We start from the raw sequence: 85,562 nt of genomic DNA on the forward strand, positions 1-85,562 counted from the left end.
AATTCATTAAATGAAATCGTTATAGCCATCTTCATATACTACTTCTTCACCAAATCTTCCATCTAACTCTTCGCCATACTCCACTTCTTCTAAGTCATCGAATTCAATTTCCGGATCTGTTTGAAAGAAATTTAAAATTCTTTTAAACATGGATTCACCTCAACTTGTTAGAAGGTTATTTTAATGTAGCATATCCATATTAACTACAAGTTATAAGTTTGTTCGATTTCTGTAAATTAAATGTACGCATAAAAAATACGCCTTACTTGGCGTCTTCAAACTGCTGACATAAATAGTCGTAAACCTGTGCTTCCTGACCACTAAACTCTTCGTCAGTTTTTAACAAAGCGTCAGCTACAGTTTGTAGCATAATTCTATTGTCTTCCCCTTCTACAACTAAGTGTTCGTTAAATAACTCTTCTACTTCGTTTTGAAAACCTACATGGTCTTCAATTTGAAACCGGCCATTTTCTTCCTTCGGATTACCTTTTTCGTCTACGTAACTATACTCTTTTGCTAATTTAACGCGTTGTTCTTCCACTTCTTTTAAACGGTCAGACATTATATTGACAAGCTTTGTTCTATGCCTTGATTGCTTGCCTTTCAAAGTCAAGTTAAAAAGAAGTTCCGCTGCTTCCTTTAAATAAACGTTTTTGATCTTAAACACTTTAAAACACCCCTTATTTTATTTACATAGAAAGGTTTGACTGTTTACCATATATAGCTTCTTCTAGTTGCTCTATACGCTTTACTAACTCTTCATAATTAGCGAGTTCTCCCTTTCCTTTTTGATTTTTTTGTTTCTTCGCCTTGTTCTTTACACCTATATTTTTCTCTTTTGGCTCTAGCTTGATAATTAATCATCCTTTTCTTGTAAATCTCTCTTATGCCTTTTTGCTGGCTTTGGTTTTACTATTCGGGTAACATGTCCTTCTTTACTTCCATCAGGTTTTACTTCAATACTTATAAACATATGAAATAATTTATATTCTCCTGTATATGATGGAGGGAATTCATCATCCAAATATGTCTTTTCCAAGCTAAAAAAGAATGTATTCTCATCGGTTAATATATAAAGGTCATAAAGAACCGGTAATGACTCGTCCGGTTCTAAATTAAAAGTTGTTTTTTCAAAGTAGCTAGGGTTATCTTTATTTTGTATCATTCCCGGGCTTATAGTTACCGCGTTATTTCCTATTGACACGTCAAGCCCTTCCATATAGTTGACGTTAGCTACTTCCCGTCTTTTTATCAAGCAATAGCCTCCTTTTAATTAATTTGCTGGCTCATAGACTATCATAACGTTAACATTATAGGTTCTATTATCAGCACCGGTGTCCCCTGTAATATTTCTTACGTACATTCGAAACCCTGTATTGCTAACATTCTCGGCTCTTGCTAACATATGGTTACTCCACGCGCCTTCTATTTGCACGAATACGGCGAAGATGTTTTGTGCACTGCTGAAGGTGTAATCCCCGTGGTTAGATCCCGAGGTAAAAGGGATTTCCCAACGATCTATAAATATAACACCATTGTTATTAAGTGCGCCTCTTTCGCTCTCGACATTACCGTCAACGCGAAGACCTACCGCGTGCACATAATCACCGTTAGTATCTATCCATGTGTCTATAGGGAGGTAGGCTTCGTCTGTATACACTCCTGTAAAAGTGGACCCATCCGCTCTGTCTATTTTAAGTAATTGTTCAGCGGTTCCACTTAATTCCCCTGTATACTGCCAAACTTCAAAGCCGAAACGTTCGTTATCCTCACCAGGGGAATCGCTACTACGTCCTGTATATACGTGAACTCCACCCCAGTCGTAGTTAGTAGAATCGTAGTTTAAAATATCGATAGAAGGAACGTTATTATTGAAAACCCCGCCCCAATTAGCCGTATAAGTTGAACGCAAACGTAAAACGCCGTCCCAGTATCCGTCTTTTCTTGGGGAGCCAGCTAAAATAGAGGATCGGTTCTTTAGGTCAACATTATAAAAGTTCATATGATGGTTTTGAGTTTCTGATTCCGCTATGGAAAAATAATCACCGAAATTGACAATTCCAAAACCTCTTTTTGAGGTATCCTCTGACTTCCATGCAGCGCCCATAGTACCCCTTAATCCGTAGTCAGAACCACTATCATAGAAGTATGCCTCGTAGTTAGAGATATTTATCATATCTCGACCGTCAATTTTAGACTTTATAGCACCGTCTGAAATTTCTACGGAGTTGGCTCCGTTTGTACTTACCAAACTCACCCCTTTAAGTGTTCCTGTGGATATTTTATCGGCGGTTAAATCATTGATTAAGGCGCTTCCTATCATTTTTCTGACTTCGACATTCGTGAAGTACCAATGGCCAAAGTTACTACTAGCATTTATCAACGTCCACGTACGAGCCTCTACAGCGTCAGTAGGTATTGTAATCGTCGCGGTTCTTTTAGCGTTCTTTTCCATACTAGGGCTTATAGACGTACCCATTAGATGTTGCGTACTACCGTCCTTGAATTTAACTTGCAACCCAACCCCGAACGTTTGGCTACTTTCATTAGACCATGCTTGATAATTAACTAATACCTGTTCTCCCTCTATTACCGGAAACCATTTTTTAGTATAAGCGTTTCTTCCGGTTTGTTCTCCTATTTGCTGTGTAGGGTCTGTCGAAGAACCACTACTTATTCCTACTACACTTCCCGTCCACTCGTCTCCGAAACGGGAGAAAGTAGGTTCGGGACATAAGTTAGTGAAATCCCCAACAACTAAACGTTCAGTGGATAAATAACCTGAAGTTATTTTATTAGCACTAAGTTCATTAATATGCGCATCAGTGATAGTCGCTTTTGCTATTTTCGCCCCATCCACGGCTAAATCTGCGATTTTAGCATTAGTTACTACTGCATCTTGTAGTTGAGCAGTAGATACCGCTAAATTAGCTATCTTTGCATTAGTAACCGCTTGGTTTTGAATAGCTGCGTTTCCTACCGCTAAGTTTGCAATTTTGGTTTCTTTAACAGAAGCATCAGCTAACTTTTCAGCAGTTACTGCTAAATCTGCTAACTTTTCAGCATTAACTGCACCTATTGCAATATCAATATCTTGTACTCTCGCTGTAGTAGCAGTAAATTCTTCCGTATAATCACTTGGAGTACCATGAGTATTTACTGCTCTTAATCGGTAATACCATTGTTCATCAGTATTCGCTTCATGATTATATCCCCCTGACTTTCCTCTCCAAACTAAATTAGAACTGTCAGGAACAAAGTCTTTTACTTGTGACGCATAAACTTCGTAAGCTGCAATATAAGATGATGGATTATAGTCCCACATGAGTTGAATAATCTTAAATAATCCATTAGCTGTAAAATTACTTGGTACAGGTGGAACTTCATCAGGAAAGCTTTCATCTGTTATCTCACTACTTTTATCCCACAAGCCTTCTTTTTCGGTTAATTTACTTTCAACTTGTTCAAGACGTTCAGATTCATTGTCTGTTAAGATTGGGTCTCCAATTTCAACTTCGGCATCGGAAAAGTCATCAATGTTGTAACGGTGACGAATAACACGTTGCTCCGTTACAATATCTAACTCTTCAATAAAGGCATGTGTGGTATCACCTAAACGTACCTTTTTATGCTCATAGCCTGATATATGTTCTAATGTTCTAACGGTCATTTTGGTATTAATATTAGGTTCAGTAGAGCCTTGAAGTTTCGTCCATGTTTTCTCTAATAAGCGTGCTGGGTCTTCTTCTTGAGAATCAACGAACTCACCTTCGCGGTGGATTCGTTCACCATCTTTTAACCTTCCCCATCTTGCTAAAGCATCTGGATCACCAACCCATGTTTGACCTATTGGCTTATCAACTGGATCACCATTTGCTGTACTCCATTCAACATCAGCAATATTAATATGGCGTGTATAACCACCGTTGTCGGTCTCTAGTGATTTACCATAACCATATAGGGCAGTAATGGGATAAGATTGAATGGTGACTTCTACACTTTCAATATCCATACCCACTTCAAAACGATGACCAGTGTCTGCTCCACGACGTGTTAATAAATCAATGTATCGACCTGTAATACCTGATTCATCAAATTCAACTCGATCTCGAACTTCACCACCCCAAGTATTAGTAATTTTCTCGACAGATTTAGCAGCACTGATCCGATAAAAATTAGTACTTTTCACTCCTAATTCAGCAACTATCCCCGGTTGATATCTTGTTCTTTCTAATGCTATTGATAAAGCAGCTTCAGCTGTAGCATCTTGAGGACGCTTATCTTCAATCCGTGTTTCAGTTATTTCATTCATACCACTAATACAAATGGCGGTTATTTCATCAAGGTTTTCATCAAGTTCTTTGATTACAAATAAACGCCAAACACCATCTATATCTTGAACCGCAACTTGATTTTCACCTTTGATATATTGACTATCAAAGTGACTAGTAGGCACTGTGAACTCAAATTCAGTTGTTTCATTTAGCAAATCATCTAAATAAGGTGATTCATACGGACATGTCTCATCACTATCATTGCTAAGTGAGGTTAATAGATTATCATCTTGATCAAAAACATAAATCATCACTGCCACCTCACTTTATAGGTCATGTCAGCTGGTTGGGTAGATGTTAAAGTGTTTTCACCTGGTTTGATTGAAAACCATTTACTTATAGTCCAAGCTAATGCGGTCATTTGGACATTCCCATTAATAGAAATTTTCTGAGTCGAGAAATTAAGTTCTAATACATCCCCGTTCTGGAAATCATAATTAACTTTTACCCTCTCCCCATCTTGATTACTGACTTCAAATGAGCTTGCTGATTCTGAAAAATCAACTGTAATGATTGGAAAAGTGGGAGATGTACCTCTATATGTGAATGAGTTGCCATCTACGGTTCTTTGCTTTTGTTGTCCTATCTTATCTGGGTCAGGGCAAACGATTCTAAATGAACCTTCATGCATAAAAAACAATTCCTGCCCTTCGCTGTTAGACTCTGGTTGACCAAAGTACGTTTTATCTGATTCATCCGGAAAGACAATAGGTACATCGTGATTTACGTTAAAAATACCATTTAATTCATCTATATTTTGTCTAATTTCTGAACGAGTCGAACCTATTACTTGATAACTTATATCCAAGGTTCTGGGGGATCTTCTTTTCCGTTGAACAATACCTCCATCTCGAAAAGAAGATTCAATAATTGAGAGCTCATAGTTTGTAAGTCCACGTCCATTAATTTCCTTAATATCCATATAAGAATTAACATCAATATTATTAAATAGCATCCGCCCTCACCCCCTTTTCTTTTTCAAACGGTACTTTTTCTGTTCCTGAGTTTTTGTGATGTCATCTACGTGAGCTTCGAATTCTTGACCTCCGAGAACTAATGATATATTGGATGTTTGTGGCATTTGTTGTTTTTGTCCTATATTTGGTCGACCAGAACTAATATTATCAATTTTATTCATGTTTTGAGTTCCGTTTTCCATCATTAGGTTTCCAACTTCAGGAGGTTGCAACATTCTTGATAATTGGTTTTGAACCCCTCTAGACGATCGTTTAATTGAGTCCTTAATAGGACCGCCAAAATCGAGTTTGTCAAGGTCCGATAATGGCCCTTCTTTAGCCGGGCTGAAAGGAAGAAAATTACGCACCTTATCCGCAATGTTTTTCACGGCATCAATTGCTTTTCCAGCTGCATTCTTTATCCCTTTTACCATTTGATTAATTAGACCCTTACCTGCCGATAAAAAAGAACCTCCTAAATTTTTCAATAAATTTAAAGCGTTCTTAATAGGTTTAATAATAGCGTCTTTTATAGAATTCCATATGGATTTCACTTGTCTTTTTAACGCTTTAAATGAAGACGTTACGGCATTTTTTAAGGAGTTAACTATATTATGTCCTCGTGTTTTCGCTACTTTAAACTGATTGATTGCGGCATTCCACATGCGAGGAATGATATTGCCTATTTGGTTTGCCAATCCTTTGAAGAAACTGACAATGTTTGTGATAAATCTCTTTATCAAGCTAATTCCAATCTTTGCGAATGATTTTATGAGGGCTACTACCTTTCCTACAATCATCAAGTTAAAAAGATTCCAAATCGCTTGAAGTGCTCCTGAGAAGAGACTTTTTATACCTTCCCACATTTTAGATATGTCACCGGTAAAAATACCTGTAAATACTTCGATGATTCCCATAATCACCTTTAGTGCTCCGTTGATTACGCCTTTAATGTTCTCCCAAACTGTTTTGATAATAAAAAGCACAGCTGGCATAATCGTTTGAATGATAGACTGAATCAAAGAAAAGGCATTTTGGACTGCCTGCATAATTTGTTGGCCATTTTGCTGCCAGAATTGCTTAATGTTATTCCAGGTGGTCATAATAAATTCTTTAACTTGCGTAAGCACGGTTTGAATCGTTTCCCAAATGCTTTGCATAGTTTCTTGATTTGTAGTAAACCATGTCTGGAACCACGTGATGACAGTTTGTACAGCTGTCACGACACTACTAATCACAGACCTAATAATATCGAAAGCTACTTGAATAACCTCCTGGATCATTGGCATATTTTCGTTGATCCATTCAAATAGATATTGAAACATAGGCATTAATTCAACACCGATTTGAGTACCCACAGTCGAAAATTGATTTTTTAATTGCTGCCAACCCAACCTGAATTTTTCAGCTTGTTTGATTTGGTCCTCACTAATAACGTTGGCATTTCCTTTCATGTTTTCAAGCTCTTTGTTTGTCATGTTTAACACAGGTGCTAATTCCTCGCCGGTTGTTCCGAGAATAGCTGTAGCCAAAGCATTACGCTTTGTGACATTCTCCATCCCTTGAAGGGCTCCGATGGTCTCATTAAATAATTGCTCCTGAGATTTTAATTGGCCATTATTATCGGTTACTGCAACGCCTAATTCTTTAAATAATTCAGCACCTTCGCCAGTTCCTTTTGCAGCGTCCATTGCTCTTTCTGAAAACATAGCGATATCTCCGGCAGCCTGTTCCATACTGAATCCAAAGTTCTTAGCAACATAATCCCATTCTTGAAATGCCTCCATGCTCATTCCAGCCGTTTGCGAGAATTTATTAATTTCAGCACTTGCTGATGTTGCATGAGCAACCAAACCACCCATGGCTGCACCCGCGCCCGCCACTGCTGAACCTAAACCTACAGCAGCCGCTCCAGCTATTTTTCCTAAATTCTTTCCAAATGATGAAAACTTACTTTCACTCTGTTTCATTGTTTTTTCGAAGTTTTTGTCATCCAACCCAAGTGATGCATATAGTTCTCCAACTTTGAGAGCCATGTGTCACCCTCCCTTCTTTAACAAATAAAAAAAGAGAGCCAAACATAGCCCTCTTTAACCCCAAACTCTCTCTACTGCTCTTACAGCTGCTTCTGGGTTTTCTATAACTTGATTTTCCTCACGCAACATCACACGTAACATTGCGTCTGAGCTTAATCCTTTCAACAGAGAGAAGAACCTTCGTGCAGTCATATCATGGATATCCGTTGTTAAATCAATGCGATATTCCCGCTGAAAATCTGCCTCAATATAAGGCCATTGCCCTAAGATGTCACTGATTTCGTTGTTGTTGGTATGTGCTTCTGAGCCTGTCCCTCTGTTGATTTCTGCTCCCCCATTCCACTCAACTCATTCATTGCCCATTTTAATATTTCCTGATATTCATCAAACCCAATTCCTGTTTCAAGTAAACGTTCATTTGTTTCTTTCCCAAATACATGCTCCATCATATCCATAGCTTCTTGAGTGGAGACGTCACCATCTGCCCCTTTATGGCTCTGCATACGCATCACTTTAAACATAATGACAGCTGGCAATGATTCAGGAAGGGTAAAAACTTCACCTTTTACTTTAAACTGTTTAGGTTCCTTTTTCGTTTCTGAAAAATATGCATCAAAATCTTTCATACCCATGTTCTACTTCCTCCTATACTGCTGTTGTTTTTGTTATTGCACCACTAACGGTTAATTCAGCCCCCCAAGAGGTAGGGTCCGTATTTCCGCCACCTTGATCACTAAGGTTAGCTGAGGCACTAAATTCACGAACATTACCGCCCGGGTCTGTTAACTTAAAATTACCTAAACCGTCCGGTCCTACTTGATCAGCTAAATCTTCGACGGCTTCTTGACCTGGATCTCTCTCACCTGTTTCAGGATCAACTAAATATAACCCTTCTGCAGTTAACGAGTTACCACGTGAAGCTGGTAAATGTTCATTGTGACCATTACTATCAAAGGATGTGGTGTCAGCATCCTCTTTTTCACTACTAAATGTTAGTGTATTTAGCCCTAATATAGGAACATAAATAGCCTCTCCACTTGTTTCATCTGTTTCGGTTTGAACTTCTAATGTCCAATCACGAGCTAAAACTTTACGCTTTGGCATATTATGAAGCCTCCTTCGTTATTTCTAATTGAAAATTGATACTATATTCATGCCGTCCGTTACTGTCTTGGCCAATGTGAACAGCACTGCTTTGTTCTCCAAAACAACTGACTAAATAAAAAACACCTAACTGGATGGAACTTAATCCGTTAAGTGTTTCATAAATTTCTTCTGATTTTTGATTCGCCCACCGTGGGTCTTCTGTTCCTCTGACAATAAACTGCATACCTGGTGAACGATAGTCATTCCAGATATCCGGTTCAGAACCACCTTTTAAATAGATTCCAATCACTTCGTCAGTTTGAGAAGGTATGGTGTTTATAAAAGTATTCCCACTTAAGCCTGTTTCATCGAATGTTAATATCCCTAGGTTATCCAAATAAACAGCTATTTCTGTTTCCAGCACCTTATCTACCCCTCCAACGCTCGTTTAATTGATTTCTCAATATGCTTTTGAACTTGTTTTCGATTTTGTTTTACGGCGTTCTCTAAATACTTCGCCTCACGTCCGTTAGGATGATTATAGTGAGTTGCTTCATGCTGTCGTACAGCATAAGGTGTGTTATAACTGACAGAAGCTTCACGCCCGCCTTTTGTTACATGAGTAGTACCTGAGTTTTGCAAAGGGCCTTCGTCATGTGGTACGCGTTTGTTTGATTCGTCCAGAACAAATTCGGTAGCTTCAGTTACTCCACGTTCACGTGCTTTTTGCGCCTTCTTCACCACTTCATTTCCACGCCATTTATAACTTGCCATTACATCCGTACCTCAATATGCGATACGTTTTTTAAAGCAGTTTGAGGAGGGGCTGATATTACGATAAATTCATCAATGACCTGGTTGTTTTCGTCAATCCAAGTAACTTTAGACTCAGGAGGGATTTTTTCACCCTTATACTCAAAAGTACCTTGCGTATTTGACGTGACTTCCCGACCTTCAGTATCACGAACAAGCTGACGATTGTATTCAATCCGGCATTTATAATCCACACCAGGACCGTATTGCGGACCATAAGCTCCGTCACCTAAATAAGGTTCGACGGTTGCTTTGTGAGGCAATAAAAAAGGAGGTATCTTCATCATTAGGAAGACACCCCCCTATATAACAGACCTTGGTCAAACAAATAAGTGTAGGCTTCTTGACATAGCTTTTTAAAGGTTTGACCATCCCCGCCAAAGTTCATGGAAAATGAGCCGACGGTAAATGAACTTACATTGTCCATATTCGCAAGGTTATCATCAATAGACAATTCAAATTCTATTTGAGCACAAACAGCTTTTTTAGCTGCTTCGATATGGTTGTTATCATCTTGATCAATGCGATTGAGTGTTAATCGGTCAACTATTTTGCTTACCTTGTCCGCTAAACGAGCAAAGTTGCTCGGGGCGGTTTGACCTGTAAAGTCTTTATAATCTTGTTCCGTTGCATAGATCATACAAGATCACCTACTTCTTAGACTCCTTAGAAGTCTTTTTAGCTGGACCTTTCACTTCAGTAGCAACTTTTTTCTTAATCCACTGTTTCCCTACAAACGTATCCACATCATAGGTTTCGCCAGGAATACGCCTTTTCCCCTTATAGACGGTCTCAGTGTTCATCTTGACTTTCATCATCCGTCACCTCTTCTCCTCCATCATTCTCTTCAGCTGTTTCTTTAATTAACTCTTCAGCTGCTTCAATCGCCTTATCTTTACCCTGGATTTTCTCACCATTCGGCAACTCATACCATCCACTACCTGAAGGTGTAATATTTAATTCTTCTAAACGTTGATCATCATCTTCTTGATTTGTATCGGTAATCACAGCTAATCGTCGCTCTGACCATCGCTTTGCGAATTTCTTTTGAACGTCATATTCTTCGCCCTTTTTTAACACCTTTCCTTGAAAGGTTGTTTGAACATTCATTTTTACTTTCAAAAAATGACCTCCTATTCATAAAATTAAAGAGCAAGACCGTAGTCCTGCTCTGTTATAAGTATTATGCTGTCGTTTCTGCTGGTGTTAGTGCTGCAAATGGATAGCGTGTAGCACTATCAGTATTCAGACGGTTAATTGGGTTAGGAATCTGCCAAGCCAGACGCATAACCGCGCGCAAGGCAACCATGTCTTGTTGTGCTAAGTTATAAAGAATAGAACCGTCAGAATCTTGAATAACAGCTTGATCTAACAGCTTAAACGTAATGTCCTGACGCATAGCGTATACCAACTGACTAAAGTCCCCAGAGAATAAAAGTGATTGAGCTGAATCAATTGCACCATTACGAGGAAAGATGATTTGTTCACCATCTAACTGGTAACGCGTGTTTTCTTGAATTGTTGACTTAAATAATGGCTGACCATCAGCATCACGAAGTCCACGCAGCTTTCCGCGCATATTCATAGCACCAACATGTCCATTTGCCATGAATCCATCTTCTTCAATAAGTGAGATGGTTCCATCCTCACCTAATAGATCATCATATAAATCAGATCCAGTACCTAAAGCTACCGTATTACCTGCTGAAGTTGCCCCTGCCAACAAATCAGTTGGCCATTCCGCAGGTGCGTTCGTCCCATAAAGCACAGCTTTATCAAAAGTTAGTCCCATAGCTTCTTCAATTCGTGGACGAACTTCACCCCAGATATCATAGTCGCTGTCATCTAACACAGCTTCTGGAATTGGCACAATAACCGCTAATTCCTCTGCTACAAAATATTTTTTATCCCATGCTTGTTGAGTTGTTTGTTTTTTACCTGTGTCACCATCAACAAAATACGCAGTAGGTAACTGAGATAAAACAGGTACCTTTCGCTGTTTTGTAGACATATTAGGAGCTCGTGTTCCCAGCTGCATCACTGAAGATTGTTGCGTTACTCCTTGAATAATTTCACGTGATAACTCCTCATTAATTAAAGTTTCTGCTCCGTTACGATCAATAATTGGCATAAATTAATTCCCCTTTCTTAGTATCCTGCTTTTCTGCGAATTAGGTCGTTCATACTCATGTTTCCTTGTGAACCTCTTGAAAAATCTACGCCACCTTTGGATGACTTTTTTTCGGTTTGATAATAAGGACGTTCTTTTATGAACTCTTCCATAGAATCTTTTAAACCTTCAACTTTTCCATCTTCATTTACTTTTACATTCGACTTATCCATCAACTTCAAAATGTCACCAACAGCTTTACTATTGACACCTAAATCACCAGCTAATAGAGTTGCCTCTGCTTGAATCAGACGGTCATTTGCACGTTTTTCAGCTGAGTTTTTGAAGTCTGTCACACGTTGAATGTTGTCCTCCAGGGACTTATTCTCATCGTAATCCAGACCAGCAGCTGATAGTGTTTCCTTGACTGCATCTTTCTTTTGAGCTTCCGTCTTACCTTCCAGGTTACGGAGCTTGGTTCGATAATTTGCTGCTTCTTTGCGCAAATCTTCCACATATTCTTTGCTAAATCCGGTTTGACCTTGGCCACCTGAGCCTTGGCTAGTTCCGCCTTCTCCGGATCCAGAACCTTGACCACCCTCTCCACTACCTCCTTCTCCAGAGCCAGCTTCTCCGCCCTGGCCTCCTTCGCCACCTTCGGCAAAGAATTGTAGATTCAAAGGTAATAGATTTTTATAAAACGTTCTTTCGTTGTTTATAGTCACCTGGACTCACTCCTTTTCTGCCTCCTGGGCAAAATTTTTGCATAATAAAACCCCTAACGAGTCTCACGATAGGGGTTGCAAATATTGAACAAAGCCATACACCTACTTTAATATTTGATAGACTAATAGAAAGGGTGTGATAACTCATGTCTGAATTCCCTTTCTTTGTCCCTAAAAACTATAAAAAAGGGTATATGAAACATGTAATGTACTCCGTTACGGTTGAGATTAATAGGCATATAGGAATTGTTAAAAGAGCAAAGAAAAAACCCAGTAAAATATTACTCGGGTCTATTTGTTCAGTTAAATTTTGTCATGAAAAAACCGGTTTTGTTGATATGAGACGTGCGCCCAAAACTTATGCTGGATTACCTATTGTTTATCATGTTCAAACGCTTGTAGGTGTTGCTGTAGTTCCTGTTGAACATGATGAACTAACTCATAATGATTCATAGATTCGTATTCACTAAATGCCAGGGTCATCTTACCAGGCATGGTGTTCTGACCTTTATACATCTCATAGTGGATGTCAACATCAACAGGGGTTAATTCTGGTTCTGAGTCGTCAAAAGTTGTGATATCCTGATAAGCGATGTCGATGTGTTTAATTAGGATTTTCATTTAATCACCTCGCCCTCTTAATTTGCTCACGCTCATATTTACGACGCAAGTTATTATTTTCAACAAGTTTACGATTTCTCGCTTGCCATTCTCGGATTTTCGCTTTTGCTTTCTTTTGTTCCGCCTCATCCATAGCCACAGACTCCCTTCTCTTCCATCTACGGATTTGACGCTCATTGTAACGCTGCTGTTTTTTTACTTCATATCCAGCACCATCAGACTCAGGTGTTTCGACTTTGGTTAAACCTTCCACATAAGCATTTAGCGTATGACCACAACCAGGATGAAAAAGACCATCTGCCTCAGCATCACTCACGGAAGGATAACGAGTATCTTCTCCGCTAATAGATAAGATTTGTCTTTCCCAAGGTTTACAATCCGGACATTCATCTGGATGATCAGAGACTATAGCTAAATCCATTCCGTTATCTTGCATACTATTCATATGACCGTTTATTGCCGCTCTTCCTAATGAAGCCCTTGTGGCCATTTCAGTATAGGATTGCATTTCCCAATGGTTACCAGCTTTGTCAACAAAGTTTGAAATACCTTTATCAGCAAACTCGTTTAACATACGTTGGGTAGCTTGTCTTCTCGTTTCGGCTCCAATAACCGCATCACCAATATTTTGGGATACAACATTGCGATACTGATCCTCTGTATTTCGTAAAATTTGAACATGAGAACGTTTAAGAAGGTCGACTGTTTCAGCCGCAAGAGCCTCTACCGCCTGTTGGTTAACGGCTCCAAACCCACCGGATACAGATGCGTTAGAGCTTAAGGTGATATTCGTATCATCAAGTCCTTCTTGCACCAAAGCCCGAATATCTGCATCAGCCGACTTCATCCCACCCCCATATGCTTCTGTAAGAATTTTTCTAAGCTCTTTTTCTGTTAGTTCATCTAAATTCTCGATTTCTTTTTCAATAGATTGGCGGATGTTTCGGAATTGGGTTATTTTTTTCTCACGCCATCCATGTTCATCAATACCTTGAGCTAAACGTCTAGCTATCTGGCGTAAGATGCGATTTTCTGCATCAGCATAAATACGGCCAATTTCTACAGCTTTCTTTTCTTGACTATTGGGAGATATCGCCATTGTTTATCACCTAACTCATTCCGACCTGCATTGGATTTGGAGCGTTTAAACCTTGCGCCTGATTCAATCGTTCAATTTCTTCCTGTTGTTCTTCCTCACTCAAATCCGAGTGCAGCCATTTAACTTTCATTTCATTTGTTATAGCATCAGCACGGTTAAGGAGATTTATAGTTTCAGCTAATGATTTAATGTCCGTCTCTAAGCTATCAGACATGACAACCTTTGGACGTTCGACCGTAGTTTGGTTTCCTAAGTGTTTATTATCCACTTCAAGCATGAGATGAAAAATGTCTTCTAAAGCCACCTTCCAGTATTGCTGTTTTTTCGATAATGTCTTATAAGTACGGTCTTGACGTGATTTGATTTCAGTAGCTGTCATGGATCCACCGTCACCTTTTAAACCAAATGATTGAGGAGAGTATCCAGCTGCAAAGATAATTTGTTCAATTAAGTTCTGGGCTGTCTCCTGGTATTGTTCTGAACGAATCTGGAATTGCGCAATTGTATAGCCGCTTGCTCCTTTTGTAGATAGGGGGTCAATTTGTAATGTTGTGAACAATTCTTGGTCCTTATCAAATTTGAAAGTACCATCGTCAGAACGCTCTAACCATTGTTCAGGCACAACAATCCGTGCCTTTGCTAACTCTAGTTCTCTACGCCAATCCGAGTATGTCTCACACAATGTCTCAATTAAGGTTATTGCTTGAGCGATATCACTCTGACCAATTTGGGAGCCACGCCATAGAGGGTTAGGCAACATATTGGGCACATAGCGAACGAGAATATCATCAATGCCGGTGTTGACTTCTTCTTCTAAATCCTGCGTGAAATTTAATGTTTCTAAATTTATTCGCTTTCCTAATTTATCAGTTGAGCCTCTGTATAAGCCGTTAAATATCTTCCCTCGTTCCCGCCTCTCAACAAACCAGTAACGTGTAGCAGATTCCAATTGTTTAGCTGGTGTGACGTCTTTAAAAAAGTCAGCTGCAACCAAAAATCCATTCCTAAATTCCGGGATGACATTATCCGGTTGAGCAATCGAGAACAATGGAAAGTCATAGTTATCAGCGTCATAATTTATTTTTAAATAAATTCCGCCCATTGGCGATTGGGTTTCAGCAGCTTCGAGAGCTTTTGTTTGAAAGAAGTTTTGTTCTAAAATCTCATCCATGCGTTTTTTTGTCTCATCATTTTGAAAGTTAATCTCTGGAGCCTCGCTGAATAGCAGGTCAGCTGATAACCTGGCTATTTCATTAACAATAGGCAATAAAACTTTATCCTTCCGGTCATTGGCCCAGAACCGGTCTTTCCCTTCCGATGTACTGTAATATCGTTTCAAGCATTCTGTATCACCTGAATACCATGCTGCATATTCACTATATTTTTGGAAGACATCTTCCCAGCCTTCAAACGGTAATTTCGTATTATCTGCTGGTAATGGCATTTCATCACATCCTTTGCTTTAAGCGATTCCTTTTCCTTGCCAAATCATCCTTGTACCGTTCGCTGTGTAACGAATAGGGTCCATACAATGATCGTTCGCTTTAATCGGCTTATCTTCTCCTCGTTCTGCTGCTTTCTCATCCCAGGCATATGCTGTGATTTCTTTTAGAACATTCGCGCAGCGTTCATGCACTCGTAATAAATCATTATCAATAATGGATGACACAAGCTCAATACCACGCTTAACCTCGTTATCCGATGCTTGAATACGACTTTTTAGACGAGGTGATAGCACAGCATAAAGCTCTAATATAAAACCTTCTGCGGATGGATCTATAAAAATACGTTCCGGCATGATTTTGTGTTTGCTTATCCATTCTTTAAAATCCTTTGCATATTTTGACGGGGACTTTTTCCGTTCTTTTGCTCCTGAATGGTAGTACTCATCAAGAATATAAAGTCTTCCATCAGCTCCAAGTCCATGAAGAATAAACGTGGTTGCGTTAGAAGTACCATAGTCGCATGCCACCCAATACTTCCGTATAGCCGGCAGTTTGTCATTCTTTTTAACAACATGCTTGTCATGATCGAACATCTCATAAATAATACCTTCAGCAACTACCCAAAGACCTTCGATATCTCGCTTATAGAAAACACCTGTCTTTATTCGTTTGAGTCGTTCTTTTACTCGCTCACTAAGAGATAAGTTGTCATCTAATTTGAAGTGTAAGTCCAAAAGTAGCTTTTCTTTCGCTTTATCAATGTAATTCTCTTTGAACCAATGATAAGGGCCTTTAGGGTTACAGTTATAAAAATACTTGGCTCCATCAACAGAACAACGACCTTCTACCTGAGTAACAAATGATTCAGGCATTAAGGCAACTTCATCTAAAAAAGCACCTGCAGCTGTTAAACCTTGAACGGTATCTTGAGACTGTTCATTGTTACCACCAAATAAATAATAGGTATTGTTGCCAATTTCAACTCGTGGATCATCAGAACGAATGTAGTTATAAGGAATCCCTTTAGCATTCAATATCTTAAACATAGGTTCTAAGACGTTACGTTTCAAAGCCCCCATAGTCTTACCAGCCATAATGAAGTTCTCACCATCAAAGGTTTCCAGTGACCACATAACAAATGAGTCCACCATTGCAACGGTTTTACCACTACGTATGGAACCTTGAGCAATTACGCCGTCATAATCGTAATAAGGACTTTCTTTCATCCACCACATAATTAACTTTTTCTGTTTCTTTGAGAAAGGTTTCCACTTAAAGACCGCATTCCGCTTATTCTTCATCGCTGAACACGTCCTTTACTTCACCTTTCATGGCGTTGATGTATTCGCTAATATCCGGTTTCTCTGGTGGAGCATTACGCTGTTCTATTTCTTTTTGTTTTAGATCAAGTTCACGCTGTTTAACGTTCATATCATGCTGCATCTTTTCAAGTTGAGCTCTTCTGTAATCGTCTTGGCCAGACAATTGCAAAAAGTCCTTAATCAAACCTCTGAGTTCACTCATGGCCCGTGCCTGAGCTGTCATAAAACTAGCATAACGATCCCATGCATATTGAAACTCCCATTCTTTTTCTGTGAACGTATCTCCATCTTTCTTTTTCTTAAGATGTTTGATCAATTCATCTTTATCTTCCACGTACATAATCTTTTGAGCCCTTGCTATGGCAGTGTATTTAATCACGATGTTTTCCCACAGCATATCCACTGGTGACTTCTGTTGAATGGCATCTACAATTTCCAATGTCTCTTTATCATCGGGAAAGATGGTACGAAAAAAACCGTGTGTCTCTGCCTTATTATTTCCGACAGGTCCACCCGGTCCACCTGAGTTTCCTAATGCGTTTTTATTTCCTTTTGGAGCACCTACTTTTTTTGTGTGCACACTTTTTTGTTTGGGTGCACCCTTTTCTCTAGTCCAGCCATAACGACGTTTCCATGACTTAACTGTATTAATTGAGGCACCGTGTTTTTCAGCAATATCCTTATATTTCATGCCTTTGATATAATCCTTTTCAGCTTGCTTATGCTTGTCGGCCATCTACATCATCACCCACCTCCAGCTGTTTATTGTGTTGGTTTTGAGCAAAAGAAAAAGCACCGCATTGAGTGCTTATGATAATACGATCAAATTAATGTAAATCGGAATCAGCTTTTATAATATCAACAATTTCATAATGTTTTGTAATATCATCAGAACGTAATAAATCTTTTGATTCCCCAGAAATCCTTATTTTATAAATACCGTCAGAATCGAACATATGAATTCCAATGTCGCAATGAGTATTTGCGTAATCTGATTGTGAAGAGATTTCATAAAAAGCCTGTAATAAAAAATTAAGTATTTTAGACAGGTTTAATTCATCTTTGAAAGTAGCATATTTTCTTCTATATTCCTCGATTTTATCGTGGTTAAATCCATAAGGAAAACCAATATATATGTTATTTCTCTGTAAGACTGCCATACCATTATCATTAACTTTATGTTTATTAAGTAACCCCATATGAAAAGCAAGCGTGTTTATATCTCTTTCAGTGCCAAACCAAGTAGCTAAGATCTCACTATTATCTATATCACTTTTTAAAAATGGCTTCTCACTAATCGCCGTTTTTATCGACGAAGAGAATGAGTTAACAATATCCTCAACACTTCTTATATCACTTTTGGCTAATTTTAGTTTATACGCATCAATAAAATCTGTAAGTCCTGATGCAACTGACCATCCCATATTCGGCAATTCTATTAATTTGTTATTACCATCTTCAAAATGAACTTTGTCACCATGGTAAGTTACCCTATCATCCGACATTAGAATTGTTAAGAACTCTCCTCTATAACCAATTAATAGTGTCATTTTTAAACTCCTCCCTTTATCGAACCGTTTCGACAAAAGGAAACACAATCCTTTCAAAAATAAAAAAACATCCATATTTAGGATGTTGTCAGAATGAAAATTATTTAAAATGTCAATAATAAAATATGAGGCCTCTAAAAATTAGCACAAGGAAGGAGGAGTATAATATGACACTTGTAACACCGCTTTTAAAATTGACGATTAGTTGGCCCGTATGCGTTTTGCTTTTAATTTATATACACATATGGGTCAACTAACCTAAGAAAATTACTGAGGGACACTTGTCCCTCTCCTCATTTATAGTATGACCAAAAATAAATGACTTTATAACATAATAATTATCATATTAATTATACATTTGTTTATAAATGTTTAACAATAACCACCCGGCCGCAGCAGAAGGAGGACCGATGGCCGGGTATCTAGTAAGCAAATATCATCAACTCTCCGTCCTGCCTTCCATTTTATACTACAGATTTTTCAGAAAACAAATCCTGCAAGAAGTGGCATTTTTGGCATATTTGGCTTAACATATCCTCTTTCATTTCTCTTATTTTATTTCGATTAACACTTAAATGGTCTGCTATAGATCTATAACTCATTCCCTCCATCATGCAATCCAGAATAATAACTTGTTGCTCATCTTCTAAGTAATCTTCCATCATTTCGATTGCAGTAACGTTCTTCTCATACGCTTTCCATCGTTCATACAAACGCTTTTCCCTGGCATCCATATCCTTTAATTCTGCTTGACTCTTAATAGATGTATTTGGCTTTGGAAGCACAGCTTCTATTCCGTATTGAGCGACTAATCCAGCAGATGGACCTTTACTATATCCACCCCAAAGCATATTTTCTAATCGATCTAACTCTTTTTTACGCCAATGGTACTCGTAAATTAGATTCTCAATCTGCTTTTTGTTCATCTTTCCACCCCGCCCCGATATTGAATAATTGCTGAGCATACTTGCTTCTCTTAATAGGTGATACAGGACCTCTGTGTCTATCTTTCCGGTATTCGCTAACTGTCCACTGATAGATATATTTCAAAGCTTTCTCACCAACTTCCAAATTAGATATATAGGCCACAACATTGTGATAAAGAGCAAAATAATCATGTAAATCGTTTCTTCGGTGTCATCCTCATAGATGTATTCCGTGCTATCATGCCAAACAGCTACTGCAGCTCCAATAAAGATATATAAACTCATCCAAAACATATCGACACCTCCAATAAAAATAAAAAGGACACCAATCAAGCAGCTGCGTTAACAGCTAACTCAATCAGTGTCCTCCAGTGGGCTGGTAGAACGAAACGAACTATTTATTTTTCTCATCTATAAACTCTTCATAACAAATTTCAATAACCTCTAATAAAAGATTTATTTTTCTATTGCCTTTATAAGTATCTTGTACTGTTATACCTATTAAAGAAATGGTTGTTGTAACAACTAGTAAACCATTATACCCTTTTAATGCTTCTTTACTAACATTTTGAAGAGAATCACTGATATTAAAAATTCCTAACAAATCAATATCACTTCTCAACGTAAATAACATTAATCCTATAAAAATAGTGATAAAAATTGTCAATGTTTTTTCAGGTAGTTTATCTTCCTTTATTGTATTTAAATATGACTTTAATAACCTTAATTCATCCAAGCTATTATTACAGTAAGTTAAAATGTTCGCCTTCAATTGCTTAAGATTTTTAAATGGGTCCTTCTTTTCACCGTTATTATCAACATTAAATATTTCCTCATACATAGATTGATAATCAAAGATTTTCAGTTTTTCCTTTTTCCATAATTTATTTTCAATAATACTAATTAAATTTGGAAGCGCTAAAAAAATAATTGGTATCAGTCCAGAAATTAACAAGAACATATGCTCAAAAATCGTTACGTTTGTAAGCATTTTTACGATAATTAACAATAACAAAGGAAGTAAATAAACTATAATAAAAATCATTATAAACATTGATACTGAGATGATCTTTTTGGTTATATCATTGTTGAACACATTCAGTAGCTTCAAAACTCTTCCCCCTCATCAAACTTCAATCTCTTCACGTTCCCTTGGTGAGTAATCACTTTCGTCTCTCCATGATCAGGCAAATACGTTTTCTTAGCCTTCCCATTACAATATACAACACAAAACGGCTGATTTCCTTCTATATCGATTTCCATTTTCTTTGAACTTGTATCTACATTAACATCTTCTAATCGCACGAAGCAGGCCCCCATGTTATAATAGATTTAGGATGAGTAAAGTCGGGAGCCACGCTTCTGGCTTTTTTTATGTGTGATTTAAATTAATCCGTCTTACTAACACCACAAAATTCAAGATACGATAGATAACCTGGACACTCCTTAGTGTTTGGCTTCATTTGAAAATCATCTTTTTCATCATAGTGTGCTGATAAATCTTCGCTGACGCATTGTTTTGAAAGATCGTCATTAAATGGACCATTCTTATGCCAAAGATTCCAATAACAATCTTTAATATTACATTTCACTTAAACCCCTCCTAGCTTTCGGCCACCTATAATCCACTTGCCTTTGCTGACGCTTCGCTTTCTTGCGATGAAACAGATTCACAGCTCTGCCTTTTTGCCGTTCTGCCAATTCTTCGGGTGTTAAATAATAAGTCTTAACTGGTCCATGAATGGACTCAAGCATGTGATTTCTCCTTTCTTTTAAATATGTTTCTTAATGCAGGGTGTCACTTATATCTTCTTTGAGCCATTCTGTATCGACTTTGGTGATTGGTGGTTGTTCTCCGCATTCTTTAACAGCAAACTCTGTTAAACGTCTGACTTCCTTTTGCATAACTTCTTCCCCTAATTTTTTAATTATCATAAGAATCCTTGCCCCTATCGATATTTCTAAAAATGTCATGGTAGATTCAAAGTCTTTAACCTCTTTAGGGATAGGAGTTTCAAAAAACCTTGCTCCTGAACTAATTTCTGAAACAATGATTTTATCCGTGACTGGAACAGCACTGAATTGGAAGTCGTTAACTTTTACTCTATGTCCTGTAGCCTTCTTCCAATCGTTAGGAAAGCACAATTGAAATTCCTCTGCTTGTGGGGATACTTCTATTATGGATTCACCCATCATGACACCTCCTGGTCCATCTCTTTAATTGTGATTTCTACCCTTGGCTTTTCGCTGTAATATTTAGAAACTTGCAGCTCCACAATCTGGCTGTCATCCTTGTAAATTACACCGTTTAGAGCATCCTCTATGCCTTTGGCTATATTTGAACAATCCGGCTTCTTTGTTGGTCTGTATATTTCGTCCAAAGAGAGCTTTCTCAGCTTTTTTGACATGCACTTGGGGATTTGCCTGTAAATTTTAATAGAAACACTCACAGGACCCAGAATTAATTTTTTTGGTGCATGTTGAGAAGCAACCAGCTTCACGTATTGTTTGTATGTTCTTGATGATTGAGGATCATACATTCTAACTTTTCCGCTCCTGGTACGTCCTGCTCTTGGTCTGCCCTGAGCTTGTGCATCTCCTAATACGGTAAATTCAATCACATCATCATCCCCAGACCGATAACCAGTAGGAAAAATAGAAATACAAACAGCACATAATTAACAAAATGGTTCTTCTCCCGCTTCTGGTACTGATCAACCATCCCTCTCAATCTTTCATTCTCAGACTCTAAAACAAAATTTTCATAGTCTTTACCTAAATTCATTTCAATATCTTCGTTCATCAGTTAGCCTCCTTTAAAGCTTCATCCAATGTCACTTGTTTTTTGAGGAATTCCTTTTCTTCCTCTTGGTGCTTTTTGTAGCAAACAGGACCAAAACCTCGTTCAATGCTTTTCTTGTCCTTTAGGTTTCTGTTACATCTAGCGCATTGCATTCTCTCGTTCCTCCTTCATAGTCTTCACAAAGTATTCGAACCTAGTGTTAAATACATGAATCGCAATGAATCCCAGACGCACACCTTTAATCTCTTTATGCCAATCAATCCCAAATGAGTAACCTCTGTCTACTTCGATAACTAAAAACACTAACTATCACTCTCTTCTTTAACTTGCTCAGCAAAAGCAGCTGCTACCGCTGCGACATGAATCAGTTCTTCGTAAAGATCATCTGCATCAGTTGTTTTGTGAGCCACACTTCCTTTTTGGATAGCTTGTCCTACTTCCCCGAATTCTTCTCCGAGAATGGCGTACCAATAGCCGTGTGGATGCCTCTGAATTCCCCACTGCCGATTTTGCCTTACTCGTTCTTTATGGATATCATTAAGCACTTTTGTATGATGACCACTTGCTTCGTAAACAGGTAGTTTTTCAGTCATTCAGCTTCCTCCTCGATTGTCCATTTTCCGGCATTTATCCAAGCTAGTTTTATTTCCGCTCCGCCACCAGCAGTACAAGCGTTATCCTTACATATTGAACCCAATTTATTGTTATAGCTTTCAAATTTGATTGTCTCATCTTGGAATTCGCAATAAGCATTTTTACCTTCTTCAACAGCTTTCATTGCGTCACTGAAAGAGACATAGTTTGGTAGGATGCGCCATTTCAAGCGATGGGTGGTTAAATTTATTGCTAAATATTGACCATATTTTGGTTCTTTGTTTAAGTATGTGATTGACCCATTGTTATTTCTTATCACCGTATAGCCTTCCTCTGCTTCCGCAACTTCCCCAACTTTCAAACGATCTATCATTTCTCCTGTACTTAACCACTCAGACATCTTTATCCCTCCTAATAATTCTTCCTGCCACTCCAATTCTTCTTGCTAATAGACCTCGTTTTCCCGTCCATGATGTAGCGCTCACCGCTTACCTTCAGCACCGTTGGCTTTCCATTTTTAGTCTTATCTACAGTGACGATAGGACGATAGCATTCACCTTTGGTTCTGGTTTTGGCCAACTCTACCCCTCCTTTACTTAAATGGCCTAATCTTGTACCCATTTCTAAATAAATGAATCACACAGAAAAGCACTTCCCACTCATCTGCTTTTACCTTTGTTGCTATGAACTCAGCAGGTAAGCCCTGATTCCATAACTTCTTGACCTCATCAACCTTTGACTTTGGCATACACTGTTCTAAATCATCGTTAAACCAAATGACTTCCTCATTCGCCTGAAGCTTGGGGATGTAACTTGCCATTCTCTTTCATCCTTTGCTCTGCGATAGCCTTATGTAACCTCTTCGTGAATGTAGCTAATCCTCGGTCAATTTCTTCTCTGGACTTTGGTTCGCAGTTCGGGCATTGCACAACTTGAGTACATCCAGATACAATCTCATTCCACATCACGCCTCTTCCCTTACATAGTGGGCACATTATTCAATCACCTCCAAGTCATCTTCTCTAACTCGATATAACCCGCGCATATCACAAGCAATAACATAGACTGTTTCAAAAACATCGTCTGTTTGAACAAGATCCCATTCGCTATACGGGTTTTCAATTTCCTCTAACCAGGCAGTGGTAACGATGTTTCTTTTTCCGCAAACAAAACCTTCCTTTTCCTTGTGTTCACGTTCTAAAAATCGTTCCAATTTGATGTATCCATACTCTTCTAATTCACGCTTTTGTTCTTCAGTCATATATTGGTAATTGACACCATATCCTTGATTTTTTGAAAGTGATTTAGAAAACTTAACTTTTTGGCCTAATTTCAAGTTAAAACACCTTCTTTCCCTGTCTTAATCGATAATCATCACCTTCAACCTCGTACAATCGCTCCCCGCACATTCCTAGCAATCTACTAGATGCAGCATAGCCAATCTTTTCTGATAACGTTCCTGTGTCTTCATTGGAGCTAAATATAATGGGTCTTTGATTTCGGTACCGCTCATTGATGATTTTGTAATAAAGGCTTTCTTTAGCTTCTGACCATTTGGCTTTCCCTAGGTCGTCCCAAACCAATACATCAACATTTATGGCGCTGTTCGTTAATTTGGAGAGCGTCAATCCCTCGTCGTTCATCATTTTGGCGTTAATAAGATCGTCCATGAACGATACATCCGATACACACAGCACTCGGCAACCTCTTGTATATTTGGACTTTTGACCTGGTGCAATCTCATCTCGGATTTTTATCTTGTTCATTATCCATTTAGCAGCAGCCATTTGCAGATGTGTTTTTCCCAATCCGAAATTATTGTGTTCAGCCTTTGCTTGATAACGTGCTTCTGCATCTAGACTCCGAATTCGTGTTTCTCCCAAAACAGCGATAAATCCAAGGCTGTTATCTTCTGGCTTCCCTTGAATGATGTCAGGAAAGGACTGTAAGTATTCTTTTGTTGCCTCAAACATCTCTTTCTGCACTTCACTTTGTTGCTCATAATTATCGAATCTGGCATTTTGAAACTCATTAGGGATAAGGGCGTTTTTAAATCGATTTTGTAATGCCCTTTTTTCTTTACAGTGGCAGGGCCGTCCGAAATCTCGGTAAATAACCTTGCCATTTTCAAGCTCTTCTTCAACCCTTTCCAGCAACATCCCGGTATCATTACAGTCAGGACACTCAACGTCCTGTCGCGGCCTGTTTTCCGAGTTCTGCTTCTCGTAAGACTTGCTCATAGCTTTTGCCCTTGCTATGACCTTTTGCATAGCTGTTCCTACGTCCGTGAAGTCTGTTGTCATTGTTTTCACCGTCCTTATCCTCGTAGTAGCGATCTAGGATATAACCAACGCAATATTTCAGGCTATTAATCTTTTCGTTTTGATGGCGTTTATTGGCTTCAAAGTCCTCAAAGCATTGGACTAAAGCAGACTCAGCTTGTTCAGGCGGTACACCCTCTTTTTCAATAAGCTCGGCAGCTTGTTGATCTTTAGGGCTTGGGTGCATTTGTCCTTTTAATTGCAGATATTTATCGATAACGACAATGGCAGTCGTATTTTCGTTCTTTACTGCTTTACTTTCCTTTCCTTTGCTTTGCTTTACTTTCCTTTGTGTACTTTTGCTATCATTTACTTGTGGTGAGTCTTGGTTAATGCGTTCAATAACTAGGTTTTTGTATACATTAACTTCTGATTGGCTCAAAAGTAGATATTTTTCATGAATGAAGACCTTCTTTCTGCGAGAAGATGCTTCCAGGTAACGACGCTGAATCCCCTTAGATGTAAGGACTTCGTACTTTTCATATAGGTCTGTTGAAAACAATCCCCACTTTAAGCAATCGTTTAGGATTACATTAACTTTATTTATGTCGACATTAACTTTCCTTGAGAAAAGTAACTGTTCCTTTTCTCCCCATTGATAGAAGTAACTGTTATCATAGATTTTCATTAACAATTTAATAACTACACCGAAACCTTCAAGTCCGTGAGTGGCTTCAATTAATACAATTTTGTCGTCCTGATCAATATCTACATCTAATGGAAAATAATCTAAACCTTCCTTAATTGGCCTAACCACTAAAACCACCCCCAATCATTCGATGTAAACCAGTTTTCCAGTAAGTTCTTGTATTTCACGTTTAAATCGTTCCTCATCGCTGTTACTATCCGATAAATGAATCAAATGGATCTCTTCCACCTTGGTTAAATCGTTTACTCTCAAAAATTCTTTCACGTTTTCTAAGCTAAAATGAGAGCGTATGAGACGTTTTCTCATCATCTGGGGTACTAACCCCTCCAGGATTTTTTCGTCCAAAATATCCTTGCTGTAATTACACTCCAGCAGCAAATGTGTGAGCCCTTTGAACTTATAACGGATGTAGAATGTGTCCGTAGCAAATAGGAGTTTCTCAACAGCTTGATTGGCCAACAGAAATCCATATGGTTCATTCACGTCATGTTCGACGTCAAAAGGTAATACAGTACCTATCTGAAACTGTTTCTTGGCTTCTACAGGCTTTATTCTGTGATGTTCAATATTTAAGGCCTCTTTCGTACCTGGAGACATATAAACATTGATTCCGGCCTTCACAACGTCCTTAATTCCTTTTGTGTGATCTCCGTGTTCATGCGTGACTAAACAACCTGCCAGACTGCTAGTATTGAATTTCAGCGCCTTTCTTATCTCCCTGAAATTAATTCCAGCTTCGAGAAGAAGGGGAGTTTGGCCATCTGTGATGTGGTAGCAGTTCCCCTTCGAGCTGGAAGCTAATGTCTTTATATCAATCATCAGAAAGACGGCCCTTCTGCTACAGCTTCTTTTTCTTCCATATCGTTCATGACTTCATCAACTGATGTTTGTTCTTCTTGTGCTGGTTCAGGCTCAGGTTCCGCCTCTTGTTTTGGTTCTTCTTGTTGCTCATTTACTTCAGAAGCCTCAATGTCGATGTACTCTGAATTTGCATTTTCATTGATTTCTTGCTGGGCTTTAGCCTCTTCAGCTGCTTCATCTGTTTGATTGAAATGATTGATTAATAGGCTTCCATCATCACTGGAGTTAATGAATTTCTTACAAGCTCGATTAATAACGGTCTTTTTGGCCATTTCTTGCCTGAAGTTATCGTGTGTGGAGCCTTCTCTTTCTCTTTTTTGGTCCTTCCTCCACATTTGAGACTGTTGCCATGCCTGTCGGATCTCATCCATAGTCATGAGCTCTGTATAAACTTCCTCTTCACTAAGCTCAATAATGCAATAAGCACCTTCGATTTTGTCTTTGTTGATGTTTCCAAACTTTTGTTTGTGCTGCAGATTCTGAATACGGCCATTCACCATGTCATAAGAGACCTCATCACCTTCATAAATCACATTGGCATTTATACTTTTAGCCTCAGCAACTCGCTTAGTGACTGCCATTGTCCCAAAATAGGAACGTTGGAAAATTAGTTTGTTTCCGTACACAATGAAGTACCCTTGATTTTTAGCTGGGTTAAGACCTTGCACAACCATGTTTAACAGAGAATTTGCGATACTATCTTTCGTGCAGGCTTCCAGTGCTGGCTTACCGTTCTTATCCTTAACTTCCTGTAATTTAAGCCACGCTGATTTCATAGCGTTTTCTGGGCTGTAGTTCGCAGGAAAATGGAGTTCACCATTCTCCTGGAACTGCTTCACTTTATTTGCAACAACATCTACAGTGTCTTTCTTAACTAGCGCTAATTCGTTTTTACTCAATTAAACCGCCTCCTCAGATAGTGCAAAATCAAATACTGATACTTCATCTCCGTCTTCAGAAATAACTGTGCGACCTTTATCGAGGGTTCCAAATAATCCATAAGCAGCCCAATTACACCCATGGCCTAAATCCGTTTGGTTTTTGGTTCCCTTTCCGTTTACACGACCGATACATTTTTGGTAAGCGTCATTTGGATCAGCGTCATGTTCGACAAAATCTTCAATACTTGCTAAATGACCACATGCAGGACATTTAAATTTCCATTTTAATTTGTTTTCACCGAATAACTTGCTTCCTTCTTCTAACCATTCATTTAGAGTGAGTTTTTCCAATTAGGCCACCTCTGCTTTTGCATTATTTTCAATTCGCAACTGCTTATCATTCTCTGAAACTACTAAGCTAATAAGCTGGGAATCAATATCAATCAACTTAGTTACACTCTCCGCATTGTCCACGAAAATTGGTACCTCCACCCCATAATGCTTAGAAAGGGTATTGATAATATCTAATCCCACATTGATTTGAGCTGCATTATTTAAACCGCCACTGTATGGCACGCCTTTGTATGTGGTCTCGCAAATCTCTTCTAATCCACCATTGTTGTATTTTTTGAACAGATTGAATCTCGCATACTGGAACTTGTTATTGATTTTCTCTTCCAGGAGATTAACTTTGGTGCGAATGAATTCTTCTGTGAGATAGAGCTCTTTCTCTAGTTGTTCAAATTCTTTCGATAGCTCTTGTTCCTGATTCTCAAGCTCTCCAATACGCTTTAAAGATTGCTCTGATTGCTCAACCTTGCTTAGATCAATTTGTAGAGCACTCTGTTTCTCTTTTAAGGCACTGATTTCTTCCTGCACTTGCTGGACAGATACTTCAACTGACTTTTCAATTTCCTCGATTTTTTGTTCTAAAGCTTGTCTATCGTTCATAAGTTGTTGGTAAGTAACATTTTCAGATAATGGTTTGACATTAGAATCAAGATTATCTTTTTTGGCCTCTAAGGAGGAAATTGACTTTTTCTTCTCGTCGATTTGGCTATTCAGTTTTGCGATTTCTTTTTCAATGGATTCATTATCTTGCTGAATAGCCTCAACCTTTGTTTTTAAGTCCTGGCCTTTTTGATTAATCTTTTCTAAAAGCTCCGATTTGTTTCGATTGAAATTAGCCTTTGCTTCCTCAATCTGTTCTTCTGGAAGCTCCTGTTTACACGTTGGGCAAGTGCAGCTGGACTCATGGTCAAATTGTTTATCATTTTGCTCATTCCACTGTTCACGAAGGTCCTGCATTTGGGTTTGCAAGTCCTTAATATTGCGCTCATTCATGTCTTTTCGTTGCTGTTGACTATCAACCTTGGATTTAAGGATATTAAGGTTTGACTGTTCTTCCTGAAGTCGAGATTGAAGCTTATAAAGCTCCTGCTTTCCATCATTTTCGTGTTCGTTCTTTACGTTATTAATCTTCAGGTCAATATCACTGATTTGCTTCCGAATATTGTTGACCTCACTACCGTTGCGAATGTCATTTATCCGCTGCTGTTTAGCTTCAATTTGACTGTTAATATCCTCTAATTGACGGTTAATATCTTCCTTGTTTAGCTCATTCACATCAGGAAGATTACGGTTAATTTCATCAATGCGAACTGGAATACGATCAAGTTCCTGGTTGATTTCTTTCCGTTTAGCAGCAATCACTTTTCTATGGTCCTCAATACTACGTCCACTTAGAATGTCTGCCAGTTCCTCCAAGTCCTTATTTGAAGCAATCACATCTTCATCTGTTACGTCTCCAGCAATCTCTAATAAAAGATTGCGACGGTCTTTCCAGTGCAGCTGCTCATTAAAGTAGCTTGGATTAGTTAACAGTTTGAAAATATCCTCGTCTACGATTGATGCAACCTTGTCCGTGAAATCCTTCTTTTTGCTTGGTACACCATCGATGAAATAGTCAGTAGTGTGTCCTGTAAAATCAGGAGTCGGATTACTCCGTTTTTTCGTCCACTTTTCCTTGTACACTTTCTTAAGAGACAATTCTGCTCCATCAACCAGGAATTTTGCTTCCACTTCATGATTAAGTTTGTTGAGTGGCTTTCCGTTCACTAGGGTTTTAATTTCAAAATCCTTCTTGTTACGGCTATCCTTGTTAAATAAGAGCCATACAAACGCATCAAAGATTGTGGTCTTTCCAGCTTCGTTGTCGCCATATACGTTGATATCCTCACCATTAGCGACTAAATCAAAGTTCCTGATACCCTTGAAATTCGTAAGGTGCAATTCCAAGAGATTTAATTGCTTGCTCATGTGTTTATTCCTCCTTAATTTGTGGTATAATTAAACCAAATGATTTTAGAAAAGGCGCTCACCTTATTGGTGGGCCTTTTTTATGCCGTTTTTTCGAACATCTTTGTATAGATGTCTTTCCTAACAACTGTGAAGTAATTAAGTCCATTGATGCTTGTTTTGACTTGAACCTGATTATTATCAATTTGGCTAACAGAACGGGCTAAATTGTGGGTTTGTAAGATGTCTAAAAATACATAAGGCTTAACCAGTACTTCATTACCCCACATAGCCGAAATCCCTAAATCATTCGCTTCCTTTGCTGCTTGAGCATGTTTTTGCAATTGTTCTAGAGTCATAGACTTGTCCTCCTTTCACTATGTATTAGGTGACTTGACCTCACCCGTCATGCCCAGGAATGTATGGCAGGGAGAATGGATGGACCTCAATCATTTTTACTAGACGGTATTTAGAGGTGATTCATCATTTCTAGGCATGACGCAAGGGGTCAAACCCTTGCCGTTTGTATTCAGTTGTGGTAAATTTGAATCAGCGCTATTTATTCCTTTAAAATCAGTAAGCTTTTTAGCTTGCTGATTTTTTATGTTTTTAGACGAATGACAACTTGCCAAACAATGAACATCAATATGAAAAAGAACCACATCCAACGGTCAACTGCTTTATTACTCATGGTTCTTCCTCTGGTTCTTCATCCTCAAAAACTGTTCAACAGTAATTGGATTTAACGGAATCCCTTTCACCATCACCTGGTGCTTTTCACGATCGCTAATGACTTTGTTATTGCGCATATAATTTAAAGTGTTTAACGTCTTTCTCAAGTCCTGATAAAAATGCTCAACGGATTCAAAGTTTCCATATTCAAACTCCAACTTCATACGTTCGATTAAATAGATACCGCATGCACGTTCTTTCCTTGCCCGCTCAACATCTTCTGGTAAAAACTGCTCTTCAAAATTCATATCATCAGCTCCTTACATAATCTTTTGCCCTTAACTTTCTATGGTGTTCATCCCACTCTTTTGACCAATCTAATTTGTACTCTTCACATACAACTGCAATCCAATTGACTCCAGCTGTCACAACATCCATCATTTCTTGAACAGATTGCTTAATATCTTGAACTTGAAAACTCTCAACGTAATCAGGGTGTAATGATGTTTTGACACGCTTGATGGCTCTTAACGCCTCTTCTAATTCTTCTGATGCTTTATCCTTAACGGAACTTCTATGTAAGTCTGCAGCTCGTCCATCTAACCGAGTAACACCCCAGCCGATATATTCATTTGCTGCTTCCAAGGCTATCCACGGTTGGTTATATTGATCAATAAAATGCTGTGCCATTTCCGGCTGAACCTTGTACTCTCCGTTTTCCTGCTTACAAACAGCTTCACGGGATAAGTAAGTTTCCATAGATAGTTGCTGTTGGGTTTTGCTTACGCTTTTTCGAGATTGCTTAAGAGTATTAGCAGCTCGACTACCTTTATCCATTTATTTCTACCTCCCTTCTACCATTAATAGGTAATTAAATTGATAGGATTGAAAAGTAGGGTTAAGGCTCCAATAAACGGAGCTTTCCATAGTTATCATTCTGATTAGGTCCATTGATGATTTGTGGCTTAGATTTACGCTCAATCCATTCATCAACCAGGTCCTTGCGGAAAACCCACTTACTTCTACCTGGGAATTTCAAAACAGGTAAATCATGTTGGTGGACATACTTTCTAAGAGTGTTTACACAAACACCGATGTACTCAGCGCATTCTTTTGTGTTCATGGTTTGGTTTTGCATTTATATCACCTCATTAATCGTTTGTTGATTATTGGTTTCATCGATTTCTATTTTTAAGCTCGTGGATGGTTGCCACATTCTGATGAATCGCAGCCCATCTTCAAATTTTTTCTTTGGAAGGTCTCCATATCGAGGGATTTCAAAATGATTTTTAAAATCTCTCCAAAATTGCGAAAATGCCTTAAAAGCCAATTGTTTGTAGGCTGGTGAACCCTTGCCACCTAACGCTTCAACGACGACTTGTTTTCCTTTTTTATTCAAAGCATGTTCTTGGGCACCATCAATGCGCATGGTTTCTTCCAGGTTGGTAATTCTTTTATCTTGGCTAACCAATTCATTTACAGTACCTTGCAAGATTTCTAACTGGCTTTTGGGTTGTTCCAATTCATAGAATCCGTTTTTTCTGATTGCTGGAATAACTTCATGAGTAATCCATCTTTTAAATTGATTAGCTTCTGATTTGCGACTTCCTAAGACTAAGTTGTAAAGACCAAACTCGTTGACTACGTTAGTGTTTCCTTGACGCCCTATGTTGAACATAGACCGTTCATCATCATCTAGTTTGGCGACAGCTTGAGTTGTATTTTTAATTTCTAAAATATTGCAAACATCCTTAGCAACAAACCAAGGTTCGTTTTCAAACTCGACAATTCTTAATTCGCACCCATCAAACATCTTTGTTAAATGATTCATTAGGCAACCTCCTTTAAATCTTTGTAAAGATCACATTGCAAACGATTATTGAAATCAACGGTAATTTCGTTACCGACTTGAAACTGAGACCAACGATGTTTAAAAGCTCTAATTACTTTAATCGAATCAGGACGATTTAGAATTTTGTTTCCAACTTGTACTTTTGCATAACCAATTCGTTTGAAAATTAGCTGATTCATTAAACAACCTCCTTGCGTATTTGTTGGTGCATAGCTTTTTTATAAGCAATTAACCGATGGTAGGCAGTTAGATCACCTCCTTTTTATTTATTGCTATTTTAGAAACGTTTTGGTTAAAAAAATCCGAAATATTGCAATTTAACGCATCAGCCAATACAGGTAACTGATCGGCTTTAAATGAATATGCTCCAGTCTCATATTTCAGATATGTTGAACTGTTTTTGAAACCTAATTCATCAGCCATTTCTTGAAGAGTAATTCCTAACTCTTTTCGTCGATTCTTGATGTAAAACAAGTTTAATGTTTGCACTTGCTCACCCCTTACATTGCTGTTTTAGCAACATTTTAATTATATATTACATTGCTATTTTAGAAACGTCAATAGTTTATATTGTTATTTTAGAAATTTTATTTTTTCCGTTCCGGAAACGTGTTAAAATAGTATTGCTAATATAGAAAGTGGTGTCTAGATATGAGGGTAGGAAAACGAATAATTAAATTAAGAGAAAATAAGGGGTGGAATCAAAGAGAACTATCTAGAAGAGTAGACCTTAATCCCAGTGTGATGAACAGGATAGAATTAGGTGAGAGGCCTATCAAAGACCACGAATTAGATAAGATAGCAACCGCTCTAGAAGTAACAACAGATTATATTTTAGGTAGATCAGACAACCCTGAAATGACCGAGGAAGAATCGTTTGAAGCGTTTATCAATGATCCAGACTTAGAACGCTGGTATAAAGAACTGCCAAAATCAAAGGAAGAGGACCTAAGACGTCTTCGAAGGATTTGGGAAGCTTTTAAAGAAGAAGATGATGATTAAGTTTGCAACTTTAGATTTTCATAAATTAAGAAATATCTTTTAAGGGGGAAATAAACATGGCTGAAAAAGTCAAAAAACCATTCTATAAAAAATGGTGGGTTTGGTTGATTGCCATCATTATCATTGCAGTAGCTTCAACTAGTGGAGGAGATGAAACCGAAACTTCTTCTAACGACACTTCCAATGAGACTGCTAATACAAGTGAAGATACTAATAATGATAGTGGAGAGAATAACAAGGAAGAAGATACTAAAAAACTTCCTGGAATTGGAGAAGAAGTTAAAGTTGGTGCAATGACATACACCATTAACGAAAAATCAACAACTGAACAGGTAGGTCCTTCTTCACTACCTGAAGAAGCAAATGGTAAATATGTTATTCTCAACATCACTGTCAAAAACAATGGTGATGAAGCAGTTACAATTGATGGTTCATTTTTTAAATTAAAACAGGGTGATAAAACATTTGAAGCTGATTCAATGGCAAGTACATCAGCAAATCAAGCTGAGGACGGGTCTATCAAAAACAGTTTCTTTTTAGAACAACTAAATCCCGGATCAGAAATGACTGGAAATGTTGCATTTGATGTTGCTCCAGAAATAGCTGATTCAAACAACCTTAAAGTAGAAGCACAAGAGGGTATTTTTGGCACTGTAACAAAAAACATTGAATTAAAATAATAGAAAACCCCATGATTTGGGGTTTTTTTTCAACCATCAACAGAACAAGTGTTCTCGTCAAGTGAGAGGGATTTAATGATAATACTTAATCAAACCGAAACTTTTGTAAAACAATTTTTAAATTCTCTATCCATTGCAGAACCTGGTTGCTTATGTATAGACGTTATTTCAAATTCTTTAAAACTACCAGTTAAGTACTGGGAATTTGCCAGCGAAGTAGTTCATAAAGGTGGGAAATATATAATTTTCTTGAATAAATATCTGACCAAAACACAGCAATGGCAGGAATTTGCTCACGAAATAGGCCATGTATTAAGACATGCAGGACATCAATCAAGCATGCCAATACCTTTTCGTCAGCTGCAAGAATGGCAAGCAGAACGTTTTGCTTATCATTTTTGTGTACCTACTTTTATGCTTCTTGATTTAGTAGAAGTTAATATCTACCAAATTATGAATCTGTTTAATGTAGAATATGAATTTGCAGTTAGACGGATGGAAATGTATCAAAACAAGCTGATTATGGAGGGGATTTCATAATGGCAAAAGGTTATGCTAGACCTAGAAAAAATGGCAAATGGCAATTAGAAGTTGATTTGGGAACTTATGTTGATTTAAAAACCGGTAAGAGGAAAAGAAATCGAAAGTACAGAACGGTAAAGGCAAAGAGTCAAAGGGACGCTGACACACAGCTTGCTCGTTTCGTGGCTGAAGTTACCGGTGAAGGTTATTACGAACCGGAGAAGATGATGTTCGTAGATTTTGTCAAGAAGGAATGGTTACCAAAACATGCTGAAAAACATTTATCTCATACTACATTGTCAACTCACCTGCGATACTTAGACATTAGGATTCTTCCAGCTTTTCAATCCTTGCGATTGGATCAAATTAGGCCTAAGCACATTATTGATTTTTTGGACAACCTTCAGGAAGATGGTATGCGATTAGATAAAGTTAAAGACGAAAATGGTGAAATGAAGGTGAAAAAGGGAAAACTCTCAAAGTCCACAATTTATTATCATTATCGAATTCTAAATGGGATTTTTAATTTTGCTGTGAAACTCGGATTAATTAAGGAAAACCCAACCAAAAAAATAGACAAACCAAAATTAGATACAAAAGAAGTGGAAGTCTACGATATTGAAGAAGCCGCCCGCTTGTTAGAATGTTTAGAGTCAGAGGACCATGTCTTGCATTGGCAGATTATTGTGAAATTAGCCATTACTACAGGCATGAGACGTTCTGAGTTGTTTGGACTCGAGTTTAAACACATAGACTATGAAAATCGCGTTATTAAAGTCCGTCAGGCTGTTACATTTTCGAAGGAAAAGGGATTGCAGGTACATGAAATCAAAAAGGGAAATGGTGTCGCCAGAAAACGGAATATTGTATTTTCTCAAACCTTACTAGAGCCCATCAAACGTTTAGAACGAATCCGCAAGAAGGAAAGACTTGCAGCAAATCAATTGTGGGAAGATGGAAAGCATAACTTCCTGGTATGTGATGAAACCGGAAAGCCATATAATCCTACATCTATGCAAAGGTGGTGGGAGCGATTTATCAAACGTCATAAGTTAAAATATGTGAACATTCATGCCCTAAGACATACGTCTGCAACTTTATTGATCAATGAAGGTATCCATGCAAAAATTATTTCAGCGCGCCTGGGCCATTCAGATATAAGAACAACCATGAACATATACGGACACGCATTAAAACAAGCAGATGAAGTTGCAGCAACAAAATTGGACTCGGCTTTAGAAAAGAAAAATCTGCCGACAAATTGACGGCAGAATGACGGCGAACTTTTTAATTTCTATTGTTTTCCGTTGGTGCGAAATAAAATTAATGTATTGTCAAATCAACGTTTTTCATGTAAAATAAATCTCGTTGTCTGGTGCACAAACTCCCTCGTAATGAAGGGGTCGGAGGTTCGAATCCTCTCACCAGCATCTTTTGCGTGGAGAAGTACCCAAGTCCGGCTGAAGGGGATGCACTCGAAATGCATTAGGACGGGCAACCGTCGCGTGGGTTCGAATCCCACCTTCTCCGCCATAACCTAACCACAAGAAGTGAAATCCTCATAACGAGTACTATCCAAAAATGTGCAATCATGAATAACTATATTTTTACGAAAAGGAACCCCTTAATCTCTATTAATTAAGGGGTTCTTTTTCTTTCTCTAACCTTATTCTTTTGACGAAGCAGAAGCAGCAAATGTCTGATTTACTTTTTCATTTAATATCGTTTTTAATTTCTCCACTTCTTCATTAGATAAAGTTACTCCCTTCCCCATTCTTTCACGGTTTGGTGCCCAATCACGCAGATCATATTTTGGGTCTCTTCCATTCCAGCTAATCAAATTTAATTCCTTCGTCCATCCTTTTTCTGACTCTGATAGTACAGAAATAGATTGAATAATCTCGTACTTAAAATCTGCCATTTTGTCTTCTCCTCTCTATTCAAATATGAATTGATATAAGGTTATTATGGTCTCCCTTGTTTTCACCTGCAATTATGGAAAAGGCTGATTTGAGGTGATTAGACAAATAAAACCACAAAAAAATAGAAGCTATTTTATATTTTATTACACTATTTCCCCCTAATTTTAAAAAAATGAACAAATTATAATTTCCCGCACCGTTTGGATACGGGAAAAGGTTAAGCCTTCTTCTTAGCTATATTTGCTATAAAAATTCCAATCAGAATGAGGAAAGATCCAATGATAATACTGGGGGTTAAGTGCTCATCAAGTAGAAGCCAGCCGAAAAACATGCCAAAAACAGGAACAAGTAAGGTGGAAATCGTCGCTGTTACCATGTCAATTATACTCAGCAGGAAAAACCAGACCGTAAAGCATAGAGCAGAAGCAAGGACACCTGTGAATAATACATAATAGATGCTCTCCCCAGTAAGATGAACAGGGTCTCCTCCTTCCACCATGAAGCTTGCAATGATAATCCCCAGTGTACCAAAAAGCATTTGATATGTATTGACTTGAAGCTGAGAAACGTCAAGAAGTTTTAAGCGGTAATAGACATTGGAGGCTCCCCATGATATGGCTGCTACAACAATCAATAACTCACCAAAAATAATGCGGGAATTTTGGTTCATCCAAATATCCCAGCCAAGGATCGTTAACAAGCCCAGTAAACCTATACCAAGTCCAATCATTTTCATCCGGGGTATTCTTTCTTGTAAAAACTTAGTAGCTAGTAAACTACTCCAAATAGGCATGGAGTATAACAGAACGGAAGATTTACCAGCATCAACAAATCGTAAACCATACATAACAAATAAAAAAACAATACTTGTTTGCAGAATTCCTGCCACTAGTAGGTGTCCCCATTTATCTTTTGGAGGCAATCCTATTTTCATCACGGATAAAACAACCAGCATGGTGAGGGTACCGGTTCCAAAACGAAAAGCCGAAAACGTAAATGGCCCCATATAGTTTAAGGCTTCCTTCATTAGAATCCACGCATAGCCCCAGATTAAGGTAATGCAAAGAATAAGTAACCCAATCGTCCCTTTATTTTTATGCAGAAATGTCCTAAAACGAGATAGATTTTCCATATTCACTTCTCCCAAACGAATCTTACTGACATACAAATGATAACGGTGAATAGTATAACATATCGTCCCTTTATTTTTCGTCTATATTATGGATAACTTACGGAGGAGTTAATATGGTGAAGGATTATAAGAAAGCTTTATTAATTGGTAGTTTGGTTCTTCTATGCTTAATCACTGTTGCTTGTGAGGATCATCCATTCTTTACGAATTCTACTACCAAAGAGAAAAAAGATAACAATTCGCCGGAATCTCTAAATAATAGACAGTCACAGCGTGAAGTCGACGAAGAAACAGAACCTTCAGCTCTACAGGTGCCAGCCTATACCCATGTGGAAAGACCGGAGCATTTTTATATCCAAATTGAACCAAATTTATTAGAACCTGTCTCTCTTAATAAGGCTTTCGAAACATTTCAATCACTGGAAAAGGCTACTAAAAAGGAAGTGAAAAAGGAATTATCCGAGCTTGGCTTTCCTGACAAACAAAAGCTGGACAACCCAGGTGCTCAACTGAATGAAAATGAGTTATCATTAGTTTACTATGCCCTTACAAAAGTGAAAAACAATCAATATCAAAATTGGTTTAACGTAGAAGAGAGTGAAGGCTTCCTCTTTGGAGGACTTTACGAATATACACATGGTGCTGTACAAGTTGATTACGTGACTGATCCGGAAACCAAAGAAGCTATCTTTGAGCATTACATTAAAGTAGATGATCCTTCACGTTCACAGTCCCCATCCTTTTTTATTAATTATCTTGTTAGAGATGGCAGAGTGTATCAGATTTATGATCCAGCAACAAATTCAGCAGGGAACTTGTTTCCTTTCCCCTTTGGCATTGCGCCTACCCGTATGATTCTCCCCTATGATGTAAAGGTCGGAAATACATGGGAACAAGAAGTGAAGGTTAATGAAGAAACATATAAGATGGTTTCTGAAATTACGGGTAAACCAAAAGATGAAATTCATGTAACCTCCTTTATTAATGGAATAGAAGGATACCCGGATAACCGCTACAAAGAAGAATATGTTTTGAAGAAAGGAATGGGCATTCCTTATGAATACCGTTCAAATCTGACTGATAATATGGGAACAGACTTTGAATTCAAATTCGTAAAGGAACAACCCGTGCAAATTCAATAAAGGAGAAGCTTTATCTGATATAATATTCATGTTAGTTTAAAAACACAAACCAATTTTACATTCGACATAATTCGGGTGGTACCTGTCACCCAAAAGGAATGATTACAATGAGTTTACTAAATGTAGAAAACCTGACCAAAACATATGGAGAAAAAACCTTATTTAACCATATTTCATTCACAATAGAGGAAAATAATCGCATTGGGTTAATTGGCGTCAATGGTACCGGAAAATCTACGATGTTAAAAGTGATTGCCGGTCTTGATTCAGCGGAAGAGGGGCGTATTGACCATGCCAAGGATTTTCATATTGAATACCTGCCCCAAAATCCAGTTTTTAACGGTTCGGAAACCGTATTGGAATATATTTACGCTGGTGATTCTCAAATCATGCAAACCATGCGACAGTACGAACGGGCTTTAGCCGAATTAAACGCCCAGCCGGATAACCCGGAAAAGCAGGAACAGCTTCTTATCGCCCAGCAAAAAATGGATGAACGAAATGCATGGGATGCGAATGCTGTAGCCAAAACCATATTAACACGCCTGGGAATCACTACGTTTTCTCAGTCGGTACATGATTTATCAGGTGGACAAAAGAAACGAGCTGCGATTGCCAAATCCCTCATTCAGCCTGCTGATATCCTGATTATGGACGAACCTACAAACCACTTGGATAATGAAACGATTGAATGGCTTGAGGAATATTTAGCCCAATACGAAGGTGCTTTAATTCTCGTTACCCACGATCGTTATTTTCTAAATCGCGTAACAAACCAGATTTTTGAACTCGATCAGGGGAAATTATACCAATATGAAGGAAACTATGAGGTCTTTCTGGAAAAAAAGGCTGAGAGAGAAGAGCAAGCAGAGCTTAATGAACAAAAACGACAAAATACACTCAGACGGGAGTTGGCCTGGTTACGTCGAGGTGCCAAGGCGCGCTCAACAAAACAGAAGGCCCGAAAGCAAAGAATAGAAGAACTTAAAAATCAAGAGTCTCATCAAACCAATCATTCATTTGATATAGAATTGCGTACATCAAGACTTGGAAAACAAGTCATCGAATTAGAATCTGTTTCAAAGGGGTTTAAAGACAAAGCTTTATTAAAGGATTTTAGCTTCCTCATTACACCAAATGACCGAATCGGTATTATTGGAGCAAACGGCAGCGGAAAAACTACACTTCTAAACATGATGGCAGGACGCATACAACCAGATGAGGGTGATATTGATATTGGTAAAACGGTAAAGATTGGCTACTATACACAAGAAAATATAGACTTGGATGAAAACCTGCGAGTTATCGAATATATTAAGCAAAGCGCTGAAGTAATCCAAACATCAAATGGAGACTTTATAACAGCTGAACAAATGCTTGAACGATTTTTATTCCCAAGAAATATGCAATGGACCTATATTTACCGACTTTCCGGCGGAGAGCAGAGACGACTATATTTATTAAGTATACTCATGAGTGAGCCAAATGTATTGTTCCTGGACGAGCCTACCAATGATCTGGATATTCAAACCTTGTCGATTTTGGAAAACTATTTAGATGAATTTCCTGGAGTTGTCATTACTGTATCCCATGACCGTTACTTTCTTGACCGATCAGTTAATCGTTTACTGTCATTTGAAGGAAACGGACAAGTTCGTGTATTCTATGGAAGCTACTCAGAATATATGGACTTAAAGAAGGAAGAGAAGCAACAAGAAGAAAAAATGAAGAAAGAAGAAGTAAAAGAAACCCAGGTATCGAAGCCTAAGAAACAGAAAAAGAAAAAGTTATCCTATAAAGAACAAAAAGAATGGGAAACAATAGAAGATCGTATTACCGAACTAGAAGAGCGAATAGAAGAAGTACAAACTGAAATTGAGCAGGCTGGAAGCGATGTAGAAAAAGCCCAGCGTCTGTTTGAAGATCAACAGCAGGTGGAAAAAGAGTTAGAAGAAGCCATGGAACGTTGGGAAGAGTTATCTTTACTCGTTGAAGAATTGGAGCAAAATCAATAAATAGCTCAAAGCTTTGTCTTTATCTTAGGCTCTGTTGACCATAGGTGTTGATTTCCGTTCCAGTGTGCTCGTTTTCCGCGGGCTGTCCGGAAGTCTCCTCGGCATAGGTCTGCATGGTCTCCCGTATGTCGCTCTTCCCGCAAGAGTCTCGCGCACTTCCACTCCGATCAATTGGTGGAAAAATCAACAATAAAATTTAACACAGCCTTATCTTAAGTATACCGGAAGAAGCCGGTATGCTTTTTTTATTTTAATAATAGTTCGTTTTGAAATTTTCGTATTTACAGATTTTTCACGAAGCGGAGCTACAATCAGAATATTTAAAATGCCTTTGTCACATTTTCATCAAATTCGTCACAATTTCGTTGATTTCTTATGAACTTTTTGTGAAATGAATCACTTTTTCTTGAGAAACACCATACGGCTAAAATAACATTAACAGTATAGAGATAGTGATTCCTATCACACCTACTAAAAAATCAAGTCCATTGATTCAGTTTAAATAGAAAGGGGTAGCTTCATGAAAATGAAATGGGCTTTCCTAACGATTGTATTTACTGCTTTTTCGATATTGTCAGGCTGTGATTTGCTCGTTTTAGATCCTAAAGGACCTCAAGCTGAAACACAAGCTGATGTTATCAAATTATCCATTGGTATTATGTCTGTCATTGTTGTTGTCGTGTTTGCGATTTTGATATATATACTCGTGAAATATCGTGCTTCCAAACAACCAGATGATTATGAACCACCTCACATTGAGGGAAACCCGATTGTAGAAACGATTATTGTCGCTGTTCCTATTTTAATTGTGACATTTCTCTCCATTGTATCGGTTCAAAGTAACTATGCTGTAGAATCAGCACCTACAGGATATGAAGAAAAAGAACCGCTGGTAATCTATGCGTCATCTTCCAATTGGAAATGGCATTTTAGTTATCCAGAGCAGGATATTGAAACGGTCAATTATTTATATATCCCAACTGATCGCCCACTGGAATTCAGACTTTATTCCTATGGTCCAATCACCAGCTTTTGGATACCTCAATTAGGCGGACAAAAATACGCCATGGCTGACATGATTACTACCTTGCACTTGGCGGCTGATGTTCCCGGTGAATATATGGGACGAAACGCAAACTTCAGTGGTAAAGGATTTGCGAAAAATACATTTAATGTTAAAGCCGTATCACAAGATGATTTTGATGAATGGGTAGATGAGGTGAAAGAAACAGCTGATCCTATAACAGAAGAACGTTTTGATGAATTATTGGAACCAGGTCACTTAGGTCAGTTAACGTTTAATGGAACACATTTAGATTTTATGCCTCCTCCTATGAAACACGGATCCTCAATGGAAGAGGGAGACCATGAAGAGATGAACATGGAATAACGTTTGATTTTCATATATTACAAGTATTATCACCTATTGATGAAAGACATTTATGATATTTACTGAAAGGAGAAATTAGGATGGAGTTCTTTGAACGTTTTGCAATACCTCATCCTAGTCCTGCCATATATGCATCGATGGTAGCAATTGGTCTAACTGTCATTGCGATTATAGTAGGTCTAACCTATTTTAAAAAATGGGGATATCTTTGGCGTGAATGGATAACAACTGTGGACCATAAACGCATTGGGATTATGTATTTGATATCCGCATTACTTATGTTGTTCCGTGGTGGAGTCGATGCAATTATGATGCGTGCCCAGCTTGCTGTACCTGAAAACACGCTACTCGATTCCCAGCATTACAACGAAATCTTCTCAACACACGGAGTTGTCATGATTATCTTTATGGCGATGCCGTTTATCATAGCTTTAATGAACTATATTGTACCTTTACAGATTGGTGCAAGAGATGTTGCGTTTCCAAGACTAAACGCGCTAAGCTTCTGGCTCTTTTTCATGGGAGCTATGCTGTTTAATATCTCATTTGTCATTGGAGGTTCACCTGACGCTGGCTGGACTTCATATTTCCCACTAGCCGGTAATGAGTTCAGTAAATCTGTTGGAACGAACTATTATATGATTGCCATTCAGATTGCAGGTCTTGGTACACTGATGACCGGAATTAACTTTATTGCTACAATTCTTAAAATGAGAGCACCTGGCATGACACTTATGAAAATGCCAATGTTTACCTGGTCAGCGCTAATTACAAACATTATTATTGTGTTCGCTTTTCCAGTGTTAACCGTGGCTCTTGCAATGGGTACCATGGATCGTTTATTTGCTACCCACTTCTTTACAACCGGTAATGGTGGTATGGATATGCTTTGGGCTAACCTTTTCTGGGTTTGGGGACATCCTGAAGTTTATATCTTAATTCTGCCTGCATTTGGTGTTTATAGTGAGGTAATCCCAACCTTTGCAAGACGAAATCTATATGGTTACAGATCTATGGTTTGGTCCATGGTAATTATTTGCCTATTATCCTTCTTAGTCTGGGTTCACCACTTCTTTACCATGGGTCAAGGTGCACTAGTCAACAGTATTTTCTCCATCACAACGATGGCAATTGCCGTACCAACAGGAATTAAAATCTTTAACTGGTTATTTACCTTATGGAAAGGAAAGATTCGGATTACAACTCCGATGCTTTACTCCCTGTTATTTATCCCGATCTTTACCATCGGTGGTGTAACAGGTGTTATGCTTGCGATGTCAGCAGCAGACTATCAGTATCATAATACGATGTTCCTTGTTGCTCACTTCCACTTAGTGATCATTCCAGGAGTTGTATTTGCCATGCTTGCTGGTCTTACGTACTGGTGGCCGAAAATGTTTGGCTTTATGCTTAACGAAAGAATTGGAAAATGGGCAGCATGGTTGATTGGTATTGGTACATGTGTAGCCTTCTTCCCAATGTTTATTTCAGGACTTGATGGGCAGGCACGACGCATGTTTACCTATTCTGAAGCAACTGGATTCGGCATTTGGAACATGATTGCCTTTTTCGGAGCCATTATGCTTGCAGTAGGATTTGTGCTAATTGTTTACAACATCTATTACAGTACACGATACGCATCCAGAGATATCCCTGCAGATCCATGGGATGCACGTTCTTTAGAATGGGCTACACATAGTCCGGTTCCAGAATATAACTTTGCGATTACACCAGATGTTAACTCTCGCGATGCATTCTGGAATCATAAGAAAAACAATCAAAAGCTGTTTAAAGGCGACTACCAGGAAATTCACATGCCAAATAACAGTGGCGTTCCGTTTATTATGAGCGCACTCTTCTTCGTGTTCGGTTTTGCGATGGTCTTTAGCGTATGGATTCTGGCCATTATCTCAGCAATTGGTATCTTTGCTTGTATGGGTCACCGTTCACTGGAAAAGGATCATGGTCACCACCTGTCTGTAGACCACATTAAGGAGACTGAAGAAAAATTAGGGGGGGCTAACTCATGAATAACGATCAAACGCAGCCTCTTGAATACAGTACAGAACAAAACAATTTGAATATACTAGGATTTTGGATCTTTATTGGTGCTGAAATTATGCTGTTTGCAACGCTCTTTGCCTCCTACTTCCTGCTCGAAAATCGTACAGGAGGTGGGCCAGCAGGAGAGGAGATTTTTACGATCTCCCCTGTTATGCTGGAAACATTCATTCTATTAACAAGCAGCTTCACCATCGGTTTGGGTGTGCATGCCATGCGATTAGGCAGACAAAAAGCGATGCAGGTATTCTTTACTGTTACGCTTCTATTAGGTCTTGCTTTTATTGGACTTGAAATCTATGAATTTACCCATTACGTCCATGAAGGTGCCGCGTTACAAACCAGCGGCTTCACATCCATTTTGCTTACGACATTAGGCACCCACGGGGCCCATGTAACCTTTGGTCTGTTTTGGGGATTATTCATTTTGATTCAAATTAAAAAACGAGGTTTAACACCAGAAACAACCAATAAATCATTTATCTTTTCCCTGTACTGGCACTTTCTGGACGTGGTCTGGATCTTTATCTTCAGCTTCGTCTACCTGAAAGGAATGATGTAAGATGAAGGAATTATTTCCACGAAAACAATTACTTGGTTTTGTAAGCTCGCTCATCCTAACGATTGTAGCTCTTTTGGTTTACTTCCTGGACTTTTCCTTTACAGTCGGCTTAACTATACTTCTTATTACAGCATTTACTCAAGCTGCTCTTCAATTAGTTGTATTTATGCATGCTGGAGAAACGAAGGATCGAGGAGCAATTTATACAAATATTTATTATGGGATTATCATTGCATTACTCACCATATTCGGCTCATTACTAGCCCTCGCTTGGGGATATGTATAATACGAAAAGGAGAGCGTCACGAACGCTCTCCTTTTTATCATTATTGTTCAGTTTTTCTTACCCTATTTGTTTTTTTCTCCACTAATTCTTCAGTTATTACTAAGAATACACCCATTAGAAAAATAAACACAGCACCTATAATAGTTCCCGTTCCGATTGATACGAGAATACTGTAACGGCTTTCAAAAAGTCCGATAGCAAATAGAATGATTCCTGCTAATAATATCAATCCGCCAGCAAATTTCACAGCGTTCAATATTTTTAGATTGGTGTTCATCTTTCCAACCCCCTTATACTATATATTATTCACTTTGTTCACAAAAACGTCAAACTTTTTTCACGTTTTTTTCAATTTTTTTATAGGATCTATGTGATAACAAAATAACAAAGGATAATATAATGTACGGATGAAACGCTTATTTAATCATGTTAGACATTAAAAAGCCCCGTCATTGCCGTAAAAGATTCGACAGTGACAGGGCTTTTTTTAATGTCGTTTGCTTAACCATAGGACCCCTGTTTTGGCTAAACGAGGAAGAAATCCTGTAAATGGCTGATTAAACATATTTCCAAATCCATCTGATTTCCCTAAAGAGCCTAATTTTCCTTTTAGTTTTATTTCAGATGGAACATCAGGTGTTGTACCTTGTAATTTATTCGCTAAAACCTCACCTATTTTTTCACCTTGCTGACCAGCAAGCTGCGCACTTGGGGAATGAACAGAGGAGGCACAATCTCCGACTACATAGACGTTTGTTTGATTGGGCACTTGAAAGTATTGATTTAATTTAATTTTTCCTTGTTCATCTTTTTCAAATGGGATATCTTCTATTAAGTGATTGGGCTTAACTCCTGCAGTCCAAATGGTAACATCACTATCAAAGCATGAACCGTTATTACAGACCTGACCTTTTTTTACATATTCCACATTTGCATGATGAACAACTTCTACATCATTTTTGGCAAACCATTCTTCCACATAGTTTTGAATTTTACGATCAAAGGCTTTTAAAACGGAAGCACCCCGATCCAATAATCTTACGGTTAGGTCTGGTCGACTCTCTCTCACTTCAGATGCTACCTCAATTCCACTTAAGCCAGCACCAACTATGGTTACTTTGGAGTGTGCATCAAGGTTTCCTATCGCTGCACCGGCTTTTCTTGCTTTAGCAATTGTCTGTACGCTTTCCGTGTATTCAGCTGCACCTTCAATTCCATGATAATTATCCTCGCATCCCAGGCCAATTGCCAAATAGTCATACGGAACTGAATGATCCTCCATTTTTATAACCTGATTCTCCACATCAATTTCCTTTACTTCTCCAAACACTTTTTGAATTTGTTCGTGATTAGGAAAGTCAATCCTTACATCTTTGTCTGCTGTTGTTCCTGCTGCAATCGCATAGAATTCAGTTTTTAAGGAATGATACGGATTGCGGTCAATTAAAGTAATTTCGACATCATGCGGAAATCCACTCGTTAAGAGTTGATGGATGATTTTTATTCCTCCATAGCCGCCGCCTAAAATGACTAACTTTTTCATATATAAACTCCCTATCCTTTATCTTTTGATGTATCTTTTTTAACATAATATAGAAATCGTTTTCTCCCTCCTATAGCCTATCAAAGGAGGCTGGAGGTTGTCGATAAATTTTGCGAAACTTTTTAAAAGGAGAAGGACAGTCTTTTATAAATATTTATCCCCCAATATAGGACATTTCAATTTTAGGTCTGTTTTTTACACTTTCCTCTGTTCGTTCATCAGAATAACGATCGGTACGGTTTCTCCATGTTGGGGAAAAAGATGAAATAATTTCGGCATCGGTTGCACCTGACCTGATAACTTCTTTTAAGTCTAAACCATCTGTTGCAAATAAACAGGTGAAAAACTTTCCATCCGCAGAGAGTCTTCCTCTCGTACAGCTAGAACAAAAGGACTCCGATACAGAAGTAATAAATCCAACTTCTGTATCTGTATCAGCGTAACGATATCTCTTTGCGACTTCACCCATGTATGCAGGCTCAACTGGTTGCAGTTCAAAATGTTCATTTAACTGTTGAAAAAGCTCTTTCTTCGTGACAACTTGGCTAAAATCCCATCCATTAGTTTGACCGACATCCATAAACTCAATGTAACGAAGTGTAATACCTTGCTCTTTAAAATACTTGGCCATGGGGATGACATCATGATCATTCATTCCCTTTTTAACGACCATATTCACTTTAACTTCCAAGCCTGTTTCCTTAGCTTTTTGAATTCCTTTTAGCACACGATTTGTCGTTGCCCCTACATCATTAATCGATTGAAAAGTTTCATCCTCTAGTGCATCCAGGCTTACGTTTACTCGATGCAGTCCAGCCTCCTGAAGCTTCTCTGCTTGTTTTTCCAACATATAAGCATTTGTCGTTAATGCTATATCGTCTAATCCCTCAATATTGGCCAGCTTGTTAATTAATAGATGTAAATCCTTTCTAAGCAATGGCTCTCCACCAGTTAGACGTATTTTCCTGACACCTAACTGAACAAAGATTTTGGCCAGCCGTTCAATTTCCTCAAAAGTCAATAAGTGTTCTCTAGGCAAAAATGAAAAGTCAGGTCCAAAAATCTCCCGTGGCATACAATATCGACAGCGGAAATTACAACGATCCGTTACAGAAATACGAAGATCCTGAAATGGGCGACCCAGTTTATCCTTTAAGGGAGTTATTTCCATATAAGCTTTATCTCTCCTTTCAGTAACACTCACAACCTACACCTGCTATATTCTATGCGTTTCGAACTGGTATACATGCGGACTTTTCCTAATGGGGCAAGCAAAAGGCACGCATAGCCTTCTCACCGGCATTTTCTGTAAGCTTGCTAACCCTTTTCATAGCCTCTTCCAAACGCATCGGTTGATTAATAATATCAATCACTAAATCAATACCGTGGTCATATACTTCAGAAATTCTTTCCCCTTCACTTGCCACAATGGCAATAACAGCCAATCCAAACCGCTTCGCTACTTTAGCTACTCCAACAGGGGCCTTCCCTTGAACAGATTGAAAATCCATTCTTCCCTCACCAGTAATGACTAAATCTGCATGTTTTACGTATTCTTCCAGCTGTATGATGTCTAATATTTTTTCAACACCGGAATGAATGTCTGCACCGCCAAAAGCGATAAGTCCTGCCCCTAAACCACCGGCTGCTCCAGCTCCTCTTTTCTCCATGATATCTCCCTGAAGATGCTCCTGTAGTTTTTCACCATAATGCTTGAGAAGCTGATCTAAACGTTTTACGTCTTCCCTGGATGCCCCTTTTTGGGGTCCGTAAACGTATGAAGCACCATTTTCACCACAAAGTGGATTGGTGACATCAGATAAAACTGTCACTTTCGTTTGGTTTAACCGATTGTCCATCCTGGATATATCAATACTTCTTATTCGTCCCAATTCTCCTGCCCCAAAACCAATTTCCTCATTTTTGCTATCTTTAAAAGATGCGCCTAATGCCTGTGCCATACCGACACCACCATCATTGGTTGCACTTCCGCCAAGTCCAATCAGAATTTCTTTCACGTTATAATCTAAAGCTGCTTTTATCAATTCACCTGTTCCATAAGTTGTCGTTTGAAAGGGGTCTTTCTCTTCCGCTGTGATAAGCGGTAACCCAGACGCTTCTGCCATTTCAATGACTGCTGTATCCTCATCAATGAGTCCAAATTTAGCTTTTACTTTCCTTCCTAGTGGATCTGTTACTTCGTTTTCTATGTATTGTCCATCCTGAATGTGGATTAATGCCTCCACCGTTCCTTCTCCCCCATCCGCAAGAGGGAGCTTGGTAATTTGGGCATTAGGTTTCACGCGTCTTACTCCCTTTTCTATAAATCGATTGACTTCGAAAGTTGACGCACTTCCTTTAAATGAATCTGTAGCTATGACAATGTTCATCTATCGCACTCCTCTTTCAGCACCTAATAGTTTAAGTATAAGAGAATTACCCTCTGTTGCCAATATTAAGAAAAATAAAAAGCAGTCCTTTGGATGAACAGCTGCTCTATCCAATGGACTGCTCAATGATTTGCTGATTGGCCAATTCATTCTTCTTAAGAATATCTCTTGTTTGTTTTTGATACATCGTGGCTGGTGAGAGAGGATATTCACCACAAATATCAATTCCCCGAACAATGTAATCTTTCCTGAGCCCGTTTACCATTTGAGTAAGCTGGTTCAATGTCATTGATCCATGATCCCAGGCGGTTACTGATTCGTCCATATTAAGTACATCCTTATCGATACTTAGATACACATTTTCCGTTTCCACCTTTTGTTGAATCTGATGAATAACCCCGCGAAAATTGTTCCTGATGTCATTCTCGGAAAAAGCAACAACCTTTTCCCGGATTGATTCAGGGATGTGTAAGGACCAATCTTCACCCACACCAATCATGATTACCTTGTTGAGCTGAGGCAAGGCTTTAAGGGCTGTGCGTACCCATGAGCCACATGATATCAATGATTCACTTGGGCTCGGATACATGTCCGTATGATGATCAAACAATACCAGCGTAAACGGCTGCTCGATTTTAGCCAGGAGCAAATAAGCTACATAATGGTAATTTCCACTTCCTAATAAGGTTATTTTATTGTGTTGAATCGACGGTTTAATCTTTTCATTAATCTCTAATAAGGAATCTTTCTCGCAAAGTAGATTAGTATGCGGAATTTCATCAAGATTAAGCCAATCATATTGTGGATTTTGAAGAAATCGTTGTTGTCTGTAAATTTGATCAAAATTAAGCACGGTAACATGCTCATCCATTTTTCTATCAATCTCCTTTATTTTTACTACGTCAAAATATCTTAAGTAGCTCTGACGTGTAAAAAGACTAATAACAACAACTTTTTTCAATTCTATCATTTTATTGTCCACAACGGTTTTGTGATGCCTGAGGGAATAAATCAACCGGGAGGCTCCATCCTTCACTACCCACTTTCAATGCCCTCTTGCCGGATTTTATAAATAAGGGACACGATAAAGGATTTATGAACCCCGCATTATCGAATGAAGCGTTTAGCTCGAAATGATGAACAAATACATGCAGAAAGAAGAGGTTTATCAGAAAATGTTACCTTTACTAGAGGATATTATGAAGCTGTTTTGTATGGGATTGCCGGAAAGGATCAATAACAGACAGGGATTATCTTATCATTAAACGAATAACATTCCCTGATGGATCTTCTATGATGTTGGCCTCGCCTTCTTTTTCAACCTTTATCCCCTGCTTTTGCAAATGAATAACCGTTTCGTTTCTTTTGTTGTTATTTGGAAAGATTAACGTGAACCAATTTAACCCTACTTGATTTTTGTCCGGAATTTTCGCCCCTGTACCATTCCATACATTAAGACCAATATGGTGATGATAGCTGGCTGTGGAAGTAAATAGTGCACCAGGAAGGGATGTAACGATATCAAATCCGAGACCTTTAACATAAAAAGCTTTTGTAGACTTAAGATCCGTTACATGTAAATGAATGTGACCCATAATGGTCTCACGAGGAAGTCCAGTCCATTTTTGACTAGTTTCTGCTAATAACCCTTTTGCGTCAAGCTCGACGGTTGCCATATCAACTTGTCCATTAGACCAATTCCACCCTGAGGATGGCCGGTCATGATAAACTTCTATTCCGTTACCATCTGGGTCAGACAGATAGAGGGCTTCACTGACATAGTGATCTGCGGCACCTAGACCAAAGCGGTATTTTGATTGCAGGATATGTGTTAAGAAAGAAGATAAATCGGCTCGTGCCGGTAATAATAGCGCAAAATGATATAAACCTGCAGTTCGGCCCTGTTTAGGCTGAATACCTTCTGGTTGTTCAAGTGTTACTAGAGGCGTTTTTCCATCAGCTGTTAAAACCACTTTGTCTTTTGTTTGCTCTAACATCCTGAAACCTAATATGTCCTTATAAAATGGAATGGATTGTTCAAGGCTGGTTACCTTAATATTAACCTCTCCAACATAAACGGCCTTTTCATTAAAAAACTGCTGCTCCATTTTCTCATTCCTTTCACAAGTTCCTTTATACTTTCACAAAGGCTATCACGAGGGTTGTTTTTATCTAAGAGTACCTTATTAGCTTTATTTATCAATTTATTTCTATTTACTTTATTATGAATTGGAGATTTACTCTAAAGAAAAATGAAGGGCTTCATCAACATCCCAGGTTTGGTAGAAGTCAAAAAGCCCTTCTTACGATAGAAATCATTTATTTACTCTGCTTCTAATTCCGCAGCATGGTAGCCTAATTTCTTTAAGTAGTCAATCATGATCTGTTTCTCATCATCATTGAGTCCACCCATAATTTCATTCATAGCCTCGACATGCTTCGGAAAAATTTCTTCCATTAACTGCTTCCCATCGTCTGTAATGCCAGCATAAGTTACACGACGATCACTGGGACAAGCACGTCTTCTTATTAAATTTTTCTTCTCTAATTTATCGACAACATACGTTATACTGCTACTTGCAAGCAGTACTTTGTGTCCAATTTTTTGAATCGGCTGCTCTCCTTTATTAAAAAGCAACTCAAGGACAGAAAACTCCGTTAAATTAACCCCGTGGCTCTTAATATCATTAATTACTTGTTTTTCTACCGATTGTAAAGCGCGTGTTAAGACGATAAATAATTTGAGAGACAACGCACTTTCCTGATAAAATTTGTTCGTTGAGTCCATCTCAATCAACCCTTTGATTTTAATATCTCGAATTCAAAATAATTATATAGGATTTTTTCTCTAACTGTCAAGGTGACCTGCCTCCTGGAAACCTCTTTCTCCTGGAAGTTTAAAGGATAACCCCACAATCACTAAGCAAAAAACAAAACAAATGATTGCAACAAGGTGCAAGTGCTCTGTGTCCACATATTGATTAAAGGTTACACCAAGCAGACTTCCCGACAAAATCGCTCCTAAATAACGACTTGTTTGAAAGAGTCCTGAAGCAGAGCCCGTTTCCTCTCTTGATACATTTTCAAATAAAGCGGTCTGCGCCGAAATATTATTAAATCCATTACTCATTCCTAATACAGCCATTATAACCATAAGCCATAATAATGAGGAATTTTGATTATACGTAAGGAGCATTCCTGTTCCTGCTAAAAGTAAAAGAGCCCCGATTATCATAGGCGTTTTGGAACCAAAATGATCGATCAGGCTTCCGGCCAATGGCGAAATAATAACGCTAAAACCTGCCAAAGCAAGCATAATTAATCCAGTTTGCTCTTCGCTATACCCACTCGCCTGCTGCAGAAAAGTCGGAAAACCAAAGAAATAACAATAATAGACCAAATTAATAGTCATAAATTGCAAGTAAACCCATGTTACAGTTGGGTTCTTCTTAAGTGTAGCAAGATCAATAAATGGGGCATGATGTCGATTTTCATATCGATAAAATGTCATGCCTGCTACCAGAAAAATCAACAGCGCCCAAAAATTCATGGTTTGCTCTATGGAAAGTAAAAACAAAATCAATCCAACGACTGAAACCACAAAAAAGAAAATCCCGATAAAATCTATTCGTTTGAAATCTAATTTTACTTTGCCCGTATTTGGCAGAATCAATAACGCCATTACAAAAGAAAGAATAATAAATGGGAAATTAACCAGGAAAATGGCCGGCCAATCCCATCCTGCTACTAAAAAGCCGCCAATGGATGGTCCAAATGCTGCAGAAACATTGGCAAATATAGATAGGGCTGCAAGAGCCTGCCCCTGTTTTTCTGTAATATTTGACCGTACCATGCTCATCCCACTTGGAAAAAGAGTAGAGCTTCCAATCGCCTGTAAAGCACGACAGCCTAGTAAAGATATAAAATTAGGCGAAAATGGTGCTAATAAACAAGCGCCCGCTACGAGTACCAGACCTGTTATAAATAATCGCTTCGGACCAAACATATCACTTAATTTTCCCATAACGGGCTGACCAACAGCACTCGCTAAATAAAAAATGGAGATCAGCCACGATGCATCAGCAAATGTTAATTCAAATTCAAACTGCAAGCGAGTTAAGGCTACCGAAATCATTGATGAATTTAATGGGTTAAGCAATGTCCCAAGTCCAATTGTTAAAACAAGCAGCCACGGCCTCTGAAGTCGCTCTATCATATGTATCACCTGGAATCTTATTTCACTATATAACCTATTATAGCATTTACAACCAAATTCCATTTATACCACCATGTACTGAGGAAGGAATTAATTAGACCCTGGGACAAATAGAGAATTCTAGAATAATTATTATTTGTCTAACTGACAATTTTCTTTAATTCATTCTTAATCATCTTGTTTTTCTCTTTTTACAGGTTTACGATAGAGGCCAGAGCTTCAAAGAAGGGAAGACATACTATGGATAAACGGGTTTACTTATTAATGATGATTGCCTTTGTAATTGGAATGGTTGAACTCATTATTGGCGGGATTTTAGACTTAATTGCCAATGATTTAAATATTACTCTTGGACAGGCTGGATTTTTAATAACGATTTTCTCGCTTATCTTTGCCATAATGTCGCCGATTTTATTAGTAATGACAGCTAAGATGGAACGAAAAAAACTGATGATGATTTCCTTGTTCATCTTCCTCATCGGTAATGTGATAACCGTATTCAGTTCTACTTATAGTATTGTATTTCTGGGTCGTGTCATTTCAGCAACAAGTGGCGCATTATTAATTATATTATGTCTGGTGATGTCCCCAGGCTTAGTAGAACGTAAATATCGAGCAAGAGCCATTGGTTTAGTTTCCATGGGAGTAAGTGGTGCCATCGTATTGGGGGTACCCTTTGGAATTTTGATTGGTAATACATTGGGCTGGAGAGCTCCCTTTGTTGTCATTACCATTCTGACACTAATTTCAATGCTTGGCGTTTACTTTTTAATGGAAAAGGTTACACCAACACCACCTGTCCCCATTAAGGATCAGCTTAAAACGTTACAAAGTCCCAAGATTGTATTTGCTCATGCTACCACTTTTCTTTATATGACTGGTCATACAGCTCTTTATGCTTACTTAAAGCCCTTTTTACAAGCATCAACCAGTTTAGATGGTACCTGGATTAGTGTTATTTATTTTGCCTTTGGATTTGCAGCTGTTAGTGGAGGAGGAATTGGTGGCACACTTGGAGACTTGTTTGGAACTAAACAAACCATCGTTTTTTCATTGATTATCTTTGGGATTATCGTTTATTCGATTCCATATATGACATTTAACATTCCCCTTTTATTTGCTGGCGTTGTCATTTGGGGGGTTCTTAGCTGGGCTATCTCTCCTGCGATGCAAAGCTATTTAATTGAAACATCACCAGAAACATCCGATACCCAACAAAGTTTAAGCAATTCTTCTCTTCATTTTGGTGTTGCATTCGGATCTTTTCTAGGAGGAATTATTATCGAGCAAACATCTGTTAATCAGAATGCCCTGATTGGTAGTATACTGATTGCCTTTTCCCTTGTTACAGCCTATCTTTCGATTAAAAGCAGGTATTCGGTCCAAACCCGAAAGGAATGGCAGGGAGAATAGCGCTAAAAAGGTGTACAAGCCTTTACTATAAGCCTGTACACCTTTCGTTTATCCCTCTATTATTTTTACATGCACCGTTCTTGTTCTTGGACCATCAAACTCACAAAAATAAACACTTTGCCAGGTTCCAAAAACAAGGCGTCCATCTGCAATGATTAACGTTTCACTTGCTCCAACCACAGATGATTTCATGTGACCATCAGAGTTCCCTTCCATATGTACATACTCCGGTTTATTAGGAAATGTTTCATTTAAGCCAAGCTTCAAGTCTCTTTTCACATCAGGATCAGCATTTTCATTAATCGTAATCCCGCCTGTTGTATGAGGACAGTATACTACCATTATTCCGTCTTTAACACCGCTATTTGCCAAGGCATCCTGTAAATGACGATCTAAGTTTGTAAAGCTTTGCTTTTCATCGGTTGATATTTGAAATGAAAATAAGGTTTGACTCACAATCATCAGCTCCTTTCACTTATATTTTAACATCCTAATTATAAAAATCAGGATTGTAACAAGGGGAAGTATAATTAGGATTAGAGTTGACCATAAACTTAACACCGGATTCCCTTGTGCAGTCTGAATGATACCCCAGGTTAAAAAGGCCATAATCAAAGCTACTTCCACATTCATTACTGCTAAAGCGAGCCTGCCTAATTGGTATAAATGTTTCGCATTTACCTCTGTTACTTTTATAGGGTAATTAAACATATATGGAGACCTTTGTAAAAAATAAAGAAGGAGAAAAATGACTTTAAAAAGAAGAGGCAAAAGAAAGATGGTGCCTTTGTTGCCCCAATTATCTGTTTCCCCAGATATATTAAAATGTATCGGAATCTCTTCAGGTAAACTTTGAAACACAATCCCTGCATATGTAAGGTTCCCTACGATAATAAGAAAAACGATTGTATTTAATACCTTAACGGTTTTAGTTGGCGGTATTTCTATGATCGGATTATTTTGCATAACCATCCCTCAAATTCATTTTTCTATCATTACGAATTATCTTAGCCACTTGTTCCATTGCATAACATATTTACGTTCCAGCAGTCAGAAAAAGGACTAAGGATAATTTATTTTTGCAATAATAAAGATCCATTAACCTTGTTCCATTATTATCCAGAAATGAATCTTTATTAGTATCTTCAACTCTTTTTTCGATTTCCGTGCTATAGCTTTTGGCGTATCCCCCCCGAATCTGGTCAGTGTTTGAAAAAATACCTGCAATCTCTCGAATTAATAACCGCAAATCCTGATGGGGTTCGAGACTTCTCACAATCGACAGCATATGCTGCCACATCATCGGATATTCTGAGGTATTCTGCTTTCATCATGTTTCGATTTCCTGTTACAAAAAGTGATGGTTCACTTGAGCATGACTTTCCTTTACCGTTTATAATTTTTCCACTTCCAGGTCTGCTAGTGACTTTTCACTCAAATTGAATAATGCTGTAGCAATACCCGACACCTTATGATATATTTAGCATTATCTCTTTTTATTTGTTTCAAAATACAAATGATTATGATACTTACAGCCAGGATTGAAGGAAGCTTTACATTTTGGACAGGACGAGTGCCCATTTACATAGTCACGAATGGTTAATTCATATCCACATGCTCCGCACAAAATGGCCTTCTGACTAAACTCATCCTTACTCCAGAGTTTAATGGGATGATCGGCTTCTTCCTGATGACACTTGTAGCATGGATAATAGGTATTACAGCATTTAAATTTAATGGCGATAATATCTCTTTCCTCGTGGTAATGCTCACATCGGGTATGTTTATCGTGTAGCTTCCCCTTTACATCTAGGCCATATAGTAACAATTTCTTCACTTCTCCTTGTATAAAAAATAGGACTGTCATTCATCAGCCCTGTAAACAGAAAATAGCTATTTTTCTTTAATATTTCGATATTCACTATTATAAAATAGAATTGGAGATCCTTCTTTTACTTGTACATCCGTCACTTCGGCAATAAATAGCATGTGATCTCCTGCTTTTACTTTATTCTGTATACTACAGGATAAAGAGACAAGAGAATCCTTAATGACAGGTACACCATCTCTATATTCATAGGGAATTTCTCTATCCTTTTCTATCTGTTTTGCGAAAATCATCGAAAAAGGCTTTTGTTCCTCAGATAATACACTAACCCCAAATCGATTATGATTTTGTAATTTCTCATACATGGATGCCCGCTCATCAATAGAGATGGTGATTAGCCTCGGATTCAGCGAAACAGACATAAATGCATTCACAGTCATTCCTTGTACAGCCCCTTCAAATTCACCTGTTATAACCGTAATGCCTGTAGCAAACTTCCCCATAGCTTTTCGATATTCTCTATTATCCATATTTATCCTCCTTTATTATGTCAACCAACCTGAGTCTGGATAAAGGATAAGTGAGATTCACTTAAATCAAAGAAAAGATATTATCGATCGTTCGCCCTATTGCCCTTCCTTGAAACTTTATTAGAAAAACAATGAGATTCATAACGTGAGGTGTTAAAATTCAGGCGTTTTTCAACATCTTATGAATTCGAAAACAAAATAGCACCCGAAAGTTCCTGTAAATATATATTTCTACAAATAGTTGCAAATTCCCGCTTTTTATTCCAATCTTCTTACCATAAAAAATAAGGGGGTTTATATTTCTGAATATTTTAAATAATATAATAACAGACTTTCATTACTTACGAGGTGATATGAAAATATGAGGGATAACTCAACGATTATAAAAGAAGGAATGGCCAACTTATGGAAAGGAAAAGAAGGGGTAGGTGGAAAATTATATTTAACAAGAGAGCATCTACTTCATAAAGCACATAGGGCCAACATCCAAACTGGTGATGTCGAGATTAAACTTGAGAAAATCAACAATGTGGGGTTCTACAATAATAAATTTCTTGGTCTTCCTATTAAAAATGGTCTATTGGTAACAGATCAGTCCGGACAGGAATACCGATTTGTGGTTTATGGAAGAGAGAAATGGAAAAGACAAATTGAGGAGGTCATGGATACTATGCTAATGTCATAGTATCCTATTGGCTGCTTCATCGTTATATAATGAAAGGAGAACAGCCCTTTACTTGTGATTTCCCCTGAGTGAGTCTACTTCGCTTCTTTTACTAGTTCTTTTTGCATTTTTTCTCTTTTATGCAAAGTATGATTTTTTCCCCATTCATGCATAGCTTCCAAAATCGGCTGAAGGCTCCTCCCATATTCCGTAATGGAGTACTCCACTTTTGGTGGGACCTGGGGATAAACAACCCTCTCTACAATATCTTCTTCTTCTAATTCTCGAAGTTGTTTAGTAAGCATTTTTTGTGTAATCTCCGGCACATTTCGTCTCAATTCACTAAACCGTTGTGTACCCTCTTTCAGTAAATGAAGTAATATAATCGGCTTCCATTTTCCTACTAATATCCCTAGAGCATCCTCCACTTTACACAGTTCAGGTTCTATTTTCGTCAATTATTTTCCCTCCAATAGTATCCTTAAGTATACTATCTTACTTAAAAGTGTGTACTTATATTATACACGCTTATCATCTATAATAACAGTGTATTGGTTTTTAGGAAAGATAATGTAAACCAGTTTAAGAAATCTAACATGGAAGAAAAGAAGGTGAAATATATGGAACAATATCGCATGAATCCAAATAAGGGTTTAGAATTCGGGATTTATACGTTAGGAGATCATTTACCTAATCCTTTAAAAGGGGAAAGGATATCAGCAGAACAGCGTATTCACGAAATTATTGAATATGCCAAATCAGCAGAACAAGCAGGAGTCGACTTTTTTAGTGTAGGAGAAAGCCATCAGGAATACTTTGCTACACAGGCTCATTCCGTCGTATTATCTGCTATTGCTCAAGCAACCGAGAAAATAAAAATCGGCAGCTCCTCTACGATTATTAGTACATCAGATCCTGTACGAGTATACGAAGACTTTTCCACTATTGACCTGATCTCAAAGGGACGTACTGAAATCGTTGCTGGACGAGCCTCAAGAATTGGTTTATTTAAATTATTAGGTTATGATGTAAGTGATTATGAAGATTTATATGAGGAAAAGTTTGATTTGCTGCTTAAAATTAATGAAGAGGAAAACGTTAATTGGCGTGGAAAATTCCGTGCACCTTTAGAAAATGCACAGGTAATCCCACGTCCGCAAAATGGTTCTTTACCGATTTGGCGTGCAGTTGGCGGTACCCCAGCTAGTGCAATCAAAGCAGGCATTGCAGGTGTGCCAATGTTTATGGCCCATTTAGGAGGACCTGTATCTGTATTTAAGCGAACGGTGGATGCCTATCGTGAGGCGGCACGTCGCAGCGGACATGACCCATCCAATCTACCTGTAGCAACAGCCGGTTTCTTCTATGCAGCTGAAACCACACAGCAAGCACTTAAAGATTTATATCCACATATTAATGAGGGTATGAAGAAAACCAACGGACAAGGATTTTCCAAGCAGCTTTTTGCACAAGGAGCAGATCGACGTAATATCATGAATGTTGGCAGTCCACAGGAAATTATCGAGAAAATCCTTTATCAGCATGAACAATTTGGTCATCAACGCTATATTGCTCAAATTGACTTTGGCGGTATGCCGTTTGACAAATTACAAAAGAACCTGGAAATTATCGGAACAGAAATTATACCAGCCATTAAAAAATACACGGCAAAAGACTAGGAGGTAAAGCCATGAAAGTCGTGGGATTGTCAGGCTCCATCGTTGGATCCAAAACAAGAACAGCTATGAATTACACGATACAATCTATTTCTGATAACTATCCCGATGCAGAAGTTACACTTATTGATTTAGCTGATTATCAGATTCCATTTAGTGATGGACGAAATTATTTAGAATATGAAGGCGATACAAAATATGTAACCCAAACCATCATGGATGCAGATGCCATTATTATTGGAACCCCAATTTTTCAGGCATCTATCCCTGCTACTTTAAAAAATGTATTTGATTTACTACCACAGCAGGCCTTTCTTGATAAAGTGGTCAGTATCATTGTTACAGCTGGTTCATCCAAGCATTACTTAATTCCAGAACAGCAGCTAAAGCCTATTTTAACCTACATGAAAGCACAAATCGTGCAAAGATATGCATTCATTGAAGAAAAAGATTTTTACCGAAAAGAAATTACCAATGATGATGTCCTAATGCGTTTAGATCGACTTGTAGAAGATACGATGGTATTAACAGAAACTTACACAAAAATGCGTGAGGCTGAAGAAGCTAAATATGATTTTTAAGGATTAGACACCTGTTTTGTCAAAATGGGTATTACGTACGATTTCTAAATCATTCATTTCCATTATTATGAATATGAATTAAATCCACTTTAGTTGTGAAGTGGATTTTTTTATTTTTATCCTTTAACATCCAGTATCCTTATTGAACAAAAGTTTTATCAATCATGAAACTTTTGGAAACAAATGAACGTAGTCTTAAAATAGATTTAGCCATATAACAACTAAAGGGTGATGATCTAATGGATTCAATTAGCGAACCAGAAAATACTATTTCAAAGGATGCTATAAAGGTTTGGCGGTTAAGCCACATTATTGAAGAAAGCATTGGACTTCTTATAGTGATAGGACTTCTGACTGCAGGTATTCTATTTAACTGGTATCAATGGGTAATCATCATTCTATGGATTCTTGCTGCACTAACTCCTTTATCTGCCATCTGGTCCATTTTGATTAGACCCATATATCTGCAAAAACAATGGCGCTTCGGTGTAAATGAAGAGTTTATTCAACTCAAGCATGGTATATTCAAGCAAAAACATTCGATCATTCCTATGACAAAAGTCCAGTTTGTAGAGGCTGAGCAGGGTCCTCTGCTTCGAAAGTATAAATTGTATACCTTAAACATTGGAACCATGCGTTCTTCGCACTCTATTCCGGCGCTTTCCAAACGGGAGGCATTCGCCCTACGCTCTAAAATTGCTCAACATGCGAAGATTAAGGAAGTGACAAACGATGACATTAAAACGAATGCATCCCTTTAAAATCATGTATTCTTTTATGAAGACACTAAAAAACAGTTTGTTTATCCTCATCTACTTATTTGTCTTAAATTTTAACGATGATTCTACTTTTATAAAATTCGCCAAAATTGCTTTTCTCATGTTTCTCGTTTTCCGTTTCATTTATCTTGTCATAGAATGGTGGAACACAAAGTACGGAATCAAGGATCGGTCTATTCATTTCTACCAGGGGCTGTTCAAGAAAAAGAATCGGAGTATACCGCTTAAACAAGTACAAAATATTCAGTTCAATTCTCCGTTCTTTTATCGGATGTTTCATCTGACCTCTTTGTCTTTGGAAACCAGCTCTACGAACGAAGAGGCTACCCTGAAATTTGAAGCCATAAATAAAAAGGAAGCCGAGTCGATTGAGCATCAATTAGATCCATATAAAAGCAATGCTTACCTATCAGGGGAGGAATATGACTTTCAAGAACCTATCCGCTCTGAAAGGGGGAGAGAGAGTAATCGAAACGTGCAATTCACCCCAACACGAAAAGATGTACTTAAGGCTTCCTTTCTATCCTTTAGCTTTTTGGCATTGATTCCGATTTTGGTTTCTACTTATCATGAATTTAACAATGTTATTCATTTAGATGACAATTTGGATGGTATTTGGGCTTTTTTAACCAGTTCATGGCTTATAATAGGGACAGCTGTCACGCTTTTTGTTATCATTGCCATTACATTTGGTATGATTCGTACTTTTTTAAAATATGGAAAATATGAAATTGCATCTGATCCAGAACGTATTTATATTCACAGCGGGTTACTAAACGAGAGATCATTTTCCATTCGTAAGGAAGACGTACAGGCCATCCAAATGACACAAACATTCCTAAAAAGAATACTGGGGCTGGCTGAAGTAAAGCTGATTAGTGCAGAAAATATAAATGCCGATTCATCGGAGGAAATCAGTACGCTTTATCCATTTCTGCCTATTAAACGTACATACAGTCTTATTCAAGAGCTTTTGCCAGACTTTCAAATTAGTCAGACAACAGATCATTTACCTGGAAGTGCCTTGTTTATGCGCATGTTGAGAATCCCATGGTTCTGGATTATCAGTACTGTCCTTCTTCTTTGGCTTATACCACAATGGTGGTATCTATCACTTATACTTTTGGTTATAACTTATTTATTACGAATCTTACATTACCGAAACACCCGTTATGTAATGAACAAAGAATTTATTCAATTTGAACTAAACGGATTAAATAGGACACTATTTATCACGAATCGGCAAAAGATTGTGGAGGCAGAAGTGGAACAGACCCTTCTTCAGAAAAAATTCGGCCTAGCGACAATTCGTACCATTAATCGAACAAAACCGATTCATCACGAAGAAATGAAAGATGTCTCAGTAGAAACGTCAAAAATATTTCTGTCATGGTATCAGAATCGAAAATATGAAATTCAGACAGAGTAACAGGGCTTTCATATTAAACGTACACCTTTTACTAGACATCATACAATTATGGTCATATACTAATGATATTTTAATCCATACTATAAAAAGAAAAATTTACGTAAAATAGAATCTATTAAAATCAGATTAGGAACAGGGAGAGTGTTTGAAATTCATAATCCAACAGGAAAAGAGCGTCTGGCCCTAGCATTTTTACTTGGCATGCTTGGCATATTAGGACCCCTTAACATTGATATGTATCTTCCAAGCTTTCCAGGCATTGCCAATGACTTGGATACCAGTGCCTCGCTTGTACAGCTCAGTTTAACGACTTGTTTAATTGGTCTTGCCATTGGCCAAATGATTATTGGACCCATTAGTGATTCTCAGGGAAGAAGAAAGCCATTATTACTATCAATTTCTTTATTTGCCTTATCCTCTTTTCTTTGTGCTCTGTCACCGAATATCACAACCTTAGTTATTGCCCGTTTTCTTCAGGGCTTTACCGCATCAGCTGGGATTGTGCTTTCTCGTGCAGTAGTACGTGATGTGTTCAGCGGAAGAGAACTGACAAAATTTTTTGCTCTACTGATGGTCATTAATGCAGTCGCACCCATGGTTGCACCTATGGCGGGTGGAACTATATTAGCTATACCCTTTGCCAGTTGGAAAACAATCTTCTTCTTTTTAGGTATTATCGGCATTTTAATCGTCTTAACGGTAGCTATCAAGCTAAAGGAAACATTACCAAGAGAACGCCGCATTCCAGGCTCAATTGGCAATACCTTACAAACAATGGGCAGTTTAATGAAGGATCGTTCTTTTATTGGCTACGCATTGGTTGTAGGATTTGTTCATGGAGGAAGCTTTGCTTATGTATCTGGAACCCCTTTCGTTTACCAGGGGATTTATGGCGTATCACCACAAGTCTATGGTGTTCTATTCGGCATCAATGGACTGGCGATTATATCGGGAAGTTTTATCATTGGCCGTTTAGGGGGTATCATTCATGAACGAAAATTACTGCGCGCAGCTGTCATTATTGCTTTAAGTGCAACGACAATGATTTTGACCATGTCCATTATTGAGGGGCCACTATTCAGCCTGGTCATCCCGATTTTTATTTACATGACATCCATGGGAATGATTCTAACCAGCTCCTTTACCCTTGCTATGGAGCATCAGGAACATAGAGCTGGTAGTGCCAGCGCGGTACTGGGAATGCTTCCGTTATTATTAGGCTCATTTGTCTCTCCGCTTGTTGGGCTTGATGAGTCAACAGCCGTACCAATGGGAATAATCTTGTTTACCACATCATTGATTGGTTTTATTGCTTTTTTCACTTTAACTAAGGAGCCCGGACTGATCGTGAATAAGAGTAGAAAAAATCCTGAATAGTGTAATCAAGTTAATGAAAACCATAAAGCGCGTAGCTCGTTACAATAAGAGTGTTTACTTTTCCCTTATAATCTCAAAAAACCGTCCAGTTGATAATCTGACCTGGACGGTTTTATATGAATCCATAAATGAATGGGTTAAGTTTATAACACCATATTTACAACTTTGTTAACCCATTCTGAGTCATATTTAATTTCGAGTTTATCACAAAGTGAACGATGAACTTTTTTAAACTCAAAAACGATACTTTTCAGCACATTTATTATTTGTATGGTATTTCTTCCACATTCCCAGCTTTCAAGCAGGGATTTCTGCCAATCCTCTAACTTACTTCTTTCCCCTTCGTATTTAGCCCAATCACCAAACGTATTTGGTTGAATTCCTGAATTCATATACCAGGCAGTTGACATGGATAACCGTAGTTTATCAATACAGTTTAAAGCATAATAATACTCTTTTCGCATAACTCTTCTATACGTTTCATGTTCGATTGCCACAACTCAAATTCATCTATTGATGGTTGATAAGTAAGACCCATGGACTGCTCTAATATATCAGCCATTATTCCATCAGTGTCTTTTATAATCTTTATATTTTTCAACCAAACAGAAGATTGAATATCATCTGGCGTATAATAAAAGGTATCTACTTTTATAAAGCAATCATAATGGGCAACAGTATAAGTTGAACATGGATTTATGTCTTCAAAATAAAGAACGTTCCCCCAGTTTCTTTGACGAGTATTCTTGTTAGAAATGTATTCCATTATCATTTCGGGTCTGACAATTATCCTAAGGTCAACGTCAGAATAATCATCTGTATTTTCATTTCCGATTGATCCACCATAAAAAAACGCGAGAACGTTGTCATCATTCCATAAATCTTTCTCCATGACATCTAGTAATTTTTTACGGTAAACTGGTAATTTTGAGTCTCTTACCTTATGTTTACTTACAAATCCCACACATATAAAAACATCTCCTTTTAAAGTCGTTTATGGACCAAAATTTATGAACAGTCACAGGACATCCCACCACATTTTTCTTGAGAGTCAGCTCCTATTACCTCTAATGGTTTTGGCTTGGAATGAACTTGACACACGCCAGTTTCAGGAAGTTTTAATTTCACTTTAGTAGCTTCTTCCGTATCTCCTGCAATATAGGCAGCTATGGAACGCACTTGCTCATAACCTGTTGTCATTAAGAAAGTTGGTGCCCTTCCGTAGCTTTTCACCCCTACAATATAAAAGCTTTGCTCAGGGTGTCTTAATTCTTTTTCACCATGCGGCCGCACAGTTCCACAACTATGAAAGTTAGGATCAATTAATGGCGCAAGTTCTGGTGTACTTTGAACAGCAGGGTCTATACCAAGTCTCACCTCAGATAAAAAAGAAAAATCTGGTCTGGCCCCTGTATTCACAATTATTTCATCAACTTCATTTATTATGACACCATTACTGCTTTGAATAGCAAAAGAGCCATTTTGTTCATCGATGTCTTCAACAAAAAAGTTTGGATATGCTTTAGCCAGACCTTGATTAACGAATTGATGCGTTTTAGCACCTAATTCACCTCTTGCTTCTAATTCATCATCCTCTTCACCGCCAAAAGCTTCTTCTATGTTTTGTTTGCGAACAACCCATGAAATTTCAGTCTTCGGGTATTTAGTTTTGAGATCCATGAGACTGTTTAAAGAATTTAATGCTGAATGCCCACTACCTATAACAGCAATATGTTTATTTTTATACTTTTCTTGTTCATTAAGGACGTCTGGAATATCAGTATGAATGCTTTCTTTTAACTTTTCCGTTCTCCAAACTCCGTCTGCAAATGGAGGATTCGGATTACTCCAAGTTCCTGTTGCGTCTATGACTGCCTTAGCTTCAAATTTCCTAATAGATTTGTTCATTTTAACATAAAGTACAAATGGTTGAAGTTCTCTCGAGTGAGATTTCATTTTATCTGCAATCTTTTTCGTTACATCTACAACCTCAGCATTAAATAAAATATGGTCTTTTATTTCTTTGGTATTTGATAAAGGTTTTAAATATTCATCCACTAATTCTTTACCATTGGGTAAGTGACTAGGATCTGGTTCAACCCAATTCGTTTGTTCTAGTAGTCTTTTTGATGCCTGATCGATGTTAAATTCCCAAGGTGAAAACAACTGAATATGCTCCCATTCCAGTATATGATTCCCAGCGTCACTTCCTTTTTCAAGGATTAAAAATGGCTCATTATATTCATATAAATGTGCTGCTGCAGCAAGCCCCACTGGTCCAGCTCCAATGATAATGACAGGTGATTTTTCAGACATGTGATTCTCCCCCTTAAGTTATTAGCTGTTACATGAGCAGCTATTAGTAGGTATTTCATGATTTGATTTACGAAATAAACAACAAAGCTCTTCTGATAGAACATTATTTATTTCTTTATGATTCAAAGAATAATAACTCCAGGTTCCTTTCTTTTCTTGAATGATTAGATTTGCCTTTAATAATATTTTTAGATGATAAGAAAGCTTAGACTGGGCCATATCCATATCTTCAGCTAAATCACAAACGCAAATAGAATCATTAGGAGAAGTAGCTAATAAATTGAGTAAATGCAATCTCTTTTCATCAGCCAAGGCTTTGAAAGTTTTTTCGTAATGTTGAAACGTATGTTGTAAGTCATCCATTAATGGAATCACAATCATCAACCTTTCCTAATACATCAAAATATTTTGATGTATTAAGTATAAATGAATCTTGCAGGATACACAACAATAAATCAAAAATTTTTGATTTATTGTTGTAATCGTTATAAGGTTTAGTTTTATAAGAGGTTCCATATGTTGCCTAGTTTTAATTATTATTTATAAATTCTTTAACTAATAGATTATAAACTTCTGGTTCGTCTATGTTTGCTGTATGCCCAGCATTGGGAATTAACCCAATTTTAATTTCTTTATTTTTACTTTTTATGTATGTGGCTGCTTCAACTTCGTAATAATCCTCGCTACCATTTAAAACCAATGATGGAACTTTTATATTTCTCAATTCTTCATCTTTAATGGAAGGGTAATCAAATGTCATAGTATAAAGAACCTTTTTCAACGTATCATACCATTTTTCACCATGTACATTTTTAAAATGAGTTGCAATGTTTTTATCATTCTCTTCAATGTTTAAAAAGAAATTATATTGATTTTCCATAATACCTTTTAACTCTTCGGGGATAAATGGTGAATAACCCGTTAAAATAATCCCTTTTACTAAACTTGGCTCTCTCTTAGCAACATGTATGGCTAATGAAGCCCCTAAAGAGAGACCTAAAATATATCCTTCCCCCTGTTGCTTTATTTGGGTAATTACCCATTCAAGAGCATTTTCAAAATAACTATCACTAGCTACCACCTTTGAACTACCGTGACCAGGTAAATCAAGTAAAATAAGATCATAATTTTCCTCATTTAACGAAGCAATTTGGTTTGAAAAATGCGAGCTACCTGTTCCCATAAATCCGTGTAAAAAATAAATTCTACTCATCAAACTCTCCCCTTAATCTTCTGGTTTTACTACTGATCCGTCTTGTTTCCCAATAACAAATTTTTGCAAGGCATATGAGGAGATAATCTCACCATTTAACTCTTTTACTGAAACGTTAAGATCCCTGTCATTAACCATCTTTCTTAAATCATCCTGGCTGACTTCTTTTTTCAACATTAAGGTGTTACCTATACAAAAAGTATCTTCATCAGGTGACAAATTCGTAATGTTACGACTATCGATTTCTAATACACTAGAACTCTCATCTACAATAGAAGTTAATTTGTCTTTTATTTCAAAAGTGATTAAAAACGGGGCCATATCGTTTTGGTTATTTTCTATGCAGACCTGAGTTGATAATCCGTCAAAGTCTTCATGGACTAATTGTGAATATATAACCTTACTTTCATTGCCTAGAATTGTTAACCTTTCCGTTTCAACCGTGCCATTGCTACAGCCAAATAATAAAATTGTAATGAATAAAAGTATCAGGATAAGAACATTAATCTTCAATATTTACCACCCAATAATCCTCATAATTAGGATTCCCCCATATTCTTTGGACATCTATGAGTTTCTTTCCGTTAAATGATAGTTTATATATATCTGGCATTTCGAGTTGCTTCCAAAAATCAAAACCATATTGATTATCAAAATAGTTCAGAATTAAAACCATTATATTACCATGAGTACCGATTACTACATTCTTACCTGTATTGCCTTCTAATACTTGGTAAGTAGTATTGACACCTCTTTTTTGAGCGATCCTATTCGATTCTCCGCCTTTCCATGAAAAATCATAGTCGTTCCAAACCTTTGTAATGGCTTCTATAAAATCTTCTACAGGCTTTTCCGCCAAGATCCGTTCTTTAAAACCCTCTACTAAAATAATCTCTTTATCTATGTATTTTGCAACTCCTTCAACTGTTTGGATTGCACGTTTGTATGGGCTTGAATAGACATAATCAATCGCTTCTTTTTTAAGCAATTCAGTTACAGTATTTGCATCAAGAAACCCACGTTCAGACAAAGGTCTGCCTAACTCGTCTGGTGTATATGTAGAATGAGCATGTCTAACAAAATATAAATTTGTCTGCAAACGAATCAACCTTTCCATAAACGTTCATAATGATTATCATTCTTTGTCATTCTTAATAAATACACATGAGGATTACATAGATTTTAACAAATTCCGACAATCAGTAGCCCTTTAGTTTCTACGTTTATTTATGTCTTGGATAAGGAATGGTATTTCATTTAATTCCTCAATAATGAAATCAGCGTTAACATTATTCGATTGTGTATCTTTTTTCCATACTCCCCACATCCCCGTATTCTTTGCTCCTTTAACATCATTTTCAGGATGATCGCCTACGTACATACTCTCATTCGGCGAAACATTCATTTGTGTTAATGCCTTTTGGAATATTTCGGGATTAGGTTTTTTCATCCCTTCCCATTCAGAAATAAGGATTGTATCAAAATAGCTTTCGATCCCTAAAGCCCTTATATTGTCCATTTGGAACTGACCTTTTCCATTTGTAATCATCCCTAATCGAATTGAATTATTTATGAACCTTTCTAACGTACTGATTAGATTGGTAAAAGGAATACAACTATTGTGAAACTCTGTTATATAATCCTGTAGTAACCTCTCCCAAGATATTTCACGAATATTGAATTCATTCACCATTTGCTGGTACACTTTATCTTTCCAGACAAACCCGTGACAATCCAACTTTATAAATCTTGATACATAATTTCCTTTCGAAATATGACCAAGATAATCATGCAATCTATTATATTGGTTCTCTAAAAACTTTTGTAAAGAAGCATCCCTATTTAGCAAGGTGCCATCTAAGTCGAAGATAACAGCTTTAATCATCTTAAACACACATCCCTTATTTATTTAGTTCCTCTGCTAATGTACTAATCGCTTCCATTACTTCTTTCATATTTTCTTCATTATTCGATTCATTTTTCGTATGAGGCAATACAGGTCTAACAGATTCTACTGACCTCCCAAACTTGTACATCCATTCATAGCGTGGAACCATCCAAGTATGAAAATGGTGGGTCGTATCCTCATTATAAAAATAATACACATGTTCAATCCCTAAGACTTTTCTTTGGGCCCCCCTGATCTTGGACAAGATATTTATGTAATCCATTCGTTCTTCTGCTGTTAGTTCATCAAAACACTTAATATGACGCTTAGATGCTAAAATAATTAAACCTTTTATGGGATATGCAACATCTTGATGTGCATGAAAATACTCTGTTTCTACTACCACACCACCGTCTGGCTCGATATATCCATTTGTCAAAGCACAGCTTAAACATTCTACTTCTACGGCTTTTCCATTTGAAAGAGTAATCGTTCTCATAGAATCCTCCTCTAAGGCAAGTTTGCCTCAATAATTTTTAACTTCCCACTGCTTATAACATACTGCATCTACCCCAAGCTTTTTAGATTCAATCCATTCAAAGGCTTTCCAGTTTCCTCCTTGAACTCCCTTTGGATTGCTACCGATAAACTCTCTCCACTCTCTAAACTACCACCAGGGAGGTCATAACGATTTTTATACGGCCCACCATTTTTGTTTATAACCAAAAGTTTATTGCCTTCTACATAAATTCCATATACGCCAAAAGCTCGGTGATATTTCTTAGATTTATACATTTAGATCTCCTTTCATTTGTTTCCATGAAGTGCTTAAAAACGATTATAAAGCATATAAAGAATATTAATAGACTTATATTTCAAATGATTGTATAACGAGAATTAAAGTAATTTGAGAAAACTAAAGATAATCCAGTCAAGGACCAAAAATATCAACAGGATACAGGTTGGTTTCGTTTTCTTCTAGAGCTTTTTGCCTTTGAGTATGAAAAAGACGATTACTTTTACCGTAATCGTCTCTTAATGGGAGATGGGTATACTCTTTGCTCTGACCCTCTATTTTAATCACTTGATAATAGTGTCGATTCTCTGATACACCCTCCCTAAAGATTTTTCTCCAAATCATTATATAAAAGAAATACCATCACTCGTTCACCTGTACGAGAGCTTATATCAGTATGGAAACTTTTCACTTTTTCTCCAGTTATTGTTAAAATAATATCCTTAAGATCTTCTATACCTGATTCAACTAATTCCGAACGAGTTTTCTTAATGGTTAACATTCCTTCTTTTGTTTTACAAACGGTATACTCAGCTGGTGTTAAAATACCTTTTAGATTTACAATGATCATATTCCTTAATATATCTGTCTTAACTGATATAGACCCACGCCCAAGAAACTCCTTTTCCCAATGAGTAATGGCCTTACTAATCTCGGATTCATAAGAACCTTTAGATAATTTCATATATAATACATCTCCTATCAAAAAATGTAGATTCAAATGCCTTGTTAAGTCTCTAAACGATTTTTACCCATTAAGTAAAGTTGAGCCGTCGGTCGTTAACCTTAACAAGATACATGCTTATGTTATATTGACAAAGCGATTTTTTCTAGTTCAATTTATTATAAATATAAAGTATCATTCTTTATAAATACTGATTTAATAATGAAAAACAGTTACCAATTTTCCCAAAGTCCATCTGAATCTACCCGAGCAAGTCGAACCCACCCATTTTGAACTTTCTCTCGAAATGAGTAATCATTATTAATTAACCGTTCTACATATTCTTTAGGTGCTTGAATGACAATCAGCAAACGAAGAGGTGAATGATAAGCCTCGTAATCTGATTTCATAACAGATTGCCAAGGGAGTCCGGCTAACAAGTCACTTGCATTTCCCTGCATAACACCTAGACCTGATGTAACGGTTTGAGTTGCTTTATTTCCACTACCATAGTAATGAGGTGCTACCGTTGAAGCGTAATATTGTAGATTAATCCATTGGGTCACAGTTCCTGGTCCTGAAATAATATCAGCTAAGAGATCACCACTTTCATCTTGCTTCCAATCATAGTTATGAAGGAAGACTCTACCTTCCAAGTCACAATCCTGAGTTAGTTCACGCTGACCTATAATAAAAGCGACATTACGAGCTAATCCCCATTCCGGGCGTACCTCACTCCAATCCTCAGCAAAACGGTGTGCCTCAGCCTTTGGATTTTTAAGTTTCAATTTGAAATTAGGTAAATGGGTTAGACGTTCTTTATTCGCATTCTGGCTCACTTTCGGCATAATAGATTCGATACGATCAAATGCTTCTTGTGCAGCTTCAGAAAGTTCAGGAACATAAAGCCAATGTAGTTCATCAACCGTTGTGTTATGTTCAGCGGCCACGAAAACAGTCTCCTCAGGGACTTCAATTCCTTCAGAAGAAAGCCCCTCTCTTACCTCTGGAAGATTACATAATGTAGCTAAAACCCTTGCATTGAATTCACTTGACGCTCCACCGCAGGCACCACAGTCAAGCGAAGAGGAATAAGGATTATTTATACTTTGACTACCATGTCCGCATATTACCACTAATGGTGCAAACCTCTCTGTTATTCCCATCATTTTTATAGCTTGGCGCGCATAGTTCACTTTTTCTTCTTTAGAAAAACCAATAGATAATTCTTCTTCTTTTTTTTGAACATGGTGCAGTGAGAGTTTTGTATCTGGTTTGCGCACCCAACTTTCACGGAGCTTTCGTATGGAAGAATCGGTTCTACTTGGCACAAAGCTACGTGCTATCATTTGCAAAGTAAGCCAAGGTCCACTTAGCTCTGGTAAAAGCAAGCTCGCAAGTACGTTCTGTTTCATCATTTTAAATGTATAACTTAAGGAGTTAACTGCCTGCTTTCGTTGTTGGTATGATTTAAGTTTGCTTTCACTTGCCGACTCATTTATTTTGTGTTTAGGCTTTAGCATAACCGGTAAAGAAGAATGGCTTTGCTTACTCCCTAGTTTAGTCGTTGCAATCGGTAAGCTAAAGAAACCGGCAACTCCTATCGTTTCAAACGGTCCCTCTTTTTCAAGGTGACGACGAAAAGGTTCTGATCGTACATCAATACAGAATGCTAATTGAGCTAATGGAGATTCTTTATTGTTGGTTTCACGTTTGTTAGAGACTATCTTCTGACTTAATCGATCTGTGTATGTTTGTTCCCAGGCTTCTAACCAAAGTTTCCTGCGAAGCTTCTCATCAAAACTGTAGGCAAATGACAAATATTCGTTTTGTTCAGCAACTGACATCTGAGACCATTCCTCGACTGTAAGGTCTCCCCAATGGAGCCAAGATGCTAAAAGTGGCGTAATCGAAACTTTTTTCTTAGATTGTTGATTAGTCAAAGGTAAATAAGGCTTAACTAGCGCCCACTCCATGGAAATTCGAACTGCTAAATATTCTGTTAGAAGCGCATGTTCATTACTCGATTGTTGGGTTCGCCAAAGGATTATTCCTGCCCACCCAGGTAGGGACAACAAGTGACTTTCAAGGTATGACTGTATCTCTGATTTAGGGATTTCTAGTAATGATAATGCTTCCTTCAAAGCCATATGCGCCTCTTGTGGCCAATTTTTTAGGCTTTTACGCTCTTTTTTACTAAGTGCTGGATCATATTGAATGAGACAACGCCATGCACGATAGAAACCTTCCTCACGATTTGGCATTGACCAACCTGCCTGATAGTCATCAAGATATAATTTACACCACTTAATGACATGATAATCGAGAATATGGACTAACCGTTCACCATCTTGATTTTCTATATGCGAACTTATTGGTTCCGTTGAAGTAACTTCAATACTATTCGTATTCAATCCACTAAATTCCTCTACCAATTTCTCCAGCTTATTTGAAGATAAAAGATTAGAAGGTAATGAATCTAATTTTAGTGCAGCAAGGCAAAATCGCTCTGCCCTGTCCCGTGGGATATCAAAGGAATATGAATCAAGCCAACGCTGTAGACCCTTTTTTACATAAGTTTCTTCAATCTCTCCTTTACGCTTTGCCGCCAGAATCATAGAAACACTAGGGTATATATCAATATCATAAGTATTTTTTAACCATCCTGCAACCTGCTCAAAGGATTGATTTTCAAGTCCCATCCACGGATTACGTGCTGCAAATGAAGAGATTGGCCAAAGTGGTGCAATCACTCGGCTAGCTGATTCAACTAAAACGTCAATATCCCTTTCATTAAGATCAATATTTGCATCCTCTTCTATTGCTTTTTCTTTCGTTAATAAAGATGTTCCGCTCATGACTGATTACCTCCTTGAGATAAATATTGTTTAAGGTAGTTTGGATGGCTTTCTATTGACTTTGGTTTTGCTTCACCTAATCGCACTAACCATAGATAGAGTACTGCAAAGAAAGCAGAAGAACGATTCCGAGCAACCCATGCACCCATAGTACAACCAAACAGTAGGATACATACGATAAGAATGACAACTATCATTGGAGGCTGCACACTTTGAAAAACAGTTTTCTGCAACAACATATTGAAAAGGTTATGAATGATAAAATAAATGATGGCTGCTCCTCCTAAAAATGATAAGCCAACGATTCGGCCAATTCCTCCCTTTCCAAATGCTACAAGCTGTGTCCAAGAAACGGACAATGACCATCCTAAGATTAGCGCACTTATCAATTGATAGCCCTCTCCTGGAGCCATGAACCAAAAAGCAAACCCTCCAAGTAATCCTAAAGTCCGGCCTGCCAAGATCCATAAATAGGATGACCTTTTGTTAACACCATTCAACGCTTCAAAACGACGTACTTCTGAACCAGCCTTTAAAAACAGCGTAGCTTTAAACAAACCGTGTAAAATTAGATGAATAATGGCTGCCATATACGCACCTAGTGCACACTGAATGAGCATAAATCCCATTTGGCCAATTGTAGAGCCTACTAACTGACGTTTATAGTCAACTTGAACTAAACTAATTCCAGATCCAATCAAAACAGAAACACTTGCAAGAATAAGTAACATAATCGAAGCTACACCTCCATTAAAAAGAGGTGAAAACCGAGTTAGCATAATCCCACCTGCATTTACTAAACCAGCATGCATAATCGCAGAAACAGGAGTAGGAGCAACAACCGACTCAATCAGCCACCTTTGGAAAGGCCATTGGGCAGCCGGAATTAGCACGGCTAATATAATCAATAAATTAATCCCTGTTCTTCCCCATGCTCCAAGTTGAGTAAAACTTTCATTTGTTAGGGCTAATGAGAACTGCCATTGACCTGTTACTTGAAAAAGCCAAATTACCGCAATAAATAATGAAAACCAACTTAATATAAATAGGCGACCAGAAACCTTAGCAGCTTCTCTGGCTACTTTCCATTCACTATTTAACCTTATAAGTAAGGTTAAACAAACGAGAGTTGCTCCCCAAGATATAACCATCAAGCGAAGATCACCACTTAACCACGCAATCGAGGCACCACTGGTAGTGAGTGTAAAAAGCATAAAATACTTACGATAAGATTGATCTCCCATTAAGTAACGTACAGAAAAACGCTGAATGACTAAGCCTATTAAAAGAACAAAGAAAGCCATTAACCAAGCTAAGTTATCTAGATACAAAGGCCCAACAACTTCATTCACATTAGTATTAATGAGAGCCAATAAGGAAACCAGTGGAGGTAAAGCTACAATACCAACATGAATTCGAACATACCTCAAAGGTACTCGCGGATGTAAAAATAATAGTCCACTTAGTCCAGAAACCATAAGCATAATAAAAAATAATGTTAACAATAATGACAAATTCAAAGAAAATAACACAAAGCATTCTCCATTCTATATAAGTTAAACCGATAATTATTTTAAAAAGGTCTATATTATATATTTTTTACTTCTTTACGGTTGAATAAAATTTGTATCCACTCAATAAAAAAACCGACAACTTAAAAAATTCAATGATGATTCTAAAATCATTGAATCTTGAAAATTGTCGGTTTCACTCCAACTAACTCCTTCAACAAAGTTTTTTGAAGTGCTACCTTTTTATGTTTATAATTTTTTCATACTAATAATCAATCGGAATATACCTAATTGAACATATTAGATTATTAAATATACCATTTTTAGGTTACTTTTTCATCCAATCAATATACTATAAAAATATTAAAAGAATGCTAAAGTCCACTATTTAAGAAATTAAAAAACAGACATCTATCCATTATTAGGATAATAATAATATATACTAATTTATAAAACCTGTCAATAGCCAAAATCACCTTATCCTCTTTTCTTGTGTAGTGACGTATCCTCAATACCCACTTCACTTTGACCCTATAGAATGATGTAGATGTGAAATTCATTTATCCAACATTGAATTGTTAGCATATTCTTGAAATTTTATGAATTTCTGACTCCTCTATTCCCACATGCCTTCATGTAGCCTTTATTAGCAACTAATTCCATTTATCCTAGCTCATCTGATTTCTCTATGTAGTCATTTAAGTACCATAACTGCTTGTCCGTCAGGTTTTCATAATGCTTATAAAATACGTGGAGGATTCGTCGTCACGGACATGAGTGAGGTGTATTGCTCTAGTTCCACATGAAGTTGATAGTATCCATCTTTCTCGAATGCCTTGGTCATGATAAACTCTTCTAATCCTGGTAAAGACGTCTTAGAAAGCAATTACACGCATCTCCTTTTTGTCGTTGTTTATTGGTCTAAACAAAGTCTAACAAAATGAGGAGATTCCGTGTTTTCTTATGCCATAAAAAGTTGTCAGAAAATTACTAGCACCCCAACATATATTTTAGAGCCTAAAAAAGGGAAGAAGTTAATTTAAACTCTTCCCTTTTGCAGAAAATTTATTTACCATTTTTTGTTATTTACTAACTTCATTGCACTTTATTACAGTGAACACTAAACTATTATAAACCTTACTCCACTGTCACACTCTTCGCCAAGTTCCGTGGTTTATCCACGTCGCAATCACGATGAAGAGCTGCATAGTAAGCAATCAGCTGCATTGGAACGACTGAAACCAGTGGTGCAAGGAGTTCGTGTACTTTTGGCACAACAAACGTATCATTCTCCTGATCCAAGCCTTCCATACTAATAATGCAGGCATTAGCACCACGGGCAACAACCTCCTGAACATTGGCACGGATCGAGTAATTGACATTTTCCTGTGTTGCAAGGGCAAATACAGGGGTTCCGTCTTCAATCAGGGCAATTGTTCCGTGCTTCAACTCACCACCAGCAAAACCTTCTGCTTGAATATAGGAAATTTCTTTAAGTTTTAATGCGCCTTCCTGGCTGACATAATAATCAATTCCACGTCCAATAAAGAAGGCATTACGAGTGGTTTCAAGAAAGTCAGAAGCAATCTTTTCAATTTCTTCCTTTTGATCACACAAGGTTTCCATAGCAGAGGAAACAATGGCAAGCTCCTGTAATGGATCAAAATCCAGTTCGATGCCTTTTGCTCTCGCCGTATCCACAGCGAGAATAGCCAGTACGGAAATTTGGGCTGTATAAGCTTTGGTTGATGCAACCGCAATTTCAGGACCTGCATGAAGATGCAAGGTATAATCCGATTCACGAGAAAGGGTTGACCCTGGAACATTCGTAACGGTTAACGCTGGATGGCCCATTTTTTTAACCTGGACTAGTACCGAACGACTATCAGCTGTTTCTCCACTTTGAGAAATAAAGATGAAGAGTGGCTTTTCACTTAATAACGGCATGTTATAGGAAAACTCACTAGCCACATGAACTTCAACGGGAACGTTTGCTAACTTTTCAATCATTTGCTTTCCAACTAATCCGGCATGATAACTCGTTCCTGCTGCAATAATATAAACGCGGTCTGTATCCAGCATAGCTTGACGAATGTCAGTGTCTAATTTGATTTGATCCTGTTCATTACGATATTCCTGAACGATTTTACGGATAACAAGTGGCTGTTCATCAATTTCTTTCAGCATAAAGTGTGGATACGTGCCTTTCTCCATATCACTGGCATCCACTTCTGCTGTAAATGGTTCTCTTTCCACTTCATTTCCATCTAAATCGAGAATTTGTACTTTATCACGTCTTACCATGACCACTTCTTTATCCATAAGCTCTACAAAACGATTGGTTACTTGGAGCATAGCTAGAGAGTCACTGGATACAACATTAAAGCCATCATTACCTAAACCAACTAATAGTGGGCTTTTATTTTTGGCCACATAAATTTGATCTGAATTCTGTTCATCCATTAAGGCAATAGCATAGGATCCATCAAGCAAGCGCACGGCTTCACGGAAAGCTTTAGCCACATCATGATACTGATCATTTAATTTTTCTACTAGTTGAACAATGACTTCTGTATCGGTTTCACTCTTTAACTCAACATCATGCAAGTATTCATTACGTAAAGCAACATAATTTTCTATAACACCATTATGCACAAGGGTAAAACGACCAGACACACTTTGATGTGGGTGAGCATTTTCCACACTTGGCGCACCGTGTGTTGCCCAACGAGTATGGCCGATTCCCATTGTTGCATCAACGCTTTCGTCCACTTCATCACGTAATGCGGCAATTCTTCCTTTTACTTTAAAAAGATGAACGCCTTTATCATTTAAAACTGATATACCTGCAGAGTCGTAGCCACGGTACTCAAGTTTTTCCAATCCATTTAATAGTACTTCCTTTGTATCCTGCTGTCCGATATATCCTACAATTCCACACATAATTTTGTTTCCTCCCTTTGGAAAGGGACAAACAAAGTACTATTTCTTAAAATAGGGGCGATGTTTGCCCCTTTCTCGTGATAAATTTACTCTCTGCATCTTATTTTAAACGTTTGTACAAAGAGTCACCCCTTTGTTTTTCGTTTAAAACGTAACGGTTGAGATGCTTGCAACCGGAAGGCATCCGCCGAACACTCGATAAACCTCCTCCTCGTCAACTATCTCCGCGTTTGGAAAGAAAGAATGTGCATCGTCTTTTCTCTTAGTGTACTCAAAAAAAGAATAGCAAATCCTTCTTTCGCTTAAATGGAAATAGTCCTGGCGCTTTTGGTTAACTAATTAATGAATAATCCTCCTTTTCCTTTCCAGACTAGCATCCTGGAACGAAAATAATACCAAAGATGCACCATTATTTTATCGAAAAAGGAAATACTTCGTCAATAAAAAATTCTATTTTAGACTTAAACATTATCTAAAATAAGATTATGCGCAGGTATCTGCCAATGTGATACCTGCGCATAATCTTACTCTTCTTTCATTCCTAATTGTTGTTGAATAACTTTTGATACTTGCTCTACATATATTCCGCACTCTTCTTTGGTTGGTGCTTCTACCATAACCCTGACAAGAGGCTCTGTACCCGATGGACGAACTAGTACACGTCCGTCGTCGCCTAAAATTCCTTCTACTTTTTTAATTTCATCCTGAATTTGGGTATTGGTATGAATTTGATGTTTATCAATTACTTTAATATTTTTTAACTCCTGTGGGAACTTTTCCATTTCAGCCGCTAATTCAGATAATGGTTTACCGGTATCCTTCATCACATTTACTAATTGAAGAGCAGACAGCATTCCATCACCTGTTGTCGTATAATCAAGAAAAATGATATGCCCTGATTGCTCTCCTCCGAGATTGTAATCATTTTTTCTCATTTCTTCCATGACATAGCGGTCTCCAACGGCTGTCTTCACACTTGAGGTACCATTTTTTTCAAGAGCTTTATAAAGTCCGATATTACTCATCACAGTGGATACGACCGTGTCTTGTTTCAAACGACCAGTATCTTTTAAGTATTTTCCACAAATATACATGATTTTGTCGCCATCCACTATATTTCCTTTCTCATCAATCGCAATCAGTCGATCCCCATCTCCATCAAAGGCAAGACCAACATCGGCTTCTTTTTCTAAAACGACTTCACGCAACGTTTCTGGATGAGTTGAACCTACTCCATCATTTATATTTAATCCATCTGGTGACGTACCAATGGTTGTAATTTCGGCTTCTAAATCAGCAAACAAATGGGGAGCTAATGATGATGTAGCTCCATGCGCACAATCTAAGGCGATATTGATACCTTCAAAATCAAAATCAATGGTTTTCTTTAAATTCTGCAGATATTTCTGACCACCTTCTAAGTAATCATTAACTTGACCAATATTTACTCCAATGGGTCGAGGCAAATCATCTTCATCACGATCCATTAACTCTTCAATTTCCGCTTCTTGTTGATCAGTTAATTTAAATCCGTCTGACCCGAAAAATTTAATTCCATTATCTTCAACAGGATTATGTGAAGCTGAAATCATTACTCCAGCATGTGCTTCTAACGCTTTAGATAAATAGGCAACACCAGGAGTCGAGATTACGCCAATACGCATCACTTCGGCCCCAATAGATAGCAATCCAGCTATAAGAGCTCCTTCCAGCATATGACCAGAGATACGGGTGTCACGACCAATTAGTACTTTTGGCCGGCTGTCACTTGTTTTTGTTAATACGTAACCACCATAACGGCCAACTTTAAAAGCTAACTCAGGTGTTAATTCTTTGTTTGCTATGCCTCTGACACCGTCCGTACCAAAATATTTTCCCATGAATAATCGCTCCTTCGTCCTTAATTCCAAGCGCAAAGGCCTGTTCTGCGCAAGAGACAAGGTAATGAAAATATTAACTGAAGATTACCTTTTGTCCTATTTCAGCAAGGCCTTTTAGCCAGACCTATTAGTTCTTTACATTCTATTTATTCAATTCGAACTCGTGCATGGTTAAAATTGGATGTAAACTCATAATCTTCAGGGTTACTAATTTGGATTTCAGCATCAAATTCACCTTCATAAAAGCCTTGTACATCAATGGAAGCTGTGAAATTCTCTGCTGTAATTTCCTGAAGCTGCTTCTCAGTTCCAAATACGGTTATATCAATCGTTTCGTTTTCTGGTTCAATAAAACTGATATCTCGGCCATCTTCCAATCCATTTACTTCAATCGGGATATCCTCTAAGGTTTTTTCTACTGTCTCCTCAACATCTATATTAGCTTGTACAGTGGACGGTTCTACTTTTGTTAATCCCGGAGGAGTCGGAACCGGAATTTCAACTTTACCATCCTTTTTAACAGAAGATAAATCAACAGACAGATTTGATATTTCTTCTAAGCTGTTTAATAAGGACTCTTGTCCAAAAACAGTGACAGCCTCAGGTTCGGCTGAAAGCGATTGTAAGCTTAACCCATCAGGAAGCTCTCCTTCCGTTTGAATCGATAATGGAACCTCTTTTTGCCCCACTTCGACTGGAATTTCAACGTGTAAGGCAGATGGATCCGCATAAACATTTAACTCATTTCCTTGTTGGTCATAGACCTTCACAGGGGCATCATCAACATTAATTTCGTCTCCATCTATTTCGTTCAAATCTACAATGGCTTTTACCATGGCAATTTGATCAATCTCTGATTTGCCTCCCGTTACCTTTATCTTTTCTGGTTCGATGACTGGTTCACCTAAAATCATTCCATCATCTAATTGATTCTGATTAATAACGTCAACTTCGGCTGTATATTCCTTAGTTGCTCTTTCCTCAATCACGACCTCAATCGTTTGAGGCTCAATATTTACAGACAGATTATTATTAAAGCCTTCATGCTGAACCCGAACATCGTGTTTACCCGGTTCAAGGTTTTCTAAATCAAGGTATACATCAAAAGATCTTACTCTCTCAGTTGTCGTAACAATACTTTTAGACCCCTCAATAGCTACACTCACTGTTTGAGGAACGCCTCGTACAACATATTTTTCTTCATCAATACGAACTTGCAAAGGGATGTTACTCATGGTTACCGTGTCATTGGATCCACTTGGGAACAAGGTGTCCTCTAATCCACTTGCTTCGTTATCGTTTAAACTAACGGATATATATAATGCAACGGCTAGAAGTAACGATACAATGCGAATAAACCAAGGGGCTTTTAACCATTTATCCATTTTTCTTCCCCCTCCAGTGCCAACTTTTCGATGATTGGGCAAACTCGGGATTTAATTCACTCGTCAAAATCTCTCTTAATGCATTTTCTTCTAAATCACGATGCAATTCTCCATTTTTGGTACACGAAATAGCACCTGTTTCTTCAGACACAATGATTGTTAAAGCATCGGTTACCTCACTAATCCCTAATGCAGCCCGATGGCGTGTCCCTAATTCCTTGGAAATAAAAGGACTCTCTGACAACGGCAGGTAACACGCAGCTGCAATTATTTCATCTCTCTTAATAATAACAGCACCATCGTGTAATGGGGTATTCGGAATAAAAATGTTGGTTAAAAGTTCACTGGTAAGATTAGCATGAACCTTAATCCCTGTCTCCACATAATCGTTCATGCCTGTTTCTCTTTCAATAGAAATAAGGGCACCAATCCGACGTTTTCCCATATATTTACAGGACTTAATAATGGATTCAATTGAATCCTTCAGCTCCTCTTCCTCAGATTGAGTGTTCCTTGAGAAAAACTTCCCTCGACCTAATTGTTCTAATGCTCTTCTTAATTCAGGCTGGAAGAGAATAATAATCGCTAAAGGACCCCACATCATGGTTTGCCACATTAACCATTGCACCGTCTTTAATCCTAAAATAGAACTGGCAAAAAAAATGGCTAAAATGACAAATATCCCTTTTAAAAGCTGTACAGCCTTGGTTCCTCTAATGAGCATAAATAATTTATATAAAACGAACCATACGAGGGTAACATCTATAATAATTCGTAAAAGTTCTACGAAATCAAATCCCCCATCAAGCATGTGCACACTTCCTTCTACCGTTGTTTTTCATATGAATCAAGCAAAACCTTCAATCGGGCGGTCCCCTGTGATTGTTTCTGTATAAAGCTCATTTAAACCGATGTAACATTATAGTACTATCAGTAATCCTGAGCCAAATTCTAAACTTCCTTTATTATACCATAATTCCCTATCGCTATAACCCTTTAAACCTAAGAGACCATTTTAAGATATAATAGTTATTTGCTACAACCTAATGTGCAAGAAAAAAACCGCTATATTAGCGGTTTTACGTTCAATCTTTGTCCTATTCCTAAACATAATAGCCCTTTGTGCAATCGTTCATCTAGTTGAGGCCTATTTTGTGGTCAGACATATCCGGTCGCTGCCGCTTTTCTTAAAATCTTTATTCTCTAAAAGGAGAAAACATCATGTGAGACTTCTTTTATATGATACCAAACCCATTCAAATACCTGATTGACTTCTTCAATCTGTCCTGTTACCTCTCCAGCAGAGGCTAATAAAGCTTTTCGATTCTTTAATTCACCATTTATTAAAACAAGATCTCCTTGAAGTATCCCTTCAATTTTAACATTTCCGTTTTTCACAACAAGATCCCCACTAATTGTCTGTCCCTCTGGAATAATTACAGTATCATCTTCTATAACAAGACCTTCCTGCTTGGAAACCGTTAGTTGCTCATCCTGATTCCATAAGGATACTACACTGGAAAACATTAATATAAAAAAGATAGCTGCCGCAGTAAAAATGGGATGTGCTTTTAGCCATTTTTTATAACTGACCCTTTTTTTCTCCTGTGGAAGCTTCTTCATTACTTGTTGCGCAAAGTTAGCTGGAGCTTGCACATGAGTAGGGCTTTCTAGTAACGTTTCCGTTCGTTTCAGTTCATGAAAGTGAGATTGACAGGTTTCACATTCCATTAGATGATGTTTTAACTCTTCCTCTTCATCCTTCATGATTTCATGATCGAGATATTTATGCATCAACTCCATGTAGCGCTTTGAACAGCTCATGCTTTCACTCCTTTACAAATCGTGAAGCTTTTTTCGTAAAGCTTCTCTGCCACGATGTATTCGAGTTTTAACCGTCCCCATTGGAATTTCGAGCACTTCGCTTATTTCCTGAAGAGATAAATCATCTACATAACGAAGTGTAATAACCGACCGATATTTTGCAGGTAAGGATAAAATTTGTTTTTGAATATACTTGTTTAACTCCATACTTTCTACTACTTCTTCTGGTAAGGGTTCATCCATAGAAAGCTGTGAATACATCGTTAATCCTTCTGTCCCTTTGACTTCAGAATCTAAATAATAATCTGGTTTCTTTTTCCGTATTCGATCAATTGATAAATTCGTAGCGATTCGATACAGCCAGGTAGAAAATTTTCTATTTTCATCAAAGGAGTGGATATTGGTAAAAGCTCTTACAAAAGCTTCCTGTGCAATGTCTTCTGCTTCATGAATATTCCCCAACATTCGAAAGCATATCTGAATCACTTTGTTCTGATAATAGTTTACAATTTCCTCAAATGCTGATTGATCACCTTTTTTTACTTGGCGAATTTTTTGTTTAATTATCGTTTCCATCCTTTGTACCTCCGCTAAGATCTGCGGGTTCTTTATATGTACGAACACCAGACAAATCAGGTTTCACTTTTTTTAAAATTTTTATGTCTATCGTGTTGTTCGCTTTATAATGATTATAAATGAGGAAAAAAGGTTTATAAATAAAAAATTCAGCAACTTGTTCCTAAGACAAGTTGCTGTGGAATTTGTTATGTAAATATAATTATAACAATTTTTCTCCAAAAAGAGAACCCATTAAATCAACTGCCACAGAAGCCGTTTTGTTTTTCTCATCTAATATTGGATTAACTTCCACAAATTCAGCTGAAGTTATAATATCAGCTTCAGCTAACATTTCCATGGCTAAGTGGCTCTCACGGAAGCTAAGTCCTCCGACAACTGGTGTTCCTACTCCCGGTGCATCCTGAGGATCTAACCCATCTAAATCTAAACTTAAGTGAACATGGTCTGTACGATCCTTCAAATACTGAATGGTATCATTCATAACTTTGGTCATTCCGAGTCGATCCACTTCATGCATCGTGTATACGTTTATCCCTTTTTCTTTTATGAGTTCTTTTTCTCCATCATCCAAAGATCTGGCTCCAACAATAACAATGTTTTCCGGACGTATTTTCGGAGCATAATGGCCAATTTGCGTGAGCTTTTCATCTCCTAACCCTAAACTTACAGCAAGCGGCATACCATGAATGTTTCCGGATGGAGATGTTTCGCCCGTATTCAAATCACCATGTGCATCATACCAAATAACACCGAGGCTTTCCGCATGTTTTGCAATACCCGCCAGAGAACCAATGGCTATACTATGGTCCCCACCCAGGACTAATGGAAAATGGCCTTTTTCTACTGTTTCATCTACAATTTCGGTAAGTCGAATATTTCCTTCAGATACTTCATGTAAATTTTTAAGACCCTTGTCTTCAGGACGTTTCCCTGGATTTGGAATTTCTATATCTCCCAAATCTTCTATAGCATAATTTAATTTCTTTAAACGCTCTACCACACCGGCATACCGTATCGCACTAGGTCCCATATCAACCCCACGTCGATTTTGACCTAAATCCATAGGAACTCCAATAAGTGATATTTGTCTGTTCATGCTTTTTGCCTCCTTTAATATCTATATTGTAGATATAAAGAAGGTAGTGTTTCAACCTGACAAATTTTTGTATATATATACGCTTTAAACAAAAGTGTCTGAAATTTTGTTTCACTTGCAGAAAAATACGAGGATTTTACTTTTAAAGAGGATTTATATTCATAATTATAAACATAAAAAAACCGTCTGCGATAAATCGAGACAGTGTTTATACATTTATATTCTGTTTGGTGGAGCCTAGCGGGATCGAACCGCTGACCTCCTGCGTGCAAAGCAGGCGCTCTCCCGGCTGAGCTAAGGCCCCTTCATTCTTCTGGAGCGGAAGACGGGATTCGAACCCGCGACCCCCACCTTGGCAAGGTGGTGTTCTACCACTGAACTACTTCCGCAAATTAAAAAGATGAGCCATGGAGGATTCGAACCTCCGACCCTCTGATTAAAAGTCAGATGCTCTACCAACTGAGCTAATGGCTCATGGCTGGGCCAGCTGGATTCGAACCAGCGCATCACGGGATCAAAACCCGATGCCTTACCGCTTGGCTATGGCCCAATATGGTGGAGGGGACAGGATTCGAACCTGTGAACCCAAAGGGAGCGGATTTACAGTCCGCCGCGTTTAGCCAGACTTCGCTACCCCTCCAAACAATAGAGTTAAAATGGTGCCGGCCAGAGGACTTGAACCCCCAACCTACTGATTACAAGTCAGTTGCTCTGCCAGTTGAGCTAGGCCGGCATAATTAAAGAAGTAATGGTGGAGGATGGCGGGCTCGAACCACCGACCCCCTGCTTGTAAGGCAGGTGCTCTCCCAGCTGAGCTAATCCTCCGACAAAGGATCTTGCTAATGATGTATTAGCAACTATCCTTAAAAAACGATGACCCGTACGGGATTCGAACCCGTGATACCGCCGTGAAAGGGCGATGTCTTAACCACTTGACCAACGGGCCACTCTAAATACAAGTTATTCTTATCGAATACTATGTTTCCAAAGAGCTTCCAGCCGGACTTGAACCGGCGACCTCTTCCTTACCATGGAAGCGCTCTACCGACTGAGCTATGGAAGCAGCATGGCTCCACCGGTAGGATTCGAACCTACGACCGATCGGTTAACAGCCGATTGCTCTACCACTGAGCTACGGTGGAATAGTTTTAAATCGCCCAGCAGCGTCCTACTCTCGCAGGGGAAGGACCCCAACTACCATCGGCGCTGGAGAGCTTAACTACTGTGTTCGGAATGGGAACAGGTGTGACCTCTCCGCCATCGCCACTGGACTTTGATTCTTATGTAATGCTTATATAGCACCTTCAAAACTAGATAAGAAAGGCAATCGGAATGATCAGTGCGTTTTTCGCTGTCTAGCTCCGGCTCCTAGGTCCAAGCCGTCATAAGCACAATCCACTCCGTGACAAAATCCGTGTCACTCCGTGCATTCTGCTTATGCGGTCGGACCTGATCAGTCGCCTCTGCTTTTCGTATAAGTTAAGTCCTCGATTGATTAGTATCCGTCAGCTGCAC

Annotated in this window: 107 protein-coding genes, 11 tRNA genes, 1 rRNA gene and 1 pseudogene; 19 read left to right on the forward strand and 101 right to left on the reverse strand. The window is 37.9% G+C overall.

Going from position 1 to position 85,562, the window contains the following annotated elements; all coding sequences use genetic code 11:
* Positions 1-6 precede the first annotated feature (6 nt).
* From BMX63_RS18140 to BMX63_RS14755, 52 genes are all read right to left on the reverse strand, one after another.
* On the reverse strand, positions 7-150 hold the full coding sequence (locus tag BMX63_RS18140) for a hypothetical protein (RefSeq protein ID WP_177167174.1): 144 nt from the start codon (positions 148-150) through the stop codon (positions 7-9).
* A 112-nt stretch (positions 151-262) separates the two neighbouring features.
* Positions 263-667 carry a hypothetical protein gene (locus BMX63_RS14530; RefSeq protein WP_093136958.1) on the reverse strand — a complete coding sequence of 135 codons (405 nt, stop codon included), beginning with the start codon at positions 665-667 and terminating at the stop codon, positions 263-265.
* Positions 668-856: 189 nt separating this feature from the next.
* Positions 857-1,255 carry a hypothetical protein gene (locus BMX63_RS14535; RefSeq protein ID WP_093136960.1) on the reverse strand — a complete coding sequence of 133 codons (399 nt, stop codon included), beginning with the start codon at positions 1,253-1,255 and terminating at the stop codon, positions 857-859.
* 18 nt (positions 1,256-1,273) lie between these two features.
* Positions 1,274-4,585 carry a phage tail protein gene (locus tag BMX63_RS14540; RefSeq protein ID WP_093136961.1) on the reverse strand — a complete coding sequence of 1,104 codons (3,312 nt, stop codon included), beginning with the start codon at positions 4,583-4,585 and terminating at the stop codon, positions 1,274-1,276.
* Positions 4,585-5,289, reverse strand: coding sequence for a distal tail protein Dit (locus tag BMX63_RS14545; protein WP_093136963.1), 705 nt, complete (start codon positions 5,287-5,289; stop codon positions 4,585-4,587). Before BMX63_RS14545 ends, BMX63_RS14540 begins: the two co-directional genes overlap by 1 nt.
* A gap of 6 nt (positions 5,290-5,295) precedes the next feature.
* A complete protein-coding gene (locus tag BMX63_RS14550) occupies positions 5,296-7,326 on the reverse strand; it encodes a phage tail tape measure protein (RefSeq protein ID WP_093136964.1) in 2,031 nt (676 codons plus the stop codon).
* Between the two features lie 54 nt (positions 7,327-7,380).
* Entirely contained in the window at positions 7,381-7,518 is a 138-nt protein-coding gene (locus BMX63_RS18310; protein WP_220083838.1) for a hypothetical protein, read from the reverse strand.
* A 71-nt stretch (positions 7,519-7,589) separates the two neighbouring features.
* Entirely contained in the window at positions 7,590-7,958 is a 369-nt protein-coding gene (locus BMX63_RS14555; protein ID WP_093136966.1) for a hypothetical protein, read from the reverse strand.
* 13 nt (positions 7,959-7,971) lie between these two features.
* Positions 7,972-8,430 (reverse strand): phage tail tube protein, encoded by a 459-nt coding sequence (locus tag BMX63_RS14560; protein WP_093136967.1) that lies wholly within the window; start codon positions 8,428-8,430, stop codon positions 7,972-7,974.
* A 1-nt stretch (position 8,431) separates the two neighbouring features.
* Positions 8,432-8,836 (reverse strand): minor capsid protein, encoded by a 405-nt coding sequence (locus BMX63_RS14565; RefSeq protein ID WP_093136969.1) that lies wholly within the window; start codon positions 8,834-8,836, stop codon positions 8,432-8,434.
* 5 nt (positions 8,837-8,841) lie between these two features.
* Positions 8,842-9,186, reverse strand: a complete 345-nt coding sequence (locus BMX63_RS14570) for a minor capsid protein (protein ID WP_093136970.1) — start codon at positions 9,184-9,186, stop codon at positions 8,842-8,844.
* The gene (locus BMX63_RS14575) at positions 9,186-9,509 is read right to left on the reverse strand and encodes a hypothetical protein (RefSeq protein WP_177167334.1); all 324 of its coding nucleotides are present in this window, start codon (positions 9,507-9,509) and stop codon (positions 9,186-9,188) included. Before BMX63_RS14575 ends, BMX63_RS14570 begins: the two co-directional genes overlap by 1 nt.
* 2 nt (positions 9,510-9,511) lie before the next feature.
* The gene (locus BMX63_RS14580) at positions 9,512-9,865 is read right to left on the reverse strand and encodes a head-tail connector protein (RefSeq protein ID WP_093136973.1); all 354 of its coding nucleotides are present in this window, start codon (positions 9,863-9,865) and stop codon (positions 9,512-9,514) included.
* Positions 9,866-9,875: 10 nt separating this feature from the next.
* A complete protein-coding gene (locus tag BMX63_RS18145) occupies positions 9,876-10,043 on the reverse strand; it encodes a hypothetical protein (protein ID WP_177167333.1) in 168 nt (55 codons plus the stop codon).
* A complete protein-coding gene (locus tag BMX63_RS14585; RefSeq protein ID WP_093136975.1) occupies positions 10,018-10,347 on the reverse strand; it encodes a hypothetical protein in 330 nt (109 codons plus the stop codon). The genes BMX63_RS18145 and BMX63_RS14585 overlap by 26 nt, the downstream gene beginning before the upstream one ends.
* Positions 10,348-10,408: 61 nt before the next feature.
* The gene (locus BMX63_RS14590; RefSeq protein WP_093136976.1) at positions 10,409-11,356 is read right to left on the reverse strand and encodes a phage major capsid protein; all 948 of its coding nucleotides are present in this window, start codon (positions 11,354-11,356) and stop codon (positions 10,409-10,411) included.
* Between the two features lie 17 nt (positions 11,357-11,373).
* The gene (locus BMX63_RS18150) at positions 11,374-12,060 is read right to left on the reverse strand and encodes a hypothetical protein (protein WP_093136978.1); all 687 of its coding nucleotides are present in this window, start codon (positions 12,058-12,060) and stop codon (positions 11,374-11,376) included.
* Between the two features lie 372 nt (positions 12,061-12,432).
* A complete protein-coding gene (locus BMX63_RS14600) occupies positions 12,433-12,681 on the reverse strand; it encodes a hypothetical protein (RefSeq protein ID WP_093136979.1) in 249 nt (82 codons plus the stop codon).
* Between the two features lie 4 nt (positions 12,682-12,685).
* The gene (locus BMX63_RS14605; RefSeq protein WP_093136981.1) at positions 12,686-13,780 is read right to left on the reverse strand and encodes a phage minor capsid protein; all 1,095 of its coding nucleotides are present in this window, start codon (positions 13,778-13,780) and stop codon (positions 12,686-12,688) included.
* A 10-nt stretch (positions 13,781-13,790) separates the two neighbouring features.
* The gene (locus BMX63_RS14610; protein ID WP_093136982.1) at positions 13,791-15,224 is read right to left on the reverse strand and encodes a phage portal protein; all 1,434 of its coding nucleotides are present in this window, start codon (positions 15,222-15,224) and stop codon (positions 13,791-13,793) included.
* Between the two features lie 18 nt (positions 15,225-15,242).
* A complete protein-coding gene (locus BMX63_RS14615; RefSeq protein ID WP_093136984.1) occupies positions 15,243-16,526 on the reverse strand; it encodes a PBSX family phage terminase large subunit in 1,284 nt (427 codons plus the stop codon).
* Positions 16,516-17,283 (reverse strand): phage terminase small subunit, encoded by a 768-nt coding sequence (gene terS, locus BMX63_RS14620; RefSeq protein WP_093136985.1) that lies wholly within the window; start codon positions 17,281-17,283, stop codon positions 16,516-16,518. Before terS ends, BMX63_RS14615 begins: the two co-directional genes overlap by 11 nt.
* 91 nt (positions 17,284-17,374) lie before the next feature.
* Positions 17,375-18,097: a hypothetical protein gene (locus BMX63_RS14625; RefSeq protein WP_093136987.1), complete on the reverse strand. Its 723-nt coding sequence runs from the start codon at positions 18,095-18,097 to the stop codon at positions 17,375-17,377.
* Positions 18,098-18,561: 464 nt separating this feature from the next.
* Positions 18,562-19,023: a hypothetical protein gene (locus BMX63_RS14630; RefSeq protein WP_093136988.1), complete on the reverse strand. Its 462-nt coding sequence runs from the start codon at positions 19,021-19,023 to the stop codon at positions 18,562-18,564.
* A gap of 120 nt (positions 19,024-19,143) precedes the next feature.
* Entirely contained in the window at positions 19,144-19,317 is a 174-nt protein-coding gene (locus BMX63_RS18155; RefSeq protein WP_177167335.1) for a hypothetical protein, read from the reverse strand.
* A gap of 100 nt (positions 19,318-19,417) precedes the next feature.
* Positions 19,418-20,134, reverse strand: coding sequence for a hypothetical protein (locus BMX63_RS14635; protein ID WP_093136990.1), 717 nt, complete (start codon positions 20,132-20,134; stop codon positions 19,418-19,420).
* Entirely contained in the window at positions 20,131-20,286 is a 156-nt protein-coding gene (locus BMX63_RS14640; RefSeq protein ID WP_425441497.1) for an XtrA/YqaO family protein, read from the reverse strand. The genes BMX63_RS14635 and BMX63_RS14640 overlap by 4 nt, the downstream gene beginning before the upstream one ends.
* 125 nt (positions 20,287-20,411) lie before the next feature.
* Entirely contained in the window at positions 20,412-20,615 is a 204-nt protein-coding gene (locus BMX63_RS14645) for a hypothetical protein (protein WP_093136993.1), read from the reverse strand.
* Positions 20,605-20,778, reverse strand: a complete 174-nt coding sequence (locus BMX63_RS18160; protein WP_177167337.1) for a hypothetical protein — start codon at positions 20,776-20,778, stop codon at positions 20,605-20,607. The genes BMX63_RS14645 and BMX63_RS18160 overlap by 11 nt, the downstream gene beginning before the upstream one ends.
* A gap of 30 nt (positions 20,779-20,808) precedes the next feature.
* Positions 20,809-21,216, reverse strand: coding sequence for a hypothetical protein (locus BMX63_RS14650; RefSeq protein WP_093136994.1), 408 nt, complete (start codon positions 21,214-21,216; stop codon positions 20,809-20,811).
* The gene (locus BMX63_RS14655; protein ID WP_093136996.1) at positions 21,216-21,644 is read right to left on the reverse strand and encodes a RusA family crossover junction endodeoxyribonuclease; all 429 of its coding nucleotides are present in this window, start codon (positions 21,642-21,644) and stop codon (positions 21,216-21,218) included. Before BMX63_RS14655 ends, BMX63_RS14650 begins: the two co-directional genes overlap by 1 nt.
* Entirely contained in the window at positions 21,641-21,826 is a 186-nt protein-coding gene (locus BMX63_RS14660; RefSeq protein ID WP_093136997.1) for a hypothetical protein, read from the reverse strand. The genes BMX63_RS14655 and BMX63_RS14660 overlap by 4 nt, the downstream gene beginning before the upstream one ends.
* Complete coding sequence (locus BMX63_RS18870) at positions 21,826-21,978, reverse strand: DUF6011 domain-containing protein (RefSeq protein WP_220083839.1); 153 nt, start codon at positions 21,976-21,978, stop codon at positions 21,826-21,828. The genes BMX63_RS14660 and BMX63_RS18870 overlap by 1 nt, the downstream gene beginning before the upstream one ends.
* The gene (locus tag BMX63_RS18165; RefSeq protein WP_177167338.1) at positions 21,965-22,129 is read right to left on the reverse strand and encodes a hypothetical protein; all 165 of its coding nucleotides are present in this window, start codon (positions 22,127-22,129) and stop codon (positions 21,965-21,967) included. Before BMX63_RS18165 ends, BMX63_RS18870 begins: the two co-directional genes overlap by 14 nt.
* Positions 22,129-22,419, reverse strand: a complete 291-nt coding sequence (locus BMX63_RS14665; RefSeq protein WP_093136999.1) for a nucleoside triphosphate pyrophosphohydrolase family protein — start codon at positions 22,417-22,419, stop codon at positions 22,129-22,131. Before BMX63_RS14665 ends, BMX63_RS18165 begins: the two co-directional genes overlap by 1 nt.
* On the reverse strand, positions 22,416-22,820 hold the full coding sequence (locus BMX63_RS14670; protein WP_093137000.1) for a hypothetical protein: 405 nt from the start codon (positions 22,818-22,820) through the stop codon (positions 22,416-22,418). Before BMX63_RS14670 ends, BMX63_RS14665 begins: the two co-directional genes overlap by 4 nt.
* Before the next feature lie 11 nt (positions 22,821-22,831).
* The gene (locus BMX63_RS18170) at positions 22,832-23,041 is read right to left on the reverse strand and encodes a hypothetical protein (protein WP_177167339.1); all 210 of its coding nucleotides are present in this window, start codon (positions 23,039-23,041) and stop codon (positions 22,832-22,834) included.
* Positions 23,013-23,240, reverse strand: a complete 228-nt coding sequence (locus BMX63_RS14675) for a hypothetical protein (RefSeq protein ID WP_093137002.1) — start codon at positions 23,238-23,240, stop codon at positions 23,013-23,015. The genes BMX63_RS18170 and BMX63_RS14675 overlap by 29 nt, the downstream gene beginning before the upstream one ends.
* A gap of 174 nt (positions 23,241-23,414) precedes the next feature.
* Positions 23,415-23,756, reverse strand: coding sequence for a hypothetical protein (locus tag BMX63_RS14685; RefSeq protein ID WP_093137005.1), 342 nt, complete (start codon positions 23,754-23,756; stop codon positions 23,415-23,417).
* A 1-nt stretch (position 23,757) separates the two neighbouring features.
* Entirely contained in the window at positions 23,758-24,723 is a 966-nt protein-coding gene (locus tag BMX63_RS14690) for a DnaA ATPase domain-containing protein (protein WP_245732849.1), read from the reverse strand.
* Positions 24,605-25,498, reverse strand: a complete 894-nt coding sequence (locus BMX63_RS14695) for a DUF4373 domain-containing protein (RefSeq protein ID WP_093137009.1) — start codon at positions 25,496-25,498, stop codon at positions 24,605-24,607. Before BMX63_RS14695 ends, BMX63_RS14690 begins: the two co-directional genes overlap by 119 nt.
* 15 nt (positions 25,499-25,513) lie before the next feature.
* Positions 25,514-26,209 carry an MBL fold metallo-hydrolase gene (locus BMX63_RS14700; protein WP_093137011.1) on the reverse strand — a complete coding sequence of 232 codons (696 nt, stop codon included), beginning with the start codon at positions 26,207-26,209 and terminating at the stop codon, positions 25,514-25,516.
* Positions 26,209-27,150: a recombinase RecT gene (locus tag BMX63_RS14705; protein WP_093137013.1), complete on the reverse strand. Its 942-nt coding sequence runs from the start codon at positions 27,148-27,150 to the stop codon at positions 26,209-26,211. Before BMX63_RS14705 ends, BMX63_RS14700 begins: the two co-directional genes overlap by 1 nt.
* Positions 27,151-27,483 (reverse strand): VVA0879 family protein, encoded by a 333-nt coding sequence (locus BMX63_RS14710; protein WP_093137014.1) that lies wholly within the window; start codon positions 27,481-27,483, stop codon positions 27,151-27,153.
* The gene (locus BMX63_RS14715) at positions 27,484-29,451 is read right to left on the reverse strand and encodes an AAA family ATPase (RefSeq protein ID WP_093137016.1); all 1,968 of its coding nucleotides are present in this window, start codon (positions 29,449-29,451) and stop codon (positions 27,484-27,486) included. It abuts the gene before it with no gap.
* A gap of 80 nt (positions 29,452-29,531) precedes the next feature.
* Positions 29,532-29,789: a hypothetical protein gene (locus BMX63_RS14720; protein WP_093137017.1), complete on the reverse strand. Its 258-nt coding sequence runs from the start codon at positions 29,787-29,789 to the stop codon at positions 29,532-29,534.
* Positions 29,790-30,113: 324 nt separating this feature from the next.
* Positions 30,114-30,410, reverse strand: coding sequence for a hypothetical protein (locus BMX63_RS14730; RefSeq protein ID WP_093137021.1), 297 nt, complete (start codon positions 30,408-30,410; stop codon positions 30,114-30,116).
* Positions 30,411-30,414: 4 nt separating this feature from the next.
* Positions 30,415-30,939, reverse strand: a complete 525-nt coding sequence (locus BMX63_RS14735) for a RodZ family helix-turn-helix domain-containing protein (RefSeq protein ID WP_093137022.1) — start codon at positions 30,937-30,939, stop codon at positions 30,415-30,417.
* Positions 30,940-31,000: 61 nt separating this feature from the next.
* Positions 31,001-31,240 (reverse strand): helix-turn-helix domain-containing protein, encoded by a 240-nt coding sequence (locus tag BMX63_RS14740; protein ID WP_093137024.1) that lies wholly within the window; start codon positions 31,238-31,240, stop codon positions 31,001-31,003.
* Positions 31,241-31,933: an ORF6C domain-containing protein gene (locus BMX63_RS18530; RefSeq protein ID WP_245732845.1), complete on the reverse strand. Its 693-nt coding sequence runs from the start codon at positions 31,931-31,933 to the stop codon at positions 31,241-31,243.
* Positions 31,933-32,133, reverse strand: a complete 201-nt coding sequence (locus BMX63_RS14750; RefSeq protein ID WP_093137025.1) for a hypothetical protein — start codon at positions 32,131-32,133, stop codon at positions 31,933-31,935. Before BMX63_RS14750 ends, BMX63_RS18530 begins: the two co-directional genes overlap by 1 nt.
* Before the next feature lie 67 nt (positions 32,134-32,200).
* The gene (locus BMX63_RS14755; RefSeq protein WP_093137027.1) at positions 32,201-32,443 is read right to left on the reverse strand and encodes a helix-turn-helix domain-containing protein; all 243 of its coding nucleotides are present in this window, start codon (positions 32,441-32,443) and stop codon (positions 32,201-32,203) included.
* A 162-nt stretch (positions 32,444-32,605) separates the two neighbouring features.
* Between BMX63_RS14755 and BMX63_RS14760 the strand changes: the two genes are divergently transcribed.
* From BMX63_RS14760 to BMX63_RS14780, 5 genes are all read left to right on the forward strand, one after another.
* The gene (locus BMX63_RS14760) at positions 32,606-32,956 is read left to right on the forward strand and encodes a helix-turn-helix domain-containing protein (protein WP_093137029.1); all 351 of its coding nucleotides are present in this window, start codon (positions 32,606-32,608) and stop codon (positions 32,954-32,956) included.
* A gap of 56 nt (positions 32,957-33,012) precedes the next feature.
* Complete coding sequence (locus tag BMX63_RS14765) at positions 33,013-33,636, forward strand: DUF4352 domain-containing protein (protein ID WP_093137031.1); 624 nt, start codon at positions 33,013-33,015, stop codon at positions 33,634-33,636.
* 75 nt (positions 33,637-33,711) lie between these two features.
* Complete coding sequence (locus BMX63_RS14770) at positions 33,712-34,176, forward strand: ImmA/IrrE family metallo-endopeptidase (RefSeq protein ID WP_093137032.1); 465 nt, start codon at positions 33,712-33,714, stop codon at positions 34,174-34,176.
* Entirely contained in the window at positions 34,176-35,423 is a 1,248-nt protein-coding gene (locus BMX63_RS14775; protein WP_093137034.1) for a tyrosine-type recombinase/integrase, read from the forward strand. Before BMX63_RS14770 ends, BMX63_RS14775 begins: the two co-directional genes overlap by 1 nt.
* A 175-nt stretch (positions 35,424-35,598) precedes the next feature.
* A tRNA-Ser gene (locus tag BMX63_RS14780) sits at positions 35,599-35,691 on the forward strand.
* A 133-nt stretch (positions 35,692-35,824) separates the two neighbouring features.
* On the opposite strand, the gene BMX63_RS14785 is transcribed toward BMX63_RS14780, so the two are convergent.
* Both BMX63_RS14785 and BMX63_RS14790 read right to left on the reverse strand, forming a co-directional pair.
* Entirely contained in the window at positions 35,825-36,079 is a 255-nt protein-coding gene (locus tag BMX63_RS14785; protein ID WP_093137035.1) for a YdbC family protein, read from the reverse strand.
* Between the two features lie 218 nt (positions 36,080-36,297).
* Complete coding sequence (locus BMX63_RS14790; RefSeq protein WP_093137037.1) at positions 36,298-37,212, reverse strand: DMT family transporter; 915 nt, start codon at positions 37,210-37,212, stop codon at positions 36,298-36,300.
* 116 nt (positions 37,213-37,328) lie between these two features.
* Between BMX63_RS14790 and BMX63_RS14795 the strand changes: the two genes are divergently transcribed.
* The 6 genes from BMX63_RS14795 to qoxD all read left to right on the forward strand — a co-directional run bounded on the left by BMX63_RS14795 (position 37,329) and on the right by qoxD (position 44,668).
* A complete protein-coding gene (locus BMX63_RS14795; RefSeq protein ID WP_177167340.1) occupies positions 37,329-38,354 on the forward strand; it encodes a hypothetical protein in 1,026 nt (341 codons plus the stop codon).
* 107 nt (positions 38,355-38,461) lie between these two features.
* Positions 38,462-40,369, forward strand: a complete 1,908-nt coding sequence (locus tag BMX63_RS14800) for an ABC-F family ATP-binding cassette domain-containing protein (RefSeq protein ID WP_093137040.1) — start codon at positions 38,462-38,464, stop codon at positions 40,367-40,369.
* Between the two features lie 520 nt (positions 40,370-40,889).
* A complete protein-coding gene (gene qoxA, locus BMX63_RS14805) occupies positions 40,890-41,759 on the forward strand; it encodes a cytochrome aa3 quinol oxidase subunit II (protein WP_093137041.1) in 870 nt (289 codons plus the stop codon).
* An 80-nt stretch (positions 41,760-41,839) separates the two neighbouring features.
* Complete coding sequence (gene qoxB, locus BMX63_RS14810) at positions 41,840-43,789, forward strand: cytochrome aa3 quinol oxidase subunit I (protein ID WP_093137043.1); 1,950 nt, start codon at positions 41,840-41,842, stop codon at positions 43,787-43,789.
* Positions 43,786-44,382 (forward strand): cytochrome aa3 quinol oxidase subunit III, encoded by a 597-nt coding sequence (gene qoxC, locus BMX63_RS14815; protein ID WP_093137044.1) that lies wholly within the window; start codon positions 43,786-43,788, stop codon positions 44,380-44,382. The genes qoxB and qoxC overlap by 4 nt, the downstream gene beginning before the upstream one ends.
* 1 nt (position 44,383) lies before the next feature.
* Positions 44,384-44,668, forward strand: a complete 285-nt coding sequence (gene qoxD, locus BMX63_RS14820) for a cytochrome aa3 quinol oxidase subunit IV (protein ID WP_093137046.1) — start codon at positions 44,384-44,386, stop codon at positions 44,666-44,668.
* Between the two features lie 40 nt (positions 44,669-44,708).
* Here the strand turns inward: qoxD and BMX63_RS14825 are convergent, their stop codons facing one another.
* The 5 genes from BMX63_RS14825 to BMX63_RS14845 all read right to left on the reverse strand — a co-directional run bounded on the left by BMX63_RS14825 (position 44,709) and on the right by BMX63_RS14845 (position 49,637).
* Positions 44,709-44,945, reverse strand: coding sequence for a hypothetical protein (locus tag BMX63_RS14825; protein ID WP_093137047.1), 237 nt, complete (start codon positions 44,943-44,945; stop codon positions 44,709-44,711).
* A gap of 210 nt (positions 44,946-45,155) precedes the next feature.
* Entirely contained in the window at positions 45,156-46,211 is a 1,056-nt protein-coding gene (locus tag BMX63_RS14830) for an NAD(P)/FAD-dependent oxidoreductase (RefSeq protein ID WP_093137049.1), read from the reverse strand.
* Positions 46,212-46,365: 154 nt separating this feature from the next.
* On the reverse strand, positions 46,366-47,382 hold the full coding sequence (moaA, locus tag BMX63_RS14835; RefSeq protein ID WP_093137050.1) for a GTP 3',8-cyclase MoaA: 1,017 nt from the start codon (positions 47,380-47,382) through the stop codon (positions 46,366-46,368).
* Positions 47,383-47,470: 88 nt separating this feature from the next.
* On the reverse strand, positions 47,471-48,601 hold the full coding sequence (locus BMX63_RS14840) for a glycerate kinase (protein ID WP_093137052.1): 1,131 nt from the start codon (positions 48,599-48,601) through the stop codon (positions 47,471-47,473).
* 106 nt (positions 48,602-48,707) lie between these two features.
* Entirely contained in the window at positions 48,708-49,637 is a 930-nt protein-coding gene (locus BMX63_RS14845) for an arginase family protein (protein ID WP_177167341.1), read from the reverse strand.
* Positions 49,638-49,715: 78 nt separating this feature from the next.
* Here BMX63_RS14845 and BMX63_RS18690 point away from each other — a divergent pair, with 78 nt between their 5' ends.
* Positions 49,716-49,841, forward strand: coding sequence for a hypothetical protein (locus BMX63_RS18690; RefSeq protein ID WP_281242761.1), 126 nt, complete (start codon positions 49,716-49,718; stop codon positions 49,839-49,841).
* A gap of 10 nt (positions 49,842-49,851) precedes the next feature.
* On the opposite strand, the gene BMX63_RS14850 is transcribed toward BMX63_RS18690, so the two are convergent.
* From BMX63_RS14850 to BMX63_RS14860, 3 genes are all read right to left on the reverse strand, one after another.
* Positions 49,852-50,709: a VOC family protein gene (locus BMX63_RS14850; protein WP_093137055.1), complete on the reverse strand. Its 858-nt coding sequence runs from the start codon at positions 50,707-50,709 to the stop codon at positions 49,852-49,854.
* Between the two features lie 215 nt (positions 50,710-50,924).
* The gene (locus BMX63_RS14855) at positions 50,925-51,389 is read right to left on the reverse strand and encodes a MarR family winged helix-turn-helix transcriptional regulator (protein ID WP_093137056.1); all 465 of its coding nucleotides are present in this window, start codon (positions 51,387-51,389) and stop codon (positions 50,925-50,927) included.
* Between the two features lie 60 nt (positions 51,390-51,449).
* Positions 51,450-52,817: an MFS transporter gene (locus tag BMX63_RS14860; RefSeq protein ID WP_177167342.1), complete on the reverse strand. Its 1,368-nt coding sequence runs from the start codon at positions 52,815-52,817 to the stop codon at positions 51,450-51,452.
* 240 nt (positions 52,818-53,057) lie between these two features.
* On the opposite strand from BMX63_RS14860, the gene BMX63_RS14865 reads away from it, so the two are divergent.
* On the forward strand, positions 53,058-54,230 hold the full coding sequence (locus tag BMX63_RS14865; protein WP_093137059.1) for an MFS transporter: 1,173 nt from the start codon (positions 53,058-53,060) through the stop codon (positions 54,228-54,230).
* Between the two features lie 48 nt (positions 54,231-54,278).
* On the opposite strand, the gene BMX63_RS14870 is transcribed toward BMX63_RS14865, so the two are convergent.
* From BMX63_RS14870 to BMX63_RS14890, 5 genes are all read right to left on the reverse strand, one after another.
* On the reverse strand, positions 54,279-54,686 hold the full coding sequence (locus BMX63_RS14870; protein ID WP_093137061.1) for a secondary thiamine-phosphate synthase enzyme YjbQ: 408 nt from the start codon (positions 54,684-54,686) through the stop codon (positions 54,279-54,281).
* 15 nt (positions 54,687-54,701) lie between these two features.
* Positions 54,702-55,196 carry a DUF1648 domain-containing protein gene (locus BMX63_RS14875; RefSeq protein ID WP_177167343.1) on the reverse strand — a complete coding sequence of 165 codons (495 nt, stop codon included), beginning with the start codon at positions 55,194-55,196 and terminating at the stop codon, positions 54,702-54,704.
* A gap of 70 nt (positions 55,197-55,266) precedes the next feature.
* Positions 55,267-55,533 (reverse strand): hypothetical protein, encoded by a 267-nt coding sequence (locus BMX63_RS14880; protein ID WP_177167344.1) that lies wholly within the window; start codon positions 55,531-55,533, stop codon positions 55,267-55,269.
* A gap of 183 nt (positions 55,534-55,716) precedes the next feature.
* Positions 55,717-56,058: a CHY zinc finger protein gene (locus BMX63_RS14885; RefSeq protein ID WP_245732850.1), complete on the reverse strand. Its 342-nt coding sequence runs from the start codon at positions 56,056-56,058 to the stop codon at positions 55,717-55,719.
* Between the two features lie 65 nt (positions 56,059-56,123).
* Complete coding sequence (locus BMX63_RS14890) at positions 56,124-56,588, reverse strand: flavin reductase family protein (RefSeq protein WP_093137067.1); 465 nt, start codon at positions 56,586-56,588, stop codon at positions 56,124-56,126.
* Positions 56,589-56,949: 361 nt separating this feature from the next.
* On the opposite strand from BMX63_RS14890, the gene BMX63_RS14895 reads away from it, so the two are divergent.
* Positions 56,950-57,273, forward strand: a complete 324-nt coding sequence (locus tag BMX63_RS14895; RefSeq protein ID WP_093137068.1) for a hypothetical protein — start codon at positions 56,950-56,952, stop codon at positions 57,271-57,273.
* A gap of 74 nt (positions 57,274-57,347) precedes the next feature.
* On the opposite strand, the gene BMX63_RS14900 is transcribed toward BMX63_RS14895, so the two are convergent.
* Complete coding sequence (locus BMX63_RS14900) at positions 57,348-57,701, reverse strand: winged helix-turn-helix transcriptional regulator (protein ID WP_425441498.1); 354 nt, start codon at positions 57,699-57,701, stop codon at positions 57,348-57,350.
* Between the two features lie 171 nt (positions 57,702-57,872).
* Between BMX63_RS14900 and BMX63_RS14905 the strand changes: the two genes are divergently transcribed.
* From BMX63_RS14905 to BMX63_RS14925, 5 genes are all read left to right on the forward strand, one after another.
* Positions 57,873-58,931, forward strand: coding sequence for an LLM class flavin-dependent oxidoreductase (locus BMX63_RS14905; protein ID WP_093137071.1), 1,059 nt, complete (start codon positions 57,873-57,875; stop codon positions 58,929-58,931).
* Between the two features lie 11 nt (positions 58,932-58,942).
* Complete coding sequence (locus BMX63_RS14910; protein WP_093137072.1) at positions 58,943-59,509, forward strand: NADPH-dependent FMN reductase; 567 nt, start codon at positions 58,943-58,945, stop codon at positions 59,507-59,509.
* Between the two features lie 239 nt (positions 59,510-59,748).
* Positions 59,749-60,270, forward strand: coding sequence for a PH domain-containing protein (locus BMX63_RS14915; protein ID WP_093137074.1), 522 nt, complete (start codon positions 59,749-59,751; stop codon positions 60,268-60,270).
* Positions 60,242-61,717, forward strand: a complete 1,476-nt coding sequence (locus tag BMX63_RS14920) for a PH domain-containing protein (RefSeq protein WP_093137075.1) — start codon at positions 60,242-60,244, stop codon at positions 61,715-61,717. Before BMX63_RS14915 ends, BMX63_RS14920 begins: the two co-directional genes overlap by 29 nt.
* Positions 61,718-61,867: 150 nt before the next feature.
* Positions 61,868-63,094, forward strand: a complete 1,227-nt coding sequence (locus BMX63_RS14925; RefSeq protein WP_281242762.1) for a Bcr/CflA family efflux MFS transporter — start codon at positions 61,868-61,870, stop codon at positions 63,092-63,094.
* 143 nt (positions 63,095-63,237) lie between these two features.
* Here the strand turns inward: BMX63_RS14925 and BMX63_RS18535 are convergent, their stop codons facing one another.
* The 33 genes and pseudogenes from BMX63_RS18535 to rrf all read right to left on the reverse strand — a co-directional run bounded on the left by BMX63_RS18535 (position 63,238) and on the right by rrf (position 85,318).
* Complete coding sequence (locus tag BMX63_RS18535; RefSeq protein WP_245732846.1) at positions 63,238-63,558, reverse strand: hypothetical protein; 321 nt, start codon at positions 63,556-63,558, stop codon at positions 63,238-63,240.
* On the reverse strand, positions 63,531-64,058 hold the full coding sequence (locus tag BMX63_RS18540; RefSeq protein WP_245732847.1) for a hypothetical protein: 528 nt from the start codon (positions 64,056-64,058) through the stop codon (positions 63,531-63,533). The genes BMX63_RS18535 and BMX63_RS18540 overlap by 28 nt, the downstream gene beginning before the upstream one ends.
* A 44-nt stretch (positions 64,059-64,102) precedes the next feature.
* The gene (locus BMX63_RS14935; protein ID WP_093137077.1) at positions 64,103-65,410 is read right to left on the reverse strand and encodes an NAD(P)-binding domain-containing protein; all 1,308 of its coding nucleotides are present in this window, start codon (positions 65,408-65,410) and stop codon (positions 64,103-64,105) included.
* 21 nt (positions 65,411-65,431) lie between these two features.
* Entirely contained in the window at positions 65,432-65,773 is a 342-nt protein-coding gene (locus BMX63_RS14940; protein ID WP_143060173.1) for an ArsR/SmtB family transcription factor, read from the reverse strand.
* A 166-nt stretch (positions 65,774-65,939) separates the two neighbouring features.
* Complete coding sequence (locus tag BMX63_RS14945) at positions 65,940-66,623, reverse strand: alpha/beta fold hydrolase (RefSeq protein ID WP_093137078.1); 684 nt, start codon at positions 66,621-66,623, stop codon at positions 65,940-65,942.
* A 12-nt stretch (positions 66,624-66,635) separates the two neighbouring features.
* Entirely contained in the window at positions 66,636-67,136 is a 501-nt protein-coding gene (locus BMX63_RS14950; RefSeq protein ID WP_093137080.1) for a hypothetical protein, read from the reverse strand.
* Positions 67,126-67,740, reverse strand: a complete 615-nt coding sequence (locus tag BMX63_RS14955; RefSeq protein ID WP_245732848.1) for a histidine phosphatase family protein — start codon at positions 67,738-67,740, stop codon at positions 67,126-67,128. Before BMX63_RS14955 ends, BMX63_RS14950 begins: the two co-directional genes overlap by 11 nt.
* 93 nt (positions 67,741-67,833) lie before the next feature.
* Positions 67,834-68,508 carry an HAD family hydrolase gene (locus BMX63_RS14960; RefSeq protein ID WP_093137084.1) on the reverse strand — a complete coding sequence of 225 codons (675 nt, stop codon included), beginning with the start codon at positions 68,506-68,508 and terminating at the stop codon, positions 67,834-67,836.
* Positions 68,509-68,524: 16 nt separating this feature from the next.
* Positions 68,525-69,010, reverse strand: a complete 486-nt coding sequence (locus BMX63_RS14965; RefSeq protein WP_093137086.1) for an HIT family protein — start codon at positions 69,008-69,010, stop codon at positions 68,525-68,527.
* Between the two features lie 86 nt (positions 69,011-69,096).
* A pseudogene (locus BMX63_RS14970) lies at positions 69,097-69,306 on the reverse strand (NUDIX domain-containing protein); the annotation flags it as partial.
* Positions 69,307-69,442: 136 nt separating this feature from the next.
* Complete coding sequence (locus tag BMX63_RS18180; RefSeq protein ID WP_177167345.1) at positions 69,443-69,595, reverse strand: hypothetical protein; 153 nt, start codon at positions 69,593-69,595, stop codon at positions 69,443-69,445.
* 34 nt (positions 69,596-69,629) lie between these two features.
* A complete protein-coding gene (locus tag BMX63_RS14980; protein ID WP_093137091.1) occupies positions 69,630-69,992 on the reverse strand; it encodes a Na-translocating system protein MpsC family protein in 363 nt (120 codons plus the stop codon).
* A 212-nt stretch (positions 69,993-70,204) separates the two neighbouring features.
* Positions 70,205-72,829, reverse strand: coding sequence for a DUF2309 domain-containing protein (locus BMX63_RS14985; protein ID WP_093137093.1), 2,625 nt, complete (start codon positions 72,827-72,829; stop codon positions 70,205-70,207).
* Positions 72,826-74,361 (reverse strand): NADH dehydrogenase subunit 5, encoded by a 1,536-nt coding sequence (locus tag BMX63_RS14990; protein WP_093137095.1) that lies wholly within the window; start codon positions 74,359-74,361, stop codon positions 72,826-72,828. Before BMX63_RS14990 ends, BMX63_RS14985 begins: the two co-directional genes overlap by 4 nt.
* A 718-nt stretch (positions 74,362-75,079) precedes the next feature.
* On the reverse strand, positions 75,080-75,226 hold the full coding sequence (locus BMX63_RS18185; RefSeq protein ID WP_177167346.1) for a hypothetical protein: 147 nt from the start codon (positions 75,224-75,226) through the stop codon (positions 75,080-75,082).
* A gap of 251 nt (positions 75,227-75,477) precedes the next feature.
* Positions 75,478-77,283 (reverse strand): glutamine--fructose-6-phosphate transaminase (isomerizing), encoded by a 1,806-nt coding sequence (gene glmS, locus BMX63_RS14995; RefSeq protein WP_093137096.1) that lies wholly within the window; start codon positions 77,281-77,283, stop codon positions 75,478-75,480.
* Positions 77,284-77,807: 524 nt separating this feature from the next.
* Complete coding sequence (gene glmM / locus BMX63_RS15000; protein WP_093137098.1) at positions 77,808-79,163, reverse strand: phosphoglucosamine mutase; 1,356 nt, start codon at positions 79,161-79,163, stop codon at positions 77,808-77,810.
* A gap of 146 nt (positions 79,164-79,309) precedes the next feature.
* Positions 79,310-80,548, reverse strand: coding sequence for a CdaR family protein (locus BMX63_RS15005; protein WP_093137099.1), 1,239 nt, complete (start codon positions 80,546-80,548; stop codon positions 79,310-79,312).
* Entirely contained in the window at positions 80,541-81,359 is an 819-nt protein-coding gene (gene cdaA / locus BMX63_RS15010) for a diadenylate cyclase CdaA (RefSeq protein ID WP_093137101.1), read from the reverse strand. The genes BMX63_RS15005 and cdaA overlap by 8 nt, the downstream gene beginning before the upstream one ends.
* A 392-nt stretch (positions 81,360-81,751) precedes the next feature.
* Complete coding sequence (locus BMX63_RS15015; RefSeq protein ID WP_093137102.1) at positions 81,752-82,372, reverse strand: zf-HC2 domain-containing protein; 621 nt, start codon at positions 82,370-82,372, stop codon at positions 81,752-81,754.
* 12 nt (positions 82,373-82,384) lie between these two features.
* Entirely contained in the window at positions 82,385-82,948 is a 564-nt protein-coding gene (sigW, locus tag BMX63_RS15020; protein WP_093137104.1) for an RNA polymerase sigma factor SigW, read from the reverse strand.
* A gap of 202 nt (positions 82,949-83,150) precedes the next feature.
* Positions 83,151-84,047 carry an arginase gene (rocF, locus tag BMX63_RS15025; RefSeq protein WP_093137106.1) on the reverse strand — a complete coding sequence of 299 codons (897 nt, stop codon included), beginning with the start codon at positions 84,045-84,047 and terminating at the stop codon, positions 83,151-83,153.
* Positions 84,048-84,275: 228 nt separating this feature from the next.
* A tRNA-Ala gene (locus tag BMX63_RS15030) sits at positions 84,276-84,351 on the reverse strand.
* A gap of 10 nt (positions 84,352-84,361) precedes the next feature.
* A tRNA-Gly gene (locus BMX63_RS15035) sits at positions 84,362-84,436 on the reverse strand.
* Between the two features lie 12 nt (positions 84,437-84,448).
* Positions 84,449-84,521, reverse strand: a tRNA-Lys gene (locus BMX63_RS15040).
* 1 nt (position 84,522) lies between these two features.
* Positions 84,523-84,597 (reverse strand) — tRNA-Gln (locus BMX63_RS15045).
* A 3-nt stretch (positions 84,598-84,600) separates the two neighbouring features.
* Positions 84,601-84,687 (reverse strand) — tRNA-Tyr (locus BMX63_RS15050).
* Between the two features lie 17 nt (positions 84,688-84,704).
* Positions 84,705-84,780: transfer RNA gene (locus tag BMX63_RS15055), tRNA-Thr, on the reverse strand.
* Positions 84,781-84,796: 16 nt separating this feature from the next.
* A tRNA-Val gene (locus tag BMX63_RS15060) sits at positions 84,797-84,872 on the reverse strand.
* Positions 84,873-84,921: 49 nt separating this feature from the next.
* A tRNA-Glu gene (locus tag BMX63_RS15065) sits at positions 84,922-84,993 on the reverse strand.
* Between the two features lie 44 nt (positions 84,994-85,037).
* Positions 85,038-85,110: transfer RNA gene (locus tag BMX63_RS15070), tRNA-Thr, on the reverse strand.
* Positions 85,111-85,114: 4 nt separating this feature from the next.
* Positions 85,115-85,189, reverse strand: a tRNA-Asn gene (locus BMX63_RS15075).
* Positions 85,190-85,202: 13 nt separating this feature from the next.
* Positions 85,203-85,318: ribosomal RNA gene (gene rrf, locus BMX63_RS15080) — 5S ribosomal RNA — on the reverse strand.
* Positions 85,319-85,562 lie beyond the last annotated feature (244 nt).

It is taken from the genome of Salinibacillus kushneri (genome assembly GCF_900111405.1).
Taxonomy (GTDB): domain Bacteria; phylum Bacillota; class Bacilli; order Bacillales; family Alkalibacillaceae; genus Salinibacillus; species Salinibacillus kushneri.

Bases quoted from the DNA above. Each gene is read 5' to 3' on its own strand.
- BMX63_RS15005 (WP_093137099.1), bottom strand. From the start codon at position 80,548: ATGGATAAATGGTTAAAAGCCCCTTGGTTTATTCGCATTGTATCGTTA.
- BMX63_RS18535 (WP_245732846.1), bottom strand. From the start codon at position 63,558: ATGCGAAAAGAGTATTATTATGCTTTAAACTGTATTGATAAACTACGG.
- BMX63_RS14555 (WP_093136966.1), bottom strand. From the start codon at position 7,958: ATGGGTATGAAAGATTTTGATGCATATTTTTCAGAAACGAAAAAGGAA.
- qoxD (WP_093137046.1), top strand. From the start codon at position 44,384: ATGAAGGAATTATTTCCACGAAAACAATTACTTGGTTTTGTAAGCTCG.
- rocF (WP_093137106.1), bottom strand. From the start codon at position 84,047: ATGAACAGACAAATATCACTTATTGGAGTTCCTATGGATTTAGGTCAA.
- BMX63_RS14890 (WP_093137067.1), bottom strand. From the start codon at position 56,588: ATGGATAATAGAGAATATCGAAAAGCTATGGGGAAGTTTGCTACAGGC.
- BMX63_RS14550 (WP_093136964.1), bottom strand. From the start codon at position 7,326: ATGGCTCTCAAAGTTGGAGAACTATATGCATCACTTGGGTTGGATGAC.
- BMX63_RS14800 (WP_093137040.1), top strand. From the start codon at position 38,462: ATGAGTTTACTAAATGTAGAAAACCTGACCAAAACATATGGAGAAAAA.
- BMX63_RS14760 (WP_093137029.1), top strand. From the start codon at position 32,606: ATGAGGGTAGGAAAACGAATAATTAAATTAAGAGAAAATAAGGGGTGG.
- BMX63_RS14575 (WP_177167334.1), bottom strand. From the start codon at position 9,509: ATGAAGATACCTCCTTTTTTATTGCCTCACAAAGCAACCGTCGAACCT.
- BMX63_RS14610 (WP_093136982.1), bottom strand. From the start codon at position 15,224: ATGCCATTACCAGCAGATAATACGAAATTACCGTTTGAAGGCTGGGAA.
- BMX63_RS14580 (WP_093136973.1), bottom strand. From the start codon at position 9,865: ATGATCTATGCAACGGAACAAGATTATAAAGACTTTACAGGTCAAACC.
- BMX63_RS14895 (WP_093137068.1), top strand. From the start codon at position 56,950: ATGAGGGATAACTCAACGATTATAAAAGAAGGAATGGCCAACTTATGG.
- BMX63_RS14560 (WP_093136967.1), bottom strand. From the start codon at position 8,430: ATGCCAAAGCGTAAAGTTTTAGCTCGTGATTGGACATTAGAAGTTCAA.
- BMX63_RS14960 (WP_093137084.1), bottom strand. From the start codon at position 68,508: ATGATTAAAGCTGTTATCTTCGACTTAGATGGCACCTTGCTAAATAGG.
- BMX63_RS14825 (WP_093137047.1), bottom strand. From the start codon at position 44,945: ATGAACACCAATCTAAAAATATTGAACGCTGTGAAATTTGCTGGCGGA.
- BMX63_RS18690 (WP_281242761.1), top strand. From the start codon at position 49,716: ATGAAGCGTTTAGCTCGAAATGATGAACAAATACATGCAGAAAGAAGA.
- BMX63_RS14570 (WP_093136970.1), bottom strand. From the start codon at position 9,186: ATGGCAAGTTATAAATGGCGTGGAAATGAAGTGGTGAAGAAGGCGCAA.
- qoxA (WP_093137041.1), top strand. From the start codon at position 40,890: ATGAAAATGAAATGGGCTTTCCTAACGATTGTATTTACTGCTTTTTCG.
- BMX63_RS14875 (WP_177167343.1), bottom strand. From the start codon at position 55,196: ATGCAAAATAATCCGATCATAGAAATACCGCCAACTAAAACCGTTAAG.
- BMX63_RS18160 (WP_177167337.1), bottom strand. From the start codon at position 20,778: ATGCTTGAGTCCATTCATGGACCAGTTAAGACTTATTATTTAACACCC.
- BMX63_RS18310 (WP_220083838.1), bottom strand. From the start codon at position 7,518: ATGACTGCACGAAGGTTCTTCTCTCTGTTGAAAGGATTAAGCTCAGAC.
- terS (WP_093136985.1), bottom strand. From the start codon at position 17,283: ATGGCCGACAAGCATAAGCAAGCTGAAAAGGATTATATCAAAGGCATG.
- BMX63_RS14880 (WP_177167344.1), bottom strand. From the start codon at position 55,533: ATGATGTGGCAGCATATGCTGTCGATTGTGAGAAGTCTCGAACCCCAT.
- BMX63_RS14750 (WP_093137025.1), bottom strand. From the start codon at position 32,133: ATGAATCAGCTAATTTTCAAACGAATTGGTTATGCAAAAGTACAAGTT.
- BMX63_RS14665 (WP_093136999.1), bottom strand. From the start codon at position 22,419: ATGACTGAAAAACTACCTGTTTACGAAGCAAGTGGTCATCATACAAAA.
- BMX63_RS14785 (WP_093137035.1), bottom strand. From the start codon at position 36,079: ATGGCAGATTTTAAGTACGAGATTATTCAATCTATTTCTGTACTATCA.
- sigW (WP_093137104.1), bottom strand. From the start codon at position 82,948: ATGGAAACGATAATTAAACAAAAAATTCGCCAAGTAAAAAAAGGTGAT.
- BMX63_RS14605 (WP_093136981.1), bottom strand. From the start codon at position 13,780: ATGGCGATATCTCCCAATAGTCAAGAAAAGAAAGCTGTAGAAATTGGC.
- BMX63_RS18145 (WP_177167333.1), bottom strand. From the start codon at position 10,043: ATGATGAAAGTCAAGATGAACACTGAGACCGTCTATAAGGGGAAAAGG.
- BMX63_RS14690 (WP_245732849.1), bottom strand. From the start codon at position 24,723: ATGACAACAGACTTCACGGACGTAGGAACAGCTATGCAAAAGGTCATA.
- BMX63_RS14670 (WP_093137000.1), bottom strand. From the start codon at position 22,820: ATGTCTGAGTGGTTAAGTACAGGAGAAATGATAGATCGTTTGAAAGTT.
- BMX63_RS14700 (WP_093137011.1), bottom strand. From the start codon at position 26,209: ATGATTGATATAAAGACATTAGCTTCCAGCTCGAAGGGGAACTGCTAC.
- BMX63_RS14730 (WP_093137021.1), bottom strand. From the start codon at position 30,410: ATGAATTTTGAAGAGCAGTTTTTACCAGAAGATGTTGAGCGGGCAAGG.
- BMX63_RS14955 (WP_245732848.1), bottom strand. From the start codon at position 67,740: ATGGAAAGGTTGATTCGTTTGCAGACAAATTTATATTTTGTTAGACAT.
- BMX63_RS14945 (WP_093137078.1), bottom strand. From the start codon at position 66,623: ATGAGTAGAATTTATTTTTTACACGGATTTATGGGAACAGGTAGCTCG.
- BMX63_RS14775 (WP_093137034.1), top strand. From the start codon at position 34,176: ATGGCAAAAGGTTATGCTAGACCTAGAAAAAATGGCAAATGGCAATTA.
- BMX63_RS14940 (WP_143060173.1), bottom strand. From the start codon at position 65,773: ATGGATGACTTACAACATACGTTTCAACATTACGAAAAAACTTTCAAA.
- BMX63_RS14915 (WP_093137074.1), top strand. From the start codon at position 59,749: ATGGATTCAATTAGCGAACCAGAAAATACTATTTCAAAGGATGCTATA.
- BMX63_RS14765 (WP_093137031.1), top strand. From the start codon at position 33,013: ATGGCTGAAAAAGTCAAAAAACCATTCTATAAAAAATGGTGGGTTTGG.
- BMX63_RS18870 (WP_220083839.1), bottom strand. From the start codon at position 21,978: ATGCAATGCGCTAGATGTAACAGAAACCTAAAGGACAAGAAAAGCATT.
- glmM (WP_093137098.1), bottom strand. From the start codon at position 79,163: ATGGGAAAATATTTTGGTACGGACGGTGTCAGAGGCATAGCAAACAAA.
- moaA (WP_093137050.1), bottom strand. From the start codon at position 47,382: ATGGAAATAACTCCCTTAAAGGATAAACTGGGTCGCCCATTTCAGGAT.
- BMX63_RS14980 (WP_093137091.1), bottom strand. From the start codon at position 69,992: ATGAAATTATCTAAAGGTTCTTATGAATCCGAGATTAGTAAGGCCATT.
- BMX63_RS14630 (WP_093136988.1), bottom strand. From the start codon at position 19,023: ATGAACAAAAAGCAGATTGAGAATCTAATTTACGAGTACCATTGGCGT.
- BMX63_RS14675 (WP_093137002.1), bottom strand. From the start codon at position 23,240: ATGGCAAGTTACATCCCCAAGCTTCAGGCGAATGAGGAAGTCATTTGG.
- BMX63_RS14860 (WP_177167342.1), bottom strand. From the start codon at position 52,817: ATGATAGAGCGACTTCAGAGGCCGTGGCTGCTTGTTTTAACAATTGGA.
- BMX63_RS18170 (WP_177167339.1), bottom strand. From the start codon at position 23,041: ATGGGTACAAGATTAGGCCATTTAAGTAAAGGAGGGGTAGAGTTGGCC.
- BMX63_RS14625 (WP_093136987.1), bottom strand. From the start codon at position 18,097: ATGACACTATTAATTGGTTATAGAGGAGAGTTCTTAACAATTCTAATG.
- BMX63_RS14985 (WP_093137093.1), bottom strand. From the start codon at position 72,829: ATGAGCGGAACATCTTTATTAACGAAAGAAAAAGCAATAGAAGAGGAT.
- BMX63_RS18140 (WP_177167174.1), bottom strand. From the start codon at position 150: ATGTTTAAAAGAATTTTAAATTTCTTTCAAACAGATCCGGAAATTGAA.
- BMX63_RS14965 (WP_093137086.1), bottom strand. From the start codon at position 69,010: ATGAGAACGATTACTCTTTCAAATGGAAAAGCCGTAGAAGTAGAATGT.
- BMX63_RS14910 (WP_093137072.1), top strand. From the start codon at position 58,943: ATGAAAGTCGTGGGATTGTCAGGCTCCATCGTTGGATCCAAAACAAGA.
- BMX63_RS14540 (WP_093136961.1), bottom strand. From the start codon at position 4,585: ATGATTTATGTTTTTGATCAAGATGATAATCTATTAACCTCACTTAGC.
- BMX63_RS14740 (WP_093137024.1), bottom strand. From the start codon at position 31,240: ATGCAAAACCAAACCATGAACACAAAAGAATGCGCTGAGTACATCGGT.
- BMX63_RS14920 (WP_093137075.1), top strand. From the start codon at position 60,242: ATGACATTAAAACGAATGCATCCCTTTAAAATCATGTATTCTTTTATG.
- BMX63_RS14850 (WP_093137055.1), bottom strand. From the start codon at position 50,709: ATGGAGCAGCAGTTTTTTAATGAAAAGGCCGTTTATGTTGGAGAGGTT.
- BMX63_RS14840 (WP_093137052.1), bottom strand. From the start codon at position 48,601: ATGAACATTGTCATAGCTACAGATTCATTTAAAGGAAGTGCGTCAACT.
- BMX63_RS14830 (WP_093137049.1), bottom strand. From the start codon at position 46,211: ATGAAAAAGTTAGTCATTTTAGGCGGCGGCTATGGAGGAATAAAAATC.
- BMX63_RS14545 (WP_093136963.1), bottom strand. From the start codon at position 5,289: ATGCTATTTAATAATATTGATGTTAATTCTTATATGGATATTAAGGAA.
- BMX63_RS14855 (WP_093137056.1), bottom strand. From the start codon at position 51,389: ATGGACTCAACGAACAAATTTTATCAGGAAAGTGCGTTGTCTCTCAAA.
- BMX63_RS14720 (WP_093137017.1), bottom strand. From the start codon at position 29,789: ATGACTCTAGAACAATTGCAAAAACATGCTCAAGCAGCAAAGGAAGCG.
- BMX63_RS14865 (WP_093137059.1), top strand. From the start codon at position 53,058: ATGGATAAACGGGTTTACTTATTAATGATGATTGCCTTTGTAATTGGA.
- BMX63_RS14590 (WP_093136976.1), bottom strand. From the start codon at position 11,356: ATGCCAATTATTGATCGTAACGGAGCAGAAACTTTAATTAATGAGGAG.
- BMX63_RS14650 (WP_093136994.1), bottom strand. From the start codon at position 21,216: ATGGGTGAATCCATAATAGAAGTATCCCCACAAGCAGAGGAATTTCAA.
- BMX63_RS14615 (WP_093136984.1), bottom strand. From the start codon at position 16,526: ATGAAGAATAAGCGGAATGCGGTCTTTAAGTGGAAACCTTTCTCAAAG.
- BMX63_RS15015 (WP_093137102.1), bottom strand. From the start codon at position 82,372: ATGAGCTGTTCAAAGCGCTACATGGAGTTGATGCATAAATATCTCGAT.
- BMX63_RS14640 (WP_425441497.1), bottom strand. From the start codon at position 20,286: ATGGAAATCGATATAGAAGGAAATCAGCCGTTTTGTGTTGTATATTGT.
- BMX63_RS14600 (WP_093136979.1), bottom strand. From the start codon at position 12,681: ATGAAAATCCTAATTAAACACATCGACATCGCTTATCAGGATATCACA.
- BMX63_RS14735 (WP_093137022.1), bottom strand. From the start codon at position 30,939: ATGGATAAAGGTAGTCGAGCTGCTAATACTCTTAAGCAATCTCGAAAA.
- cdaA (WP_093137101.1), bottom strand. From the start codon at position 81,359: ATGCTTGATGGGGGATTTGATTTCGTAGAACTTTTACGAATTATTATA.
- BMX63_RS14790 (WP_093137037.1), bottom strand. From the start codon at position 37,212: ATGGAAAATCTATCTCGTTTTAGGACATTTCTGCATAAAAATAAAGGG.
- qoxB (WP_093137043.1), top strand. From the start codon at position 41,840: ATGGAGTTCTTTGAACGTTTTGCAATACCTCATCCTAGTCCTGCCATA.
- BMX63_RS14770 (WP_093137032.1), top strand. From the start codon at position 33,712: ATGATAATACTTAATCAAACCGAAACTTTTGTAAAACAATTTTTAAAT.
- BMX63_RS14905 (WP_093137071.1), top strand. From the start codon at position 57,873: ATGGAACAATATCGCATGAATCCAAATAAGGGTTTAGAATTCGGGATT.
- BMX63_RS18155 (WP_177167335.1), bottom strand. From the start codon at position 19,317: ATGTTTTGGATGAGTTTATATATCTTTATTGGAGCTGCAGTAGCTGTT.
- BMX63_RS14935 (WP_093137077.1), bottom strand. From the start codon at position 65,410: ATGTCTGAAAAATCACCTGTCATTATCATTGGAGCTGGACCAGTGGGG.
- qoxC (WP_093137044.1), top strand. From the start codon at position 43,786: ATGAATAACGATCAAACGCAGCCTCTTGAATACAGTACAGAACAAAAC.
- BMX63_RS18530 (WP_245732845.1), bottom strand. From the start codon at position 31,933: ATGAATCATTTAACAAAGATGTTTGATGGGTGCGAATTAAGAATTGTC.
- glmS (WP_093137096.1), bottom strand. From the start codon at position 77,283: ATGTGTGGAATTGTAGGATATATCGGACAGCAGGATACAAAGGAAGTA.
- BMX63_RS14660 (WP_093136997.1), bottom strand. From the start codon at position 21,826: ATGAACGAAGATATTGAAATGAATTTAGGTAAAGACTATGAAAATTTT.
- BMX63_RS14715 (WP_093137016.1), bottom strand. From the start codon at position 29,451: ATGAGCAAGCAATTAAATCTCTTGGAATTGCACCTTACGAATTTCAAG.